Origin of the sequence: Actinomadura sp. NTSP31, from assembly GCF_041951385.1 — a bacterium.
Taxonomy (GTDB): Bacteria; Actinomycetota; Actinomycetes; order Streptosporangiales; family Streptosporangiaceae; genus Spirillospora; species Spirillospora napierensis.
In genome coordinates this window covers 395,794-480,379 of the sequence record NZ_JBGNUT010000004.1, presented here as the reverse complement: position 1 = coordinate 480,379, position 84,586 = coordinate 395,794, and the positions used below count along the sequence as shown (strand labels likewise).

The following is an 84,586-nucleotide window of genomic DNA, read 5'->3' as shown; positions in this document are numbered from 1 at the left end:
CCCCCCCGCGGGTCGCGTGGGGGTTTCGCCGGGGCGCGCCCGGGGAGGGGGTAACCGCCCTCTCGACCGTGACGGGGGTTCCAGGGGGTCGCCCCCCTGGGCCAACTCAGTCCTCGAACGCCTCCGGGGGCGGGCAGGAGCAGACGAGGTTGCGGTCGCCGTAGGCCTGGTCGATGCGGCGGACCGGGGGCCAGTACTTGGTCTCGCGGAGCGCGGGGACGGGGTAGGCGGCCTCGTCGCGGGTGTAGGCGTGCTTCCAGTCGTCGGAGACGAGGCAGGCCGCGGTGTGCGGGGCGTTCTTGAGCGGGTTGTCCTCGCGGTCGTAGCCGCCGTCGGCGACGCGCTGGATCTCCCGGCGGATCTCGATCATGGCGTCGCAGAACCGGTCGAGCTCGGCGAGGTCCTCGGACTCGGTGGGCTCGATCATCAGGGTGCCGGCGACGGGGAAGGAGAGCGTCGGGGCGTGGAAGCCGTAGTCGATGAGGCGCTTGGCGACGTCCTCGGCGGTGATCCCCGTCTCCTTGGTGATCTTGCGGAGGTCGGCGATGCACTCGTGCGCGACGAGCCCGTTGCGGCCGGTGTAGAGGATCGGGTAGTGCGGGCCGAGGCGGGCGGCGAGGTAGTTGGCGCCGATGATGGCGCCCTCGGTGGCGGCGCGCAGGCCGTCCGGGCCCATCATCGCGATGTAGGCCCAGGAGATCGGCAGGATGCCCGCCGAGCCCCACGGGGCGGCGGAGATCGGGCCGACGCCGGTCTCGGCGGGGCCGGCCTCCTCGCGCAGCGGGTGGTTCGGCAGGAACGGGGCGAGGTGCTCGCGGACGCCGATCGGGCCGACGCCGGGGCCGCCGCCGCCGTGCGGGATGCAGAAGGTCTTGTGCAGGTTGAGGTGCGAGACGTCCGAGCCGAACTCGCCGGGGCGGGCCAGCCCGACCAGGGCGTTGAGGTTGGCGCCGTCGACGTAGACCTGGCCGCCGGCCGCGTGGACGGCGGCGCACACGTCGGTGATCGACTCCTCGAACACGCCGTGCGTGGACGGGTAGGTCACCATGATCGCGGCGAGCCGGTCGCCGTGCTCGGCGATCTTGGCGTGCAGGTCGTCGAGGTCGACGTTGCCGCCCTCGTCGCACTTGACCACGACGACGCGCATCCCGGCCATGACGGCGCTGGCGGCGTTGGTGCCGTGCGCCGACGACGGGATCAGGCAGACGTCGCGGTGCTCGTCGCCGCGCGAGGCGTGGTAGCCGCGGATGGCGAGCAGCCCGGCCAGTTCGCCCTGCGATCCGGCGTTGGGCTGCACGGACACCTTGGCGTATCCGGTGATCTCGGCGAGCGCGTCCTCCAGCTCGCCGATCAGCTCGACGTACCCGGCGGCCTGGTCGAGCGGCGCGAACGGGTGGATGTTCGCGAACTCCGGCCAGGTGATCGGCTCCATCTCGGCGGTGGCGTTCAGCTTCATCGTGCAGGAGCCGAGCGGGATCATCGAGCGGTCGAGCGCGATGTCCTTGTCCTGGAGCCGGCGCAGGTAGCGCAGCATCGCGGTCTCGGAGCGGTGCGCGTGGAAGACCGGGTGGGTCAGGTAGGGGCTCTCGCGGCGCAGGCCGTCCGGGATGGCCTCCTCGGCGCCGGCGACCTCGGCGGGCACGCCGAACGCCTCCAGGACGGCGGTGACGTGCTCGGGCAGCGTCGTCTCGTCGCAGGCGACCGCCACCTGGTCGGGGCCGGACGGGCGCAGGTTGATCCCGCGCTCGCGGGCGGCCTCGGCGACCTCCGCGGCCCGGCCCGGCACGCGGGCGAGGACGGTGTCGAAGAACGCCCCGTGGACGACCTCGACGCCGCCGGCGCGCAGCCCCGCGGCGATCTCGGCGGCGCGGCGGTGCGTCCGCTGGGCGATGGCGGCGAGCCCCTCGGGCCCGTGGTAGACGGCGTACATGCTCGCCATCACGGCGAGCAGGACCTGCGCGGTGCAGATGTTGCTGGTGGCCTTCTCGCGGCGGATGTGCTGCTCGCGGGTCTGCAGGGCCAGGCGGTAGGCGGTGGCGCCGTCGGCGTCGACGGACACGCCGACGAGGCGTCCGGGCAGCTGCCGCTGGATGCCCTCGCCGACCGCCATGTAGCCGGCGTGCGGGCCGCCGAACCCGTACGGGACGCCGAACCGCTGCGCGGAGCCCACGGCGATGTCGGCGCCGGACTCCCCCGGCGGCCGCAGCAGCGTCAGGGCGAGCAGGTCGGCGGCGACGACGACCTTCGCGCCGCGCTCGTGCGCCTGCGCGGCGAGCGGCTCCAGGTCGCGGACGACGCCCGACGCGCCCGGGTACTGCAGCAGGACGCCGAAGAAGTCGCCGTCCGGCAGCCCGCCGGACAGGTCCGCGGTGACGACCTCGATGCCGAGCGGGACCGCCCGGGTCCGCACGACCTCGATCGTCTGCGGGAGCGCGTCGGCGTCCACCAGGAACGTCCCGGGCTCCTTGCGCTTGGACACGCGGTGCGCCAGGGCCATGGCCTCGGCGGCGGCGGTGCCCTCGTCCAGCATGGAGGCGTTGGCGACCGGCAGGCCGGTCAGGTCGGCGACGACCGTCTGGAAGTTCAGCAGCGCCTCGAGGCGGCCCTGCGAGATCTCCGGCTGGTAGGGGGTGTAGGCGGTGTACCAGCCCGGGTTCTCCAGCACGTTGCGCAGGATCACGCCCGGCGTGGTCGTCCCGTGGTAGCCGAGGCCGATCATCGAGGTGAGCACGGTGTTGCGGGACGCCAGCTCGCGCAGCCGGTCCAGCGCGGCGGTCTCGCTCAGCGCGGGCGGCAGGTCCAGCGGCCGGGAGGTGCGGATCCCGGCCGGGACGGCGTCGTCGATCAGCGCCTCGGCGCCGGAGTAGCCGATGGCGGCCAGCATCCGGGCCCGCTCGTCCGCGGACGGGCCGATATGGCGGTCCGCGAACGTGGAACGGGCGTCCTGGGGCGAGGCCACGGGGGCGAAGAACTGGGCGGTCATGGAGGGCCTCCTGGCTGCTGCGGTCGCTCAGGGCGGCCGCCGGCACTGCCGGCGGCCGGTCTCCCCCTCTGTCATCGGCACCTGAGAGCTTCCCCCGCGCGCGGGATTTCCCCTTCGGTGAGCCGCCCCTCCCCGGCCAGGGGGAATCGGCGCCTGCTTTCCAGAGGTGCCTCGCCCGAGCGGTCCTTTTGCCTGAGAGGTTCCGGGGAGGTTGCCCCTTCGGCGCCCCACGCTGGCCGCGTGGGGTCTCTCCCGCACAGGGTCGACGGCATGTCCGGAACAAACCCTACCCAACCATCGCCCCGGCGATCGTCGCGCGCCCCCGCCGGCCGTCGAGGCGGCGGTGCGTCCCGCCGCGCGGAACCGGGGTGGCGGGCGGCCCCGGGCATCTACCGGCAAGTACGATGTGCACAGCTCACCGGGGCGGAACGGGCCGCGAGCCGGGCCCGGCCACCGGGCGGGACGGGCCGCGAGGCCGCCCGGGCGGCCGGCCGGACCGGGGGCCGCCGCTCGACGGCGCCCCGCCGGCCCTGGGACGCTGATCACGATGGCGGACGGTCAGGGCGGCGGTACGGCGGTGACACAGACCCACGGCGGGGCGGTGCGCCCGGCGACGGGCGCCACCGCCGGCGTCCCCGTGGACGAGCCCGCCCAGCCGGACCGGATCCGCCGGTCCGGCGACGCGATCAGGTTCGGGGTCTCCTGCGTGGGGCTCGCGGCGGTGATGCTGCTGGTGTCGATCGCCCAGCAGACCACGCACGGGCTGCAGACCGACATCGCGCAGGGCACCGCGCACGCCCCCCGCATGCTGCTGTCGCTGGCCACCCTCGCCTCCAGCTTCGGCGTGCTGACCGCGCCGATCGCGTTCGCGGTCGAGCGGCTGCTCCGCAAGGACGGCATGCGGGTGGCGATCGCGCTGCTGGCCGCCGTGATCGCGTTCGGCGTCACGGTCGGCCTGGACGACTGGGTGACCAGCGCGGCGCCCGGCGGGGTGCTGGACTCGCTGATCTGGGGCGGCACCAGCACCGCGCCGGTGCACACCGACATCGCGCCGGTGATCGCGTTCGTCACGGCGGTCGGGATGGCGGGCCGGTCCCGCTGGCAGGCGGTGACGTGGACGCTGATCGGGCTGGCCGCGCTGACCGGGCTCACCGCGTCGTACGCGTCCGTCGCGGCGCTCGCCGCCACGTACCTGCTCGGCCGCGCGATCGGCTACGGCACCCTGTACGCGGCCGGCACGCCGAACCCGCGGCCGTCCGGGACGGCGGTGGTCTCCACGCTGGAGCGGCTGGGGCTGTGCCCGCGCCGCGCCGCCCGCCTCGACGACCCCGGCGAGACGGGCCTGGACCGCCGCTACGGCGTCCTGCTCGACCGGGACTGCGGAGAGGACGGCGCAGCGCGGCGGACCGGCCCGTGGGACCTGGAGGTCCGGGTCCTGGACCGCGACCAGCAGACCGCCGGGCTGCTGTACCGGATGTGGCGGACGCTGCGGCTCAGCCGCACCACCACGGGACGGGCGCTGCGCCCGCTGCGCCGCTCCCTGGAGCTCGAGTCCCTGATGGCGTACGCGGTGGACGCCGTGGGCGCGCGCACGCCGCGGCTGGTGGGGACGTCCGAGGTCGGCACGGAGGCCGCCCTGCTGGCCTACGAGCACGTGCCGGGGCGGCGGCTCGGGGACGTCCCGGCCGAGGAGCTCACCGACGGGATGCTCGCCGACGCGTGGCGGCAGTTCCGGCGGCTGCAGGAGGGCCGGCTCGCGCACCGGCGGCTGGAGGACGACGCGGTCCTCGTCGGCGACGACGGCCTCGTGTACCTCACCGACATGCGGTCCGGCGAGATCGCCGCCGGCGACCTGGCGCTGCTGCTCGACCTGGCGCAGCTGCTCACCACCGTGGCCCTGCACGCGGGGCCCGAGCGCGCCGTCCGGACCGCCGCGTCCGTGCTCGGCGAGGACGCGCTCGCCGCGGCGGTCCCGCTGCTGCAGCGGGTGGCGCTGTCGCGGGCGACGCGGACGGCGCTGCGCCGCGACCGGGACCTGCTCACCCGGATCCGGGAGCAGATCGTCGCGCTGAAGCCGGAGACCGAGGCGGCGCCGGTCCGGCTGGAGCGCTTCCGGCCCCGGACGATCTTCAGCATCGTCGGCCTGTCCGTCGCCGGGTACATCGTGATCCCGCAGGTCGGCAGCCTCGACTTCGCGCACCTGCTGTCGACGGCGACCTGGCACTGGGTGTTCATCGCGCTCGCCGCGTCCGCGGCCACCTACCTCGCGGCGGCGTACATGCTGCTGGGGTTCGTGCCGGAGCGGCTGCCGGTGGGGCGGACGGTGCTGGTGCAGGTCGCCGCGTCGTTCGTGCAACTGGTGGCGCCGGCCGCGGTGGGCGGCGTCGCGATCAACACCCGCTTCCTGCAGCGCGCCGGGATCCGCTCGGGCCCGGCGGTCGCCAGCGTCGGCGCGTCCCAGCTGGTCGGCCTGGTGGTGCACGTGCTGCTGCTGGTGCTGTTCGGCTTCCTCACCGGCTCCACCCACAACGCCACCAAGGACCTGGCGCCGTCCCGCACGATCGTGATCGTGGTGCTGGCGCTCGGCCTGGTCGCCGGCGCGGCGATGATGATCCCGCGGGTGCGGCGGTTCGCCGCGTCCCGGCTGCGGGCGATGTTCTCGGGCGTGGTGCCGCGGCTGGTGGACGTCCTGCAGTCGCCGCGCAAGCTGTGCACCGGCCTCGGCGGGACGGTGGGGCTGACGGCCGCGTACGCGCTCTGCCTGGACGCCTCGATCCGGGCGTTCGGCGGGTCGCTGCACTGGACGGCCGTCGTGGTGGTGTTCCTGACCGCCAACGCGGTCGGCTCGGCGGTCCCGACACCGGGCGGGCTCGGCGCGGTCGAGGGCGCGCTGACGCTGGCGCTGACGATCTCGGGGCTGACGGCGGAGACGGCGACGTCCGCGGTGCTGCTGTACCGCCTGCTGACGCTGTGGCTTCCCGTCCTGCCGGGCTGGGCGGCGTTCGCCTACCTCCAGCGCAAGGACGCGATATGAGGGGCCGTGCCGGCCGCGAGGGGGCGGCCTCCGCGGGACCCGCCCGCGGGCCGGGCCGGATCAGCCGGTGCGGCGGGCGCGCCGCCGGTTCGCCAGCTCGTCGTGGGGGTGCTCGTGGGGGTCCGGGTCGTCGGTGGCGGCGCGTTCGCCGGGAAGCTCCGCCAGGCTTCCCTCCACCTCCTGCCACACCCGTCCGAGCGCGATCCCGAACACGCCCTGCCCGCCCTGCAGCAGGTCCACGACCTCGTCGGCGGAGGTGCACTCGTACACGCTCACGCCGTCGCTCATCAGGGTGATCTGCGCCAGGTCCTGGACGCCGCGGTCGCGCAGGTGCGTCACCGCCGTGCGGATCTGCTGCAGCGACACCCCCGTGTCCAGCAGCCGCTTGACGACCTTCAGCACCAGGATGTCGCGGAAGCTGTAGAGCCGCTGGCTGCCCGACCCGTGCGCCGCGCGCACGCTCGGCTCGACCAGCTTCGTGCGGGCCCAGTAGTCCAGCTGCCGGTAGGTGATCCCCGCCGCCGCGCACGCCGTCGGGCCGCGGTAGCCGACGTCCTCCGGCGGCGCCGACACCTGCGTGTCGAAGAGCAGGCCCTGCTCTCCGGCGCGTCGTGACGCCATGTGCCTGTCGGGGGTCGCCTTGCCCTCGCCGCTGCTCACCGCCACGCGGACCTCCGGCTTCTATCAGCCCGTGGCGCTTCGTCAAGGGGGTTTGACGAATTACACCACGGGTGTTCCACCAGCACGGTAGGTGCCGGTCAGGGTGGGGTCAACGTTCGCCGTCGGCGCGTCGCATGCCCGGATGAACCGGCTTCACGTGGGCAAACCGCGCACGTTGGCCGCCACCGCACTCCTACCCCGATGGTCGCCCACCGGAAACTGCCAGGTCCAGGGCAATGCACGACCAATCGCGGCACGACACGACCTTACCCCCCGAAGTGACATTCCCCACTCCATCCCGGAAGTCCGGCCCGCACCGCTCCATCACACACAGTAACCGATGCCCGCGCGAAGAGCCGGGACGGGTGCGGCGGACCGCGCGCCCGGGGGCCAGGAGGCGCGCCTCTGGGGCGGCACGGGGAGCACAGGGAGCAAAGCGAGCGGGGCCTACGGCCGCACCTCCGCTCGGGCGGGTCTAGCCGGCCCGGCCGAAGTCCTCGGGGGAGATCGTGTCGAGGAACTCGCGGAACTTCTCGACCTCGTCCTCCTGCTCGTCGGGGATGGCCACGCCGGCCTCCTCGAGGACGTCCTCACTGGCGAAGATCGTCGCGCCGGTGCGCAGCGCCAGGGCGATGGAGTCGGACGGGCGGGCGCTCACCTCGACGCCGTTGGAGAAGACCAGGTCCGCGAAGAAGATCCCCTCGCGCAGGTCGGTGATGTTCACGGTGCGCAGCTGGACGCTCAGCGCGTCGAGCACGTCCCGGAACAGGTCGTGGGTCAGGGGACGGGCGGGCAGCACGCCCTGCTGGGCGAAGGCGATCGCGGTCGCTTCGACCGCCCCGATCCAGATGGGCAGGTAGCGCTCGCCCTCCGTCTCCTTCAACAGGACGATGGGCTGATTGGAGGGCATCTCGACCCGGACGCCGACGACCTCCATCTGCTTCACTGCGGCTCCCTGCTGGTCGACGCTGTCTCGATCACCACGTGCACCGGTCGGATCCTCGACGAACCCTGTAGCCCAACGTACACCCGACCCCGGACAGGGTGCGGCGGCGGCGGGGCGACAAATGCCTCCGCGGCCCGCCGGTCAGGGGTCGAGGCTTTCGCGCAGCCCCGCCGACAGCAGCGCGGCGTGCAGCCGGACCGACAGCGCCGCGATGTCGCGGGCGGTCTCGGCCGCCTGGTCGTGGGCGCCCGGGCTGCGGCGCCTCAGCTGCGGCGCGACCATCTGCTCGATCAGCCCGACCTGCCGGTCGGCGGCGGCCTTGGCGGCGCGCAGGTGCCGCACCTCGACGCCGTGCTGGCCGAGCGCGGCGGCGGCGCGGGCGACGGTCAGCGCCTCGCCGTCGTAGTGGGTGCCGTTGCGCCGGACGAGGCCGTACTCCTCCAGGTCGGCGAGCAGGTCCTCGCCGATCCCGGCGCCGTCCAGCAGCTGCCGGCGGGTCAGCCGGACGGCCGGGTCGGGCGCGTCGGCGCCGGCCGCGACCAGGGTGCGAGGACGGCGGGACGGCGCGTCCGGGCGGGCGCCGAGCGGCGGGACGGCCTCGCCGCGGTCGCGGGCCTCCAGGTGCTGCCGGATCGCGCGCAGCGGCATGTAGTGGTCGCGCTGCGCGGTGAGCACGAACCGGAGCCGCTCCACGTCGGCCGGGCCGAACTTGCGGTACCCGGACGGGGTGCGCTCCGGCTCGACGAGCCCCTCGGACTCCAGGAACCTGATCTTGGAGATGGTGATGTCGGGGAACTCGGTCCTGAGCAGCCCGAGGACGTCCCCGATGGTCATCGGGGACCGCGCCGGCCGCGCGTTCAAGGGCCCTCCCATCGTCGCCGCGCCCCCGTGCCCCCCGCCGCTCCGGTTCCGTTCAGGCGTGCGCCGGGTTGGTCAGGAAGACCAGCCGGAACTTGCCGATCTGGACCTCGTCGCCGCCGGACAGGCCCGCCTGGTCGATCCGCTGCCGGTTGACGTAGGTGCCGTTCAGGCTGCCGACGTCGCGGACGGAGAACGTGCCGCCGTGCCGCGCGAACTCGGCGTGCCGGCGGGAGACGGTGACGTCGTCCAGGAAGATGTCGCTCTCCGGGTGCCGGCCGGCGGACGTGCGGTCCTTGTCGAGCAGGAAGCGGCTTCCGGCGTTCGGCCCGCGCTTGACGACCAGCAGCGCGGTCCCGGGCGGGAGCGCCTCCATGGCGGTCTGGTCCGGGCCGGGCTGCTCCTCGGCCTCCTGGCCGGTGTCCAGCGCCTCGAAGCCGCCGATGGAGATCGTCGAGGTGGACTCGCCGGGCGACTCGCGGTACGGCGGCTGGGCGCCCCGCGTCAGCGGGGTGCCGCAGTTCGAGCAGAAGCGGGCATCATCCGGGTTGGCGTGACCGCACTGCGTGCAGTAAACGCTCGGCATAGATCGGCTCGGCCTCCTACCATCGGCGCGCCGCCCGCGGACGCCCCGCTGCCGCGGGGGCCGCCTGCGCCACGCGCATCCTTCACCCAACCCACGCCGGGGACCCGCCCCCGACCACGGTCCTGCTCACCGCCCGCGCACGCGACGGTCGCCGCAACTTACGCGGGTCTTGCCCGAGGGGTCAACCGGAACGGTGAACCGACCGCACCAAACTACCTTCGCCGATGATCGCCGGTCCACGCCGCCGCGCGGGCGGCGCCGATCGCGGCGTCCCGGACGGCCGTTCACCGCTCCCCCCGTTCCCTCTACGGAGACCGTATCGCGCTCACGGTCACTTTCGCGCGCGGGGTGATCGAGACGGCGGCGCCGGCGCCCTGGAGCGTCCGCACGACGCCGCCCGGGATGTTGAGCGCCGTGGTCATGGTGTGCGGGTCGCCGATGGCCAGGAACGTGTAGGGGGCGCGCAGCGGGCGCCCGTCGGCCTCGACGCCGTCGCGAGCGTCGAGGAAGTAGGTGTCGACCCCGGCGCGGACGTCGTTGACCTGCACGACCTCGGCCCCGGCGTCGCGGAGCTCCTCCAGCGCGTCCAGCAGGTCACCGGCGCGGACGCCGCCGCGGGGGTCCTGGACGAGCAGCTGGATCCCGGGGCCCTCGGCGGGGAGGGTGCCCGCCAGCAGCCCGTAGGTGGCGGCGCGCTCGCGGGCCTCCTGCAGCGCGGCGTCGCCCTGGGCGTCGCGCTGGAGTTCGGCTTTGGTCTCCTCGAGGTCACGTATGTCGCCCCGGAGCCGTTCGGAGCGCTGGCCCAGATCGGCCAGGGTGCCGACGAGCTCGTCCTGCCGGGCCGTGGCGAAGGTGGTGTCGCGCTTGGTCGACTGGATCTGCACGACCACCGCGAAGCCCACCACCACGCACAGCAGGCCGCCGGCGAGCTGCCCCCAGCTCGCCCTGGGCCGCAGCAGCTCCATGATCCCGGTCAGGGCGCCGGACCGCGCCGGCTCCGGCCCGGCGGGCCCGTCGGGCTCGCGGGCGCCGGGCGGCGTCTCGCCGTCGCCGCTCATGCGCCGAACAGCTTCCGGCGGATCCCCGCCGCGTTGGAGAAGATCCGGATGCCGAGGACGACCACCACGCCGGTGGACAGCTGGGAGCCGACGCCCAGCTTGTCGCCCAGGAACACGATCAGCGCCGCGATGACGGTGTTGCTGAGGAACGAGACGACGAACACCTTCTCGTCGAAGATCCCCTCCAGCCGGGCGCGGACGCCGCCGAACATGGCGTCGAGCGCCGCGACGATCGCGATGGGCAGGTAGGGCTGCAGCCACAGCGGGACGTCGGGGCTCAGGGCGAACCCGAGCACCACGCCGGCCACCAGCCCGATCAGCGCGATCATGCCCGGTCCGTCCCTTCCCCGCGTGCCGCCCCGGTGCCCGCCACCGCCGTGCTGGTCACCGCCGTGCTGGTCACCGCCGTGCCCGCCACCGCTGCGCTCATCACCGCTCCACCCATCGCCGCGTCACCCGCCCGCCCCCGGAGCGGGCGCGGCGTACCTCAGCCGGAGCGCGCCGGCCGCGGGCAGCCGCGCGCCGGATGTGCGCCGCGTGCCGTACCGGAGGCCGTAGCGGTCCTCCAGGGCGCGCAGCCTGCGGTCGGCGGCGGAGCCGGTGAACGCGGACCGCATGCGGTCCGGGTCGCCGAGCGCCGTCACCTCGTACGGGCCGGACAGCGCGCGGTAGTCGACCAGGATCGCCTCGCCCGCGGTGCGGATCGCGGTGACCGGCGTGAGCCGCCTCCCGTTGATCCCGATGGCGGTGGCGCCCGCCGCCCAGAGCCCGTTGACCAGCACCTGAAGATCCTGATCATAGACCCGGCCGCCGGACGCGCCGGCACGGTCGCCGCCGGTGCCGGGCGCGTCGTCCACGGTGACGACGAGGCCGCGGCCGGCGGCGGGCTCCGCGGCCGCGGCGGCGGCCTGCGCGGCGAGGTCCTGCCGGACGCGGCGGCCCGCGGCGCTGCGAGCGAGGGCGGCGGCCCGTTCCCGGCCGGTGTCGGCGCGCAGCCGGCCGAGGCGGCGCTGGAGGGCGTCGGTCTCGCCGGTGCGGGCGTGGATCTGGTCGATGAGGCGGGCGCGCTCCTTGGCCGCCACGGGCTCGCCGCGGCGCACCTGGGCGCCGGCCGCGGCGATCAGGACGCCGATGGCGACCAGCACCGCGAGCGTTCCGCTCCCCCGCAGCCGCCCGGCCCGCGCGCGGGTCCCGCCGTCCGCCGCGCGCCGTGCCGCGGCCTCGGCGTAGCCGGGGTCGAGCAGCTTTCCGGCGAACAGGTCGGACAGCAGGGACATCGAGGCGTCGGGGCGGCGCCATCCCGCTTCCCGCTCCGCCTCGTCCGGTCCCCGTCGTCGGCCGATCACCGCACCATGATGGCAAGCCCCGCCAAATCGAGCCGGGTCCGCCCGCCGGACGCGCCGGACGGACGGGCCCTGACGAGCCGTCCCGGCTAGGACACGGCGGCGCGCGTGCGGTCCAGGCCGATGCGCACGGCGAGGCCGGCCAGCACGCTGCCCATCAGGTAGCGCTGGACGCGCTGCCAGGCCGGGCGGCGGGCGAGGAACGCGGCGATGCTCCCGGCTCCGAGGACGATCAGGCCGTTCACCGTGATCGCGACGGTGATCTGGGTGAGCCCGAGCAGCAGGCTCTGCACCGCGACGTGGCCGCGCGCGGGGTCGACGAACTGCGGCAGCAGCGACACGTACAGGATCGCGATCTTGGGATTGAGCAGGTTGGTCACCAGCCCCATGACGAACAGCCGCCGCGGCCGGTCGGCGGGCAGCTCCTTGGGCGCGAACGGCGCCGTCCCGCCGGGCCGGAGGGTCTGCCAGGCCAGCCAGAGCAGGTAGGCGGCGCCCGCGAGCTTCAGCGCCGTGTAGACGGCCGGGACGTACCGGAAGACGGTCGTGATGCCGGCGGTGGCGGCGACCACGTAGAGGACGAAGCCGACGGCGACGCCGCCGAGCGAGACGAGCCCGGCGCGGCGGCCCTGCGTCACCGACCGCGACACCAGGTAGATCATGTTCGGCCCGGGGATCAGGACGAGGCCGAGCGCGACGAGGGCGATGGACGCCAGGGCGGCGGGGGAGGTCATTGCACCGATGCTAGTTATCAGTCCAATTCGGTGCAATACTCACATTGCTCTCGGTGCAATCGGAGGACGCCATGGACGACTACCGGAGGGTCGCCGACGCGGTCGCCGACGACATCGCCGCGGGGCGCCTGCGCCCGGGCGACCGGCTGCCGCCGCAGCGCGCGTTCGCCCGCCGGCGCGGCATCGCCGCCTCGACGGCCGCGCGCGTCTACCGCGAGCTGGGCAGGCGCGGGCTGGTGGTCGGCGAGGTGGGGCGCGGAACGTTCGTGCTGGCGGCGGACCGGCGGCCGGGTCCGGCCCTGGCCGAGCCGGCGGGCGCCCGCGTCGACCTCGAGCTGAACTACCCGGTCGTGCCGGAGCAGGCCGAACTGCTGGCCGCCGGGCTCGACCGGTTGACGCGCCCGGACGCGCTGGGCGCGGCGCTCGCCCCGGTCGGCGCGGCCGGCACGCCGGCGGCGCGCGAGGCCGCGGCGGCGCTGCTGGCGGCGGACGGCTGGGCCCCCGCGCCGGACCAGGTGCTGTTCGCGGGCAGCGGCTGGCAGGCGATCGCCGCGGCGGTGGCCGCGCTCGTCCCGGCGGGCGGGCGGCTCGCAGTGGAGGCGCTCACCTACCCGGTGGTCAAGGGGGTCGCGGCCCGGCTCGGCGTCACGCCGGTCCCGGTTCCGGTGGACGAGCACGGGATGGTCCCTGACGCGCTCGCCGCCGCGCACCGCGCCGCGCCGCTCGGCGGCGTCTACGTCCAGCCCACGCTGCACAACCCGTACGGGACGACGATGCCGGAGGCACGGCGGGCCGAGCTGGCCGATGTCCTCGGCCGCCTCGGGCTGTACGCGATCGAGGACCGGGTCTGGGCGTTCCTGCGCGCCGACGGACCGCCGCCGCTGGCGGCGTTCGCCCCCGATCACACCGTCCTCGTCGACAGCCTCTCCAAGCGCCTGGCCCCCGGGCTGAGCGTCGGGTTCGCGGTCGTCCCGCGGCGGCCGGCGGCGCGGGTCGCCGCCGCGCTGCGCTCGGGCGCGTGGGGGCCGGCGGGCTTCGCGCTGGAGGCGGCGGCCGGCTGGATCACCGACGGGACGGTCCAGGCGATCGTCGAGGCGAAGCGCGCGGACGCCGCCGCCCGGCAGCGCATCGCGGCGCGGCGGCTGGCCGGCGCCGCCGTCCGGTCCGATCCGGGCTCGTACTTCTGCTGGTGGGAGCTGCCCGCTCCGTGGCGCGCCGAGACGTTCGTGGCGGCGGCCGCGCGGCGCGGCATCGCCGTCACGCCCGCCGCGGCGTTCGTGGTGGGCGGCGCCGCCGCGCCGCGGGCGGTCCGGTTCGGGCTGGCCTCGCCGCCGGAGGACGTCCTGGCCCGGGCCCTGGACGTGCTGGCGGAGATCGCGAGCGGCACGCCCGACGACGTCTCCGTCGACTGAGCCGCCCCCGCCGGCCGGGCGGCTCCGCTGAACCGGCAGGGCCGTTGAACCGGCAGGGCCGTTGAACTGGTAGGGCCGTTGAACTGGCAGGGCCGCCTCTGGACGCGGGCCCCGGCGTCGTTCATCTTCGTCTGGGGGCGGGCGCGCCCTCCGGAGCGGATGGGGGCGTGGCGTGATCGAGGTGCGCGAGGTCGGGCAGCGGGTGGACGGCGGGCGCCGCACGCTGCGGGACGTGTCGCTGAGCATCGGGGCCGGGGAGCTGGTGGCGATCATCGGCGGCAGCGGGTCCGGCAAGACGACGCTGCTGGACGCGATCGCCGGGGTGCGTCCGGCCGCCGAGGGCGAGGTGCACTACGACGGCGTCGCGGGCTCGCTCGGGTACGTGCCGCAGGACGACATCGTCCACAAGGATCTCCCCCTGCGGCGCACGCTGCTGTACGCGGCGGGCCTGCGGCTGCCCGCGGGGACGGCCCCGGCGGACGCGGAGAGGGCCGTGGACGGCGTGCTGGACGACCTGGCCCTCACCGGGCGGGCGGGGCAGCGAGTGGGGAGCCTGAGCGGCGGGGAGCGCAAGCGGGCGAGCATCGCGGTGGAGCTGCTGACGCGGCCGCGGGTGTTCTTCCTCGACGAGCCGACGTCGGGCCTCGACCCGGCCTCGGCGGCCGACCTCATGCGGCTGCTGCGCGGGCTCGCCGACGCGGGCACGACCGTCGTCGTGACCACGCACCACCCGCCGGACGTCGGTGTGTGCGATCAGGTGGCGGTGCTGGCGCCGGACGGGCGGCTGGCCTTCTACGGCTCCCCGGACGAGGCGCTGGAGGAGTTCGAGGCCGGCGCGGTCGACGACATCTACCTGCGGCTCGCCGGCGCCGCGTCGCCCGGATGGGAGGGCCGCTTCCGGCGCTCCGGCGGAACCGGGCCGGCGGCCGGACCCCGGATCGGCGCGGTGCGGCAGTGGGCGCTGCTGGCGCGGCGCAACCTCGATCTGCTGACCCGCAACCGGCTCACCCTCGCGGTGCTGGCCGGGTCGCCGGTCATGGTGCTGGCGATGTTCGCGGTGCTGTTCCGGCCGGGCGCGTTCGCACCGGAGTCGCCGAGCCCGGGCGCGACCGTGATGATCCTTTTCTGGATCGCCTTCGGCGGGTTCTTCTTCGGGCTGACCTACGGGCTGCTGCAGATCTGCGCCGAGCTGCCCGTGCTGCGCCGGGAACGGCTCACCGGCCTGCGGATCGGGCCGTACGTCCTGGCGAAGGCCGCCGTCCTGCTGCCCCTGCTGGCGGTGGTGGACGCGCTGATGCTCGGCGTGCTGCGCGGCCTCGACCGCCTGCCGCCGATGGGCTGGCGGACGTACGGGGAGCTGTTCGTCACGCTGCTGCTGTGCTCGGTGGCGGCGCTCGCGCTGGGCCTACTGGTGTCGGCCGCGGTGACCGACCCGGCGCAGGCGACGATGGCGCTGCCGATGCTGTGCTTCCCGCAGGTGCTGTTCGTCGGCGCGATCCTGCCCGTCCCGGTGATGGCGGCGCCGGGCCGGTGGCTGAGCTATGCGATGTCGAACCGGTGGGCGTTCGAGGGGCTCGGGCACAGCCTGGGCGTCGAGCGGCTGTGGGCGTCGGGCCGCTCGCCGCTGGGGCCGCCGCTGCTGGCCTCCTACGGCGGCACGTTCTCGCGGACATTGGCGGCCGACTGGGCGGTCCTCGCGGGTTTCGCGGCGCTGTTCCTCGCGGGGACGGCCGCGGTCCTCGCCCGCCGCACCCGGACCTCCCCCGGGCTCCCGCCCCGCCCGTCGGGCAGAACCTCCCGAAACTCAGACGCACCGTCCTGAAAAGGCCATAACACCCCCCTTGCCGACCCTTCTCCGATTTTGGACCGTTCTGGAGAGGGCGGGGCTTTGTACTCGGGGGTGCGCGAATGTCCGCTTCAATCGATTCCTGGGCGGGAACGACGCCCGACACCGACGCCGCGTACGCCTCGACCCGCCGGCTGGACGAGCTGCGGGCCGCCGAGTACCGCCACCTCGACGCGGACGGCCAGGTCTACCTGGACTACACGGGGGCCGGCGTGGCGGCCGGCGCGCAGATCCGCGCGCACGCCGCGCGGCTCGCCGGGCACTGCTACGGGAACCCGCACTCGGAGAACCCGACGTCCAGCGCCTCGACCGGGCTGGTCGAGCGGGCGCGCGCGGCGGTGCTGGGCTTCTTCAACGCATCCCCCGGCGAATACGCGGTGATCTTCACGCCGAACGCGACGGGCGCGTGCCGCCTGGTCGGCGAGGCGTACCCGTTCCGGCGCGGGACCCGGCTGGTGCTCACCGGCGACAACCACAACTCGGTGAACGGGATCCGGGAGTTCGCGCGGGCGCGCGGCGCCCAGGTCGTCCACCTGCCCGTCCGCGGGGCGGAGCTGCGCGTTCCGGGGGACGACGTGCGCGCCGCGCTCGCCCGCCGCCGCGGGCTGCTCGTCTACCCGGCGCAGAGCAACTTCACCGGCGTCCAGCACCCTTTGGAGTGGGTGGACCTCGCGCACGCGCGCGGGTATGACGTGCTGCTGGACGCGGCGGCGTTCGTCCCCGCCAACCGCCTCGACCTGAGCCGGACGCGGCCCGACTTCGTCCCGGTCAGCTGGTACAAGGTGTTCGGCTACCCGACCGGCGTCGGGGCGCTGGTCGCGCGGCGTGCGGCGCTCGCCCGGCTGCGCCGCCCCTGGTTCTCGGGCGGGACGATCCAGGCGGTCAGCGCGCTCGGCGGCTGGCACGTCCCGGCCGGCGACGAGACCGCGTTCGAGGACGGCACCCTGAACTTCCTGTCGATCCCGGACGTGGAGTTCGGCATCCGCTGGATCGAGGACATCGGCGTCGACCTGATCCACCGCCGGGTCGCCCGCCTCACCTCCTGGCTCCTGCACCGCCTCGCCGGGCTGCGGCACGCCGGCGGCTCCCCCGTGATCCGCGTGTACGGCCCCGCCGGCACGGACCGGCGCGGCGGCACCGTCGCGTTCAACGTGCTCGACCGGCGGGGCCGGATCGTGGACGAGCGGATCATCGCCCGCGACACGGCCGCCGCCGGCATCTCCGTCCGCACCGGCTGCTTCTGCAACCCGGGCGCCGGGGAGGGCGCCTTCCGCATCTCCGAGCGCGCGCTGCGCGACCGCAGGACGCTGCACGGCGGCACGCGGACCCTCGACGAGTACCTCGACCTGCTGCACCTGCCGAGCGGCGGCGCCGTCCGCGCCTCGCTCGGCCTGGTGTCCGACGTCGCGGACGTCGAGCGCCTCGTCACCTTCCTGGCGGAGACCTACGGCGACCGGGAGCCCGACGCGACGGGCCTGAAGCCGCGCGAGCGCTGCTGACCCGCCCACGCGCCCGCGCGAGGAGCCCGCGCGTTCCACCGCCCTATGAGCCCGCGCGTTCCACCACCCTATGAGCCCGCGCGTTCCACCACGACGGCCCACTCCTCCAGCAGTTCCTGCGCGACGTCGGCGTCCGGCCCCTCGGCCCACAGGTGCGTGACGGCCTCCGCCGGGTCGGGCAGCACGAGCACCCAGCCGCCGTCGTCCTCCACCACGCGGACCCCGTCGGTGGTGTCGAGGGTGCGGCTCCCGGCGGCCTCCACGACGTGCCGCATGACGCTGCCCTTCGCCGCCCACGGCGTCGGGACGGACCGCCGCAGCAGGTGCGCGACGGGGATCCGCCGGTCGATCTGCGACAGCGTCAGCCGCGTCCGCGCCACGAGCCCGACCAGCCGGACGAACGCCGCGATCCCGTCCACCGTGCCGCTGAACTCCGGCATCAGGAACCCGCCCCGGCCGTCGCCGGCGAAGACCACGTCGGGCCTGGCCGCGGCCTTGGTGAGCACGTCCTGCGAGGTGGACGTCCACTCCACCTGGACGCCGTGGAACCGGCAGACCTGCTCGGCCACCCGCGTCGTGGTCACCGGCAGGGCGACGCGCCCGCCGCGCCGCTCGGCGGCCACCAGGTCCAGCATGACCAGCAGCGCCCGGTCGTCGGCGACCAGCTCGCCGTTCTCGTCCACCAGCGAGATCCGCTCGCCGACCGGATCGAACCGGACGCCGAACGCGGCCCGCGACGACGACACGAGCGCGCCGAGCCGCTCCAGGTCGCGCATCCGCTCCGGGAGCGTCTCGGTGGGGTTGGCCTCGTCCAGCGCGTTGTTGCGGGTCAGCACCTCCACCCCGACGCGGCCGAGCAGGCTCGGCAGCACCAGCGACGCGACGCCGCCCGCGCAGTCGAGCACGATCTTCAGCCCGGCGTCGCGGACGCCGCTGATGTCGATGCGGCGCAGCAGGTCGCGGGTGTAGGTCTCCACCACGCGCGGCGGGTAGGTCAGCTCGGCGATCTCGCCGGGGAACGCGCGCCGGTACTCCTGCCGCCCGAACACCCGCTCCAGCTTGCGCTGCGCGGCCTGCGACAGGTCGGCGCCGTCGGGGTCGAGGAACAGGATGTCGACGCCCTGCGGGTCGCCGAGCGTGGTGCGGATGTAGATGCCGCCCGCGCAGTCCTCCCGGCCGGTCTCGAACCGGGCGACGGTCAGCGGCGTCGCCTCCAGGTCCTGCACGTTGATCGCGCTGGCGGTCAGCGCGCTGATCACCGCGCGCTTGAGCGTGCGGGCGGCGCGCGAGACGTCGCGGCCGGTGACGACCGTGGTGCCCTTCTTCAGCGTCGTGGCGTACGCGCTGGCCAGCCGCACCGCCAGCTCCGGCGTGATCTCGACGTTGACCAGCCCGGAGACGCCGCGCGGGCCGAACAGGTTGCGCTGCCCGCGCGACTCCCAGATCACGCTGGTGTTGACGACCGCGCCCGCCTCGATCGTCTTGAACGGGTACACCTTCACGCCGCTGGAGACGTACGCCTCCGCCTCGATGACGCACTCGTCCCCGATGATCGCGCCCTCCTCGACGCGGGCGCCCGCCATGATGTCGGTGTTCTTGCCGACGACGCAGCCGCGCAGGTTCGTCGACGGCGCGATGAACACGTTGTCGTGGACGATCGCGCGGTGCAGGAACGCGCCCTCCTTCACCACGACGTTGCTGCCGAGCACGGTGTACTCGCGCAGCTCGACGCCCGCCTCGACCTTCGCGTAGTCGCCGATGTACAGCGGGCCCTTCAGGACGGCCTCCGCGTCGACCTCGGCGCCCTCGGCGACCCACACGCCCGGCGACATCTCGAACCCGTCCAGCTCGATGCCGACCTGCCCGGACAGCATGTCGGCCTGCGCCTTCAGGTAGCTCTCGTGGGTGCCGACGTCCTCCCAGTAGCAGTCGGCGACGTACCCGAACAGCGGCGCGCCCTCGGCCAGCAGCTTGGGGAACACGTCGCCGGACCAGTCGACGGACTCGCCCGCCGCGACGTGGTCGAGGACCTCCGGCTCCATCACGTAGATGCCGGTGTTGACGGTGTCGGAGAACACCTGCCCCCACGTCGGCTTCTCCAGGAACCGCTGCACGCGGCCCTCGTCGTCCACGATGATGATCCCGAACTCCAGCGGGTTCGGGACCCGCTTGAGGCCGATGGTGACCAGGGCGCCGTTGCGCTCGTGGAAGCGCACCATGTCGGTCAGGTCGATGTCGGTCAGCGCGTCCCCGGAGATCACCAGGAACCGGTCGTCGCGCAGCGCCGCCTCGGCGTTCTTCACGCTGCCCGCGGTGCCGAGCGGCACCTCCTCGGTGGCGTAGCTCAGCGACATGCCGAGCTCCTCGCCGTCGCCGAAGTAGTTGCGGATCAGCGCCGCCAGGAACTGCACCGTGACGACGGTCTCGCTGAACCCGTGCCGCTTGAGCAGCCGCAGCACGTGCTCCATGATCGGCCGGTTGACGAGCGGCAGCAGCGGCTTGGGCTGGTTGGCGGTCATCGGACGCAGCCGCGTCCCCTCGCCACCCGCCATCACGACGGCCTTCATCGGGGGGTCTCAGCTCCCTTCTGCTCGCCGGCCGGGGGCCGCGCGCCCGGACCGGGCGCGCCGTCGGGTGGCGCGCCGCGGCCGGCCAGCACCAGTTGCCGCGTCTGCGCCCAGTACAGGACGGCCGCCCACCAGTACAGCGCCGTCCCCCAGATGGCGAAGGACCACCCGATCACCTTCGCCGTCGTGCCCGCCGCCCCGTCATGGTCGCCCAGCAGCAGCAGCGGGAAGGCGTACAGCAGGCACAATGTGCCCGTCTTGCCGATGAAGTGCACGGGGAGCGTCCCGCCGTACCCGAGCCGCCGCACGATCGGCGCGATCGGCACGATCGCCAGCTCGCGCGCGACGAGCGCGACCAGCAGCCACAGCGGGATGATGTCGCGGATCGTCAGGCCGACCAGGGTCGCGAAGATGTACAGCCGGTCGGCGGCCGGGTCCAGCACCATGCCGAGCTTGCTGGTCTGGTTCAGCGCCCGCGCGAGCTTGCCGTCCAGCCAGTCCGACAGGCCGGCGAACACCAGCAGCCCGAGCGCCCACCAGTCCTGCTCGACCAGCACCAGCCACAGGAAGAACGGGACGCCGACGAGCCGCGCCATGCTGAGCAGGTTCGGCACCGTGAAGATCCGGTTCCCCGCCGCCCCGGCCGTGCCGGCCTCAGTGCTCACCGCTGCGCTCCCCTCCCTGACAGCGCCCTTCGGGCGATGGCCCTGGGGTCCGGGGGTCCGCCCCCGGAGGTCGCGCCGTCCCCTTGATCCTGACCCTACCGGTAAGGGTTTGAAAGCCCCCGATAGCGTCCGCCCATGCGATGGACGGTGCACGGCGAGAGATCGATCTACGACAGCCCCTGGATGGACGTGCGATTGGCCGACGTGGAACTGCCCGACGGGCGGCGCTTCGACCACCATCTCGTGCGGGTGCGGCCCGCGGCGGGCGTGGCGGCGCTCGACGGCGCGGGCCGCGTGCTGCTGATCTGGCGGCACCGGTTCATCACCGGCGCCTGGGGCTGGGAGATCCCGGGCGGCCGGGTGGAGGACGGCGAGGACCCGGCGGAGTCGGCGGCGCGCGAGCTCGTCGAGGAGACCGGGTACCGCGCCGGGCCGCTGGAGCACGTGCTGGCCGTGCGGCCCTCGCCGGGGCTGCACGACGGGATCCATCACGTCTTCCGGGCGGACGGCGCCGAACGGATCGGCGAGCCCACCGACGTGGAAGCGGAGCGGATCGAGTGGGTGCCGCTGGCGTCGGTCCCGGACCTGGCGGCGCGCGGCGAGATCGGGTCCGGAGCGACCCTGTCGGGCCTGCTCTTCCTGTACGCCCGGTCGGTCAGCCGGGGGTGACCGGCTCGGCGCCGGACCGGTCGCCCGCGAACGGCAGGACGGCGGTGACGGTGAACCCGCCGTCCTCCCCGGGGCCCGCCTCCAGGGTCCCGCCGACGCTGCGCGCCCGCTCGATCATCCCGAGGATCCCGAACCCCTCCGGCCCCGCGCCGGAGGGGCCGCGGCCGTCGTCGGCGACCCGCACGACGAGGCCCCCGTCCTCCCGCGCGAGCGTCACCGCGACGCGGCTCGCGGCGGCGTGCTTGACAACGTTGGTCAGGGCCTCCTGGACGATCCGGTACGCCGCGACGCCGACCTCCGGCGGCGCGGCCCCGGCGCCGTCGGCGCTCAGCGTCACCTCCAGGCCGGCCGACCGGGCCGCCTCCGCCAGCCCGGCGACGGCGTCCGGGCCGGGCCGCACGGCGGGCCCGCCGACGTCGGTGCCGCGCAGCACCTGCAGGGTGCCGCGCAGCTCGGTGCGGGCCTCCCGGCAGGTCGCCGCGATCGCGTTCAGGACCTCGGCCAGCTCCGCGCGCTCCACCGGGCGGTCGCCCGCGACCAGGTGCGCGGCGGCGCCCGCCTGCACGCCGATCACGGTGATGCTGTGCGCGAGCAGGTCGTGCAGGTCGCGGGCGATCCGCAGGCGCTCCTCGGCGACCCGGCGGCGCGCCTCCTCCTCGCGGGTGCGCTCGGCGCGCTCGGCCCGCTCGGTGATCGTCGCCACCCGGGCCCGGTGCGATCGCCAGACCTGCACGGCGATCACCACCGACACCACGGCCTCGACCACCGCGATCTGCTCGCGGACGGAGGCGCCGCCCGCCCGCATCGCCATGCCGATCACGCACACGGCCAGCAGGAAGGCGGCGCCGCCGAGCACGATCCGCACGCGGCGCCCGAGGACGGCGTAGGCGAACAGCGCGATCACCTCGGCCGGGACCAGCGCGTGGTGCTGGTACTGCAGCAGGTGGTACGGCAGCACCAGGACGACCAGGGCGATCAGCGCCGTCGTGGGCCGGCCCCTGATCACCGCGAGGGGGGCGTGCGCGGCGAGCAGCAGGAACGCGCCCGCGGCGTCCAGCGCCCGCACCCCGGGCCATGCCACCGCGACCGCGAGCGCCGCCACCGCGAGCGCCGCCGCCCACAGGGCGTCTCGGGTCGCCGGGGCGAATCGGGGCATCGTCACCACGGGCCCATCCTCCCCGACGGCGCGCCGTCCGCGCATCCGGCCCGCGCCCGTGCTGCCCCGTGCCACGTGCGCCCGCGCCGTGTCGCGTCCGTCCGGCGCCGTTCCGGGTGCCGGCGGCGCGTGGGCGGGCGGGACCAGGCGGGTCAGATGAGGCCCTGGGCGAGCATCGCCTCGGCGACGCGCTCGAACCCGGCGATGTTGGCGCCGACGACGTAGTTCCCGGGCGCGCCGTAGCGCTCGGCGGTCTCGTCGCAGGTGTTGTGGATCCGCGTCATGATCCCCGCCAGCTCCGCCTCGGCCTGCGCGAACGTCCACATCTCGCGGCCCGCGTTCTGCCGCATCTCCAGGGCGCTGACCGCGACGCCGCCGGCGTTGGCGGCCTTGCCCGGCCCGAACGCCACGCCGGCCTCCTGCAGCACGTGGACCGCGTCCGGCGTGGCCGGCATGTTGGCGCCCTCGGAGACCGCCTTCACGCCGTTGCGGACCAGCACCCGCGCGGCCTGGACGTCCAGCTCGTTCTGCGTCGCGGACGGCAGCGCGATGTCGGCCGGCACGTCCCACACGCTGCCGCCCCGGACGAACCGGGCGGACCCGCCGCGCCGCTCGGCGTAGTCGGAGACGCGGCCCCGCTCGACCTCCTTGACCTGCTTGAGCAGGTCGAGGTCGATGCCCTTCTCGTCGACGACGTAGCCGCCCGAGTCGGAGACGGTGACGACGTTCGCGCCGAGCTGCTGGGCCTTCTCGATGCTGTAGATCGCGACGTTGCCGGATCCGGACACGGTGACGGTCTGGCCGTCCAGGTCCTCGCCGCGCTTGTGCAGCATCTCGGCGGTGAAGAGCACGTTGCCGTACCCCGTCGCCTCCGTGCGGCACGCCGAGCCGCCCCACGGCTGGCCCTTGCCGGTCAGGACGCCCGCCTCCCAGCGGTTGCTGATCCGCCGGTACTGCCCGAACAGGAAGCCGATCTCCCGGCCGCCGACGCCGATGTCCCCGGCGGGGACGTCGGTGTCCGCGCCGATGTGGCGCTGCAGCTCGGTCATGAACGACTGGCAGAACCGCATCACCTCGCCGTCGGAGCGGCCGCGCGGGTCGAAGTCGCTGCCGCCCTTGCCGCCACCGATGCCGAGCCCGGTCAGCGCGTTCTTGAAGATCTGCTCGAAGCCGAGGAACTTCACGATGCCGAGGTTCACGGTCGGGTGGAAGCGCAGCCCGCCCTTGTACGGGCCGAGCGCGCTGTTGAACTCGACCCGGAACCCCCGGTTGACGTGCACCGCGCCGGAGTCGTCCGTCCACGGCACGCGGAAGACGATCTGCCGCTCCGGCTCGACGATCCGCTCCAGCAGCCCCGATCCGGCCAGTTCCGGCCGGGCCGCGACCGCCGGTCCGAGCGAGTCGAGCACCTCGTGGACGGCCTGGTGGAACTCGGGCTCGCCCGGGTCGCGCACCAGCACCCGCTCGTAGATCCTCTCGAGCACGGTGTGCGTGCCGGTCGCGCTCGGCGTCCGGGGGGCTGCGGGCATGCGGCGGTCCTTCCTCACACGGCGGTCACGGCATCGTGATCATGCGTTCCCACTCTAGGCCGTGGCCCGGACCGCGGCCGCGCACGGGCAGGTCAAAGCTCCGGAACGGCACCGATCACGGGCTTGACGTCGAGCACCGGGGTGCCGTCGAGCGCCTCCAGCCCGCGCACGCGCAGCCGCCGCCCGACGACCTGGAGGATCTCCACCGGGTGCAGGCCGATCGGGTTCGGGCGGGCCGGGGAGCGGGTGGCGAACACGCCGGTCTCCGGGTTGGCCGGGTCGTCGCGCGGCCGGGTCCGCAGCACGTCGCGCGGCGCCAGGTGCAGCCAGGTCAGCACGATGACCCGGTCGCCGGCGCGCAGCCCCTCCAGCGCGGCGGAGCAGGACGGCTCGAAGACCAGCCACGCGTCGGGCGCGCCCTCCGTCCCCTGTTTGGGCGCGTCGGCCCGGTCCGTCAGCTCCGACGACACGTGCCCGACCGGCGTGAGGGCGAAGTCCCCCTGGAGGTTGCGCATGCCCCGATCATCCCAGCCGGAGGCCGTCCGCGCGGGCGCGTTCTAACCCATCGGCCGCGGTTGCGGCAACGGGGGTGCGCCGGGTTAGCGTCGGGCACGACAGATCGCGGGGGCCCGGCGAACCGGGCTGAGATAGCGGCTGGGACGGCCGCTGACCGCATGAACCTGACCGGGTAATGCCGGCGTAGGGAGAGATCGAGTCGTCATGACCGAATCCGTGGTTCCAGCTGCCCGCAAGACCTACCTCCAGGGCTCCCGGCCCGGGATGCGCGTCCCCATGCGGGAGGTGCCGCTGACCAACGGCGACGTCGTCGTCCTGTACGACACGTCCGGGCCGTACACCGACCCCGAGCACGAGACCGACGTCCGCAGGGGCCTGCCCGCGCTGCGGGAGGCGTGGATCGCCGAACGCGGCGACACCGAGCCGTACGAGGGCCGGCCGGCGCGCCCCGAGGACGACGGGCGCCGCTCCGCGCCCGTGTCCGACGGGCTGCTCCCCCGCCGGCCGCGCCGGGCGAGCGGCGGCGCGGTGACCCAGCGCGCGTACGCGCGGCGCGGGGAGATCACCGCCGAGATGGAGTTCGTCGCGCTGCGGGAGGGCGTGGCGCCGGAGTTCGTCCGCGACGAGCTCGCGGCGGGGCGGGCGGTGCTGCCCGCGAACGTCAACCACCCGGAGATCGAGCCGATGATCATCGGCCGGAACTTCCTGGTGAAGGTGAACGCCAACATCGGCAACTCCGCGGTGGCGTCCTCGATCGAGGACGAGGTCGAGAAGATGACGTGGGCGACCCGCTGGGGCGCCGACACGATCATGGACCTGTCGACCGGCCGGGACATCCACACCACCCGCGAGTGGATCCTGCGCAACTCGCCGGTGCCCGTCGGGACCGTCCCGCTGTACCAGGCGGTGGAGAAGGCCGGCGGCGACCCGGCCGAGCTGACCTGGGAGGTCTTCCGCGACACCGTGATCGAGCAGGCCGAGCAGGGCGTCGACTACATGACCGTGCACGCGGGCGTGCTGCTGCCCTACGTGCCGCTGACGGCGCGGCGCAAGACCGGCATCGTCTCGCGCGGCGGGTCGATCATGGCGGCGTGGTGCCTGGCGCACCACGAGGAGAACTTCCTCTACACGCACTTCCGCGAGCTGTGCGAGATCTTCGCGGCCTACGACGTCACCTGGTCGCTCGGCGACGGGCTGCGCCCGGGCTGCATCGCCGACGCCAACGACGAGGCGCAGTTCGCGGAGCTGCGGACGCAGGGCGAGCTCACGAGGATCGCGGCCGGGTTCGACAACCAGGTGATGAACGAGGGCCCGGGCCACGTCCCGATGCACAAGATCAAGGAGAACGTGGACCTGCAGCAGGAGTGGTGCGACGGCGCGCCGTTCTACACGCTCGGGCCGCTGACCACCGACATCGCGCCCGGCTACGACCACATCACCTCGGCGATCGGCGCCGCGATGATCGGCTGGCACGGCACCGCGATGCTCTGCTACGTCACGCCGAAGGAGCACCTCGGGCTGCCCGACCGCGACGACGTCAAGGCCGGTGTGATCGCCTACAAGATCGCCGCGCACGCCGCCGACCTGGCCAAGGGGCATCCGGGCGCGCAGGCGTGGGACGACGCGCTGTCGGACGCGCGGTTCGACTTCCGCTGGGAGGACCAGTTCGACCTGTCGCTCGACCCGGACACCGCGCGGGAGTTCCACGACGCGACGCTCCCGGCCGCGCCCGCGAAGACCGCGCACTTCTGCTCGATGTGCGGGCCGCACTTCTGCTCGATGAAGATCACCCGGGACGTCCGCCGGTACGCCGGCGAGCGCGGGCTCGCCGAGGAGGAGGCGCTCGCCGCCGGGATGCGGGAGAAGGCCGGCGAGTTCCGGGCCGCCGGCGGGCGGGTCTACCTGCCGCTGGCGCCCGGCGCGTCCTGACGGGCCCCGGATCGCCGTGATCCCGTCCACCGGGCCCGTCGCGGAGCGTCTCCCGCGGCGGGCCCCGGCCGCCCCCCTCCTGACGCGGACGCCTGCCCGGAGCCGTCGCCACGTGCTGCCACTAGACTTCGGGGAACGTTCCAACACCGCGGACCGCCCCCTCCCCGCCGCGGCTCCGCATGCGTCAGGGAAGGACCGGGGAACCAGGTGACCAGCGACGACACGCCGCGCACCCGCGCGCCGCGCGCGGACGTCCGGCGCAACCGCGCCCGGCTGCTCGCCGCCGCGCGCGAGATGTTCCTGCGCGACGGCGCGGGCGCTTCGCTCGAAGGGGTCGCCCGGCTCGCGGGCGTCGGCGTCGGGACCCTCTACCGCCACTTCCCCACCCGCCAGGACCTCCTGGAGGCGCTGCTCGCCGACGCCTACGACGCGCTCGCGGACCGGGGCCGGGAGCTGCTGGAGGCGCCCGACCCCGACCGCGCGCTCATCGCGTGGCTGGGCGAGTTCGTGGCCGCCGTGTCCCGGTTCCGGGGGACGGCCCCGTCCGTCCTGGTCTCGCTGAGCGGCGAGCGTCCGGGGGCGTTCCGGTCGTGCCGGGCGATGCGGGACGCGGGCGAGGCGCTGTTCGCCCGCGCCCAGGAGTCCGGCGCGGCGCCCGCCGGGGCGGCGTTCCTGGACGTGCTGAAGCTCGCGGGCGGCATCGCGATGGCCGCCGAGCGGGAGCCGGGCGCCGCCGACCGCCTGCTGGCGCTCGCCGCGTCGGGCATCGCGCACGGCACGGCGGAGGCCGCGCCGGGCGGGTCCGGCTGAGGGCTCAGTCCCGGGCCGGGACCGGAAGGACGCGGCGCGGGCCCTTGGGTGCGCCGCCGTGCTTGCGCCATTCGCGCGGGTAGCCGACCGACACCTCGATGTGGGGCACGCCGTCGGTCCAGATCGTCCGGGGGATGTGCAGGTGCCCGTATACGACGGCGACGGCCCCGAACCGGGCGTGCCAGCCGGCGGTGCGCTCGGTGCCGCACCACTGCGCGAACTCCGGGTACCACAGGACGCGCGTGGGTTCGCGGACGAGCGGCCAGTGGTTGACCAGGACGGTCCGGGTGCCGGGGGGCAGGGCCGCGAGGCGTTCCTCGGTGTAGGAGAGCCGGGCCTCGCACCAGGCGTCCCGGGTGGGATGCGGGTCCGGGTGCAGGTAGATCTCGTCGGTGCAGACGACCCCGGCCTCGTGCGCGATCTCCAGCGCCTCCTCCTTGGTGCGGGCGCCGTCCGGCCGGAACGTGTAGTCGTACAGCAGGAACAGCGGGGCGACCGTGACCGGGCCGTCCGCGCCGTCCCAGACCGGGTAGGCGTCCTCGGGCGTCAGGACGCCGAGGCCGCGGCACAGGTCGACCAGGCGCCGGTAGCGGGCCTCGCCGCGCAGCGCCACCGGGTCGTCCTTGACCGTCCACAGCTCGTGGTTGCCGGGGACCCAGAGCACGCGTTCCCACCGCGCGGCCAGCGCGCGCAGCGCCCACTCGACGTCGGCGAACCGCTCGGCGACGTCCCCCGCCACGATCAGCCAGTCGCCCGGCGCCGCCGGCTTCAGCGCCTCCACGAAGGCGCGGTTCTCGGGGAACCCGACGTGCAGGTCGCTGATCGCGTACACACCGCTCATCCAGTGATCGTAAGCGCAAAGCGGACGCGGCCCGCGCTCGGTGGCGAGCGCGGGCCGCGGTGCCGGCGGGTGTTCCGCCGTGCCTTCCGCACCGGATCAGCTGTTCTTGCCCCACACGTAGGCGCCGGCGCCCATGGCGAGGAGGCTGACCCAGCTGAACACGGCGCGGACGGTGTTCCAGGCGGTCCAGCGGCCGGAGTAGTCCGACCAGATCTTCGCCGCATCGGCCGCGTGCCTGGGGATGTGCACGCCGTCCAGGTCGTTGTTCATCGGGATGTTCACCGCGAAGCTGGGGAACAGGGCGCCGAGGACGTACACGCCGGCCGCGGCGAGGAACAGGACGCCCGCGGCCTTCTGGTCCATCGTCATGAGCAGGACGCCCGCCGCCACCGCGAACACCGGCAGCAGCATGAACATCCCGACGAACAGCGGGTTCTGGATGCGCTGGTTGATGGTCTGCATGGCGTCGATCGCCGAGGCCGGCTTCGAGCCGTTCAGGCCCGGCATCACGCCGGTGGAGAACCCGAAGAACGTCCCGGCCATGCCGGCGGCCATGATGATGGAAAGGGTGGCCGAAGCGGCCGCGAAGGAGAATTTCATCAGTTCGTCCGATCGGTAGAGGGTGCGGGTCAGGCGTTCCAGATGCCGGTCGCGGCGGTCTCGCGGGCGTAGGCGGCGAAGTCGCGGGCCTCGCGCCCGAGGGCGCGGCGGACGCCGTCGGCGGGCTCGGCGTTGCGGCCGTCCAGGACGGTGGTGAACAGGTAGGTCAGCAGGCCCACGACCTCGTCCGGCAGGTCGTGCTCCTTGAGCGCCGCCGCGTAGTCGTCCGCGCCGACCCGGACGTAGGCGACGTCGCGTCCCGCCGCGCGGCCGATCTCGGCGACCGCCTCGGCGAAGGTGAGCGCGCGCGGCCCGGTGACCTCGTAGACCTCGCCGGCGTGCCCGTCGCGGGTGAGGGCCGCGACCGCCACGTCCGCGATGTCGTCGGCGTCGGCGAACGGCTCGGGCACGTCGCCGGCCGGCAGCACGACCTCGCCCGCGCGGACCGGGTCGAGGAGGTAGTCCTCACTGAAGTTCTGCGCGAACCAGGCTGCCCGCACGATGGTCCATTCCAGGCCCGACTCCCGGACGACCCGCTCGCAGGCCCGCGCCTCCTCCTCGCCGCGGCCCGACAGCAGCACCACCCGCCGGACTCCGGCGGACGCCGCCGCGTCGGTGAAGGCGCGGATCGCCTCCGGTGCGCCGGGGGCGGCGAGGTCGGGGTAGTAGGACAGGTACACCGCCTCGACGTCGCGCAGGACGGGCGCCCAGGTCGTCCCGTCGGTCCAGTCGAAGCCCGGGTCGGCCGCGCGGGAGCCCATCCGCACGGGAACGTCCAGGGCCTCCAGCCGCTCGACGACCCGCCGGCCGGTCTTGCCGGTGCCGCCGAGGACGAGGACGAGGCCGTTCTCCCTGATGGTCCGCGGGGTGTTCGCGGTGCTGTTCGTCATGCCCTTGAGTCAACCGCCGGGCGCGCCCGTCCGACATCGTTGAGAAGCTCGCCCCCATACGCGAGCGTCCACACGCCTTACGCTGATCGGCATGGACGCCCTGACCGACCTCCTCGACGGCCCCCGCGCACGCGGAGCGTTCATGATCCGCTCGATGCTGAACCCGCCGTGGTCGGTGCGGATCCAGGACGAGGCGCCGCTGACGCTGGTGGCGATGGTCCGCGACGAGGCGTGGATCACGCCCGGCGAAGGCGCGCCCCTGCACGTGCGCACCGGCGACCTGGTCATCTGCCGCGGCCCCGACCCGTACGTGGTGGCGGACGACCCGGCGACCGAGCCGCAGATCGTCATCCACCCGGGCCAGCTCTGCACCACCCCGGACGGGACGAGCCTGTCGGAGGCGATGGACCTCGGCGTGCGCGCCTGGGGCACGGACCCGGACGGCCGGGCGGTGATGCTCGTCGGCACCTACGAGACGCGCGGCGCGGTCACGCAGCGGCTGCTGGCCGCGCTGCCGCCGCTGGCGGTCGTGCGCGGCGACACCTGGCGGTCACCGCTGGTCGGGCTGCTCGACGAGGAGATCGTCAAGGACGAGCCGGGCCAGGAGGTCGTGCTCGACCGGCTGCTGGACCTGCTCCTCATCCAGACGCTGCGCGCCTGGTTCTCCCGGCCGGAGGCCGAGCAGCCCGGCTGGTACCGGGCGCACGGCGACCCGGTCGTCGGCCCGGCGCTGCGGCTGCTGCACGACGACCTGGCGCATCCGTGGACGGTCGCGGACCTGGCCGCCAAGGTCGGCGCCTCCCGGGCCGCGCTCGCGCAGCGCTTCGGCCGGCTGGTCGGCGAGCCGCCGATGGCGTACCTGACCGGCGCCCGGCTGGCGCAGGCCGCCGACCTGCTGCGGGAGAGCGACGCCACGCTCGACGCCGTCGCGCGACAGGTCGGCTACGGCACCGCCTTCGCGCTCAGCACCGCGTTCAAGCGGGAGTACGGGATGAGCCCGCAGGAGTTCCGTTCGGGCGCCGCCACCGCCTGACGCGCCGGGACGCGAGGCGGCCCGCCGGTTTCCCGGCGGGCCGCCTGTGCCGCGCCTGCCCGGATCAGCCGTCGGCGTCCGGCGACGGCAGGTAGCGACCGGGCACCTCGGCCGGCGTGAGGATCTTCTTCTCACCCGGGTACGGCCTGGTGAAGCCGTGGGTCAGGTACCAGGTGTAGTGGTCCATCTGGTCGGGGTTGGCGCGGTCGGGTTGCGGGTTCTGGACGTTCTGGTGCTGCTGCGCGTTCCACGCGTCCCACAGCTTCGCGACGCCCTTCTCCCCCGCCGGCACCGGCGGCGTCGGCGACTGGGCCGGGGCGAGCGACGCCCTGGTCGTCGGGACGGGGTCGTCGCCGCAGGCCGGCGGGGTCTTGACCCCGTAGGTCAGCGGGACACGGTTCTGCACCGCGGTGAACGGCGTGTAGTCGGGGCGCCCGGTGAACGCCGTGGACATCGGGGTGGCGGCGCTGTCCTTCTGGTTCATCGGCCGGACCCCGAGGATCTGCTCGATGGTGCGGATCACCGTGATCTGCGAGTAGTACTGGCTGTCGACCTTGCCGTGGTTGGCGTAGGGGCTGATGACCTGCACCGGTCCGCGCGCCCCGTCGACGTGGTCGACACCGTCCTGGGTGTCGTCCTCGATGACGAAGATGGCGCTGTCCTTCCAGTACCTGCTGTGCGAGATGTGGTCGACGATCCGGCCGACCGCGAGGTCGTTGTCGGCGACCTGGGCGATCGGGTTCGGCGCGCCGCCGGTGTGGTCGCTGGAGAGCCAGAACATGTTGAGGGAGGCCGGGCCCTCGGCGTCGAAGTGGCGCTTCCAGATCTCGTACCGGTAGATGTCCGGGATGTCGGTGTCGAACTTCGGGTAGTCGTGCGCCGTGACGTCGTTCAGCGACGGGATCGGCGAGGACGAGTCGGTCTTGATGGTCGTGTTCTGGCCGGTGGCCGCCATGTTCCTGGCGTCGCAGTAGAACTGCTGCCACGTCGCGCCGGCCGGCTTCGTCTCGAACTGGAGGAACTCGCCGTAGTTCTTGACGCTGCCGCCCGCCGCCTGCACGCCGCTCCAGAGCGTGCCGGAGCGCTGGTGGCCGAGCGCGTCGTCCTCGGTGTCGTAGCTGCGCGTGTACAGGCCCGCGCCCGACTCGGTGTACTCCGGGTTGTCGGACTGCATCAGCCAGTTGTGGCCCTCGGCGGAGTTGGTGCCGACGTCGTAGGTGTTGTCGTAGAGCCCGAACTGCCTGGCCAGGGCGTGCTGGTTCGGTGTCGCGTTCTCGCCGAACTGCGCGAGTGCCGGGTCGCCGTTGCCGCGCTCGTCGTCGCCGAACACCTGGTCGTAGGAGCGGTTCTCCTTGACCAGCAGGAAGACGTGCTTGATGGTCGAGGGGTCGCCGAGGCGGACCGGGACCGGCACGGGCCGCGCCCTGCCACCGGTGCGCAGCCCGGCGAGCGAGGCGGCGTCCCAGCCGTTCTGCTGGAAGACCCGCAGCGTGTAGGCCCGGACGAGGCGGTCGTCCGGCAGCGTGAACCGCAGGAGCGAGCCGGTCGAGTCGTGGGTGTTGTGGCCGGTCGCCGGCGACGTGCCGGCGCCCTTGTCGATGGTGCGGGTGGGGCCGCGCTCGCCGATGCCGCGCAGGTTGGTGACGACCACCTGCCCGCCGACGGTCGTGACGTTCTCGGGGAAGTAGTCCGTCGGCAGCAGGCCGACGTAGCCGACCGGCTCCCTGGTGCTCCTGTACCGGTAGACGGCGATCGCGTTGGCGCGGCCGAGGGTGACCAGCAGGCGGCCGTCGCCGGTGAGGGTGATGCCGTCGGGCTCGTAGCCGACCTTGGCCCCCGGCCACGGCTGGGTCGTGATGGTCTGGACGACGGCGTTCTTCGAGGTGTCGACGACGGAGACGGTGTCGCTGCCGGTGTTGGCGACGAACAGCACCCCGTTCGCGGCGTGCAGCGCGGTCGGGTGCAGGCCCACGTCGATGGATTCGACCGCGGCGCCCGCGTCGGCCGGGTCGATGACGCTCACCGTGCCGGTGGTGGCGGCCCCCGTCTTCGGGTCGGCGGGCACCTGCGTGCCGTAGGAGTTGAGCGTCTGGTCCCCGTCCTTCGCGGGACGCCCGCCCTCGTTGCTGACGTAGAGCCTGCCGCCGGCCAGGGCCAGGTCGCGTGGAGCGTTCCCAACGCTCCAGCTCCGCTTGATCGTCCCGGTGGCCGGGTCCATGGCGACGACGCGGTTCTGGCCGTTGACGGCGGCGTACAGGGTGGCGCCGTCGGCGGAGAACACCGCCTGCGCGGGCAGCGGGTGCTTGGCGCCGTCGTTCGGGATCGTGACGAACGTCGGGGCGCCGACGGTGCCGTCGGCGTTGACCGGGAAGCGGTTGAAGCCGTTGATCTGCGGCATCCAGAGGGTCTTGCCGTCCGGGGAGTACGTCGGCCCCTCCTGCCCGACGTTGTTGTTGGAGATCTTCAGGTCCGCGGCCGCGGAGGTGCCGGCCTGCTGGAGGATCTTGTAGCTCTTCAGGTCGACGATCGTCAGGGCGATCGACCGGTCGGTGGTCAGGGCCGCGAGGTGGCGGCCGTCCGGGCTGACGGTGGAGGAGAGCAGCTTGCCGTTGTCGACGAGCAGCCGGTCGCCCAGCGGCTTGTCGAACTGGTCGCTGGCCAGGAGCGTCCCCAGGCCGGTGGTGTCGCCGACCTGGTGGGTGCCGAACGCGTGCGTCGAGGCGAACGCGACGCCCCCGCCGGTGACGGCGAGAGCGGCGGTTCCGGCCGCGACGACCCGGACCCGGCGGCCGGTGAGCCGGCGGAAGACCCCTGAGCGGGTCTCCGCGGCGCTCCGGCGCCGACGTGTGACGTGCATGGACTAACCCTTCTGAGCACTGGCGGGGCTGGCGAGCAGGTCGACGTTGCCGTCGAACTGCCACAGGGGGTTGGGCGCATCCCCGCTGGAGGTGCGCACCTGGAAGTAGCCGTTCACCTCCTTCGGCCCGTCGCCGTCGGCGACGTACCGCCCGTCCGCGGTGACGTCGAGCTGGTAGATGGCGGTGCCGGCGGAGGTCACGCCCGGCAGGTGCCACGTCACGACGCACCGCCAGTCGTTGCCCGGCCCCGCGTCGGCGACGCGGCCGCCGCCCTTGTCGCAGGACGCGGCGGCCCGCAGCTGCGCCTCGGTGACGGCGGGCCGGTGGAGCTCGCGGGTCTGCAGCCGGTACAGGTGCGCGAACGACGTGGCGAGGGAGTCCTGCAGCTTGGCCCGCTCGATGCCCGACCCCTTCGCCGGGGTCGTCCACGAGACGGCCGCGACCGTGACGACGAGGAGCCCGGCCAGCGGCAGCACCCCCGCCATGACCACGCGTCGCCCCGACCCGTCGTAGGACAGGTCGGTGAAGTCCCTGCGCAGGAACAGCCGGTAGGCCAGCGCGGTGGCGGCGACGGCCCAGGCCAGGCTCACCACGAGGCCGATGAGCAGCGGGCGCGTCTGGGCCGGCTCGGTGAACAGGCCGCGCCAGGCGAGGAACGCCTCGCCCGGCAGGGCCACCCGTACGGCCACCGGCAGCGGGAGCATCTGCGCGAGCTGCAACCCGAGCGCGAGGAGCGCGGGCATCAGCAGCCCCATCGGCGAGCGGCCGAGGGCCACCGAGCCGAGCAGCCCGACCGCCGCGAACGCCAGCGTCGGCACCAGCGCGCAGGCCCAGGCGAGCAGGACCGTGGTGGCCGCGTCCCCGGAGGACAGCAGGTGGCCGTCCAGTCCGGCGAACGGCCCGTCACCGGCCGCGGCGAGGCCGCCGGCGATGCCCGAGGCGGCCAGCCCGGCGACCATCACCAGGATCACGGTCAGGCTGGCGAGGGCCTTCGCCACGAAGATCCGCCGCGGGGAGCGGACCGCGACCAGCAGATGCCGCCAGGTGCCCAGCCGGTCCTCCGCGGCGAAGACGTCGCCGGCGGCCAGGGACGTCAGCAGCGGGAGCGCCCAGGTGCACGAGAAGCCCAGCACCACCAGCGATCCCGCCCAGCCGGACGCGTGCATCCAGCGGCCGAAGACCGTGTCGGCGGGCAGCGAGCTCTGCAGGCTCACCGCGGCCACGAAGGCGGCGGGGGCGACCCAGCACGCCGCGAGCAGCAGCCGGATCCGCCACTGGGAGAGCAGCTTGACCAGCTCGAACCGGTAGGCGCGCGGCAGCGGGGCCGGACGGGCCTCGATCTCGGCGGGTGCGGCGGTCGCGGTCATCGGGGGTCTCCTTCGCCGGTGCGGTCGGTTTCCGCGCCGCTCCCGGTCAGGGCCAGGAACGCGGCCTCCAACGGCGGCACCACGGGCGCCAGCTCGCGGACCGCGACACCCGCCCTCACCAACCGCGCCACCAGGTCGTCGAGGGCCTCCACCGGCCCGCGGACGACGAGGGCGCCGGTGTCCGGCGCCTCACCGGCGCCGTCCGCGGTGCGGAGACCGGGCGTTCGGGAGGCCACCTCGCGGGCGGTGGGCGGGTCCGAGGTCAGCAGCCGGTAGTCGAGCTCGCCGCTCTCGGCGGCGAGCTTGCTCACCGGCCCGGAGAACACCACCCGTCCGGTGGACAGGATGGTGACCTCGGGGCACAGCGCGGCGAGGTCGTCCATCCGATGGCTGGACATGACCACCGCGGCGCCGCCCGCCGCCAGTTCGGTGATGACGCGGTGCACGTGCCGTTTGCCGGCGGGGTCCAGGCCGTTGGCCGGCTCGTCGATGACGAGGAGCCGCGGCTCGGTGAGCAGCGCGGCGGCCAGCCCGAGCCGCTGGCGCATCCCCAGCGAGAAGCCGCGGACCCGGTCGTCCGCGACGTCGGTGAGCCCCACCTGCTCCAGCGCCTCGCCGACGCCGGCGGCGGAGCCGTGCGCGCGCAGCGCGGCGAGGGCGGCGAGGTTCTGCCGCGCGGTGAGCGAGGGGTAGAGCCCGGGCCCGTCCACGAAGCCCGCGACGCCATCGGGGACGGCGAGCGTCCTCCCGACCGGCGCCCCCAGGATCTCCAGGCGGCCGCCGTCCGCGACGGCCAGGCCCAGCAGCAGGCCGAGCAGCGTCGTCTTCCCCGCGCCGTTCGGACCGACCAGGCCGTGCACCCGCCCCCTCTCGACCTCCAGGTCGACGCCGTCGAGCGCGACGACCGCGCCGAACGACTTGGTGATGCCGCGGGCCCGGACCGCCCTGTCTCTGCGCATGCCACTTCCCCACTTCGACGCCGCCGCAGGAACTTAGGGACCGCGGTTTGCGTCGACGGGGCGCGCAGCCGAACAACGGGCGAATGATCACCGACCTGCGGGGGCCGCCGCCGTCACGCCCCGGCCACACCTGCCTCACTCGCGGCCTCGGCACTGGGCAACGACATCCAGCTCCGATTACTGTTCGTGTTCGAATCAGTTCCTGGAGTCACCGGCCGGTGACAGTGAGGCGGTAGAGCGTGCGCGTCGGGACTCGGACCGGGCTGGTCCTCATGATGTCCGCGGTCATGGCGGGATCGTCGATGCCCGCGGTGTCGGCGACGGCGATCGCGGGCTACGACGCCTGCCCGCGCGGCCGCATGTGCATATGGCACGACCAGAACGGCGGCGGAGCCCGCCTGTCCTTCGCGCACAAGGCGCGGGATCTGAGCGAGTTGGAGGGAGGGCTCAACGACCACGTGCTGTCGGCCTGGAACCGCACGGGACGCCGCTGGTGCCTTTACGAGCACGCCCACTACAAGGGCGACAAGCGCGCCGCCGCGCGGGAGCCGCTGGCGGGGTCCAAGGGCAACACGAGCGAGTTCGGCTACAAGATCAGTTCACTGAAGCCCTGCTGACCCGGGTCGCCCGGCGGCGATCGGCCCGGGCCGACGCGAGGGACGCGGCCGCGCCCTCGGGACCGGGGACCCAGTATCCGATCACCAGGCCGGTGAGTCCGGCGGCGGCGACGACGGCGAGGAGCCTGCGGGGACGTGGCATCGGAGTCTCTCCTTCCGAGGCGATGTCCGCCACGGTAGGAGCGGCGTTCGGCCGCAGGGTGAACGCCGAAGAAATGCCCGAACACACCCGGAATGCCGGACGCCCGGTGTGTACAGGCGGATGTCGTCGACCCGCGCCCTGCCCTCGTAGAAGTTCATGTGCGGGTCGCCGATCATGAACCGGTCCGGGTAGGCGGAGCCGGCGGGCCAGGTGTCGTGGTCGACGAGGGTGCCGCCGGGTCCCTTCCATGTCCAGTCGGCGTTGTAGCGGCCGTCGTAGGCGTCGGATCTCTGGTTGTAGTGCCAGATCGGCTCGCCGTCCTGGACGAACTTACGGGTGTACCGGAACGTCGCCCGGCCGACGTGCGCGAAGTCGCCCGACATTTCTATCGTGTACGCGCCGTCGCGGCGCTCTATCGCGAAGGTGTACGGGTTCTCGGGCAGCACTTCTGGCCGCAGGTCGACCGTCGAGACGATCGCGCCGCCCTTGGCGAGACCGCATTCGCTCTGCATCAGGTATTCGGTGCCGGGCATGGCCGGGTAACGGCGGTCGTCGGTCATGAAAATGGCGTTCACGCCGTTTCCCGACCCGGTGGAGTACGGCTCGTACTGCCTCGTGGCGGGGTTGCAGTACTTCAGCCCTGAGCCCGTGTACTTGTACCTGTTGTAGCCGTCCATGGCGACCTTGCGGTGGCCGTGGACGAAGATGTTGTCGTGCGGCGCGACCCGCCGGTAATCCATGATCGACATGTAGTAGAAGCCGTTGGAGTCGGTGCGCGCGTCGGCCCATGCGCATTCGGGTCTGGAGAAGTCGCCGCCCGAGGCCCACGGGAAGACGGTCTTGCAGCCGCCCGGCTCATAGCCGTTGATGCGGCCGTCGGGATGGTCCCACGATCCATTGCGCTCGCCGCCGAAGTCCAGGCCGCGCAGCGTCATCTCGATGCGGTACTCGGCGGGCAGGTCCCGCGTCGAGCGGATGACGACGCCGCCGCGGTAGTCGGGCTCGACGAGGTCAGCGGCGCCGTGCCGCGACGTTAGGGTCGGCGGTCGGTCTGGCCTTCCATCGCCGTCGCCGTCGCGTGCGGCGAGTTCGGCCGTGAGCCAGCCGCCGCGGCCGAACGCGAAAGCCTTGCGGTAGGTACGGACCTTGGCGAGCTGCGTCCGGAACGCCGGGCCGCCCACCGTGGCGAAGTACGCGCCGTCGTTGTCGTACATGTCGACGTCGTACGGGCTGCCGGGGCCGTCGTCGTCAGGCCGCCACGGCACCCGCGCGTCGTCCAGGCGCCGGTCGAACGGCTCCACCGCGACGAGCCGCCAGCCGGGCCGGTCCCCCGGCGGGCCGCCGCTCGCCTCGGCCGCCGCCGCGCCCGCCGTCGCGGACAGGACGAGCGGGATCGTGAACGCCGCGCCTGCGTGAACGAGCCGGTGCATGGTGCCGCCTCCCCCGCCGCGCCATCCGGGCGCGGCGCTCGGCCGGTTTCAGGACGATCTTCGGTGACCGCGGGCCGCGAGCACGCCGACCGCCACGGCAAACATCGACAAAGTGGTATTGACCAGTCGGCATGACGGGACGTAGCGTGTGCCGCGACGGGATCGGCGGCATTGGAGGATGAAGGCGTGCGGTCTGGCGGTGAGAGCCGTAGCGGGAACACGAAGCGGCAGGCGGTCCGCCGCGAGCTACTCGCCATGCTCGGGGATCTGGAGCCCGGTGACGCGCTGCCGTCCGAGCGCCGGCTGGTCGAGGACCTCGGCGTCTCCCGGCCCACGTTACGGCAGGCCGTGGACGGCCTCGTCGCCGAGGGGCTGCTCGAACGGCGGCACGGAAGCGGCACCTACGTGGCCGAACCGCGGCTCGCGGTGCCGCTGACCATGACCTCGTTCACCGAGGACATGATCCGCCGGGGCATGAAGCCGGGGGGCCGCGTGCTGTCGTTCCGCACGGAGACCGCGGGGGCGCGGATCGGCAGGCGGCTCGCCCTTCCGCCGACCGAAGAGGTCTTTACCATTCGGCGGCTGCGGCTGGCGGACGGCGCCACGATGGCGATCGAGACGCTGTTCCTGCCCCGGGCGCTCATGCCCGGCCTGCGCAGGGACGTCCTGGAGAGCCGGTCGTTCTACGACCTGCTGCGCGGCGCCGGCATCGTGATCGCCTCGGGCACCGAGACGATCGAGCCGACCGTCACCACCCCGGAGGAGGCCGCCGACCTGGGCGTCCCGGTGCACACGCCGGCGTTCCTGTTCGAGCGGGTGACGCGGGACGAGGACGGGCGGCCGCTGGAGTACGTCCGGTCCCTCTACCGGGGCGACCGGTACCGGCTCGAGCTCGACCTCCGTCCGCCGTCCCACTGACCGCTCACCCGGCGCGCGTCCGGCACGCGCCCCGGGCACGACCATCCATCAGCGCTGTCGGGGCGCCACAGCGCGCGTTCCACCCTTGAGAAGCGAGGCGACTTCACCATGGGCGTCATCAAGGACATCCTCACGTTCCTGGCGAACAACGTCTTCGGCCAGGTCCCGATCCTGATCGGGCTCATCACGCTCGCCGGGCTCGTCCTGCAGCGCAAGCGGGCCGAGGACGTCGTCGCCGGTGCGCTGCGCGCCACGATCGGCGTCGTGGTCCTGTTCATCGGCGTGGACGTGTTCTCCGGCGGGCTGTCCAGCTTCCAGACGGTGCTGGCCAGCGCGATGGGCACGTCGCCGCCGCACGCCGACCACTCGCTCACCGACTTCCTGTCCAAGCAGGGCGGGACGATCGCGCTGGTGATCACGGTGGCGTTCCTCGTGCACGTGCTGATCGTGCGGCTCTTCCCGGCCGCGCGCTACCTCTACCTGACGGGCCACCTGATGTTCTGGGTCAGCACGGTCACCGTCGCGTCGCTGGTGACGATCGCGCCGGGCGCGGACCAGCTCACGCTGGTGCTGTGCGGGGCCGGTTTCGTCGCGGCCTACTGGACGCTGCAGCCGCTGTGGATGCGGCCGCTGATGCGCCGCGTCATGCCGGACGACCGGTTCGGGTACGCGCACACCAGCTCGCTGGCCTGCCTCATCACCGGGTACGCGGCCCGGCCGCTCGGCAGCCGCGAGAAGCACGACACCGAGAAGCTGACGCTGCCCCGGCAGCTGTCGTTCTTCAAGGACGTCAACATCAGCACCGCGCTGATCATCTCGGTGATCATGCTGGTCGGGGTCGCGTTCGCCGACGACGGCGTGGTGGCCAAGGCCGCCGCCGAGATGGACGCCAAGCTGTCCCCATGGGTGTGGGGGCTGCTGGTCGGGCTGCGGTTCGCGGGCGGCATCGCGATCCTGCTGTACGGGGTCCGGATGTTCCTCGGCGAGATCGTCCCGGCGTTCAAGGGCTTCAGCGACCGGGTCATCCCCGGCACCCGGCCCGCGCTGGACGCGCCGACCGTCTTCCCCGTCGCGCCGACCGCGGTCATGCTCGGGTTCGTGACGTCCACGGTGGTCTTCCTGGTCTGCCTGGCGGTGTCGGCGGCGGCCGGCTGGTTCACCCTCGCCCCGCCCATGATCATGCTGTTCTTCGTCGGCGGCGCGGCCGGGCTGTTCGGCAACGTGGTGGCGGGCTGGCGCGGCGCCCTGCTCGGCGGCGTGGTGTCCGGCCTGATCCTCGCGGTCGGCCAGGGCTTCACCTGGGGCCTGTACGAGCGGACGGCACCGGAGCTGTCCACCCTCGCCGACCCGGACTGGTACGCGATCGGCTGGCTGCTGAAGGCGACCGACCCGGTCATCGGCAAGGGCTCGGTCTGGCTGGTGCCGATCGTCGCGCTCGCCGCGACCGTGGCCACCCTGGTCCTGCTCGGCCGCGCCGAACGGCGCCGCGCCGTCGCCGAGGACGAGCCCGCGGCCGCCGGCACGGCGACCGCGCAGGCCTGAACGACTCACAACGGAGGGAACCGACATGGCACTGGACAGGCGGCTGGAGGTCCTCGCGGTATGCGGGGTCGGGATGGGCTCCAGCCTGATGCTGAAGATGACCGCCGAGGACGCGCTGAGCTCGCTCGGCGTGGACGCCCGGGTGGAGAACACCGACGTGTCGTCCGCGCGGGGCATGTCCCCGGACGTGGTGATCGGGCAGGGCATGCACACCGGGGAGGTCGCCGACCTCGCGCCCGTCGTCATCACCATCAGCGACTTCCTCGACAAGGACGGCCTGGCCGCGCAGCTGAAGGAGCGGCTGACCGAGCAGGGGTGGCTGCCGTGACGGTCATCGCCGCGAACGACGACGTCGCCGCGCGGGACTGGCGCGAGGCCGTCCGCGAGGCCGCCTCCGCCCTGGTCGCCGCGGGCGCCGCGGGCGAGGGCTATCCGGCCGCGTGCGAGCGGGTGGTCGAGGAGAACGGCCCGTACATCGTGCTCACCAAGGGCCTGGCGCTCGTCCACGCCCGTCCCGAGGACGGCGGCCTGGCCGTCGGCGTCGGCGTGACCCGGCTGGCCGCGCCGGTGGAGTTCGGGCATCCCGACAACGACCCGGTCGACCTGCTGCTGGCGTTCTGCACCCCCGACCCGGACGCGCACGTCGGCACGCTCGCCGCGCTGGCCCGGTCGCTGTCCGGCGGGCTGGCCGACCGGCTGCGCGCCGCGCCCGGCCGGGAGGATCTGGCCGGCGCCCTGAAGGAGGCCGTGCCCGATGCGTGACGCCGCCGGGCAGCGGCTCCCCGGCCGGGTGCGGGCCCTGCTCGACGATCTCGACGCCGCGTCCGGGGAGGCGATCGGCGCGGCGGCCGCGCTGCTGCTCGACGCGGTCCAGGCGGGCGGGATCGTGCACGTCGCCGGGGCCGGGCACTCGCTGGTGATGGTGTGCGAGACGTTCTACCGGGCCGGCGGGCTCGCCGCGGTCCGCCCGATCTGGGCGCCGGACGTGCTCCCGCTGGACGACGCCGTGCGCAGCACCCGCGCCGAGCGGCGCACCGGCGTCGGCCGCGCCGTCGTCAAGGAGGCCGCGCCCGCCCCGCCGGACGTCGCGGTGGTGTTCTCCACCAGCGGCAGCAACCCGTACCCGGTGGAGATCGCCGAGGAGTGCGCGGGCCGCGACGTCCCGGTGGTCGCCGTGACCTCGGCGCGCGCCGCGAGCGGCGCCGCCGCCCGGGCCGCGACGACGCTCGCCGACCACGCCGCCATCGTGGTCGACACCCGGGTGCCGCCCGGCGACGTCCTGCACCCGCCGGACGCGCCGCGGACCGCCGCGGTCTCCACGATCCTGGCCGCCTACGCCTGGTCGCGGATCCTCGCCGACCTGGACGACCTCGCCGCCGCGCGCGGCGTCGAGCCGCCCCGGTGGACGAGCGCGAACGTGCCGGGCGGCGACGAGGCGAACACCGCGCTCATCGCCCGCTACCGGCACCGCGTCCCCGAGCTGACCGGCGGCGAGTGACCGGCGTCTATGATGCGGGGCGTATCGGACCAGTTGAGGAGTGAGATGACCACCAGGCCGACCGAGGACGATCTTCTCTCCGTGTTCACGCGGGCGGACCTCGGCAACGACGAGCGGCTCGACCTGATGGAGTTCACGCTCGTCCTGGAGCACCTCGGGCTGTCGTGGACGCGCGCCGAGACGCAGGACCGGTTCGAGAGGGCCGACGCCAACCTCGACGGGTTCATCTCCTACGCCGAGTACCGGGCGATCCTGGAGGAGCAGGGCTGGGTCTGACCGGCCGCATCACGCAACGGGCCCGCCGGCCGCGCCGGCGGGCCCGCTGCGTTCGGCGGGTCAGACCCGGCGTCCGCGCAGCTCGCGGTACCGGCGGACGAGCGCGGCCGTGGACGCGTCCGGCGCGTCCGAGGGCGGCTCCTCCGAGGTCAGCGCGGGCGCGAGGTCCTGCGCCATGACCTTGCCGAGCTCCACGCCCCACTGGTCGAAGGAGTCGATGCCCCAGATCGTCCCCTCGACGAACACGATGTGCTCGTAGAGGGCGACCAGCTCGCCGAGCGTCTTCGGGGTCAGCTTCGGCACCAGGATCGTGCTGGTCGGCCGGTTGCCCGGCATCACCTTGTGCGGCACGACCGCGGCCGGGGTCCCCTCGGCGGCGATCTCGTCGGCGGTCTTACCGAACGCCAGCGCGGAGGTCTGCGCGAGCAGGTTCGCGGTGAGCAGGTCGTGCATGCCGGCCCGGTCCTCGAATGGCTCGGCGAACCCGATGAAGTCGGCCGGGACCAACCGGGTGCCCTGGTGCAGCAGCTGGTAGAAGGCGTGCTGGCCGTTGGTGCCGGGCTCGCCCCAGAAGATCTCGCCGGTCTGCGCCACGACCGGCGCCCCGTCGGCCCGCACCGACTTGCCGTTGGACTCCATCGTCAGCTGCTGCAGGTAGGCGGGGAAGCGCGACAGCCGCTGGCTGTAGGGCAGCACGGCGCGGGTCTGCGCGCCGAAGAAGTCGGTGTACCAGACGCCGAGCAGGCCCATCAGCACCGGCATGTTCGCCTCGAACGGCGCGGTGCGGAAGTGCTCGTCGACCTCCCGGAAACCGGCCAGCATCTCGCGGAACGCCTCGCCGCCGATCGCGACCATCAGCGACAGCCCGATCGCGCCGTCGAAGGAGTAGCGGCCGCCGACCCAGTCCCAGAACCCGAACATGTTCTCGGTGTCGATGCCGAAGTCCGCAACCCGCTCGGCGTTGGTCGACACCGCGACGAAGTGCCGCGAGACGGCCTTGTCGTCGCCGAGGCCGTCGACCAGCCACTGCCGCGCGACCTTGGCGTTGGTGAGCGTCTCGAGCGTGCCGAACGTCTTGGAGCTGATGACGAACAGTGTCTGCTCGGGATCCAGCCCGGCGAGCTTGCCGACGATGTCGGCCGGATCGATGTTGGAGACGAACCGGCACGAGATCCCGGCGTCCACGTAGTCGTGCAGCGCCTCGTACGCCATCGCGGGCCCGAGGTCGGACCCGCCGATGCCGATGTTGACGACGGTGGTGATCCGCTTGCCGGTGAAGCCCGTCCACTCCCCGGACCGGACGCGCTCGGCGAACCGCGACATCTTGTCCAGGACGGCGTGCACGTCGGCGGCGACGTCCTGGCCGTCCACCGCCAGCGCCTCTCCCGGCGGCAGCCGCAGCGCGGTGTGCAGGACGGCACGGTCCTCGCTGACGTTGATGTGCTCCCCCGAGAACATCGCGGCGATCCGGTCGCGCAGCCCCGCCCGCTCCGCCAGCGCCACCAGCAGCCGCAGCGTCTCGCCGGTCACGCGGTGCTTGGAGTAGTCCAGGCAGAGGTCCGCGGCGGTCACGGTCATGCGCTCGACGCGCCCCGGATCCTCGGCGAACAGCTCGCGCAGATGCCGGCCGGCCAGCTCCGCCTGGTGCTCGGCCAGCGCCGTCCATTCCGGCGCCTCGGTGATATCAGCCATTGCCTCTCTCATCTCCTCGGCGGGGCCGGCCGGGCGCCGTCGGCCCCCGGGGCGCCGCGCCGTCCCCCACGGCGATCATAGGTCGGCGGCGCGCGGCGCTCGCAACGCTCTCCCCGACCGGGGAGTGTTCACACCCGGATGACTGGTTCCTCCCAGTGCGCGGATAGGGTCGGCGCGGACGAGCCGTCCGCGGCGGCGGCTCCCGGACCGGCTCTGGAGGGTTCATGGGCGAGGCCCCCTGGGACATCGCGCGGCTGCTGGAACTGACGGCGCTCGGCGACGACGCCTTCCTCGCGGACTCCCCCTCGGTGGGGCGGCCGCGGCTGTTCGGCGGGCAGGTCGCCGGGCAGGCGCTGCTCGCGGCCTGCCGCACCGCCGGCGGGCGTCCCCCGCATTCGCTGCACGCCTACTTCATCCGGCCGGGCACGCCGGAGGAGCCGCTGCGGTTCGACGTCGCGCGCACCCGTGACGGCCGCTCGTTCTCCACCCGGCACGTCACCGCGGCGCAGGGCGGCAAGCCGATCCTGGAGCTGATCGCCTCGTTCCACGAGCCGGAGGACGGCTTCGACTGGCAGCCGCCGGGCCCGCCGGCGACGCCGTCCCCGGAGAGCCTGCCGGAGCCGACGCTGCCGGCGTTCTTCCGGCACCCCACCGGGTTCGAGATCCGGGTGGTGGACCCACCCGGCGAGGGCGAGTTCCCCATGCCGCACCCGTTCTGGATCCGCGCCACCCGGCCGATCGGCGACGATCCGGCCCTGCACGCGTGCCTGCTGGCCTACCTGTCGGACATGGGCGTGGTGAGCAGCGCCCGCGCGCCCGGCTCCCCCAGGCGCCTCGTGACCGCCGTCACCCTGGACCACGCGATGTGGTTCCACCGCCCGCCGCGCGTGGACCAGTGGCTGCTCTACTCGGTGGATCCGGTCACCAACCACGGCGCGCGGGGCCTCGCCCGCGGAACGCTCCACACGGCCGACGGCACGCTGGTCGCCTCGATCGCCCAGGAAGCCCTCCTGCGCCCCGCCACCGACTGAACGAAACCCCCTGGGCGCCACGGGCCGCCCGCGAGGGCGGTCGGCTCGCGGCGCGGCGATGACCCGGTGCCGCGCATGCTGGACCTCGTCCACGAGGTCGCCGGAGAGCGGACGGTCGAGCTGAACCCGCACTTCACCGCGCACCGTCCGGCGGACGCCTCGCCGGGCGAATGGGAGTCCGTGCTCCGCGTCGCCGCGGGCCTGCGCGTCCGGTTGGCGGGGGCGGGGTGAGGGCGCCCGGCGGGGGGCGGGTCAGGCTTCGGCCGGGGTCAGGGCGGTGAGCGGGTCGGTGGTCAGGGCCGGGGCGGTGCGGGTGCGGCGGAGGCGGGCCAGGGCGTAGGCGGCGGCGAGCGCGGCGGCCAGGCAGACGGTGCCGGCCAGCACGAGCGCGGCGCGGGGGCCGACGGTGTCGCAGAGCACGCCGAGCGCGGGGCCGCCGACCGCGCCGGACGCGGCGCCGACCATGCCCTGCGCGGCGATGACGCGGCCGCGCAGGTGGCCGGGGCTGTCCAGCTGGACGCGGGTGGCGACGGTGGTGTCCAGGACGACGGCGCCGGCGGCGATCGGCAGCATCGCGGCGCCGAACAGCGCCAGGTTCGGCGCGCCGCCGCTGAGCAGCTGGCCGACGGAGCAGATCGTCGCCGTGATCAGCAGCAGCCGGAGCGGGAGCCGGGCGCGGGACGCGGCGTACACGCCGCCGACGACGGTCCCGACGGCGAAGAGCACCGACAGCGCGCCGTAGCCGCCGGCGCCGCCGTGCAGCGGCCCCTGGCTCATCGCCGCCATCGTCACCTGGTAGTTGCGGCCGAGGCTGCCGAGGGCGAAGGCGAGGCCGAACATGACCAGCAGCCGCGGGTTGCCGAGCACGTAGCGGAACCCGGCGGCGATGCCCCGCTCCCCCGGCTTCGCGGGCGGCAGGACGTGCAGCTCCTTGGGGCGCATCAGCGCGATGGCCAGCAGGACGCCGAGGAAGCTCACCGCGTTGGCGGCGAACGCGCCGGGCACCCCGGCCAGCGGGATGATCACGCCGGCGAGGCTCATGCCGAGGATGCGGCCGCCGGAGCTGAGCACCGAGCCGAGCGCGAGGCCGTTGGACAGGTCGTCGGGGCCGACGACCTCGGCGCCGAAGCGGCCGAGCGCGGGCGAGCTCATCGCGGTGACCAGGCCGGACGCCAGCGAGATCGCGTACAGGCCGCCGGTGCCGGACGGGTCGCCCGCCGCGATCAGCGCGAGCACGGTGGACAGCACTGCCTGCACGGCCTGGCCGGCCGCCACCACGTACCGGGCGGGGAGCCGGTCGGCGATCACACCGCCCCACGGGCCGAGCAGCATGGTGGGCAGCGCCTGCAGCACGAGGCCCAGCCCGACGCTGGTGGCCGAGTGGGTGATGGACAGGATGAGCCAGTTCATCGCCAGGACCTGCATCCACGTCCCGGTGATCGAGACGAAGTCCGCGGTGGCCCACAGCCGGTAGTTGTGATGGCGCAGCGAGCGCAGCATCACGGGGATCGCCAAAACCTTCTCCCTTTTAAAGGCAGTACCAAACCGGGTTAAACGCCATCCGCGCGCTGGAACGTTCCGGTCAAGGGAGGTGTATGACGCATGTCACGTTTAAGCAGGTCAGAACCGGGTCGGCGGTCGTTGGCCCGCAGCCCCGGCCCCACCGGCGCTGCGGGGCGGTCGGCCGGTCCGCGGGCGTGTTTCCCGGGGGGCGGCTCGGGCACGTCCCGGGGGAACTCAGGCGGAGACCCAGGGAGCTTCCGGACATGACCACGATCGCCACCACCAATCCCGCCACGGGGGAAGTGGAGAAGACCTTCGACGAGCTGGCCGACGAGGAGATCGACCGGCGCATCGGACGGGCCGCCGAAACGTTCGCCGAGTACCGCACGACCGGCCTCGGGCTCCGCGCGGAGTGGATGAACGCGGCCGCCGGCATCCTGGACGCCGAGGCGGAGCAGATCGGCGCGATGCTCACCACCGAGATGGGCAAGACCCTCAAAGCCGCGATCGCGGAGGCGCAGAAGTGCGCCAAGGCCTGCCGCTACTACGCCGCGCACGCGGCGGAGTTCCTCGCCGACCGTCCCGCCGACTCCGAGGCGGTGGGGGCGCGGGACGCCTACGTCCGTTACCAGCCGCTCGGGCCGGTGCTGGCCGTGATGCCGTGGAACTTCCCGCTGTGGCAGGTGATCCGCTTCGCCGCCCCGGGGCTGATGGCGGGCAACGTGGGCCTGCTGAAGCACTCGTCGAACGTGCCGCAGACCGCGCTGTTCCTGGAGGACCTGTTCCGCCGCGCCGGGTTCCCCGAAGGCGCGTTCCAGACGCTGCTGATCGGCTCGTCGAAGGTCGAGCGGGTGCTGCGCGACCCGCGCGTGAAGGCCGCCACGCTGACCGGCAGCGAGCCCGCCGGACGGTCCGTCGCCGCCATCGCGGGCGACGAGATCAAGCCGACGGTGCTGGAGCTCGGCGGCAGCGACCCCTTCGTCGTCATGCCGTCGGCCGACATCGGGGCCGCCGCGAAGACCGCGGCGACCTCCCGCTGCCTGAACAACGGGCAGAGCTGCATCTCCGCCAAGCGGTTCATCGTCGACCACGGATGCGCGGACGAGTTCGAGCGGCTGTTCGTGGAGAACATGCGCGCGCTGAGGGTGGGCGACCCGATGGACGAGGCGACCGACGTCGGCCCGCTGGTCAGCGAGCAGGGCCGCGCCGACGTCGAGGAGCTGGTGGCGGACGCGGTGGGCAAGGGCGCGGCCGTGCTGTGCGGCGGCGAGCGCCCGGACCGTCCCGGCTGGTACTACCCGCCGACCGTGATCGGCGGGGTGACGCGCGACATGCGGATGTTCCACGAGGAGGTCTTCGGGCCGGTGGCGTCGCTGTTCCGGGTGGACGGCCCGGACGAGGCGATCGAGCTGGCCAACGCCACCGGTTTCGGCCTCGGGTCCAACGCCTGGACGCGGGACCCGGGCGAGCGGGAGCGGTTCGTCCGCGAGCTGGACGCGGGGCAGGTCTTCATCAACGGCATGACCACCTCGTATCCGGAGCTGCCGTTCGGCGGCGTCAAGCGGTCCGGGTACGGGCGCGAGCTGTCCGCGCAGGGCATGCACGCGTTCTGCAACGCCAAGACCGTCTGGGCCGCATGATCGTCCCGGGCTAGGCTGGCTCCGGAGGTGGCGCGATGACGCGGATGGAGCCGGGCGCGGTGGTGGTGCGCGGGAACGAGGCCGAGACGATCGGGGACGTCCCGGCGGCGGTGCGGCTGCTCGCCGATTCCAGCAGCACCGGCGGGGCGCTCAGCACCCAGCGGGTGACGCTGGCGCCCGGCGGGAACGGGGCGACGCCGCACTACCACGCCGGGTCGACCGAGCTGTTCTACATGCTGGGCGGCACCGCGCAGATCCTGTCGGGCGAGCAGGTCCTGGAGGCCGGCGAGGGCGACCTCGTCGTGGTGCCGCCGGGGCTGGCGCACGCGTTCGCCGCCAAGCCCGGCAGCACCGCCGACCTGCTGATCGTCATCACGCCGGGGGTGGAGCGGTTCGACTACTTCCGGCTGCTCGGCCGCCTCGGCAAGGGCGAGGCGACGCTGGACGAGCTGCTGGAGTCGCAGGAGCGGTTCGACAACCACTTCCTCGACAGCCCCGAGTGGACGAAGGCCCGCTCCTGACTCAGGGGACGACCCGGAACGTCGTGCGGACCGGAACGCCCCCGGCGTCGGCGGCGAAGGTGTGCGCGCCGAGCGGCAGCGGGCCCGCGACGAACTCGTGGGCCTGGTTCACCGCGTAGTTGAAGGTGCCCATGTGGTCGACGACCGGGCCGGGACGGCGGCCGAAGCCGTCCAGGCTCACCCGGACCCGCTGCCCCGGCCGCCAGCCCGTCCCGTGCACCACGAAGACCGTGACGCCGTCGCCCTGCGGCTGGTTGACCACGATCCGCGGCGCCCCGGTGGGGCGGTCGCCGGTGCCGCCCAGCGGGACCGGCGGTTCCGCCGCCCTCTCCGCGGGCGGCCGTCCTCCGCCCGGGTCGGTCCCCGCGGGGTCGCCGCCGGACCAGAACGTCCGGGCCAGCAGCGCGCCCACGCCGATCAGCACGATCGCGGCCGCCGAGGCGACGGTGTTGCGCGGCTCGCGGAAGAAGGTCCGCGCCGACGAGATCGAGGACCGTCCGTCCCGCACGCCCGCGATGACCACCGGCGGACGCTCCGGCACGGGCACGGGGGCCTCGGGCACGGGGCTCTCCGGCTCCGGTCCGCCGACGGGGAGCCGCGGGCCCTCCGCGTAGTCCCTGACCAGGCCCAGCGCCGTCCCGGACAGGCCGGCTCCGGCCCGCCCGTGGCGCAGGTACCCGGACACGGACGCCAGCACGTCGCCGGGTGACGGCCGCCGTCCGGGGTCGCGGGCCAGGCAGCCGCGCACCAGCGTCTCCAGCTCGACGGCGAGCCCCGAAAAATCCGGGGGCAGGGTGGCGAGCTGCGCCATCAGCTCCAGCGCGCCCTCGCCCCGGTAGGGGCCGTGCCCCGTCGCCGCGTACAGCAGGGTCGCGCCCAGCGCGTAGACGTCGCTCGCGGCCGTCACGACGCGCGACCCCTGCGCCTGCTCGGGCGCCATGAACGCGGGAGTGCCGATCGCGACGCGGCTGAGCGTCACCCGGGCCCGCTCCCGCGCGTGCGCCAGGCCGAAGTCGATCACGCGCGGCCCGTCCGCGCACACCAGCACGTTGGACGGCTTGAGATCGCGGTGGACGAGACCCGCCGCGTGGATCGACTCGAGCGCCTCGGCGCAGCCGCCCGCCAGCCACCGCACCGCCGCGACGGGCAGCGGCCCCGCCTCCGCGACCAGCAGCTCGAGCGAGGGCGCCGGGACGTACGCCGTCGCCAGCCAGGGCACATCGGCGTCCGGGTCGGCGTTCACGACCGACGCGGTGTAGACCCCGCTGACCCGCCGCGCCGCCGCGGCCTCGTGCGCGAACCGGGTGCGGAAGTCGGCCTCGCGGGCCAGCTCGGCCCGGACGGTCTTGACCGCGACGAGCCGTCCCGCCGCGGAGCAGCCCAGGTAGACGCGGCCCATCGAGCCCGCCCCGAGCCGGCCGAGGAGCGTGTACGGTCCCGTGACGGCGGGGTCGCCCGTCTCCAGAGGGCCGAGCGGCGCGTCGCGCCTCACCATGTCGCCTCCCCCGGACACCTGCCTCACATGGTGCACAACGCGGGCCGCCGGTGGCCGCCGGTGGCGCGAAGCGTCCGATGGCGGCCAGTCGGCGGGCCCGCCGGGGCGGGCGCCGGGGCTGGGTCAGGCGCTCTTGTGGGCCTCCGCCTCGCGCCGCACCTCGTCCATGTCGAGGGCGCGGGCCTGCGCGATGAGGTCCTCGAGGGCGTCCTCGGGCAGCGCGCCCGGCTGGGAGTACAGCACCACCCGGTCCCGGACGACCATCAGCGTCGGGATCGAGCTGATCTCGAAGGCCGCCGCGAGGTCCTGCTCGGCCTCGGTGTCGACCTTGGTGAACGCGACGTCGGGGTGCCGCTCGGAGACCCGCTCGTACACCGGCGCGAACTGGCGGCAGGGCCCGCACCAGGACGCCCAGAAGTCGACCAGGACCATGCCGTCGCCGCCGACCGTCTCGTCGAACGTCTCGCGTGTCAGGGCCTTCGTTGCCATCACCGTTCTCCTCTCAGGGGCCTTACCGCTACGGCAACACCGGCCCGGGCGGCGCGATTCCCCGCGGACGCGTGGGCTGCTGGCGGCGCTGTTGTGCGGCGCGAACCGGCCCGTGGCGCTGGAGACGCTGGTGGACGCCCTGTGGGGCGAGAAGCCGCCGAAGTCGGCGACCAAGAACATCCAGTCCTACGTGCACCGGCTGCGCCGCACGCTCGGTGACCCGAACCGGATCGTGCGGACGGGGCCGGGCTACCTGCTGCGGGTGCGGCCCGGCGAGCTGGACGCGCACGGCTTCGAGCGGCTCGCCCGGGAGGGCGGCGCGGCGGCGCGCGCGGGCGGCGACGCCCGCGCGGCCCGGCTGCTGCGGCGGGCCGCCGCGGCCTGGCGCGGTGAGGACGCCTACGCCGGCGTCCCGGACGTGCCGCTGGTGCGGGCCGAGGCGCAGCGCCTCGCCGAGGCCCGGTTCGCGGCGCTGCGCGACCGGATCGACGCGGAGTTGCGGCTCGGCCGGCACGCGGCGCTGGTGCCGGAGCTGTCGGCGCTGGCGGCACGGCATCCGCTGCGCGAGGAGCTGTGGGCGCGGCTGATGACGGCGCTGTACCGGTCCGGGCGGCAGGCCGACGCGCTGCGCGCCTTCGGGAACGCGCGGCGCGTCCTGGCCGAGGAGGCCGGCCTGGACCCCGGCCCGGACCTGCGCGAACTGCAGCGGGCGATCCTGGCGGCCGACCCCGCGCTGGCCCCGCCGGTGCGCCCGGCCGAGATCCTCGACCGGTTCATGCGCGCGCTGGACGCCGACCTGCCGGCCGAGGACGCCGAGAAGGACGCGCTGTGCCACAGCATCCTCGCCGGCCGCCGCCTCATCGCCGCGCTGGACGACGCGGCCGGCGAGCTGCTGCGCGCGCTCGACGCCCGGTGACGGGGCCCGGCCGGGCCCCCTCCGCATCAGTGGAGGGTCTGCGGGACCTTCCACGGGTTGTCGTCGCGCAGCGGCGGCGGCAGCAGTTCCTGCGGCCAGCCCTGGAACGCGACCGGGCGCAGGAACCGCTCGATCGCGGCCGTGCCGACCGACGTCGTGGCCGGCGCGGTCGTGGCCGGGTACGGGCCGCCGTGCTGCATCGCGTAACTGACCGAGACGCCGGTGGGCCACTGGTTCCACAGCACCCGCCCGCTGCGGCCGGCGAGGACGGCGGTGAGCGCGGCGAGGTCGCCGGTCTCGTCCTGCTCCGCGTGCAGGGACGTGGTGAGCTGGCCCGGCAGCGCGGCGATCACGTCCGCGACGTCGGCCAGGTCGTCGTAGGTGACGACGAGGCCGAGCGGGCCGAAGCACTCCTGCCCGGCGGCGTCGGCGTCGGCGCGGAAGGCCTCCAGGTCCATGGTCAGCAGGCGCGGGGCGAGGGACGTCCCGTCCTCGGGCCAGACGACGCGGCGGACGCCGGGACGGCCGCCGAGCACGTCGGAGACCGTGAGGAACCCCGACTGGATGCGGTCGTTCAGCATCGGCGCGGCGGCGACGCCGCCCAGCCGCTCGGCGATCTCGTCCACCAGCGCCGCGGGCGCGAACAGCAGGCCCGGGTTGGTGCAGAACTGGCCGGCGCCCAGGGTGAGGGACGCGGCGTAGCCCTGCGCGATCTCGTCGGCGCGCGCCTCGGCGGCGCCCGGCGTGACCACGGCCGGGTTGACGCTGCCGAGCTCGCCGAAGAACGGGATCGGGGTCGGCCGCTCCGCCGCGATCTTCGCGAGGGCGAGGCCGCCCTTCTCCGAGCCGGTGAACGCGGCGGCGGCGATGCCGGGGTGCCGCAGCGCCTCGACGCCCTCCGCCTCGCCCTCGATCAGGCCGAACACCCCGTCCGGCAGCCCGGCGCCGGCGATGATCTCGGCGGTGCGGCGGGACAGCCGGGGGTGGCCGGGGTGCGCCTTGACCACGACGGGGCAGCCGGCGGCGAGCGCGGAGGCGGTGTCGCCGCCCGCGACGCTGAACGCGAACGGGAAGTTGCTCGCGGCGAACACCAGCACCGGTCCGAGCGCCGTCCGGTAGCGGCGCAGGTCGGGCCGGGGCCCGCTCGGCCACTCCGGATCGGGCCGGTCGATCCGGGCGTCGTGGAACGCGCCCTCGCGCACCTGGTCGGCGAACAGCTTGAGCTGGAAGGTGGTGCGGGTCAGCTCGCCGTTCAGCCGGACCTCGCCGAGGTGGCTCTCCTCGTCGGCGAGGGCGACCAGCTCCGCGCGGGCGGCCTCCAGCGCGTCCGCGATCGCGGTCAGGCCCTCGGCGCGCTCCTGCGGCGGGGCCGCGGCCCATCCGGCCGCGGCGGACACGGCGGCGGCGACGGCCTGGTCCGGTGTCATGAGGTGCTCCCTTCGTCCCCGGCGTGCGGGGTGGTGCGGACGGTCCCCGGTCCTCGATTCTCCACCGAGTTCCGGTATCCGTAGAACGCGTAGACGATCAGGCCGAGCGCCATCCAGACCACGAACCGGACCCAGGTGACCCAGTCGAGGTTGGCGATCAGCCAGATCGAGAAGCCGATGCCGACCAGCGGCACCAGCGGCACCCAGGGGGTGCGGAACGAGCGCGGCAGGTCGGGACGGGTCTTCCGCATCACCATGATCGCGACGGCGACCACGATGAACGCCATCAGGATGCCGATGTTGGTGAGGTCGGCGGCCTCCTTGATCGGCAGGAACCCGGCGATGACCGCCGAGCCGACGCCGACGAGCCAGATCACCCGGTTCGGGACCTGCCGCTTCGGGTGGTTCTTGGCGAAGTAGGCGGGCAGCAGCCCGTCCCGGCTCATCGAGAACCAGACGCGGGTGACGGCGAGCATGTTCGCCAGCGCGGAGGTCGTGATGCCGATGACGGCGCCGACCGCGACGACGGTGCCGAGGCCCGCGAGGCCGACGGAGGCGAGCGCGCTGGAGAACGGGCTCTTGACGTCGATGTGCCGGTAGTCCTGCATGCCCAGCAGCACGATGCAGACCAGCAGGTAGATGACCGCGGCGATGGCGAGCGAGATGACGATCGCCTTCGGCAGCACCTTCTTGGCCTCGGCGCTCTCCTCGGCCGCCGCGCTCATCGCGTCGTAGCCGTACACGGCGAAGAACGTGGTGGCGGCGCCGGAGATCGCGCCGCCGATACCGAACGGCAGGAACGGGCTGAAGTTGCCGCCGGAGATGTGGAACGCGCCGGCGATGACGACGAGCGCGACGATGCCGAGCTTGACGACGACCAGGATCGTCTCGAACCGGGCCGACTCCTTGGTCCCGCGCGACAGCACGAACGCCAGCAGCAGGCACAGCAGGGCCGCGAACAGGTCGACCTTGTGGCCGGAGCCGGTGCCGGGCGCGCCGAGCGCCCAGTGCGGTATGTCGAGGCCGACCTGGTCGAGGATGTAGCCGAGGTAGCCGGAGATGGCGATGGCGACGACCGCGACGATCGCGGTGTACTCCAGCAGCAGGTCCCAGCCGATGGCCCAGCCGATCGCCTCGCCGAGCGCGGCGTAGGAGTAGGTGTAGGCGGAGCCGGCCTTCGGGATGAGCCCGGCGAACTCGGCGTAGCAGAGCGCGGCGGCGCTGCTGGCGATGATGGCGATGAGGAACGAGATCATCACGCCGGGCCCGGCGTCGTCGTGCGCGACGACGCCGGCGAGCGAGAACACGCCGGCGCCGACGAGCCCGCCGAGGCTGAGCGCGACGAGCTGCCACAGGCCCATGGTGCGGCGCAGGCCGCCGGCGGTCTCCTCCTCCGAGGAGTCGACCGGCTTCAGGCGGAAGATGCCCGCGCGGGTGAACAGCCCGCTCCCGGCCGGATCGGTCGAGGGGGGCGTTTTTGGCATGGCTTGGGACATGACGGTCCCTCCCGGATGGGTCAGGGGGATATCGGGGGTGGGTGCTCGGCGGCCGGTCCGGAGGCGACCGGCCGCCGTGAAGGGCCCGTACGGGGCCCGATCCGCTAGAGGACGAAGCCCTCGGGGAAGGGATCGGCGGGGTCGAGCAGGTAGGTGGCGTTGCCGGTGATCCAGGCGCGGCCGGTGAACTCGGGGATCACCGCGGGCGTCCCGCCGGCCTCGGCGGTGCCGACGAGCCGGCCGGTGAACCGGGTGCCGATGAACGACTCGTTGACGAACTCGGTGTGCAGCGGCAGCTCCCCGCGCGCGTGCAGCTGCGCCATCCGCGCGGACGTGCCGGTGCCGCAGGGCGAGCGGTCGAACCAGCCGGGGTGGATCGCCATGGCGTTGCGGGAGCGCTTCGCGTCCGAGCCGGGCGCGAGGAACTGGACGTGCTTGCAGCCTCCGATCAGCGGATCGCCCGGGTGCACCGGGCGGTCGGCCTCGTTGATCGCCGCCATGATCGCGAGGCCGGCCTTGAGGATGTCGTCCTTGCGGGCCCGGTCGAACGGCAGCCCGAGCCGCTCCAGCTCGGTGATGGCGTAGAAGTTGCCGCCGTACGCCATGTCGTAGCGGACCTCGCCCAGGCCCGGCACGTCGACCACGGCGTCCTGGCGCAGCGCGAACGCGGGGACGTTGCGGAGCGTGACGTTCTCGGCGACCCCGTCGCGGACCGCGACGCGCGCCTCGACGAGCCCGGCCGGGGTGTCCAGCCGGACGACCGTCTCCGGCTCGGTCACCTCGACCATCCCGGTCTCGACCAGCACGGTCGCGACCCCGATGGTGCCGTGCCCGCACATCGGCAGGAACCCGCTGACCTCGACGTACACCACGCCCCAGTCGGCGTCCGGCCGGAGGGGCGGCTGCAGCAGCGCGCCGCTCATCGCGGCGTGGCCGCGGGGCTCGTCCATCAGGAAGCGGCGCAGCCCGTCGAGGTGCTCGACGGCGTACCGGCGGCGCTCGGCCATCGTCGCGCCGGGGATCGGCGCGACGCCGCCGGTGACGACGCGGGTCGGCATGCCCTCGGTGTGCGAGTCGACCGCGCTGATCGACCGGACCGAGCGCATCAGGCGGCCTGCCGCTGCGCGAGGGCCTCGATCGCGCGGGCCATGTCGGCGGTGACCCCGGCGCGGTGCTCGTCGGTGAGCGGGCCGCGCGGCGGGCGGCACGGGCCGCCGTACCGGCCGACCTGCTCCATGCCGAGCTTGATCGCCTGGACGAACTCGGTCCGCGAGTCCCAGCGGAACGCGGCGACGAGCGGCTCGTACAGCGCGCGCGCCTCCTCCAGCTTGCCGGTGGTCGCCAGCTCGTACAGCAGCGCCGACTCGGCGGGGAACACGTTCGGGAAGCCGGCGAACCAGCCGGTGGCGCCCATCAGCAGCGCCTCCAGGGTGACGTCGTCGGCGCCGGCGACGACCTCCAGGCCGGGGGCCTTCTCCTTGATCTCCAGGACGCGGCGGACGTCGCCGGAGAACTCCTTGACCGCGACGACGCCGTCGATCTGCGCGATCTCGGCGAGCAGGTCGGGGGTGAGGTCGACCTTGGTGTCGATCGGGTTGTTGTAGACCATGACGGGCAGCCCGGCGGACGCGACGGCCTCGTAGTGGGCGATGACCTCGCCGCGGTTGGCCCGGTACATGGTCGGCGGGAGGCACAGCACGCCGTGCGCGCCGTCCTCGGCGGCGATCTCCGCCCACTGCCTCGCCTGGTGGGAGCCGGGGCCGTGCACGCCGACCACGACGACGCCGTCCTTGCCGACGGCCTCGATCGCGGTGCGGGCGACGCGGCGGCGCTCGTCGTCGGTCAGCGAGGAGTACTCGCCGAGGGAGCCGTTCGGTCCGACGCCGCGGCAGCCGTTGTCGACGAGCCAGCGGCAGTGCTCGGCGTACTTGTCGTAGTCGACGGCGAGCCCGGCGGGAGCGGTGGCGTCCTCGTAGTAGGGCAGCGCCGTCGCAACGATGACGCCGCCGAGGCTCAGGAGCTTGGTGTCGCTCATCGGGCGCTCTCTTTCTGGTCGGGGTTCTGCGTGTTCTCGGTGGGGGGGCTTGCGAGCTCGCCAAGCCTGATGGGCTGGGCGATGGGCCGGTGGTGGGGGTTCGCCCCGTTCACCTTGCCGGAAAGCAGTTCGGCGACCGTGGGGCCGCAGACGCGGGCCTGGCACGGTCCGAGCCCGGCGCGGGTGCCGAGCTTGACCGCGCGGGCGGACCCGCTCGCCCGGTCGCCGGCCGCGCGGCACAGGGAACCGTAGGTGGTCTCCTCGCAGCGGCAGACGACGGTCTCGTCGCGCAGCCAGCCGGGCCAGGCCGCGCCGATCGGGTGGGCGGCGGCGAGCCGGGCGGCGAACGCGCGGGCGTGATCGCGGCGGCGGCGCAGCGCGCCGGCCTCGCGGGCGCCAGGGTCCCCTCCCCCGGCGATCCAGCCGGCGAGCAGGCCCTCGGTGCGGGCGGCGGGCGCCCCGCCGATGCCGGTGATCTCCCCGGCCGCGTAGACGCCCGGCGCGGTGGTGCGCTGGTCGGCGTCCACTTCGGTGAACGCGCCGCCGGCCGTGCGGGCGAGCGCGCAGCCGGCCGCGACGGGCAGTTCGAGCTGCGGGCTGAAGCCGTGAGTGACGCAGAGCGCGTCGACCGGGACGGTCCGCTCGGTGCCGGGGACGACCGACCAGTCGGGACGCAGCCGCGCCGTGACCGCCTCTTCGACGCGCCCGTCGCCCCGGGCCTCGATCACGGCGCGGCCCGTCCGGTAGGGGACGCGGTGCCGGGCCAGCAGCCCCGCGTACTCGGCCAGCTCCCCGGCCTTGCCGGCCTGCGACGCCAGCTCCCAGGGGCGGCGCGCCCAGCCGCGCGCGACGGTCGCGGCGGAGTTGGCCTCCAGCACCTCCAGGACGGTGGCGCCGGCCTCGATCAGCGACGCGGCGACCGGGAGAAGGAACGGTCCAGAACCGGCGATCAGGACGGGGTCGCCGACGACGAGGCGCTCCCCCTTGGCGAGCGCCTGCGCGGCCCCGGCGGTGTAGACGCCGGGCAGCTCCCAGCCGGGGAACGGCAGGACGCGGTCGTGGGCGCCGGGCGCGAGGACCAGCGCGTCCGGGCGCAGGACGTGCCGTTCCCGCCCGGCCGCGTCGGCCTCGCCGCGCAGCACGTGGACGATCGGCGCTCCCTCGTCGGGCCGTTCGAGCGACCAGACGGTGCTCTCCGGCCACCACGCGCAGCGCGGATGCCCGAGGACGTGGTCGCGGAGCCGCTCGAAGCCGCGCCAGCCGTGGTGCAGGCGCCCGGGGTGCGCGGCGGCGAACGCGTCGGGGAGCATCCGGTGGTACTGGCCGCCGGGGTGCTCGGACGCGTCGACCAGCGTGACGTCCGCACCGGCGCGCAGCGCGCCCGCCGCCGCACCGAGCCCCGCGGGGCCCGCACCGACGACCACGACATGCCGGGTCATCGGGCGTCCTCCGCTCGCGACTGGGTGGCGACGGCGTCGCCGTCGTGGGCGCGGCGGCGGCAGGCCCGCACGTCGCGGACGCCGTTGACCGTGACGAGGCAGTCGAAGCAGGCGCCGATCCCGCAGAACACGCCGCGCGGGGCGCCGGACGGCCCGGACCGCCAGGTGCGACGGCCGGCGGCGAGCAGCACGCCCGCGATCGTCTGCCCGGCGACGCCGTCGACGGGCTCGCCGTCCACGGTGATCCGCAGCGGGACGTCGGGGCGGCGGCCGGCCGCGTCGCCGGCCGCGGGCACGAGTCGCGCGCTCATTTCTCTCCTTCGGACTGGACGGCGGGCCGATCGGCGCGGAACGGCGCCGCGTCGATCGCGGGCTCGCGGCCGAGCATCAGGTCGCGCAGGACGGCGGCGGTCCCGGCGGACAACCCGATCCCGGCGCCCTCGTGCCCGGTGGCGTGCCAGAGGCCGTCCAGTTCCGGGTCGGGGCCGATGACCGGCAGGTGGTCGGGGACGAACGGGCGGAACCCGCCGTAGGCGCGGATCACCGGCACGCCGGCCAGCATCGGGAACAGCCGCAGCGCCTTGGCCGCGATGACCGACAGCACCTCGGGGCGGATCCGGTCGTCGAACCCGACGCGGCGGCGCGAGGAGCCGAGCAGGATCGTGCCGCCGCGGGTGGCCTCGACGACGGCGGAGGCCTGGAGCTCCTCGGCGGCGCTGCCGACGGCGCCCACGTAGTCGGCGTCGTAGACCTTGTGGAAGACGGTCGGCGGCATCGGCGCGGTCACCAGCACCTCCCCGCGCCGGGGCCGCACGTCGAGCCGGACGCCGAGCCTCCCGGCGACCTCACCGGACCACGGCCCCGCGGCGTTGACGACGGCGTCGCCCTCGATCGTCCCGGCCGCGGTGCGGACGCCGGTGATCCGTCCGCCGTTGCGGACGGCGCCGAGCACCTCGCAGCCGGTGCGCAGCTCGGCGCCGGCCCGGACGGCGGCGGCGAGCAGGGCGGTCGCGGCGCCGGCGGGCTGCACCTGCGCGTCCTCGGGGTAGTGGACGGCCCTGGCGACGTCCCGGGTGAGGTGGGGCTCGGCGGCGGCGAGGTCGGCGGCGTCCATGTCGTGGGCGGTGACCCCGGCCTCGCGCTGGCCCGCGGCGAACCCGGTGAGGGCGGCGGCGCCTTCGGCGGTGGTGGCGACGACGATGCCGCCCTTGGGGTCCCATTCGGCGGCGCCGGCGTTCGGGTCGCCGTCCAGGATCGCGGGCCACAGCTCGCGGGACAGCTTCGCCAGTTCCAGCTCGGGCCCGGGTCCCTTGTCGGAGACCAGGACGTTGCCCTCGCCGTGCGCGGTGGTGCCCGCCGCCGGGCCGGACCGGTCGACGACCGTGACCGCGAATCCGGCGAGGGCCAGCTCGCGGGCGCAGGCCGCACCGACCATCCCGGCGCCCAGCACCACGACCCGCGTCATCGACCCTCCTGCCACGCCAGCACCGTCCAGAGCGTTCGTTAAACCGAACGAGCCCGAGAGTATGTCGGCCCCGGCGCGCTGTCAACGCGCGGCCGGGACCGCCGTCACGGCGTCTCGACCAGATGCGGCGGCTCCGCCGGTGTGGAGTGAAGCCGCTGGTCAGAGCGGTACTGCAGGAGCAGCACGGAGCGGACGGGCCCGTCGAGCGCGGTGTAGGCGTGCGGCAGCCGGGCGTCGAAGCCGACGTAGTCGCCGGGCCCGAGCTCGACCTCCCGGTCGTCCACCCGAACGCCCAGCCGGCCCGCCTGCACGATGGTGTGCTCGGTGCCGACATGGCCGAGCGAGTCCTGCCGCGAATCGGCCCTGACCTGCTGGTCGTACACCTCGAAGATCGCGCCGCCGGACTCGATCCCGCGCAGCGGCCGCAGGTCGACGCCCTCGCCGCGCAGCACCTCGACGTCGGCGCCGCGCACCACGGTCAGCCCGGTCGGCGCCTGGTGGTCCAGCAGGTCGGAGATGGGCACCTCCAGGGCGCGCGACAGGCTGAACACCGTCTCGATGGTGGGGTTGCCGGCACCGGCCTCCAGTTGGGACAGCGTCGCCTTGCCGATCTTCGACCGGCGCGACAGCTCCGACAGCGAGAGGCCGAGCTCCAGCCGCGCGCGGCGCAGGTTGCCCGCCAGCACGTCCCGCACCGAATCGCCCGGACCGCCCACGTGCCGCCCCCTTCGCTCGCGGGACGCCGTCCGCCCGCATCCCTTGCGTTCGCTTTAACGAACACGTAGTTTACCGGCGACGGCGCCGCCCCCCGCCGGGCCGGGCCGTCACAGCGCGACGAGCCTGCCCGCGCCGGCGGCGCGGGCCCGGTCGACGATGACGGCCGCGGCCGCGGCGTCCTGCACGCCCAGGCCGACGCTGTTGAAGAAGACCACGTCGCCCGGCGCCGTGCGACCGGGCGCGAGCCCGGCGACGATCGGGCCGAGCGGCCGGATCCGGTCCTCGCCGAGCCGCCCGTCGCGGACGCCCGCCACGATCGGGCCGGCCTGGAGCAGGGCGGTCGCCACGTCGTCGACCACGACGGCGGCCGCGCGGGCGAGGACCGCGGCATCGACCTCGCAGCGGTCGGGCGCGAACGACCCGACGCTCAGCACCGTGCAACCGGCTGGGAGCCACTCGCCGAGGACGACCGGTTCCGTGCTGGTGGTGGCGGTGACCACGATGTCCGCGTCGGCGACGGCCGCGCGGACGTCCCCGGTCCCCTCCACGGGAAGTTCCAGTTCGGCGGCCAGGTCCGCGGCGGCGCCGCAGGTGCCGGGGTTGCGGCAGACCACGGTCACCCGTCCGATCGGACGCACCAGCGGCATCGCCCGCACATGCGCGCGGCCCTGCACGCCGCAGCCGATGACGGCGAGCCGGGACGCGTCCGGAACCGCGAGGTGGTCGGCGGCGACCGCGCTCGCCGCGGCCGTCCGCGGCGTCGTGACGGCCTCGCCCTCGATGATCGCGACGGGCCGCCCGTCCACCGGGTCCTGCACGATCACCAGCGCCGCGACGGTCGGCAGGCCGCGCGCGGCGTTGCCCGGCGTGACGCTGCCGAACTTCGCCACCGCGCCGGACCCGGGCAGCCGCGACAGGTAGCCGAACGCGACGCCGCCGTCCGGGCCGTCCAGCAGCGCCCGCGGCGCGAGCCGCGCCTCTCCGCTGCCGAGCGCCGCGAACGCGGCGCGCTGCGACTCGATCGCGGCCGGCAGGTCGAACACCGCCCGCACGTCGGCGGCGGACAGCAGCAGGACGTCGGCCATGCGCCGATCCTCGCGACCCGCTCCCCGCGCTGTCGAGGCCGGGAGGGCAAGCGGTGCTTACCGATCACTCCATGAGATCGCATGCTTCGTCGTCTCGACGCCCGTGCCGCGACGGATCACGCTTTTGCCAACCCGCCTGACGAGCGAGGGAGCACCGATGACGTCCTCGAGAACACGGCGCCGCGGAGCGCGATCCCCCGGGCTCGCCGCGGCCGGCGCCGGGCTGCTGCTGGTCCCGCTCGCCGCCGGCTGCGGGTCGGGCGGCTCCGGCGGGTCCGGCGACATCAGGATCGGCGTGCCGGCCCCGCTGAGCGGCGACTCCGCCTCCGCCGGCCAGGACATCCTCGCCGCCGCGAAGGTCGCGGCCGACGAGGTCAACAGGGCCGGCGGGGTGAAGGGCAAGAAGATCAAGATCGTCCAGGCGGACGACCAGTGCAGCGCCCAGCAGGGCGCGCAGGCCGCGCAGAAGCTGCTCAACAGCGGCGTCGTCGCGGTCGCGGGCGGCTACTGCTCGGGCGCCGCGGTGCCCGCGATCCCCATCTACGGGCGGCGGAGCGTGCCGTTCGTCATGGACGCCTCCACCAACCCGTCGCTGACCGACAGCGGCAAGGGCAAGGTGTTCCGGACCTGCGGGCGCGACGACAACCAGGGCCTGGTCGCCGCGAAGTTCATGACCGGGCCGCTCGGCGCGAGGCGGATCGCGCTGCTGCACGACAACACCACCTACGCCAAGGGCCTCGCGGACGCGGCGGCGGCCTCGGTGAAGCAGGCGGGCGGGCAGGTCGTCTACGAGGACGCGCTGCAGCCCGGCCAGTCCGACTACAGCCCCGTCCTGACGAAGATCGCCTCGACGAAGCCGGACGTGCTGTACTTCACCGGCTACTACGCCGAGGCCGGGCTGCTGATGAAGCAGCGCAAGCAGCTCGGGCTCAAGTTCACGCTGATGGGCGGGGACGCCACCACCGACTCGACCGTCCTGAAGACGGCCGGCTCGGCGGCGGAGGGCTACATCGCCACGACCGCGCCGCTCGCCAAGGACCTGCCCACCGCATCGGCGTTCGTGTCCGCCTACAAGGCGAAGAACGGCGCCGACCCCGGGCCGTTCTCGGTCTACGAGTACGACGCCGTGAAGATCCTCGCGAAGGTCATCGGGCAGACCGGGACGAAGGGCGCCGACATCATCAAGGGCCTGCACGGCGTCAAGGACTTCCCCGGCATCACCGGCCCCATCACCTTCGACGCCAAGGGCGACCGGACCGACCCGCTCTACATCACCGTCCACGTGCAGAACGGCGCGTTCGCCGCCTACAGGAAGCTCGACAAGAGCGGCGCCTGGGTGGACGCCAAGGCCTCGTGAGCGCGGCGGCATGAGCGAGTTCGTCCAGTACCTGGTGAACGGCCTGACGATCGGGGCGTTCCTGGCGCTGATCGCGCTCGGCTACTCGATGATCTACGGCGTGGTGCGGCTGATCAACTTCGCGCACGGCGACGTGTTCATGATCGGGGCGTTCACCGGGTACGGGGTGCTGACCACGCTCGGCGTCACCGGCGGGGCGGCCTGGCCCGCCGTGCTCGCCGCCGTGGTGGCGGGCGCCCTGGCCACCGGGATCGTCGGCACCGGCATCGCCCGCGCCGCCTACGTCCCGCTGCTGTCCTCGCCCCGGCTGGCGCTGCTGATCGCCGCGATCGGGGTGTCGCTGGCGCTGGAGGAGGGCGTGAAGGACCTGACGCACGCCCGGTTCAAGTCGTATCCGGGGGTGCTGGACGGCGGCCGGATCTTCAGCGGGACCGTCCGCGTCACCTACGGCCAGCTCACGCTCGTCCTGGTGGCGCTGGCGCTGATGGCGGGCCTGTGGCTGTTCGTCACGCGCACCGTCACGGGCACGGCGATGCGGGCGCTGGCGATGGACCGGGACGCCGCGCGGCTCCAGGGCATCAACGTGGAGCGGCTCGTCCTCGTCACGTTCTTCGCCGGATCCGTGCTCGCGGGCGCGGCCGGCGTCATGTACGGGCTGTACTACGTGCAGATCAGCTTCGGGATGGGCTTCCTGATCGGGCTGCGCGCGTTCACCGCCGCCGTGCTCGGCGGGATCGGGAACCTGCCGGGGACGATGGTCGCGGGGGTGTGCATCGGGCTCGTCCAGTCGTTCGCCGCCGGGTACGTCTCGTCCCGCTGGACCGACGTGATCATCTTCGGGCTGCTGATCGCGGTGCTGGCGCTGCGGCCGACCGGCCTGTTCGGCGAGCGCGTCGTGGAGCGCGCATGAGGGCCCCCACCGCGTCGAAGGGGGAGTTGGCGCTGCGGTACGGGGGCTGGCCGCTGCTGATCGTGCTGGCGCTCGCCGGCGGGCAGGTGATGGACGACTACCAGGTCACCGTCGCCGGGACGATCCTCATCTACGCGATCCTCGGGCTCGGCATCAACGTCGTCGTCGGCTACGCCGGGCTGCTCGACCTCGGTTTCGCGGCGTTCTTCGCGATCGGCGCGTACACGTCCGGGCTGCTGATGCTGAAGTGGCACTGGAACTTCTGGCTGACGCTGCCTGCGGCGGTGCTCGTCGCCGCCGCCGCGGGCGTCGTGATCGGGTATCCGACGCTGCGGCTGCGCAGCGACTACCTCGCGATCGTCACGCTCGGCTTCGGCGAGATCATCCGGATCACGGTGGTGAACCTGGACGTCACCGGCGGCCCGAACGGGCTGACCGGGATCCCGCCCGTCTCGGTCGGCGGCCGGGAGATCGTCACGCCCACCGGCTTCTTCCACCTGGCGCTGGCGTTCTTCGTCGTGGTGCTGGTCGCGACGGGCCTGCTGGCGCGGACGCGGCTGGCGTACGCGTGGCGGGCGATCCGGTCCGACGACACCGCCGCCGAGGCGGTCGGCGTCCCGGCCCGCCGGGTGAAGCTGCTCGCCTACGTGCTCGGCGCCGCGGTCGGCGCGGTCGCCGGCCCGCTCAACGCCGCGCAGCTCGGCACCATCGACCCGTCCAGCTTCACGTTCCTGACCTCGCTGATGATCCTGCTGGTGGTGATCATCGGCGGCATGGGCAGCCGGCCGGGGGTGCTGGTCGGCGCGGTCGTCATCGTCGCGCTGCCCGAGGCGCTGCGCACCGTCCAGGAGTACCGGGGGCTGTTCTTCGCGCTGCTGCTGATCGCCATCGTGATCCTGCGCCCGCAGGGCGTGTGGCCGGCCCGGCCGCGCCGGTTCCGGCTGCCCGCGCGGGCGCCGGCCGAGGCCCGGCCCGCCGCGGCCGGGACGGGCGCACTGCTGGAGGTGGACGGCCTGTCCCGGTCGTTCGGCGGCGTCACGGCCGTCGAGGACCTGCGGCTGCGCGCCGCCGCCGGGCAGGTGGTGAGCGTGATCGGCCCGAACGGGGCGGGCAAGACCACCGCGTTCAACTGCATCACCGGGCTGATCCCGCCGTCGCGCGGCACGGTGACGCTCGCCGGGCGGCGGGTGCGCGGGCTGTCCCCGCACCGGGTCGCCGCCGCCGGGCTGGCCCGCACGTTCCAGAGCATCCGGCTGTTCGACGAGATGACCGTCGCCGAGAACGTGCTGGTCGGCCGGTTCGCCCGCGACCGGGCGCTGCTGCGGCCGCCGGGCCGCGCCGACCTGGACGCCGTCCGCCGCTGCCTGGACTTCGTCGGGCTGGCCGGCGCGGCGGACCGGCCCGCCGGAGGCCTCGCCTACGGCGACCGGCGGCGGCTGGAGATCGCGCGGGCGCTCGCCGCCGAGCCGCGGGTGCTGCTGCTGGACGAGCCCGCCGCGGGCGCCAACCCGACCGAGAAGCGCGCGCTGATGGGGCTGATCGCGCGGATCAGCGGGCTCGGCACGGCCGTGGTGCTGATCGAGCACGACGTCGCGCTGGTCATGTCGATCTCCGACCGGGTCACCGTGCTGGAGAACGGCCGGGCGATCGCGGAGGGCCCGCCCGCCGAGGTCCAGGCGGACCCGCGGGTGATCGCGGCCTATCTCGGCGTGCCGGACGACCCGGAGACCGACCTCGTCACGGAGGTACTGGGATGACCGGGGTTACGGGGACGACCGGGGCCGCGGGGACGCCCGGGACCGCCGGGCCGGCCCTGCTGCGGGTGACGGACCTGCACAGCCGCTACGGGCAGGTCGAGGCGCTGGCCGGGATCTCCTTCGAGGTCGCCGAGGGCGAGATCGTCGCGCTGCTCGGCAGCAACGGCGCGGGCAAGACGACCGCGCTGCGCACCGTCACCGGGCTGCACCGGGCCCGGTCGGGACGGGTCGAGTTCGGCGGCCGCGACATCACCCGGCTCGACGCGCACCGGGTCGTCGCGGCCGGCCTCGGGCACGTGCCGGAGGGCCGCCGGGTGTTCCCCGCCCTGACGGTCGCGGAGAACCTGCTGCTCGGCGGCTACCTGCGGCGCCGCGACCGGGCGGCGGTGAGCGCCCGCCGCGAGGAGGTGTACGCGATGTTCCCGCGGCTCGGGGAGCGGCGCGGGCAGCTCGCCGGGCTGCTGTCGGGCGGCGAGCAGCAGATGCTGGCCATCGGCCGCGCGCTGATGCTGCGGCCCCGGCTGCTCGCCCTGGACGAGCCGACGATGGGGCTGGCACCGCGGACGGCGCAGCAGGTGATGCGGGTGGTGCGCGAGATCAGGGACCAGGGCGCGACGATCCTGATCGTCGAGCAGAACGCCCACCAGACCCTCCGCCTCGCCGACCGCGCGTACGTGCTGGAGACCGGCCGCATCGTGCTGGACGGCCCGGCCGCCGAGCTGGCGGGCGACGACCGGGTGAAGGCCGCCTACCTCGGCGGCGACCCGGTCATCGAGACCGGCTGAGGAGCTCCGCGGCGGCGTCCACGACGGCGTCCTCCGACAGCAGCACGTGGGCGGCGGCGTCGCCGAGCGGGATGAAGCTGTCCTCGCTCGCGACGCGGGCGGCGCGGCCGTCGAACCCGGCGTCGGCGAGCGCGGCGAGGACGCCCTCGGACACGCCGCCGGTCCGCCTCGTCTCGTCCGCGACGAGGACGGCGCCGGTCGCGCGCGCCTCCCGCAGCAGGTCGTCCACGGGCAGCGGGGCGAGCCAGCGCAAGTCGAGCACGCGGCACCGGACGCCCTCGTCCTCCAGGCGGCGCGCGGCCCGCAGGCTCATGCGCAGCCCGTTGGCGAACGTGGCGATGGTCAGGTCGCGCCCGTCGCCGTAGGTGCGGCCGCGTCCGATCGGGACCGTGCCGCCGGCCGGGGCCAGCCATCCGGCGTCGCCTTCTTCGTGCAGGTCACGGACGTGGTAGAGGGCGATCGGCTCCAGGAACAGGCAGACGCGGCCGTCGTGTTCGGCGGCGTCCGCGCAGGCGCGCAGCATCCCGGCGGCGTCGTCCGGGCGGGCCGGTGACGCGATGACCAGTCCGGGGACGTCGCGCAGGGCCGCCACGGCGTTGTCGTTGTGGAAGTGGCCGCCGAATCCCTTCTGGTAGGCGTAGCCGGCGATGCGGACGACCATGGGGTTGCGGTACCGGCCCGACGAGAAGAACGGCAGCGTCGCCGCCTCGCCCCGGATCTGGTCGGCGGCGTTGTGCAGGTAGGCGAGGTACTGGATCTCCGGGACGGGCAGCATCCCCGCGAGGCCGAGTCCGAGCGCGAGCCCGAGGACCGACTGCTCGTCCAGGATCGTGTCGAACACCCGCGCCGCCCCGGCCCGCTTCGCCAGGCCGCGCGTGACGCCGTAGACGCCGCCCTTGCGCGCGACGTCCTCGCCGAACACGAGCATGCCCGGGCGCTCGCCGAGCAGGTCGCCGAGCGTCCGGTTGATCGCCTGCGCGACCGTCACGGGCTCCCCCTCCCCGGGAGCCTCCGCCGCCGGCGCGGGATCGCAGTACCTGATCGGCGCCGTCACCTCGGCGGCGGACGCCAGGCGCGGGGCGTCCCGCACCTGCGCCGCGCGCCGCAGGACGTCGTGCCGCTTCGCCCTGTACAGCCGGACGATCCCGTCGGCGGTCGCGATGCCCCGGTCGACGAGCAGGCGGGCGGTGCGCAGCAGCGGGTCGGCGGCGAGGTCCGCGGCGATCTCGGCGGGCGTGCGGTAGGCCGACTCGACGTCCGAGCCGGCGTGGCCCATCAGCCGGACGGTCCGCAGGTGCAGGAAGGCGGGGCGGCGGTGCTCGCGGACCCAGCCGGCGGCCCGGCACGACGCCGCGTGGGCGTCCTCGATGTCGCAGCCGTCGGCCTGGAAGTAGGCGAGGCCGGGCCGGGAGCCGTAGGCGGCCTCGATCCAGCCGGGCGGGGTGCGGACGCTGATGCCGATGCCGTTGTCCTCGCAGACCAGCAGCAGCGGCATCGGCAGCCCCTGGAACCCGCAGTTGACCGCGGCGTTGATCGCGCCCGCCGCCGTCGAGTGGTTCGCGGACGCGTCGCCGAAGCTGCACACCGCCACCGCGTCGCGCGGCCACGGCGACGCGGCGCCGAGGCGGGCGGCCCGCTCGATCGCGAACGCGACGCCGAGCGCGCGCGGCAGGTGGGAGGCGATCGTGGAGGTCTGCGGGACGATGTGCAGGCGGCGGCTGCCGAACACCTTGTGCCGCCCGCCCGCGATCGGCTCCGCCGCCGCCGCGACGACGCCGAGCAGCACGTCCCGCAGCGGGTCCGGCTCACCGGCCTGCCGGGCCCGCTCCAGGAAGAACGCGCCGGACCGGTAGTGCAGCAGGGCCGGATCGTCCGGGCGCAGCGCGGCGGCGACGGCGGCGTTGCCCTCGTGTCCGGACGACCCGATCGTGTAGTAGCCGCGGTCCTGCGAGCGGAGCCATCGCGCCGCGAGGTCGAGGTGCCGGCTGCCGAGCTGGGCGTCGAACAGCCGCAGGCACTCGGCGTCGCCGAGCGGGCCGGGCGCCCTCGGTTCGTCCGGCGGTTCCAGCGACGCGGCCTGCTCCAGGAAGTGGACGTCGACGGGCTCGGCCATGCGGGCTCCTGCGGTGCGGTGGGCGGTCCGGTAACGAGCATCGCGCGCACCCGCCGTCCGGTCGACTCGCCCGCGAGGCCGCGACCCGGCCGGCGGCCCGCCGAGGGACGCTCGGCGCGCATGCTCGGCGGGCGAAGGCTCAGCCGGGCTTGGCCTCGGGATAAGCAGGCCGCGCTCTGCCCGATCTTGGCCGGGCGCCGCGGCCCGTTCAGTGTGGGAACCGTGCTCACCTCCGTCATCGGCGGCGCCCGGATCCCGGCGGGGCCGCGCTCGTACCGTTCCACCGACCCGTCCCGCAGCACCGAGCTGGTCGCGGAGGTGTCCCTCGCGGACGCCGCCGGCCTCGTCCGGGCCTGCCGCGCGGCGCGCACGGCGCAGGACGCCTGGCGCGACGTCCCGGCGCCGGTCCGCGGCCAGGTCGTCGCGTCGATCGGCCGGCTGGTCGAGGCGAACAAGCCGGCGCTGGCCCGCGTCGTCGCCCGCGAGGTCGGCAAGCCCTACGCCGAGGCGCTCGGCGAGGTGCAGGAGATCGCCGACACGTGCGCGTTCTTCCTCGGCGAGGGACGGCGGCTGTACGGGCAGACCGTCCCGTCCGAGATGCCGGACAAGCAGCTGTTCACGTTCCGCGACCCGGTCGGCGTCGTCGCGGTCGTGACGGCGGGGAACTTCCCGGTCGCGGTGCCGTCCTGGTACATCGTCCCGGCGCTGCTGTGCGGGAACGCGGTGGTGTGGAAGCCCGCCGAGTACGCGGCGGCGTGCGCCGAGGCGTTCTACCGGCTGTTCGCGCACGCGGGCCTGCCGGACGGGGTGCTCAACCTGGTCTTCGCCGACGGCCCGGAGACCTACGCGGGGCTGGAGCGGGCGCTCGGCGAGGGGCTCGTCGACAAGGTCGGGTTCACCGGGTCGACGGAGGTCGGGGCGCGGATCGGCGAGCTGTGCGGGCGGCACCTCCAGACGCCGTGCCTGGAGCTGGGCGGCAAGAACCCGATGGTGGTGACCGAGGACGCCGACCTCCCGCTCGCCGTCGAGGGCGCGCTGTTCTCCGGCTTCGGGACGGCGGGGCAGCGCTGCACGTCCCTCGGGACGGTGATCGTGCACGAGTCGCTGCACGGCGCGTTCGTCCGGCTGCTGGACGAGGCGGTGCGCGCGGCGCCGGTCGGCGACCCGTTCGAGGACGTCCTGTACGGCCCGCTGATCAGCGAGCGGTTCGCCGGCGGCTTCGAGAAGACGCTCGGCTGGATCGGCCCCGGCCACGCGGTGCACGGCTCGTCCGACACCGGGCGGATCACGGCCGCGAACCCGCGCGCCGGCTTCGTCGGGGATCCCGAGGCCGGGCTGTTCTACCACCCGGTGATCGTCGACGGGGTCGGTCCCGGCGACGAGCTGTTCATGAACGAGACGTTCGGACCGATCATCGGCGTCGCCCCGTACCGGACGCTGGACGAGGCGATCGCGCTGGCGAACGCGCCCGGCTACGGCCTGTCCGCGTCGATCTACACCACCGACCCGGCGAAGGTGTTCCGGTTCCGGCGGCGGATCTCCGCAGGGATGGTCAGCGTGAACAACTCGACGTCCGGCGCGGAGGCGCACCTGCCGTTCGGCGGGAACGGGCGGTCCGGCAACGGCAGCCGCCAGTCGGGCGTCTGGGTGCTGGACCAGTTCACCCGCTGGCAGTCGATGAACTGGGACCACTCGGGTCGGCTGCAGAAGGCGCAGATGGACGTCCTCGCGATCGCCCCCGACCTCGATTTCCGGCTGTAGGGCCGGCATGGGGTCCGAGGCGGACGTCGTCGTCATCGGCGGCGGGGTGATGGGAACGAGCATCGCGTTCCACCTCGCCGAGGCCGGGGTGCGGGTGGTGCTGGCCGAGCGGGACGAGCTGGGGTCCGGGTCGACGTGCAAGGCGGCGGGCGGGGTGCGGGCGCAGTTCTCCGACGAGGTGAACATCCGCCTCGGCGCCCGCAGCCTGGAGGCGTTCGCGCGGTTCGGCGACCGTCCCGGGCAGGAGATCGACCTGCACCGGGTCGGTTACCTGTTCCTGCTGTCGCGGCCGGAGGACGTCGCGGCGTTCGAGGAGAGCGTGGCGCTGCAGAACGACCTCGGCGTGCCGAGCCGGATGATCTCCGTGGCGGAGGCGCGGCGGCTGTCGCCGCTCATCGAGACCGGCGGCCTGCTGGCCGCCGCGTTCTCCCCCGACGACGGGCACTGCACGCCGGAGTCGGTCGTCCTCGGCTACGCGACCGGAGCGCGGCGGCGCGGCGCGACGCTGCTCACCCATTGCGAGGTCCTCGGCATCGACGCGAGCGGCGGCGAGATCCGGGCGGTGGAGACATCGCGGGGGCGGATCGCCGCGTCCGCCGTCGTGTGCGCCGCCGGGGCCTGGTCGGCGCAGGTGGGCGCGATGGCGGGCGTCGCCCTGCCGGTGGAACCGCTGCGGCGGCAGATCGCCTTCACCGGGCCGATGCCGGACCTGCCCCGCCCGGTGCCGATGACGATCGACTTCACCACCTCGTTCTACTTCCACGGAGAAGGCGAGGGGCTGATGCTCGGCATGTCCGATCCCGACGAGAGGCCCGGCTTCGCACTGGACCGGTCGGACGCGTGGCTGCCGCGCCTCACCGAGGCCATCGCCGCCCGCGCGCCCCGCCTCCTCGACGCGGGCCTGGCCGGCGGGTGGGCGGGGCTGTACGAGGTCACGCCCGACCACAACGCGCTGATCGGCGAGGATCGCGGGGTGTCCCGGTTCCTGTACGCGACCGGGTTCTCCGGCCACGGGTTCCTCCAGGGGCCGGCGGTCGGCGAGGTCGTCCGCGACCTCTACCTGCGCCGCGAGCCGTTCGTGGACGTCGCCCCCCTGCACGCCGCCCGGTTCGCCGGCGACCGCCTCCGCCCGGAGATCAACTGCGTCTGAGACGTGCCCGCACCGGGGCCTCTCACGGGCCGGTGGCGCCGCTGATCTCCGCCTCGACGTCGCGCGCCACGTCCATCAGCCCGCGCAGCGCGTCCTTGACCAGCGGATTGGTGTTGGTGGCGCGGCGCAGCACGGTCACGTGGCGGCGCGGCGTGCGGCGGCTGAGCCGCAACGTCCGCAGGCCCGGATGCGGGACGCAGCCGAGCGCCGGGACCAGCGCGATGCCGAGACCGCAGCCGACGAGCCCGCAGACCACCGCGTAGTCGTTGCTGCGGAAGGCGATGTTCGGCGTGAACCCGGCGGTGCCGCACAGCCGCAGCAGCGCCTGCGCGCCGCGGCTGTCGGGACGCCCGGCGATCCACGTCTCCGACTCCAGGTCGGGCAGCCGCGCGGTGCGCCGGCCGGACAGCGGATGGCCGGCCGGCACGCACAGCACCAGGTTCTCGTCCATCACCGGCGTCTCGATGACCTGGTCCGGCCAGCCGCGCGGGAACAGGTCGTACCGGTAGACGAGCTGCAGGTCGAGGTCGCCGTCGAGCAGCTCGGGCAGCAGCTCGTCCGGCTCCCCCTCCGCCAGCGTGATCTCGGTTCCGGGCCGGACCCGCGACAGCTCCGCCAGCACCCGCGGCAGGATGCGGGAGCTCGCGGTCGGGAAGCTGCCGAGCTGCAGCGCGCCGCGCTCGCCGCTGGCCACGGTGCGCAGCTCCCGTTCCAGCGTGGCCAGCGCCGACAGGACGTCGTTGCCCTTGCTGACCAGCAGGAACGCCGCGCTCGTCGGCCGCACGCTGCGGGCCCGGCGCTCGAACAGCACCAGCCCGCAGGCGCGCTCCAGCGCGGCGACCTGCTGGGAGACGGCGGACGCGGTGTACCCGAGGTTGCGGGCGGCGTCCGCGAACGATCCGGTGCGCACGACCTCGCGCACCGTCTGGATGTGCAGGGGACTGATCATCGGTGCTCCCCGTCGCCGGCGGCGCTTCGACGTCTCCCCGCGGACGCCCCTTCCCGTTCTAGCCGCGCTCGGACCGTTTGGCCACCAGCGTCAGCACGTCGTACCTGGCGACGGACGCCCCGTCCTGGTTGGTGACGTCGGTGTCCCAGCGGACCTCGCCGTGGCCGGCGCCCTCGCGCGGCGAGATCTGCTTGGCGGTGAGCGTCACCGTCAGCTCGTCGCCGGGCTTGACCGGGGTGAGGAACCGCAGGTTCTCCAGCCCGTAGTTGGCCAGCACCGGGCCCGGGTCGGGGTCGACGAACAGGCCCGCCGCGAACGACACGACGAGGTACCCGTGCGCGACCCGTCCGCCGAACAGCGGGTTGGCCCGCGCCGCCTCCTCGTCGGTGTGGGCGTAGAAGGTGTCGCCGGTGAACTCGGCGAAGTGCTCGACGTCCTCGAGCGTGACGACGCGCGGCCCGCCGACGGCGGTGTCGCCGACCCGCAGGTCCTCCAGGTGCTTGCGGAACGGGTGCTCGTCGGTGACGGTGCGGTCGGTCCCGGGCACCCAGCGGCCGGTGAGCGCGGTGAGCATCGCGGGCCCGGACTGGACGGCGGTGCGCCGCATGTGGTGCACGACGCCGCGGATCCCGCCCAGCTCCTCGCCGCCGCCGGCGCGCCCGGGCCCGCCGTGGACGAGCGCGGGCAGCGGCGACCCGTGGCCGGTGGACTCCTTGGCGTCCTCGGAGTTCAGCACCAGCAGCCGCCCGTGCCAGGGCGCCAGGCCGAGGACGATCTCGCGCGCGAACCCGGGGTCCGCGGTGACCACGGACCCGGCGAGGCTGCCCCGGCCGCGCGCCGCCAGCGCGACGGCGTCCGCCGTGCCCGCGTACGGCATGAGGGTGCTGACCGGGCCGAACGCCTCGACCTCGTGCGGTTCGGCGCGCCCGGTGTCCTCGGCGCGCAGCAGCACCGGGGACATGAACGCGCCGCGCTCGGCGTCCGCGCCCTTCACCTCGACGCGCTCGGGGTCGCCGAACACGATCCGGCCCGCGTCCGTCAGCGCCTTGAGCGACCGGCGGACCTCCTCGCGCTGGTCGAGGGTGGCGAGCGCGCCCATCCGCACGTCCGGGTCGGCCGGGTTCCCGACGGTCACCTTCGCCAGCCGCTCCCGGACGGCCTCGGTGACGTCGTCGATGAACGCGGCGGGGACGAGCGCGCGGCGGATCGCGGTGCACTTCTGCCCGGCCTTGACCGTCATCTCGGCGACGAGCTGCTTGACGTACAGGTCGAACTCGGGGGTGCCGGGCGCCGCGTCCGGGCCGAGGACCGAGCAGTTCAGCGAGTCGGCCTCGGCGTTGAACCGGACGGCGTTGCCGACGATCGCGGGATGCGTGCGCAGCAGCCTCGCGGTGGACGCCGAGCCGGTGAACGCCACGATGTCCTGCTCGGTCAGGTGGTCGAGCAGGTCGCGGGGGCCGCCGCAGACCAGCTGCACGCTGCCCTCCGGCAGCAGCCCCGACTCGACGATCAGCTCGACCAGCCGGGCGGTGAGGTACGCGGTCTGGCTCGCGGGCTTGATCAGGCTCGGCACGCCGGCGAGGAAGGCGGGCGCGAGCTTCTCCAGCGGTCCCCACACCGGGAAGTTGAACGCGTTGATCTGCACGGCGACGCCGTGCGACGGCGTGCACAGATGCTGGGCGACGAACGTGCCGCCCTTGCCGAGCGGCTCGACGGCGCCCTCCACCAGCACCGTGTCGTTCGGCAGCTCGCGCTTGCCCTTGCTCGCGTAGCCGAACAGCACGCCGATGCCGCCGTCGACGTCGAACTTGGAGTCGCCGAGGGTGGCGCCCGTCCGCGCCGACAGCGCGTACAGCTCCTCCCGGTGCTCCCTCAGATGCGAGGCCAAGGCCTTCAGCAGCGACGCGCGCTGGTGGAAGGTCAGCTCCCGCAGCACCGGGCCGCCGACCGCCCGCCCGTGGCGCAGGGCGGCGCCCATGTCGATCCCCGCCGAGGAGATCCGCGCGATCTCCTCCCCCGTGACGGCGTCGTGCAACGGCGCGCCCTCGTCCTCCGGAGCACGCCAAGAACCCGACACATAGCTGCGCAGCACGACCACCGGGACCTCCTCGTCCGCGTATCTCTGGTTCTTCCTGCCACGATCGGCGTCCGTTCACGCCTGGCAGACATGACAGCCGCACCGGGGTTTCTTTGTCGACATGGCGCCCTGCCGGGAGGAATCGCCGAGCGGACAAAGGGACAGATCTTGTGAATCTGTTCCCCTGTCACTACGCTGCGCGCATGGTCACGCTCTCCCGGGTGTCCGCCGAGCTGAACGGGCTGCGGGCCGCGGTCCGCGCGGGGATGGTCGGCCCGATGCCGCCGGCCGCCCTGCGGGCGACCGGCCGCGCCCTGCGCGCGTACGGGCCGCTCGGCGCCGCCACGTCGCTGCCGGCGCACCGATTCCCCGGCCGCGTCGGGCTCGTGGACGAGCAGGGCCCGCTGACGTTCGCGGACCTGGATCGGCGCTGCAACGCCCTCGCCAACGCGTGGCGGGCACGCGGCGTCGGCGCGGGCTCCACCGTCGGCATCCTGTGCCGCAACCACCGCGGCCTGCTGGAGGCCATGTCGGCGGCGGCCAAGACGGGCGCGTCCGTGCTGTTCCTCAACACCGACTTCGCCGCCCCGCAACTACAGGACGCGGTCTCCCGCGAGGGCGTGACCGTCCTGGTGCACGACGAGGAGTTCGCGGCCGTCGCCGGCGGCCTCGACCTCCCCCGCCACACCGACGCCGACCTCGAAGAGCTGATCGCGAAAGGCGACCCCGCTCCCCCGCCCGCCCCGTCCCGGCACGGCTCGATGGTGATCCTCACCAGCGGCACGTCCGGCCGCCCGAAGGGCGCGCCGCGCTCGCAGTCGCCGTCGATGGCGCTGCCGGGCGGCATCCTGTCGAAGGTCCCGTTCCGCGGCCGCGAGGCGATGTTCGTCGGCCCGCCGCTCTTCCACGGGTTCGGGCTGACCTGCGCCGTCCTCGCGATCGGCCTCGGCTCCACGCTCGTGCTCCGCCGCCGCTTCGACGCCGCGCAGGTCCTGGACGACCTGGCGGAGCACCGCTGCACGTCGCTGATCGCCGTCCCGGTGATGCTGAACCGGCTGCTCGCCTCCCCCGCGCTCGACGCCGGCGACCTGTCCCGGCTCAAGGTGATCATGACCGGCGGGGCGCGGCTCGACCCGGCCCTCGGCCGCCGCACCGCCGAGGCGTTCGGGCCGGTCCTGTACAACTTCTACGGCTCGACCGAGGCGTCCTGCATCGCCATCGCCACCCCGGACGATCTCGCCGCCGCCCCCGGCTGCGTCGGCCGCACGCCCGCCGGGACGACGGTGGCGGTCCTCGGCGACGACGACCGCCCCGTCCCGCCCGGCGCCACCGGCCGGATCTTCGTCGACTCCCCCGCCCGCTTCGGCGGCTACACCGGCGGGGGCGGCAAGGAGGAGGTCCGCGGCCTGATGGCCGTCGGCGACCTCGGCCACCTGGACTCCGGCGGCCGGCTGCACGTGGACGGCCGCGCCGACGACATGATCGTCTCGGGCGGGGAGAACGTCCATCCGGGCGAGGTCGAGGATCTGCTGGCCGCGCATCCCGCCGTCGCCGAGGCGGCCGTCGTCGGCGTCCCCGACGAGGAGTTCGGCCACCGCCTGCGCGCCTTCGTCGTCGCCGACGGCCTCACCGCCGACGACGTCCGGAAGCACGTCGCCGCCAACCTCGCCCGCCACAAGGTCCCCCGCGAGGTCGTCTTCCTCGACACCCTCCCCCGCAACCCCGCCGGCAAGGTCCTCAAACGAGAACTCCCCGAGCCCTGACCGGCGGGCGCCGCCACCGCCGGACGATCACCGGCGGTCCGGCGGCGAGAGCGGGCTGAAATACTTGTGGGCATGACTTACACGGCCGACGGCGACCGATACGAACGACTTCCCTACCGGCGGTGCGGGCGCAGCGGGCTGCGGCTTCCCGCCATCTCGCTGGGGCTGTGGCACAACTTCGGCGACGACCGCCCGATCGACGTCCAGCGGGCGATCCTGCGGCGCGCGTTCGACCTCGGGGTGACGCACTTCGACCTGGCCAACAACTACGGGCCGCCCTACGGGTCCGCGGAGACCAACTTCGGCCGGATCATGCGGGAGGACCTCGCGCCCTACCGGGACGAGCTCGTCATCTCGACGAAGGCCGGTTATGACATGTGGCCCGGCCCGTACGGGGAGTGGGGGTCGCGCAAGTACCTGCTGGCGAGCCTGGACCAGTCGCTGAAGCGGATGGGGCTGGACTACGTCGACATCTTCTACAGCCACCGGTTCGATCCGGAAACGCCGCTGGAGGAGACGATGGGCGCGCTGGACCACGCCGTCCGGTCCGGCAAGGCGCTGTACGCGGGGATCTCGTCGTACTCGCCGAAGCGGACGGCGGAGGCCGCGCGGATCCTGCGGGAGATGGGGACGCCGCTGCTGATCCACCAGCCGTCCTACTCGATGCTGAACCGGTGGATCGAGGGCGGCCTGCTCGGCACCCTCGAGGAGGAGGGCGTCGGCTGCATCGCGTTCTCCCCGCTGGCGCAGGGCATGCTCACCGGCAAGTACCTCGGCGGCATCCCGGAGGGCTCGCGGGCCAGCAGGAACACCTCGTTCTCCAGCGACCTGCTCACCGAGGAGAACGTCCGGCACGTCCGCCGGCTCGACGAGATCGCCCGGGCCCGCGGCCAGTCGCTCGCGCAGATGGCGCTCGCCTGGTCACTGCGGGACCCGCGGGTCACGTCGTCGCTGATCGGCGCCAGCAGCGTCGCGCAGCTGGAGGAGAACCTCGCCGCGCTCGACCGGCTCGAGTTCGGCGAGGACGAGCTGGCGGCGATCGACCGGGACGCGGTCGAGGCGGGCATCAACATCTGGGCGGCCTCCAGCGCCGGGTGAACCCTCCGGCGCCGTGCATCGTCGTCCGCGCACCGGGCACGACGCCCGCATGGAAGAGATGACGCTGCGCAGTACCGCATTCAACGACCACACGCTCATGCCGTCGGAGTACTCGCACGACAGCGGCGACGTCTCGCCGCCGCTGGAGTGGTCGCCGGCCCCCGAGCAGGTGGTCGAGCTGGCGCTGGCCTGCGAGGACCCGGACGCGCCGGCGGGCACGTTCGCGCACTGGCTGGTCGCCGGGATCGACCCCGTCACCACCGGCCTGGACGCCGGCGAGCGGCCCACGGGCGCGGTGCTCGGCCGCAACGACTACGGGACCGAGGGGTACGGCGGGCCGAAGCCGCCGGCCGGGGACGACCCGCACCGGTACTTCTTCCGCCTCTACGCGCTGTCGGAGCCGTCCGGGCTGCGGGACGGCTTCACCGCCGAGGAGCTGAGGGACGCCGTCGAGGACCGGGTCGTGGCGTCCGGGACCCTCGTCGGCACGTTCGCCCGGTGACCGGGGACGGCCGCGGTCCGGAGGGCGACGGGCGCCCGCCGGAGGACGAGGACGAGGACTGGCCGCCGGGCGGCGAGCCGCTGACCGCCCGCAGCGCGCTGGGGCTGCGGGCGGTCCTGTCCGGCATCGCGCTCGCCGCGGCGCTGGCGGCCGCGGTCGTCTTCGCGATCGTGGCGAACCGGGACGGCGGCGGCGCGACCTGGGGCGCGGCGGCGGTCTGCGGGGCCGTCGCGGTCATCGCGGCGGCCGACCTGGTCGTGGTGGCCCGCCGCGCCCGCCACCGCTGATCAGTGGCGGTGGGGCGGGGCGGCCTGCTCGGGGTGCGCGAGCAGCCACCCGACCCGCGCGCGGCTCTCCTCGTCGGTCGGCGTGTAGACGACCAGCCGGGCGCCCGCGGACCCGGTGATGTCCATGCTGGTGGCGCGGGTGCGGATCCTTCCCACGGCGTGGTGCCGGAACACCTTGATCCGGGGCCCCGGCATCGCGATGTCGTGGTCGGCCCACAGCCGCCTGAACTCGGCATTGGCCGCCTGGAGCCGCTGGACCAGTTCCTTCCAGCCGGGCTCGTCCATGTACCTGCTGTAGCGGTACCGGAACACCGCGACGTGCATCGGCATCTCCTCCGCCATGTTCTCGATCGGGTTGCAGCACGGCGGCAGGGTGAAGGTGATCAACATGGTGTTGCGGTCGCACGGGGCCGCCGACACCACGTGCGGGAAGATCGCCGCGTAGGCGGCGTTCCAGGCCAGCACGTCGGAGCGGGCGTTGCACACCGACGCCGGCATCGGCAGCAGGGCGTCCAGGATCGCCTGCGTGTCCTCCGGCAGGTGCTCGGTCTCGTCCGGCGGCTCCGCCTCCGGCACCTCGGCCAGCCGGTACAGGTGCTCGCGCTCGGCGCCGTCGAGCCGGAGCGTGCGGGCCACCGCGTCCAGCACCTGCGTGCTGGCGTTGATCGGACGGCCCTGCTCCAGCCAGGTGTACCAGGTCACGCCGACGCCGGCGAGCTGCGCGACCTCCTCGCGGCGCAGGCCCGGGGTGCGGCGCCGCGGGCCCGGCGGCAGGTCGACCTCGTGCGGGCTGATCCGCTCGCGCCGGTTCCGCAGGAACGCCGCCAGCTCGGTGCGGCGCCGCGGCGCCCTCCGTCCCGTCTCCACGCCGGTCATCGTCACGGTTCCAGCCTGCCTCCTGCCCGGGGTCGCTGCCAGGTGCTGTCAGTACCAGTATCAAGGGGATCTCGTTACCGGTACCGGTGGCGCGCCAGGCTCGTATCCATGACACAGACAACCGATCTGCGCGGGGTCGTCCCGGAACGGGACGTGCGGAACGGTCCCGGCCGCCTGACGCTCGGCCTCCTGCTGCTGGGACAGTTCATGGCCATCCTCGACGTCAACATCGTCAACGTGGCGCTGCCGACGATGCGGGCGGACCTGCACGCCTCCGGCGCCGCGCTCCAGCTCATCGTCGCCGGCTACACCATCTCCTACGCGGTCCTGCTGATCACCGGTGCGCGGCTCGGCGACATCGCCGGGCACCGCCGGATGTACCTCACCGGCCTCGCCGTGTTCACGGTGACGTCGCTGGCCTGCGGGCTCGCGCCGTCCACCGGGCCGCTGATCGGGTTCCGGTTCCTGCAGGGCGCCGGGGCGGCACTGATGACGCCGCAGGTCATGTCGATGATCCAGCGGAGCTTCAGCGGTGCGGCGCGGGGGCGCGCGCTCGGCCTCTACTCGGCGGTCATCGCGGGCGGCGTGGTGGTCGGCCAGGCCGCGGGCGGCCTGCTGGTGAGCGCCGACCTGCTCGGCACCGGCTGGCGGGCGGTCTTCCTCGTCAACGTGCCGATCGGCGCGGCGCTGCTGGCGGCCGGGCCCCGGCTGCTGCCCCGCGACACCGGGCCGCGGGGAGGCGACCTCGACCTCCGGGGGCTGCTGACGCTGTCGCCCGCGGTGCTGCTGTTCGTCGTCCCGCTGATCCTCGGGCACGAGCTGGGCTGGCCGCTGTGGGGCTGGGCCTCGCTGGCGGCGAGCGCCGCGTTCCTGGCCGCGTTCGTCGTGGTGGAGCGGGGCGCGGCGGCGCGCGGCGGCCGCCCGCTCATCTCGCCCCGGGTGCTGCGGGCGCCGCGGCTGCTGCCGGCCTGCGGGGCGATCGTGCTCGCGCCGGGCACCTGGGGGTCGTTCCTGTTCACCACCACGCTGCACCTGCAGGGCGACCTGCGGATGTCGCCGCTGGAGTCGGGGCTGGCGTTCGTCCCGTCGGTCGCCGCGTTCGCGATCGTCGGGCTGAACTGGCAGCGGCTGCCCGCACGCTGGCACCGGCGGGTGATCCCCGTCGGGTTCGCGATCGCCGCCGCGGGCTACCTGTGCATCGGCCCGCTGGCCGGCGGCGGCGTCCCCTACGAGCTGCTCACCGCGGTGATCGGCTTCGGCCTCGGAGTCATGTCGATCATCATGACGGCGGGGCTGGAGCACGTCCCGGCGGAGGACGCGGCGGACGCCAGCGGGCTGCTGCTGACCCTCATGCAGATCGGCCAGGTGGTCGGCGTGGCCACCATCGGGACGCTGTTCCTCACCGCGGCCGAGTCGAGCGGCTCCACCCGGCACGCCGAGTACGGCACCGGATGGGCGATGGCGGCGGTCGCGCTGGCGGGCACCGTGTGCACGGTGCTGCTGGCCCGCGACCGGGCCCGCGACCGGGTCGGCGCCAGCGGGGCCTGACCGGGTCAGGACGGGGGCGCGGGCACCGGGTGCTCGGCGAGCGCGGCCGCCACCGCCACCAGGTTGGACGCCATCGCCCGGCCGGTGCTCGCCGACCACTCCCGGCCCTCCTCGGCGTCCAGGTAGCTCGGCCCGGGGCCGGGGCCCTGGTTCCAGTACGTCCAGGCCTGGCCGGGGATGGTGTAGCCGAACTCGTTGAGCGCACCGCTGATCTCGCTGATGACGTGGTGGGCGCCGTCCTCGTTGCCGGTGACCACGACGCCCGCGACCCGGTTGAAGGCGACGGGGCGCCCGGTGTCGTCGGTCTCCGACAGCATCGCGTCCATCCGCTCGATGACGCGCTGGGCGACCGACGACGGATGCCCCGCCCACGTCGGCGAGGCGATCACCAGGATCTCCGACTCCAGCAGCGTCCGGTGGATGCCGGGCCACGGGTCGCCGGGGCCGAGGTCGGTCTGCACGCCGGGCGGGATGTCGAGGTCGACGGCGCGGATGCTCTCCACCTTCACGCCCCGCGCCCGCAGCTCCTCCTCGACGACCGCGGCGAGGGCCTCGGTGTTCGACGTCTCGGGCGAGCGCTTGAGCGTGCAGTTGATCACCAGGGCGCGCATCCGCGCCTCCTCCCGTCGCGGGGTCGGACGTACCACCGCGGCCCTACCCGGTCCGCCCGCGCCAAACGTCAGTACCCGCCGAGGCGGGCGCGGGCGGCCTCGACGGCGGGCGGGACGGGGCGGCGGGCGCGGGCCAGGGCGGGCAGCGCGCGGGCGGCGTCGGCGAGCCCGGCCCGGCCGTCCCGGCTGCCGAGCGACGCGGCGGCCGCCCGCGCGAGCGCCGGGAACGGGCGGCGCAGCCAGGCGGTCAGCAGCCGGTTGCGGACCTCCCTGCGCCGCCGCGCCGCCGGGTTCCGGCCGCTCTTGGACGGATGGTGGTGCACGACCAGCTCCGGCGCGTAGGCCAGGCCCCACCCGGCGGCGGCCAGGTCGAGCGCGAGGAGCTCCTCCTCGCCGCCGAAGTGCAGGACGTCGGAGAAGCCCCCGGCGTCGAGGAACGCGTCGCGGCGGACGATCACCGAGCACGCGAGGAAGCCGAGGATCGCGGGGCCGGGCAGGCCGTCCGGCCGGCCGAGGGGGGACCGCGCCATCTCCTCCGAAACCGGCTCCAGCCGCTCCTCCTCGCCGACGAGGACGCGGGCGGCCAGCAGCGCGGTCCGCGGGTGGGCGTCGAGGATCTCCACGGCCCGCTCCAGCGACCCGGGCGCCCACCAGGAGTCGTCGTCGGCGAAGGCGACGTAGCGGGTCGCGGCCTCGCGCGCGCCGGCGTTGCGGGCGGCGGCGCCGAGGTTGCGGGGCAGCCGCAGCACCAGCGCCCCGGCCGCCTCCGCGACCTCCGCGGTGCCGTCGGCGGAGGCGTTGTCGGCCACGATCACCGGGGCGGTGTGCCGGGCGAGGCTGCGGCGCAGCTCGTCGGCCCGGTCGCGGGTCGCGACCACGATCGTGACGTCGGTCATGGGCTCCCTCCCGTTCTCAGCTGACGTACCGGCGGGCCTTGGACGTCCGCTGCGCCTCCTCCAGGCTGCGCAGCCTGGCCTCGACGTCGCGCGGCAGCGCGCGGCGCTCCCGGGCGACCCAGCCCAGCCCGGCGGCGGCCTCGGCGAGCGCGCCCGCGGTGACGCGGTCGCGCGGCAGCGTGCGCAGCAGCCCGGCCGTGCGGCGCAGCACGACCGGCAGCGGGCGGCGCAGCCAGGTGAACCAGAGCGTGTTGCGGATGCCGTGCCGGCGCCGCAGGTGGGCCTCGCGCAGCGGCGACGGCTCGTGGTGCACGACGACGTCCTCGGCGTAGCACAGGTGCCAGCCGAGGGCCATCAGGTCGGCGCTGAGCAGTTCCTCCTCGCCGCCCAGCCACAGCCGGGAGGAGAACCCGCCGGCCTGCCGGAACGCCTCCGCCCGCAGCATGGACGCCCCGGCCAGGAACGAGCCGAGCGCGGGGCCCGGCAGCCAGGACGGCCCCGGGACGGGCGAGTCGCGCAGCTCCGGGACGATGGGGTCCTCGCGCCCGCCGGGCTCGACCAGGATGCGGCCGGTGACGACCGCGAGCCGCGGGTGGGCGTCCAGCAGGGCGGCGGCGCGCGGCAGGGCGCCCGGCTCCCACCAGGTGTCGTCGTCGCAGAACGCCACGTACGGGGTCCGGACGTGGTCGACGGCGAGGTTGCGGGCGACGGCGCCGAGGTTGCGCTGGGACCGGATCAGCCGGAACTCCGGGAACTCCTCGGCGACGGCGTCGGGCGCCCCGTCCCGCGAGGCGTTGTCCACCACGATCACGGGGGGCGCCTCGGGCAGCGCGCGGAGCCGGGCGAGGGTCGCCAGCAGGGAGCGCCGGCGGTCACGGGTGATCACGACGAGGGTGCAGCGCATGGCACGCCCCGTACCCGCGCCGGGCGCCTCCATGTGCCGCGCCCACCTCCCTCAGCTGTCACTTCGCTCACCAGCGGCTTTTTCCCCCTCAGCGTTTAGAGCCCGACTCCCCGGTAATGCACCAAATCACCTATAGGGGATTTGGTCCCAACGACATCCCCAGGGCCGATGCCCAGGACGGACGGCATCGCCACTCCACCGAACGCTGCGCCGAAACGGGGCTGACTACATGCGCGTGCTCGGAATCAACGCGATATTCCATGACCCGGCCGCCGCCCTCGTGGTGGACGGGACGGTCGTGGCCGCGGCGGAGGAGGAACGCTTCAGCCGCCGCAAGCACGGGAAGCGGCCGGTCGCCTTCTCCGCCTGGGAACTTCCGGAGCAGGCGGCCAGGTGGTGCCTGGACCAGGCCGGGCTGGAGCCCGGCGACCTCGACGCCGTCGCCTACTCCTACGACCCGGACCTGGTGGAACCCGGCCTCGGCGGCCACGACGAGCAGTGGGAACGGCTGCGGACGCTCTACGCGCGCCGCGCCCCGAACTTCCTTTCCACGGCGCTTCCCGGGCTCGACCCCGGGATCGTCCGGTACGTCCCGCACCATGTGGCGCACGCCGCGTCCGCCGCGCTGGCCGCGCCGGGCCCCGGCGACGGCGACGTCCTCGTGCTGGACGGGCGCGGCGAGTCGCACTCGCACCTCGCCGGATCCTACGGCGACGGGGTGCTGACCACGCTGCACGCGCAGCGCCTGCCGCACTCGCTCGGCCTCATGTACGAGGACCTCACCCAGCACCTCGGCTTCCTGCGCTCCAGCGACGAGTACAAGGTGATGGCGCTGGCCTCCTACGGCGAGCCCCGGTTCCTGGACGAGCTGCGCGAGCAGGTGGTCGCCACCGGCGACGGCGGCTTCGCGGTCGCGCCGATCGACTGGGGCGCGCTCGCCAAGGCGCGGACGGCCGACGGCGAGTGGACCCGCGACCACGCCGACCTCGCCGCCAGCGTCCAGGCACGGCTCGAAGAGGTGCTGCTGGACCTGGCGGCGTGGCTGCACGACCGGACCGGCTCGCGCCGGCTGATGCTCGCCGGCGGCGTCGCGCTGAACTGCGTGGCGAACTCGCGGCTCGCCCAGGACGGGCCCTACGACGACATCTGGGTGCAGCCGGCGGCGGGCGACGCGGGCACCGCGCTCGGCGCCGCGCTCCACCTCGCGCAGGGCGGCGGCGACCGGGTCACCGCGATGCCGGGCGCCGACCTCGGCCGGGAATGGGACGACGCCGAGCTCGCGCGGCGGCTCGACACCGCCAAGGTCCCCTACGAGCGGCCGGCGGACCTCGCGGCGACCGTCGCCGAGGCGCTGGCCCGCAACGAGATCGTCGCCTGGTTCCAGGGCCGCTCGGAGTTCGGCCCGCGCGCGCTGGGGCACCGGTCGCTGCTCGCCCACCCCGGTCACGCCGCCAACGTCGAGCGGCTCAACGACGTGAAGGGCCGCGAGCAGTTCCGGCCCATCGCGCCGATGGTCGCGCTGGAGCACGCGACGGAGATCTTCGAGGGCCCGATCCCGAGCCCGTACATGCTGTTCGTGCACCGCGTCCGCCCCGAATGGCGCGAGCGGATCCCGGCGGTCGTCCACGTGGACGGCACCGCCCGGATCCAGACCGTCGAGGCCGCGCACGAGCCGCTCGTCGCGCGGCTGCTGGAGGAGTTCCGGCGGCGCACCGGCGTGCCGGTCGTCGTCAACACCAGCCTCAACACCGCCGGGCGGCCCATGGTCGACGACCCGCGCGACGCGCTGGAGTGCTTCGGCTCCGCGCCGGTCGACCTGCTGGCCATCGGCCCCTACGTCGTCCGCCGCCGGGAGGTGCACGCCCGATGAGCTGCACCGTCGTCGTCCCGACGATCGGCAGGCCGAGCCTGCGCGCCGTCCTGGACGCGCTGCTGGAGTCGATCGCCGGCGGCCCGGGACCCGCTCCGCACGAGATCATCGTGGTGGACGACCGGCCCGCGCACGGCGCGCCGCTGCCGCTGCCGGACTCGGGCGGGCGGCGCATCCGGGTGATCCGCTCCGGCGGGCGCGGCCCGGCCGCCGCGCGCAACGCCGGCTGGCGCGCCGCCGCCACCGAGTGGGTCGCCTTCCTGGACGACGACGTCGTCCCCGATCCCGACTGGACGCGGCGGCTGAACGCCGACCTGTCCGGGCTGCCGCCGAAGGCGGCGGGCTCGCAGGGCCGCGTCACCGTGCCGCTGCCGGACGACCGCCGGCCCACCGACTGGGAGCGCAACACCGCCGGGCTCGCCGGCGCCGACTGGATCACCGCCGACATGGCCTACCGGCGCGGCGTCCTCGCCGAGCTGGGCGGCTTCGACGAGCGGTTCCGCCGCGCCTACCGGGAGGACGCCGACCTCGCCCTGCGCGCCCTGGACGCGGGGCACGACCTCGTGCGCGGCGAGCGGCACGTGACGCATCCGGTGCGTCCGGCGGGGTTCTGGGCGTCGGTGCGGGCCCAGGCCGGCAACGCCGACGAC

General features: G+C 74.4%; 74 protein-coding genes and 2 riboswitches (1 of these 76 cut by a window edge). Of the genes, 33 read left to right on the top strand and 41 right to left on the bottom strand.

The window, feature by feature from the left end:
- Positions 1–106 precede the first annotated feature (106 nt).
- Positions 107–2,983 carry an aminomethyl-transferring glycine dehydrogenase gene (gene gcvP, locus ACA514_RS09660; protein ID WP_375040685.1) on the bottom strand — a complete coding sequence of 959 codons (2,877 nt, stop codon included), beginning with the start codon at positions 2,981–2,983 and terminating at the stop codon, positions 107–109.
- A 170-nt stretch (positions 2,984–3,153) separates the two neighbouring features.
- A riboswitch (glycine riboswitch) is annotated at positions 3,154–3,248 on the bottom strand.
- A 282-nt stretch (positions 3,249–3,530) separates the two neighbouring features.
- Between gcvP and ACA514_RS09655 the strand changes: the two genes are divergently transcribed.
- Entirely contained in the window at positions 3,531–6,017 is a 2,487-nt protein-coding gene (locus ACA514_RS09655; protein ID WP_375040684.1) for a YbhN family protein, read from the top strand.
- A gap of 60 nt (positions 6,018–6,077) precedes the next feature.
- Here ACA514_RS09655 and ACA514_RS09650 read toward each other — a convergent pair whose 3' ends face one another.
- The 8 genes from ACA514_RS09650 to ACA514_RS09615 form a co-directional block, all read right to left on the bottom strand.
- Entirely contained in the window at positions 6,078–6,683 is a 606-nt protein-coding gene (locus ACA514_RS09650) for a MerR family transcriptional regulator (protein WP_344283429.1), read from the bottom strand.
- A gap of 469 nt (positions 6,684–7,152) precedes the next feature.
- A complete protein-coding gene (locus ACA514_RS09645; protein WP_151546279.1) occupies positions 7,153–7,623 on the bottom strand; it encodes a bifunctional nuclease family protein in 471 nt (156 codons plus the stop codon).
- Between the two features lie 141 nt (positions 7,624–7,764).
- Positions 7,765–8,484: a MerR family transcriptional regulator gene (locus ACA514_RS09640; RefSeq protein ID WP_375040683.1), complete on the bottom strand. Its 720-nt coding sequence runs from the start codon at positions 8,482–8,484 to the stop codon at positions 7,765–7,767.
- 52 nt (positions 8,485–8,536) lie between these two features.
- Positions 8,537–9,067 (bottom strand): FHA domain-containing protein, encoded by a 531-nt coding sequence (locus ACA514_RS09635; protein WP_375040682.1) that lies wholly within the window; start codon positions 9,065–9,067, stop codon positions 8,537–8,539.
- Between the two features lie 305 nt (positions 9,068–9,372).
- Positions 9,373–10,125: a DUF881 domain-containing protein gene (locus tag ACA514_RS09630; RefSeq protein ID WP_375040681.1), complete on the bottom strand. Its 753-nt coding sequence runs from the start codon at positions 10,123–10,125 to the stop codon at positions 9,373–9,375.
- The gene (locus tag ACA514_RS09625) at positions 10,122–10,454 is read right to left on the bottom strand and encodes a small basic family protein (protein WP_375040680.1); all 333 of its coding nucleotides are present in this window, start codon (positions 10,452–10,454) and stop codon (positions 10,122–10,124) included. Before ACA514_RS09625 ends, ACA514_RS09630 begins: the two co-directional genes overlap by 4 nt.
- A gap of 123 nt (positions 10,455–10,577) precedes the next feature.
- Entirely contained in the window at positions 10,578–11,471 is an 894-nt protein-coding gene (locus ACA514_RS09620) for a DUF881 domain-containing protein (RefSeq protein ID WP_375040679.1), read from the bottom strand.
- An 86-nt stretch (positions 11,472–11,557) separates the two neighbouring features.
- Positions 11,558–12,202, bottom strand: a complete 645-nt coding sequence (locus ACA514_RS09615) for a LysE family translocator (RefSeq protein ID WP_375040678.1) — start codon at positions 12,200–12,202, stop codon at positions 11,558–11,560.
- Positions 12,203–12,255: 53 nt separating this feature from the next.
- Between ACA514_RS09615 and ACA514_RS09610 the strand changes: the two genes are divergently transcribed.
- The 3 genes from ACA514_RS09610 to ACA514_RS09600 all read left to right on the top strand — a co-directional run bounded on the left by ACA514_RS09610 (position 12,256) and on the right by ACA514_RS09600 (position 16,959).
- On the top strand, positions 12,256–13,614 hold the full coding sequence (locus ACA514_RS09610) for a PLP-dependent aminotransferase family protein (RefSeq protein WP_375040677.1): 1,359 nt from the start codon (positions 12,256–12,258) through the stop codon (positions 13,612–13,614).
- 172 nt (positions 13,615–13,786) lie between these two features.
- Positions 13,787–15,436, top strand: coding sequence for an ATP-binding cassette domain-containing protein (locus ACA514_RS09605; RefSeq protein ID WP_375040676.1), 1,650 nt, complete (start codon positions 13,787–13,789; stop codon positions 15,434–15,436).
- A gap of 86 nt (positions 15,437–15,522) precedes the next feature.
- Positions 15,523–16,959, top strand: a complete 1,437-nt coding sequence (locus ACA514_RS09600) for an aminotransferase class V-fold PLP-dependent enzyme (protein WP_375040675.1) — start codon at positions 15,523–15,525, stop codon at positions 16,957–16,959.
- Between the two features lie 68 nt (positions 16,960–17,027).
- Here the strand turns inward: ACA514_RS09600 and ACA514_RS09595 are convergent, their stop codons facing one another.
- Both ACA514_RS09595 and ACA514_RS09590 read right to left on the bottom strand, forming a co-directional pair.
- Positions 17,028–19,526, bottom strand: coding sequence for a sugar phosphate nucleotidyltransferase (locus ACA514_RS09595; RefSeq protein WP_375040674.1), 2,499 nt, complete (start codon positions 19,524–19,526; stop codon positions 17,028–17,030).
- A complete protein-coding gene (locus ACA514_RS09590) occupies positions 19,523–20,122 on the bottom strand; it encodes a CDP-alcohol phosphatidyltransferase family protein (protein WP_375040704.1) in 600 nt (199 codons plus the stop codon). Before ACA514_RS09590 ends, ACA514_RS09595 begins: the two co-directional genes overlap by 4 nt.
- Positions 20,123–20,326: 204 nt before the next feature.
- Between ACA514_RS09590 and ACA514_RS09585 the strand changes: the two genes are divergently transcribed.
- Positions 20,327–20,860, top strand: a complete 534-nt coding sequence (locus tag ACA514_RS09585) for an NUDIX hydrolase (protein WP_375040673.1) — start codon at positions 20,327–20,329, stop codon at positions 20,858–20,860.
- Here the strand turns inward: ACA514_RS09585 and ACA514_RS09580 are convergent.
- From ACA514_RS09580 to tsaA, 3 genes are all read right to left on the bottom strand, one after another.
- A complete protein-coding gene (locus ACA514_RS09580) occupies positions 20,847–22,016 on the bottom strand; it encodes a sensor histidine kinase (protein ID WP_375040703.1) in 1,170 nt (389 codons plus the stop codon). The genes ACA514_RS09585 and ACA514_RS09580 overlap by 14 nt on opposite strands.
- A gap of 152 nt (positions 22,017–22,168) precedes the next feature.
- Positions 22,169–23,545, bottom strand: coding sequence for an NADP-specific glutamate dehydrogenase (gdhA, locus tag ACA514_RS09575; protein WP_375040672.1), 1,377 nt, complete (start codon positions 23,543–23,545; stop codon positions 22,169–22,171).
- Between the two features lie 92 nt (positions 23,546–23,637).
- Positions 23,638–24,060 carry a tRNA (N6-threonylcarbamoyladenosine(37)-N6)-methyltransferase TrmO gene (gene tsaA / locus ACA514_RS09570; protein ID WP_375040671.1) on the bottom strand — a complete coding sequence of 141 codons (423 nt, stop codon included), beginning with the start codon at positions 24,058–24,060 and terminating at the stop codon, positions 23,638–23,640.
- 96 nt (positions 24,061–24,156) lie between these two features.
- Positions 24,157–24,270, top strand: a riboswitch (TPP riboswitch).
- Between tsaA and thiC the strand changes: the two genes are divergently transcribed.
- Positions 24,266–25,990 (top strand): phosphomethylpyrimidine synthase ThiC, encoded by a 1,725-nt coding sequence (gene thiC, locus ACA514_RS09565; protein ID WP_375040670.1) that lies wholly within the window; start codon positions 24,266–24,268, stop codon positions 25,988–25,990. (Overlaps the previous riboswitch by 5 nt.)
- Positions 25,991–26,197: 207 nt before the next feature.
- The gene (locus ACA514_RS09560; protein ID WP_375040669.1) at positions 26,198–26,800 is read left to right on the top strand and encodes a TetR/AcrR family transcriptional regulator; all 603 of its coding nucleotides are present in this window, start codon (positions 26,198–26,200) and stop codon (positions 26,798–26,800) included.
- Between the two features lie 4 nt (positions 26,801–26,804).
- On the opposite strand, the gene ACA514_RS09555 is transcribed toward ACA514_RS09560, so the two are convergent.
- The 3 genes from ACA514_RS09555 to ACA514_RS09545 form a co-directional block, all read right to left on the bottom strand.
- Entirely contained in the window at positions 26,805–27,641 is an 837-nt protein-coding gene (locus tag ACA514_RS09555) for a metallophosphoesterase family protein (RefSeq protein ID WP_375040668.1), read from the bottom strand.
- Positions 27,642–27,737: 96 nt separating this feature from the next.
- Entirely contained in the window at positions 27,738–28,241 is a 504-nt protein-coding gene (locus ACA514_RS09550) for a DUF1772 domain-containing protein (protein WP_375040667.1), read from the bottom strand.
- A 29-nt stretch (positions 28,242–28,270) separates the two neighbouring features.
- On the bottom strand, positions 28,271–29,131 hold the full coding sequence (locus ACA514_RS09545) for an NAD(P)H-binding protein (RefSeq protein ID WP_375040666.1): 861 nt from the start codon (positions 29,129–29,131) through the stop codon (positions 28,271–28,273).
- 91 nt (positions 29,132–29,222) lie between these two features.
- Here ACA514_RS09545 and ACA514_RS09540 point away from each other — a divergent pair, with 91 nt between their 5' ends.
- A complete protein-coding gene (locus ACA514_RS09540; RefSeq protein ID WP_375040665.1) occupies positions 29,223–30,164 on the top strand; it encodes a cupin domain-containing protein in 942 nt (313 codons plus the stop codon).
- A gap of 64 nt (positions 30,165–30,228) precedes the next feature.
- Here the strand turns inward: ACA514_RS09540 and ACA514_RS09535 are convergent, their stop codons facing one another.
- From ACA514_RS09535 to ACA514_RS09525, 3 genes are read right to left on the bottom strand one after another with little or no spacing between them, the layout of a single operon-like run.
- A complete protein-coding gene (locus ACA514_RS09535; protein ID WP_375040664.1) occupies positions 30,229–33,021 on the bottom strand; it encodes an alkaline phosphatase family protein in 2,793 nt (930 codons plus the stop codon).
- 3 nt (positions 33,022–33,024) lie between these two features.
- The gene (locus ACA514_RS09530) at positions 33,025–34,389 is read right to left on the bottom strand and encodes an ABC transporter permease (RefSeq protein ID WP_375040663.1); all 1,365 of its coding nucleotides are present in this window, start codon (positions 34,387–34,389) and stop codon (positions 33,025–33,027) included.
- The gene (locus ACA514_RS09525) at positions 34,386–35,348 is read right to left on the bottom strand and encodes an ABC transporter ATP-binding protein (RefSeq protein WP_375040662.1); all 963 of its coding nucleotides are present in this window, start codon (positions 35,346–35,348) and stop codon (positions 34,386–34,388) included. Before ACA514_RS09525 ends, ACA514_RS09530 begins: the two co-directional genes overlap by 4 nt.
- Before the next feature lie 239 nt (positions 35,349–35,587).
- Here ACA514_RS09525 and ACA514_RS09520 point away from each other — a divergent pair, with 239 nt between their 5' ends.
- Positions 35,588–35,965, top strand: a complete 378-nt coding sequence (locus ACA514_RS09520) for a peptidase inhibitor family I36 protein (RefSeq protein ID WP_375040661.1) — start codon at positions 35,588–35,590, stop codon at positions 35,963–35,965.
- An 81-nt stretch (positions 35,966–36,046) separates the two neighbouring features.
- On the opposite strand, the gene ACA514_RS09515 is transcribed toward ACA514_RS09520, so the two are convergent.
- A complete protein-coding gene (locus ACA514_RS09515) occupies positions 36,047–37,537 on the bottom strand; it encodes a hypothetical protein (RefSeq protein ID WP_375040660.1) in 1,491 nt (496 codons plus the stop codon).
- A 186-nt stretch (positions 37,538–37,723) separates the two neighbouring features.
- On the opposite strand from ACA514_RS09515, the gene ACA514_RS09510 reads away from it, so the two are divergent.
- The 6 genes from ACA514_RS09510 (at position 37,724) to ACA514_RS09485 (ending at position 41,771) form a co-directional block, all read left to right on the top strand.
- Positions 37,724–38,455, top strand: a complete 732-nt coding sequence (locus tag ACA514_RS09510) for a GntR family transcriptional regulator (protein WP_375040659.1) — start codon at positions 37,724–37,726, stop codon at positions 38,453–38,455.
- 108 nt (positions 38,456–38,563) lie between these two features.
- The gene (locus ACA514_RS09505; RefSeq protein ID WP_375040658.1) at positions 38,564–39,997 is read left to right on the top strand and encodes a PTS ascorbate transporter subunit IIC; all 1,434 of its coding nucleotides are present in this window, start codon (positions 38,564–38,566) and stop codon (positions 39,995–39,997) included.
- A 25-nt stretch (positions 39,998–40,022) separates the two neighbouring features.
- Complete coding sequence (locus ACA514_RS09500) at positions 40,023–40,325, top strand: PTS sugar transporter subunit IIB (protein WP_375040657.1); 303 nt, start codon at positions 40,023–40,025, stop codon at positions 40,323–40,325.
- Positions 40,322–40,759, top strand: coding sequence for a PTS sugar transporter subunit IIA (locus ACA514_RS09495; protein ID WP_375040656.1), 438 nt, complete (start codon positions 40,322–40,324; stop codon positions 40,757–40,759). Before ACA514_RS09500 ends, ACA514_RS09495 begins: the two co-directional genes overlap by 4 nt.
- Positions 40,752–41,495: a sugar isomerase domain-containing protein gene (locus tag ACA514_RS09490; protein WP_375040655.1), complete on the top strand. Its 744-nt coding sequence runs from the start codon at positions 40,752–40,754 to the stop codon at positions 41,493–41,495. The genes ACA514_RS09495 and ACA514_RS09490 overlap by 8 nt, the downstream gene beginning before the upstream one ends.
- Positions 41,496–41,540: 45 nt before the next feature.
- Positions 41,541–41,771: an EF-hand domain-containing protein gene (locus tag ACA514_RS09485; RefSeq protein ID WP_375040654.1), complete on the top strand. Its 231-nt coding sequence runs from the start codon at positions 41,541–41,543 to the stop codon at positions 41,769–41,771.
- A 60-nt stretch (positions 41,772–41,831) separates the two neighbouring features.
- On the opposite strand, the gene pgi is transcribed toward ACA514_RS09485, so the two are convergent.
- On the bottom strand, positions 41,832–43,463 hold the full coding sequence (gene pgi, locus ACA514_RS09480) for a glucose-6-phosphate isomerase (RefSeq protein WP_375040653.1): 1,632 nt from the start codon (positions 43,461–43,463) through the stop codon (positions 41,832–41,834).
- 224 nt (positions 43,464–43,687) lie between these two features.
- On the opposite strand from pgi, the gene ACA514_RS09475 reads away from it, so the two are divergent.
- Complete coding sequence (locus ACA514_RS09475; RefSeq protein WP_375040652.1) at positions 43,688–44,494, top strand: acyl-CoA thioesterase; 807 nt, start codon at positions 43,688–43,690, stop codon at positions 44,492–44,494.
- A 75-nt stretch (positions 44,495–44,569) separates the two neighbouring features.
- On the top strand, positions 44,570–44,725 hold the full coding sequence (locus ACA514_RS09470) for a hypothetical protein (protein WP_375040651.1): 156 nt from the start codon (positions 44,570–44,572) through the stop codon (positions 44,723–44,725).
- Between the two features lie 21 nt (positions 44,726–44,746).
- Here ACA514_RS09470 and ACA514_RS09465 read toward each other — a convergent pair whose 3' ends face one another.
- Positions 44,747–46,009: an MFS transporter gene (locus ACA514_RS09465; RefSeq protein WP_375040650.1), complete on the bottom strand. Its 1,263-nt coding sequence runs from the start codon at positions 46,007–46,009 to the stop codon at positions 44,747–44,749.
- 251 nt (positions 46,010–46,260) lie between these two features.
- On the opposite strand from ACA514_RS09465, the gene ACA514_RS09460 reads away from it, so the two are divergent.
- Positions 46,261–47,637: an NADP-dependent succinic semialdehyde dehydrogenase gene (locus ACA514_RS09460; RefSeq protein WP_375040649.1), complete on the top strand. Its 1,377-nt coding sequence runs from the start codon at positions 46,261–46,263 to the stop codon at positions 47,635–47,637.
- A gap of 35 nt (positions 47,638–47,672) precedes the next feature.
- The gene (locus tag ACA514_RS09455) at positions 47,673–48,158 is read left to right on the top strand and encodes a cupin domain-containing protein (RefSeq protein WP_375040648.1); all 486 of its coding nucleotides are present in this window, start codon (positions 47,673–47,675) and stop codon (positions 48,156–48,158) included.
- Position 48,159: 1 nt separating this feature from the next.
- Here the strand turns inward: ACA514_RS09455 and ACA514_RS09450 are convergent, their stop codons facing one another.
- Entirely contained in the window at positions 48,160–49,653 is a 1,494-nt protein-coding gene (locus ACA514_RS09450; RefSeq protein ID WP_375040647.1) for a serine/threonine-protein kinase, read from the bottom strand.
- A 123-nt stretch (positions 49,654–49,776) separates the two neighbouring features.
- A complete protein-coding gene (trxA, locus tag ACA514_RS09445; RefSeq protein ID WP_375040646.1) occupies positions 49,777–50,142 on the bottom strand; it encodes a thioredoxin in 366 nt (121 codons plus the stop codon).
- A gap of 112 nt (positions 50,143–50,254) precedes the next feature.
- Between trxA and ACA514_RS09440 the strand changes: the two genes are divergently transcribed.
- On the top strand, positions 50,255–51,058 hold the full coding sequence (locus ACA514_RS09440) for a BTAD domain-containing putative transcriptional regulator (RefSeq protein ID WP_375040645.1): 804 nt from the start codon (positions 50,255–50,257) through the stop codon (positions 51,056–51,058).
- 26 nt (positions 51,059–51,084) lie between these two features.
- On the opposite strand, the gene ACA514_RS09435 is transcribed toward ACA514_RS09440, so the two are convergent.
- The 9 genes from ACA514_RS09435 to ACA514_RS09395 form a co-directional block, all read right to left on the bottom strand.
- On the bottom strand, positions 51,085–52,485 hold the full coding sequence (locus ACA514_RS09435) for an aldehyde dehydrogenase (NADP(+)) (RefSeq protein ID WP_375040644.1): 1,401 nt from the start codon (positions 52,483–52,485) through the stop codon (positions 51,085–51,087).
- Positions 52,482–53,969 (bottom strand): amino acid permease, encoded by a 1,488-nt coding sequence (locus ACA514_RS09430; protein WP_375040643.1) that lies wholly within the window; start codon positions 53,967–53,969, stop codon positions 52,482–52,484. The genes ACA514_RS09435 and ACA514_RS09430 overlap by 4 nt, the downstream gene beginning before the upstream one ends.
- Before the next feature lie 116 nt (positions 53,970–54,085).
- Positions 54,086–55,087: a proline racemase family protein gene (locus ACA514_RS09425; RefSeq protein ID WP_375040642.1), complete on the bottom strand. Its 1,002-nt coding sequence runs from the start codon at positions 55,085–55,087 to the stop codon at positions 54,086–54,088.
- Positions 55,087–56,016, bottom strand: a complete 930-nt coding sequence (locus ACA514_RS09420) for a dihydrodipicolinate synthase family protein (protein WP_375040641.1) — start codon at positions 56,014–56,016, stop codon at positions 55,087–55,089. The genes ACA514_RS09425 and ACA514_RS09420 overlap by 1 nt, the downstream gene beginning before the upstream one ends.
- A complete protein-coding gene (locus ACA514_RS09415) occupies positions 56,013–57,455 on the bottom strand; it encodes an NAD(P)/FAD-dependent oxidoreductase (protein ID WP_375040640.1) in 1,443 nt (480 codons plus the stop codon). The genes ACA514_RS09420 and ACA514_RS09415 overlap by 4 nt, the downstream gene beginning before the upstream one ends.
- On the bottom strand, positions 57,452–57,766 hold the full coding sequence (locus tag ACA514_RS09410) for a (2Fe-2S)-binding protein (RefSeq protein ID WP_375040639.1): 315 nt from the start codon (positions 57,764–57,766) through the stop codon (positions 57,452–57,454). Before ACA514_RS09410 ends, ACA514_RS09415 begins: the two co-directional genes overlap by 4 nt.
- Positions 57,763–58,920, bottom strand: a complete 1,158-nt coding sequence (locus tag ACA514_RS09405; protein ID WP_375040638.1) for an NAD(P)/FAD-dependent oxidoreductase — start codon at positions 58,918–58,920, stop codon at positions 57,763–57,765. The genes ACA514_RS09410 and ACA514_RS09405 overlap by 4 nt, the downstream gene beginning before the upstream one ends.
- A 104-nt stretch (positions 58,921–59,024) precedes the next feature.
- Positions 59,025–59,636, bottom strand: a complete 612-nt coding sequence (locus ACA514_RS09400; protein ID WP_344281748.1) for a helix-turn-helix domain-containing protein — start codon at positions 59,634–59,636, stop codon at positions 59,025–59,027.
- Positions 59,637–59,744: 108 nt separating this feature from the next.
- Positions 59,745–60,722 carry an ornithine cyclodeaminase family protein gene (locus ACA514_RS09395; RefSeq protein WP_375040637.1) on the bottom strand — a complete coding sequence of 326 codons (978 nt, stop codon included), beginning with the start codon at positions 60,720–60,722 and terminating at the stop codon, positions 59,745–59,747.
- 157 nt (positions 60,723–60,879) lie between these two features.
- Here ACA514_RS09395 and ACA514_RS09390 point away from each other — a divergent pair, with 157 nt between their 5' ends.
- The 4 genes from ACA514_RS09390 to ACA514_RS09375 are packed head-to-tail and all read left to right on the top strand — an operon-like array spanning position 60,880 to position 65,531.
- Positions 60,880–62,079, top strand: a complete 1,200-nt coding sequence (locus ACA514_RS09390) for a branched-chain amino acid ABC transporter substrate-binding protein (RefSeq protein ID WP_375040636.1) — start codon at positions 60,880–60,882, stop codon at positions 62,077–62,079.
- Between the two features lie 10 nt (positions 62,080–62,089).
- On the top strand, positions 62,090–62,989 hold the full coding sequence (locus tag ACA514_RS09385) for a branched-chain amino acid ABC transporter permease (RefSeq protein ID WP_375040635.1): 900 nt from the start codon (positions 62,090–62,092) through the stop codon (positions 62,987–62,989).
- On the top strand, positions 62,986–64,746 hold the full coding sequence (locus tag ACA514_RS09380; RefSeq protein ID WP_375040634.1) for an ATP-binding cassette domain-containing protein: 1,761 nt from the start codon (positions 62,986–62,988) through the stop codon (positions 64,744–64,746). Before ACA514_RS09385 ends, ACA514_RS09380 begins: the two co-directional genes overlap by 4 nt.
- Positions 64,743–65,531: an ABC transporter ATP-binding protein gene (locus ACA514_RS09375; RefSeq protein ID WP_375040633.1), complete on the top strand. Its 789-nt coding sequence runs from the start codon at positions 64,743–64,745 to the stop codon at positions 65,529–65,531. Before ACA514_RS09380 ends, ACA514_RS09375 begins: the two co-directional genes overlap by 4 nt.
- On the opposite strand, the gene ACA514_RS09370 is transcribed toward ACA514_RS09375, so the two are convergent.
- Positions 65,515–67,644: a thiamine pyrophosphate-dependent enzyme gene (locus ACA514_RS09370; protein WP_375040632.1), complete on the bottom strand. Its 2,130-nt coding sequence runs from the start codon at positions 67,642–67,644 to the stop codon at positions 65,515–65,517. The genes ACA514_RS09375 and ACA514_RS09370 overlap by 17 nt on opposite strands.
- A gap of 222 nt (positions 67,645–67,866) precedes the next feature.
- Here ACA514_RS09370 and ACA514_RS09365 point away from each other — a divergent pair, with 222 nt between their 5' ends.
- Positions 67,867–69,405, top strand: a complete 1,539-nt coding sequence (locus ACA514_RS09365; RefSeq protein WP_375040631.1) for an aldehyde dehydrogenase family protein — start codon at positions 67,867–67,869, stop codon at positions 69,403–69,405.
- A gap of 7 nt (positions 69,406–69,412) precedes the next feature.
- Positions 69,413–70,555, top strand: a complete 1,143-nt coding sequence (locus ACA514_RS09360) for an NAD(P)/FAD-dependent oxidoreductase (protein WP_375040630.1) — start codon at positions 69,413–69,415, stop codon at positions 70,553–70,555.
- A 22-nt stretch (positions 70,556–70,577) separates the two neighbouring features.
- Here the strand turns inward: ACA514_RS09360 and ACA514_RS09355 are convergent, their stop codons facing one another.
- On the bottom strand, positions 70,578–71,504 hold the full coding sequence (locus ACA514_RS09355; RefSeq protein ID WP_375040629.1) for a LysR family transcriptional regulator: 927 nt from the start codon (positions 71,502–71,504) through the stop codon (positions 70,578–70,580).
- 58 nt (positions 71,505–71,562) lie between these two features.
- Positions 71,563–73,602, bottom strand: coding sequence for a phenylacetic acid degradation bifunctional protein PaaZ (gene paaZ, locus ACA514_RS09350; RefSeq protein ID WP_375040628.1), 2,040 nt, complete (start codon positions 73,600–73,602; stop codon positions 71,563–71,565).
- 182 nt (positions 73,603–73,784) lie between these two features.
- Between paaZ and ACA514_RS09345 the strand changes: the two genes are divergently transcribed.
- The 4 genes from ACA514_RS09345 (at position 73,785) to ACA514_RS09330 (ending at position 77,231) form a co-directional block, all read left to right on the top strand.
- The gene (locus tag ACA514_RS09345; RefSeq protein ID WP_375040627.1) at positions 73,785–75,344 is read left to right on the top strand and encodes an AMP-binding protein; all 1,560 of its coding nucleotides are present in this window, start codon (positions 73,785–73,787) and stop codon (positions 75,342–75,344) included.
- A 72-nt stretch (positions 75,345–75,416) separates the two neighbouring features.
- On the top strand, positions 75,417–76,442 hold the full coding sequence (gene mgrA, locus ACA514_RS09340) for an L-glyceraldehyde 3-phosphate reductase (protein ID WP_375040626.1): 1,026 nt from the start codon (positions 75,417–75,419) through the stop codon (positions 76,440–76,442).
- Positions 76,443–76,455: 13 nt separating this feature from the next.
- On the top strand, positions 76,456–76,944 hold the full coding sequence (locus tag ACA514_RS09335) for a YbhB/YbcL family Raf kinase inhibitor-like protein (RefSeq protein ID WP_375040625.1): 489 nt from the start codon (positions 76,456–76,458) through the stop codon (positions 76,942–76,944).
- The gene (locus ACA514_RS09330; RefSeq protein ID WP_375040624.1) at positions 76,941–77,231 is read left to right on the top strand and encodes a DUF6343 family protein; all 291 of its coding nucleotides are present in this window, start codon (positions 76,941–76,943) and stop codon (positions 77,229–77,231) included. Before ACA514_RS09335 ends, ACA514_RS09330 begins: the two co-directional genes overlap by 4 nt.
- Here the strand turns inward: ACA514_RS09330 and ACA514_RS09325 are convergent, their stop codons facing one another.
- Positions 77,232–78,107, bottom strand: a complete 876-nt coding sequence (locus ACA514_RS09325; RefSeq protein ID WP_375040702.1) for a helix-turn-helix transcriptional regulator — start codon at positions 78,105–78,107, stop codon at positions 77,232–77,234.
- A 108-nt stretch (positions 78,108–78,215) separates the two neighbouring features.
- Here ACA514_RS09325 and ACA514_RS09320 point away from each other — a divergent pair, with 108 nt between their 5' ends.
- Complete coding sequence (locus ACA514_RS09320; RefSeq protein ID WP_375040623.1) at positions 78,216–79,655, top strand: MFS transporter; 1,440 nt, start codon at positions 78,216–78,218, stop codon at positions 79,653–79,655.
- Positions 79,656–79,660: 5 nt separating this feature from the next.
- Here ACA514_RS09320 and ACA514_RS09315 read toward each other — a convergent pair whose 3' ends face one another.
- The 3 genes from ACA514_RS09315 to ACA514_RS09305 form a co-directional block, all read right to left on the bottom strand.
- On the bottom strand, positions 79,661–80,266 hold the full coding sequence (locus ACA514_RS09315; RefSeq protein WP_375040622.1) for a flavodoxin family protein: 606 nt from the start codon (positions 80,264–80,266) through the stop codon (positions 79,661–79,663).
- A gap of 68 nt (positions 80,267–80,334) precedes the next feature.
- Complete coding sequence (locus ACA514_RS09310; protein WP_375040621.1) at positions 80,335–81,162, bottom strand: glycosyltransferase family 2 protein; 828 nt, start codon at positions 81,160–81,162, stop codon at positions 80,335–80,337.
- Positions 81,163–81,178: 16 nt separating this feature from the next.
- The gene (locus ACA514_RS09305) at positions 81,179–82,066 is read right to left on the bottom strand and encodes a glycosyltransferase family 2 protein (RefSeq protein ID WP_375040620.1); all 888 of its coding nucleotides are present in this window, start codon (positions 82,064–82,066) and stop codon (positions 81,179–81,181) included.
- Positions 82,067–82,295: 229 nt separating this feature from the next.
- Between ACA514_RS09305 and ACA514_RS09300 the strand changes: the two genes are divergently transcribed.
- Both ACA514_RS09300 and ACA514_RS09295 read left to right on the top strand, forming a co-directional pair.
- The gene (locus ACA514_RS09300) at positions 82,296–83,936 is read left to right on the top strand and encodes a carbamoyltransferase (protein ID WP_375040619.1); all 1,641 of its coding nucleotides are present in this window, start codon (positions 82,296–82,298) and stop codon (positions 83,934–83,936) included.
- Positions 83,933–84,586: the beginning of an HAD-IIIA family hydrolase gene (locus ACA514_RS09295; RefSeq protein WP_375040618.1), read on the top strand. Its footprint extends 864 nt past the window's final position; 654 of the gene's 1,518 nt are visible here — the first part of the coding sequence; it begins with the start codon at positions 83,933–83,935; its stop codon lies off the right edge, out of view. Before ACA514_RS09300 ends, ACA514_RS09295 begins: the two co-directional genes overlap by 4 nt.

Coding starts and splice junctions, on each gene's coding strand:
- ACA514_RS09460 (WP_375040649.1), top strand. CDS start 46,261: ATGACCACGATCGCCACCACCAATCCCGCCACGGGGGAAGTGGAGAAG.
- ACA514_RS09450 (WP_375040647.1), bottom strand. CDS start 49,653: ATGGTGAGGCGCGACGCGCCGCTCGGCCCTCTGGAGACGGGCGACCCC.
- ACA514_RS09360 (WP_375040630.1), top strand. CDS start 69,413: ATGGGGTCCGAGGCGGACGTCGTCGTCATCGGCGGCGGGGTGATGGGA.
- ACA514_RS09370 (WP_375040632.1), bottom strand. CDS start 67,644: ATGGCCGAGCCCGTCGACGTCCACTTCCTGGAGCAGGCCGCGTCGCTG.
- ACA514_RS09455 (WP_375040648.1), top strand. CDS start 47,673: ATGACGCGGATGGAGCCGGGCGCGGTGGTGGTGCGCGGGAACGAGGCC.
- ACA514_RS09485 (WP_375040654.1), top strand. CDS start 41,541: ATGACCACCAGGCCGACCGAGGACGATCTTCTCTCCGTGTTCACGCGG.
- ACA514_RS09470 (WP_375040651.1), top strand. CDS start 44,570: ATGCTGGACCTCGTCCACGAGGTCGCCGGAGAGCGGACGGTCGAGCTG.
- ACA514_RS09590 (WP_375040704.1), bottom strand. CDS start 20,122: ATGGCGCGGCTCGTCGGCGTCCCGTTCTTCCTGTGGCTGGTGCTGGTC.
- ACA514_RS09430 (WP_375040643.1), bottom strand. CDS start 53,969: ATGCCAAAAACGCCCCCCTCGACCGATCCGGCCGGGAGCGGGCTGTTC.
- ACA514_RS09305 (WP_375040620.1), bottom strand. CDS start 82,066: ATGCGCTGCACCCTCGTCGTGATCACCCGTGACCGCCGGCGCTCCCTG.
- ACA514_RS09530 (WP_375040663.1), bottom strand. CDS start 34,389: ATGACCGCGACCGCCGCACCCGCCGAGATCGAGGCCCGTCCGGCCCCG.
- ACA514_RS09310 (WP_375040621.1), bottom strand. CDS start 81,162: ATGACCGACGTCACGATCGTGGTCGCGACCCGCGACCGGGCCGACGAG.
- ACA514_RS09415 (WP_375040640.1), bottom strand. CDS start 57,455: ATGACCCGGCATGTCGTGGTCGTCGGTGCGGGCCCCGCGGGGCTCGGT.
- ACA514_RS09410 (WP_375040639.1), bottom strand. CDS start 57,766: ATGAGCGCGCGACTCGTGCCCGCGGCCGGCGACGCGGCCGGCCGCCGC.
- ACA514_RS09380 (WP_375040634.1), top strand. CDS start 62,986: ATGAGGGCCCCCACCGCGTCGAAGGGGGAGTTGGCGCTGCGGTACGGG.
- ACA514_RS09540 (WP_375040665.1), top strand. CDS start 29,223: ATGGACGCCCTGACCGACCTCCTCGACGGCCCCCGCGCACGCGGAGCG.
- gcvP (WP_375040685.1), bottom strand. CDS start 2,983: ATGACCGCCCAGTTCTTCGCCCCCGTGGCCTCGCCCCAGGACGCCCGT.
- ACA514_RS09555 (WP_375040668.1), bottom strand. CDS start 27,641: ATGAGCGGTGTGTACGCGATCAGCGACCTGCACGTCGGGTTCCCCGAG.
- ACA514_RS09655 (WP_375040684.1), top strand. CDS start 3,531: ATGGCGGACGGTCAGGGCGGCGGTACGGCGGTGACACAGACCCACGGC.
- mgrA (WP_375040626.1), top strand. CDS start 75,417: ATGACTTACACGGCCGACGGCGACCGATACGAACGACTTCCCTACCGG.
- ACA514_RS09475 (WP_375040652.1), top strand. CDS start 43,688: ATGGGCGAGGCCCCCTGGGACATCGCGCGGCTGCTGGAACTGACGGCG.
- ACA514_RS09600 (WP_375040675.1), top strand. CDS start 15,523: ATGTCCGCTTCAATCGATTCCTGGGCGGGAACGACGCCCGACACCGAC.
- ACA514_RS09420 (WP_375040641.1), bottom strand. CDS start 56,016: ATGAGCGACACCAAGCTCCTGAGCCTCGGCGGCGTCATCGTTGCGACG.
- thiC (WP_375040670.1), top strand. CDS start 24,266: ATGACCGAATCCGTGGTTCCAGCTGCCCGCAAGACCTACCTCCAGGGC.
- ACA514_RS09315 (WP_375040622.1), bottom strand. CDS start 80,266: ATGCGCGCCCTGGTGATCAACTGCACGCTCAAGCGCTCGCCCGAGACG.
- ACA514_RS09535 (WP_375040664.1), bottom strand. CDS start 33,021: ATGCACGTCACACGTCGGCGCCGGAGCGCCGCGGAGACCCGCTCAGGG.
- trxA (WP_375040646.1), bottom strand. CDS start 50,142: ATGGCAACGAAGGCCCTGACACGCGAGACGTTCGACGAGACGGTCGGC.
- pgi (WP_375040653.1), bottom strand. CDS start 43,463: ATGGCTGATATCACCGAGGCGCCGGAATGGACGGCGCTGGCCGAGCAC.
- ACA514_RS09390 (WP_375040636.1), top strand. CDS start 60,880: ATGACGTCCTCGAGAACACGGCGCCGCGGAGCGCGATCCCCCGGGCTC.
- ACA514_RS09625 (WP_375040680.1), bottom strand. CDS start 10,454: ATGATCGCGCTGATCGGGCTGGTGGCCGGCGTGGTGCTCGGGTTCGCC.
- ACA514_RS09550 (WP_375040667.1), bottom strand. CDS start 28,241: ATGAAATTCTCCTTCGCGGCCGCTTCGGCCACCCTTTCCATCATCATG.
- ACA514_RS09545 (WP_375040666.1), bottom strand. CDS start 29,131: ATGACGAACAGCACCGCGAACACCCCGCGGACCATCAGGGAGAACGGC.
- ACA514_RS09345 (WP_375040627.1), top strand. CDS start 73,785: ATGGTCACGCTCTCCCGGGTGTCCGCCGAGCTGAACGGGCTGCGGGCC.
- gdhA (WP_375040672.1), bottom strand. CDS start 23,545: ATGCCCGCAGCCCCCCGGACGCCGAGCGCGACCGGCACGCACACCGTG.
- ACA514_RS09320 (WP_375040623.1), top strand. CDS start 78,216: ATGACACAGACAACCGATCTGCGCGGGGTCGTCCCGGAACGGGACGTG.
- ACA514_RS09425 (WP_375040642.1), bottom strand. CDS start 55,087: ATGCGCTCGGTCCGGTCGATCAGCGCGGTCGACTCGCACACCGAGGGC.
- ACA514_RS09585 (WP_375040673.1), top strand. CDS start 20,327: ATGCGATGGACGGTGCACGGCGAGAGATCGATCTACGACAGCCCCTGG.
- ACA514_RS09505 (WP_375040658.1), top strand. CDS start 38,564: ATGGGCGTCATCAAGGACATCCTCACGTTCCTGGCGAACAACGTCTTC.
- ACA514_RS09615 (WP_375040678.1), bottom strand. CDS start 12,202: ATGACCTCCCCCGCCGCCCTGGCGTCCATCGCCCTCGTCGCGCTCGGC.
- ACA514_RS09300 (WP_375040619.1), top strand. CDS start 82,296: ATGCGCGTGCTCGGAATCAACGCGATATTCCATGACCCGGCCGCCGCC.
- ACA514_RS09375 (WP_375040633.1), top strand. CDS start 64,743: ATGACCGGGGTTACGGGGACGACCGGGGCCGCGGGGACGCCCGGGACC.
- ACA514_RS09635 (WP_375040682.1), bottom strand. CDS start 9,067: ATGCCGAGCGTTTACTGCACGCAGTGCGGTCACGCCAACCCGGATGAT.
- ACA514_RS09580 (WP_375040703.1), bottom strand. CDS start 22,016: ATGCCCCGATTCGCCCCGGCGACCCGAGACGCCCTGTGGGCGGCGGCG.
- ACA514_RS09325 (WP_375040702.1), bottom strand. CDS start 78,107: ATGACCGGCGTGGAGACGGGACGGAGGGCGCCGCGGCGCCGCACCGAG.
- ACA514_RS09395 (WP_375040637.1), bottom strand. CDS start 60,722: ATGGCCGACGTCCTGCTGCTGTCCGCCGCCGACGTGCGGGCGGTGTTC.
- ACA514_RS09355 (WP_375040629.1), bottom strand. CDS start 71,504: ATGATCAGTCCCCTGCACATCCAGACGGTGCGCGAGGTCGTGCGCACC.
- tsaA (WP_375040671.1), bottom strand. CDS start 24,060: ATGCGCAACCTCCAGGGGGACTTCGCCCTCACGCCGGTCGGGCACGTG.
- ACA514_RS09525 (WP_375040662.1), bottom strand. CDS start 35,348: ATGCGCAGAGACAGGGCGGTCCGGGCCCGCGGCATCACCAAGTCGTTC.
- ACA514_RS09405 (WP_375040638.1), bottom strand. CDS start 58,920: ATGACGCGGGTCGTGGTGCTGGGCGCCGGGATGGTCGGTGCGGCCTGC.
- ACA514_RS09630 (WP_375040681.1), bottom strand. CDS start 10,125: ATGAGCGGCGACGGCGAGACGCCGCCCGGCGCCCGCGAGCCCGACGGG.
- ACA514_RS09595 (WP_375040674.1), bottom strand. CDS start 19,526: ATGAAGGCCGTCGTGATGGCGGGTGGCGAGGGGACGCGGCTGCGTCCG.
- ACA514_RS09435 (WP_375040644.1), bottom strand. CDS start 52,485: ATGACACCGGACCAGGCCGTCGCCGCCGCCGTGTCCGCCGCGGCCGGA.
- ACA514_RS09385 (WP_375040635.1), top strand. CDS start 62,090: ATGAGCGAGTTCGTCCAGTACCTGGTGAACGGCCTGACGATCGGGGCG.
- ACA514_RS09490 (WP_375040655.1), top strand. CDS start 40,752: ATGCGTGACGCCGCCGGGCAGCGGCTCCCCGGCCGGGTGCGGGCCCTG.
- ACA514_RS09515 (WP_375040660.1), bottom strand. CDS start 37,537: ATGCACCGGCTCGTTCACGCAGGCGCGGCGTTCACGATCCCGCTCGTC.
- ACA514_RS09500 (WP_375040657.1), top strand. CDS start 40,023: ATGGCACTGGACAGGCGGCTGGAGGTCCTCGCGGTATGCGGGGTCGGG.